The organism is Algoriphagus aurantiacus (genome assembly GCF_035156405.1).
GTDB lineage: Bacteria > Bacteroidota > Bacteroidia > Cytophagales > Cyclobacteriaceae > Algoriphagus > Algoriphagus aurantiacus.
The window spans coordinates 1-115,343 of the sequence record NZ_JAXRUT010000004.1; the positions used below are offsets into that span (position 1 = coordinate 1).

Annotated in this window: 93 protein-coding genes and 1 pseudogene; 43 read left to right on the plus strand and 51 right to left on the minus strand. The window is 40.8% G+C overall.

What is annotated here, in order from left to right:
* Nucleotides 1–128: 128 nt before the first annotated feature.
* Nucleotides 129–513, plus strand: a pseudogene (locus SYJ56_RS25905) (cryptochrome/photolyase family protein); the annotation flags it as partial.
* Nucleotides 514–562: 49 nt separating this feature from the next.
* Here the strand turns inward: SYJ56_RS25905 and SYJ56_RS05210 are convergent.
* The 10 genes from SYJ56_RS05210 to SYJ56_RS05250 all read right to left on the minus strand — a co-directional run bounded on the left by SYJ56_RS05210 (nt 563) and on the right by SYJ56_RS05250 (nt 13,304).
* The gene (locus SYJ56_RS05210) at nt 563–1,585 is read right to left on the minus strand and encodes a LacI family DNA-binding transcriptional regulator (RefSeq protein ID WP_323832580.1); all 1,023 of its coding nucleotides are present in this window, start codon (nt 1,583–1,585) and stop codon (nt 563–565) included.
* A 179-nt stretch (nt 1,586–1,764) separates the two neighbouring features.
* The gene (gene kduI, locus SYJ56_RS05215; RefSeq protein ID WP_323832581.1) at nt 1,765–2,610 is read right to left on the minus strand and encodes a 5-dehydro-4-deoxy-D-glucuronate isomerase; all 846 of its coding nucleotides are present in this window, start codon (nt 2,608–2,610) and stop codon (nt 1,765–1,767) included.
* A gap of 50 nt (nt 2,611–2,660) precedes the next feature.
* Entirely contained in the window at nt 2,661–3,824 is a 1,164-nt protein-coding gene (locus SYJ56_RS05220; protein ID WP_323832582.1) for a DUF4861 family protein, read from the minus strand.
* A 39-nt stretch (nt 3,825–3,863) separates the two neighbouring features.
* On the minus strand, nt 3,864–5,036 hold the full coding sequence (locus tag SYJ56_RS05225; RefSeq protein ID WP_323832583.1) for a glycoside hydrolase family 88 protein: 1,173 nt from the start codon (nt 5,034–5,036) through the stop codon (nt 3,864–3,866).
* Between the two features lie 68 nt (nt 5,037–5,104).
* Nucleotides 5,105–6,607 carry a RagB/SusD family nutrient uptake outer membrane protein gene (locus SYJ56_RS05230; protein ID WP_323832584.1) on the minus strand — a complete coding sequence of 501 codons (1,503 nt, stop codon included), beginning with the start codon at nt 6,605–6,607 and terminating at the stop codon, nt 5,105–5,107.
* Nucleotides 6,608–6,626: 19 nt separating this feature from the next.
* Nucleotides 6,627–9,674 carry a SusC/RagA family TonB-linked outer membrane protein gene (locus SYJ56_RS05235; RefSeq protein WP_323832585.1) on the minus strand — a complete coding sequence of 1,016 codons (3,048 nt, stop codon included), beginning with the start codon at nt 9,672–9,674 and terminating at the stop codon, nt 6,627–6,629.
* Nucleotides 9,675–9,929: 255 nt separating this feature from the next.
* Nucleotides 9,930–10,274 carry a DUF2306 domain-containing protein gene (locus tag SYJ56_RS25910; RefSeq protein WP_416377784.1) on the minus strand — a complete coding sequence of 115 codons (345 nt, stop codon included), beginning with the start codon at nt 10,272–10,274 and terminating at the stop codon, nt 9,930–9,932.
* A gap of 36 nt (nt 10,275–10,310) precedes the next feature.
* The gene (locus SYJ56_RS05240) at nt 10,311–11,237 is read right to left on the minus strand and encodes a mechanosensitive ion channel family protein (RefSeq protein WP_323832586.1); all 927 of its coding nucleotides are present in this window, start codon (nt 11,235–11,237) and stop codon (nt 10,311–10,313) included.
* Between the two features lie 407 nt (nt 11,238–11,644).
* Nucleotides 11,645–12,109, minus strand: coding sequence for a hypothetical protein (locus SYJ56_RS05245; RefSeq protein ID WP_323832587.1), 465 nt, complete (start codon nt 12,107–12,109; stop codon nt 11,645–11,647).
* An 85-nt stretch (nt 12,110–12,194) separates the two neighbouring features.
* On the minus strand, nt 12,195–13,304 hold the full coding sequence (locus SYJ56_RS05250; RefSeq protein ID WP_323832588.1) for a TolB family protein: 1,110 nt from the start codon (nt 13,302–13,304) through the stop codon (nt 12,195–12,197).
* Nucleotides 13,305–13,377: 73 nt separating this feature from the next.
* On the opposite strand from SYJ56_RS05250, the gene SYJ56_RS05255 reads away from it, so the two are divergent.
* Complete coding sequence (locus tag SYJ56_RS05255) at nt 13,378–14,622, plus strand: M20/M25/M40 family metallo-hydrolase (RefSeq protein WP_323832589.1); 1,245 nt, start codon at nt 13,378–13,380, stop codon at nt 14,620–14,622.
* A 276-nt stretch (nt 14,623–14,898) separates the two neighbouring features.
* On the opposite strand, the gene SYJ56_RS05260 is transcribed toward SYJ56_RS05255, so the two are convergent.
* Nucleotides 14,899–15,930, minus strand: a complete 1,032-nt coding sequence (locus SYJ56_RS05260; protein WP_323832590.1) for a glycoside hydrolase family 43 protein — start codon at nt 15,928–15,930, stop codon at nt 14,899–14,901.
* A gap of 167 nt (nt 15,931–16,097) precedes the next feature.
* On the opposite strand from SYJ56_RS05260, the gene SYJ56_RS05265 reads away from it, so the two are divergent.
* From SYJ56_RS05265 to SYJ56_RS05290, 6 genes are all read left to right on the plus strand, one after another.
* Nucleotides 16,098–17,210, plus strand: coding sequence for a Fic family protein (locus tag SYJ56_RS05265; protein ID WP_323832591.1), 1,113 nt, complete (start codon nt 16,098–16,100; stop codon nt 17,208–17,210).
* 340 nt (nt 17,211–17,550) lie between these two features.
* Nucleotides 17,551–20,925: an isoleucine--tRNA ligase gene (gene ileS, locus SYJ56_RS05270; RefSeq protein ID WP_323832855.1), complete on the plus strand. Its 3,375-nt coding sequence runs from the start codon at nt 17,551–17,553 to the stop codon at nt 20,923–20,925.
* Nucleotides 20,926–20,941: 16 nt separating this feature from the next.
* The gene (locus tag SYJ56_RS05275; protein WP_323832592.1) at nt 20,942–21,574 is read left to right on the plus strand and encodes a lipoprotein signal peptidase; all 633 of its coding nucleotides are present in this window, start codon (nt 20,942–20,944) and stop codon (nt 21,572–21,574) included.
* Nucleotides 21,575–21,791: 217 nt separating this feature from the next.
* Nucleotides 21,792–24,731 (plus strand): DEAD/DEAH box helicase, encoded by a 2,940-nt coding sequence (locus SYJ56_RS05280; RefSeq protein WP_323832593.1) that lies wholly within the window; start codon nt 21,792–21,794, stop codon nt 24,729–24,731.
* A 180-nt stretch (nt 24,732–24,911) separates the two neighbouring features.
* A complete protein-coding gene (locus SYJ56_RS05285) occupies nt 24,912–26,258 on the plus strand; it encodes a PhoH family protein (protein ID WP_323832594.1) in 1,347 nt (448 codons plus the stop codon).
* 305 nt (nt 26,259–26,563) lie between these two features.
* Nucleotides 26,564–26,785: a hypothetical protein gene (locus SYJ56_RS05290; protein WP_323832595.1), complete on the plus strand. Its 222-nt coding sequence runs from the start codon at nt 26,564–26,566 to the stop codon at nt 26,783–26,785.
* Between the two features lie 94 nt (nt 26,786–26,879).
* Here SYJ56_RS05290 and SYJ56_RS05295 read toward each other — a convergent pair whose 3' ends face one another.
* The 6 genes from SYJ56_RS05295 to SYJ56_RS05320 all read right to left on the minus strand — a co-directional run bounded on the left by SYJ56_RS05295 (nt 26,880) and on the right by SYJ56_RS05320 (nt 34,326).
* Complete coding sequence (locus SYJ56_RS05295) at nt 26,880–27,635, minus strand: LytR/AlgR family response regulator transcription factor (protein ID WP_323832596.1); 756 nt, start codon at nt 27,633–27,635, stop codon at nt 26,880–26,882.
* 123 nt (nt 27,636–27,758) lie between these two features.
* Nucleotides 27,759–28,493: a LytR/AlgR family response regulator transcription factor gene (locus SYJ56_RS05300; RefSeq protein WP_323832597.1), complete on the minus strand. Its 735-nt coding sequence runs from the start codon at nt 28,491–28,493 to the stop codon at nt 27,759–27,761.
* Between the two features lie 14 nt (nt 28,494–28,507).
* Nucleotides 28,508–29,560, minus strand: a complete 1,053-nt coding sequence (locus SYJ56_RS05305) for a sensor histidine kinase (protein ID WP_323832598.1) — start codon at nt 29,558–29,560, stop codon at nt 28,508–28,510.
* An 80-nt stretch (nt 29,561–29,640) separates the two neighbouring features.
* Nucleotides 29,641–32,472, minus strand: a complete 2,832-nt coding sequence (uvrA, locus tag SYJ56_RS05310) for an excinuclease ABC subunit UvrA (protein WP_323832599.1) — start codon at nt 32,470–32,472, stop codon at nt 29,641–29,643.
* Between the two features lie 138 nt (nt 32,473–32,610).
* The gene (locus tag SYJ56_RS05315) at nt 32,611–33,549 is read right to left on the minus strand and encodes a lytic transglycosylase domain-containing protein (protein WP_323832600.1); all 939 of its coding nucleotides are present in this window, start codon (nt 33,547–33,549) and stop codon (nt 32,611–32,613) included.
* A gap of 54 nt (nt 33,550–33,603) precedes the next feature.
* Entirely contained in the window at nt 33,604–34,326 is a 723-nt protein-coding gene (locus SYJ56_RS05320) for an LOG family protein (protein ID WP_323832601.1), read from the minus strand.
* 170 nt (nt 34,327–34,496) lie between these two features.
* Here SYJ56_RS05320 and SYJ56_RS05325 point away from each other — a divergent pair, with 170 nt between their 5' ends.
* From SYJ56_RS05325 to SYJ56_RS05340, 4 genes are all read left to right on the plus strand, one after another.
* Nucleotides 34,497–35,096 carry a YkgJ family cysteine cluster protein gene (locus tag SYJ56_RS05325; RefSeq protein WP_323832602.1) on the plus strand — a complete coding sequence of 200 codons (600 nt, stop codon included), beginning with the start codon at nt 34,497–34,499 and terminating at the stop codon, nt 35,094–35,096.
* 73 nt (nt 35,097–35,169) lie between these two features.
* Entirely contained in the window at nt 35,170–35,535 is a 366-nt protein-coding gene (locus tag SYJ56_RS05330; RefSeq protein ID WP_323832603.1) for a phage holin family protein, read from the plus strand.
* The gene (locus SYJ56_RS05335; RefSeq protein ID WP_323832604.1) at nt 35,528–35,905 is read left to right on the plus strand and encodes a hypothetical protein; all 378 of its coding nucleotides are present in this window, start codon (nt 35,528–35,530) and stop codon (nt 35,903–35,905) included. Before SYJ56_RS05330 ends, SYJ56_RS05335 begins: the two co-directional genes overlap by 8 nt.
* Nucleotides 35,883–36,656 (plus strand): phosphoglycerol geranylgeranyltransferase, encoded by a 774-nt coding sequence (locus SYJ56_RS05340; RefSeq protein WP_323832605.1) that lies wholly within the window; start codon nt 35,883–35,885, stop codon nt 36,654–36,656. Before SYJ56_RS05335 ends, SYJ56_RS05340 begins: the two co-directional genes overlap by 23 nt.
* Here SYJ56_RS05340 and SYJ56_RS05345 read toward each other — a convergent pair.
* The 6 genes from SYJ56_RS05345 to panC form a co-directional block, all read right to left on the minus strand.
* Nucleotides 36,642–37,568: a helix-turn-helix domain-containing protein gene (locus SYJ56_RS05345; protein WP_323832606.1), complete on the minus strand. Its 927-nt coding sequence runs from the start codon at nt 37,566–37,568 to the stop codon at nt 36,642–36,644. The genes SYJ56_RS05340 and SYJ56_RS05345 overlap by 15 nt on opposite strands.
* A gap of 139 nt (nt 37,569–37,707) precedes the next feature.
* On the minus strand, nt 37,708–38,847 hold the full coding sequence (locus SYJ56_RS05350; RefSeq protein WP_323832607.1) for an acyl-CoA dehydrogenase: 1,140 nt from the start codon (nt 38,845–38,847) through the stop codon (nt 37,708–37,710).
* A 97-nt stretch (nt 38,848–38,944) separates the two neighbouring features.
* Complete coding sequence (locus SYJ56_RS05355) at nt 38,945–39,634, minus strand: zinc metallopeptidase (RefSeq protein WP_323832608.1); 690 nt, start codon at nt 39,632–39,634, stop codon at nt 38,945–38,947.
* 31 nt (nt 39,635–39,665) lie between these two features.
* Nucleotides 39,666–40,670: a lysylphosphatidylglycerol synthase transmembrane domain-containing protein gene (locus SYJ56_RS05360; RefSeq protein ID WP_323832609.1), complete on the minus strand. Its 1,005-nt coding sequence runs from the start codon at nt 40,668–40,670 to the stop codon at nt 39,666–39,668.
* Nucleotides 40,670–41,017 carry an aspartate 1-decarboxylase gene (gene panD / locus SYJ56_RS05365; protein WP_323832610.1) on the minus strand — a complete coding sequence of 116 codons (348 nt, stop codon included), beginning with the start codon at nt 41,015–41,017 and terminating at the stop codon, nt 40,670–40,672. The genes SYJ56_RS05360 and panD overlap by 1 nt, the downstream gene beginning before the upstream one ends.
* A 21-nt stretch (nt 41,018–41,038) precedes the next feature.
* Nucleotides 41,039–41,887: a pantoate--beta-alanine ligase gene (gene panC, locus SYJ56_RS05370; RefSeq protein ID WP_323832611.1), complete on the minus strand. Its 849-nt coding sequence runs from the start codon at nt 41,885–41,887 to the stop codon at nt 41,039–41,041.
* Nucleotides 41,888–42,016: 129 nt separating this feature from the next.
* Here panC and SYJ56_RS05375 point away from each other — a divergent pair, with 129 nt between their 5' ends.
* The 3 genes from SYJ56_RS05375 (at nt 42,017) to glmS (ending at nt 46,141) form a co-directional block, all read left to right on the plus strand.
* Nucleotides 42,017–42,835, plus strand: a complete 819-nt coding sequence (locus SYJ56_RS05375) for a glycogen/starch synthase (protein ID WP_146914643.1) — start codon at nt 42,017–42,019, stop codon at nt 42,833–42,835.
* Nucleotides 42,756–44,177 (plus strand): DUF4270 family protein, encoded by a 1,422-nt coding sequence (locus SYJ56_RS05380; protein ID WP_323832612.1) that lies wholly within the window; start codon nt 42,756–42,758, stop codon nt 44,175–44,177. Before SYJ56_RS05375 ends, SYJ56_RS05380 begins: the two co-directional genes overlap by 80 nt.
* 122 nt (nt 44,178–44,299) lie before the next feature.
* A complete protein-coding gene (gene glmS, locus SYJ56_RS05385; protein WP_323832613.1) occupies nt 44,300–46,141 on the plus strand; it encodes a glutamine--fructose-6-phosphate transaminase (isomerizing) in 1,842 nt (613 codons plus the stop codon).
* Between the two features lie 34 nt (nt 46,142–46,175).
* Here glmS and SYJ56_RS05390 read toward each other — a convergent pair whose 3' ends face one another.
* Entirely contained in the window at nt 46,176–46,400 is a 225-nt protein-coding gene (locus SYJ56_RS05390; RefSeq protein WP_323832614.1) for a Kazal-type serine protease inhibitor family protein, read from the minus strand.
* A gap of 114 nt (nt 46,401–46,514) precedes the next feature.
* Here SYJ56_RS05390 and prfA point away from each other — a divergent pair, with 114 nt between their 5' ends.
* Nucleotides 46,515–47,594: a peptide chain release factor 1 gene (gene prfA / locus SYJ56_RS05395; RefSeq protein WP_323832615.1), complete on the plus strand. Its 1,080-nt coding sequence runs from the start codon at nt 46,515–46,517 to the stop codon at nt 47,592–47,594.
* Between the two features lie 84 nt (nt 47,595–47,678).
* Nucleotides 47,679–48,203 carry a GNAT family N-acetyltransferase gene (locus tag SYJ56_RS05400; RefSeq protein ID WP_323832616.1) on the plus strand — a complete coding sequence of 175 codons (525 nt, stop codon included), beginning with the start codon at nt 47,679–47,681 and terminating at the stop codon, nt 48,201–48,203.
* Nucleotides 48,204–48,351: 148 nt separating this feature from the next.
* Here the strand turns inward: SYJ56_RS05400 and SYJ56_RS05405 are convergent, their stop codons facing one another.
* From SYJ56_RS05405 to SYJ56_RS05430, 6 genes are all read right to left on the minus strand, one after another.
* Nucleotides 48,352–48,516 carry a hypothetical protein gene (locus SYJ56_RS05405; RefSeq protein ID WP_323832617.1) on the minus strand — a complete coding sequence of 55 codons (165 nt, stop codon included), beginning with the start codon at nt 48,514–48,516 and terminating at the stop codon, nt 48,352–48,354.
* Nucleotides 48,517–48,689: 173 nt separating this feature from the next.
* Entirely contained in the window at nt 48,690–49,466 is a 777-nt protein-coding gene (locus tag SYJ56_RS05410) for a galactosyltransferase-related protein (RefSeq protein ID WP_323832618.1), read from the minus strand.
* A gap of 4 nt (nt 49,467–49,470) precedes the next feature.
* Nucleotides 49,471–50,565, minus strand: a complete 1,095-nt coding sequence (locus tag SYJ56_RS05415) for a lanthionine synthetase LanC family protein (RefSeq protein WP_323832619.1) — start codon at nt 50,563–50,565, stop codon at nt 49,471–49,473.
* Between the two features lie 174 nt (nt 50,566–50,739).
* Nucleotides 50,740–52,044, minus strand: a complete 1,305-nt coding sequence (locus tag SYJ56_RS05420) for an HlyD family secretion protein (RefSeq protein WP_323832620.1) — start codon at nt 52,042–52,044, stop codon at nt 50,740–50,742.
* A 2-nt stretch (nt 52,045–52,046) separates the two neighbouring features.
* Nucleotides 52,047–54,248: a peptidase domain-containing ABC transporter gene (locus SYJ56_RS05425; RefSeq protein ID WP_323832621.1), complete on the minus strand. Its 2,202-nt coding sequence runs from the start codon at nt 54,246–54,248 to the stop codon at nt 52,047–52,049.
* Between the two features lie 1,373 nt (nt 54,249–55,621).
* Entirely contained in the window at nt 55,622–57,184 is a 1,563-nt protein-coding gene (locus tag SYJ56_RS05430) for a cysteine peptidase family C39 domain-containing protein (protein ID WP_323832622.1), read from the minus strand.
* 137 nt (nt 57,185–57,321) lie between these two features.
* Here SYJ56_RS05430 and SYJ56_RS05435 point away from each other — a divergent pair, with 137 nt between their 5' ends.
* The gene (locus tag SYJ56_RS05435; protein WP_323832623.1) at nt 57,322–57,555 is read left to right on the plus strand and encodes a helix-turn-helix domain-containing protein; all 234 of its coding nucleotides are present in this window, start codon (nt 57,322–57,324) and stop codon (nt 57,553–57,555) included.
* A gap of 732 nt (nt 57,556–58,287) precedes the next feature.
* Here SYJ56_RS05435 and SYJ56_RS05440 read toward each other — a convergent pair.
* The gene (locus SYJ56_RS05440) at nt 58,288–61,098 is read right to left on the minus strand and encodes a YCF48-related protein (RefSeq protein WP_323832624.1); all 2,811 of its coding nucleotides are present in this window, start codon (nt 61,096–61,098) and stop codon (nt 58,288–58,290) included.
* A 333-nt stretch (nt 61,099–61,431) separates the two neighbouring features.
* On the opposite strand from SYJ56_RS05440, the gene SYJ56_RS05445 reads away from it, so the two are divergent.
* The 9 genes from SYJ56_RS05445 to SYJ56_RS05485 all read left to right on the plus strand — a co-directional run bounded on the left by SYJ56_RS05445 (nt 61,432) and on the right by SYJ56_RS05485 (nt 76,182).
* Complete coding sequence (locus tag SYJ56_RS05445) at nt 61,432–62,085, plus strand: Tll0287-like domain-containing protein (RefSeq protein WP_323832625.1); 654 nt, start codon at nt 61,432–61,434, stop codon at nt 62,083–62,085.
* Between the two features lie 246 nt (nt 62,086–62,331).
* A complete protein-coding gene (locus tag SYJ56_RS05450) occupies nt 62,332–65,535 on the plus strand; it encodes a SusC/RagA family TonB-linked outer membrane protein (protein ID WP_323832626.1) in 3,204 nt (1,067 codons plus the stop codon).
* A gap of 12 nt (nt 65,536–65,547) precedes the next feature.
* The gene (locus tag SYJ56_RS05455; protein ID WP_323832627.1) at nt 65,548–67,416 is read left to right on the plus strand and encodes a RagB/SusD family nutrient uptake outer membrane protein; all 1,869 of its coding nucleotides are present in this window, start codon (nt 65,548–65,550) and stop codon (nt 67,414–67,416) included.
* Between the two features lie 63 nt (nt 67,417–67,479).
* On the plus strand, nt 67,480–70,830 hold the full coding sequence (locus tag SYJ56_RS05460; protein ID WP_323832628.1) for a VCBS repeat-containing protein: 3,351 nt from the start codon (nt 67,480–67,482) through the stop codon (nt 70,828–70,830).
* 200 nt (nt 70,831–71,030) lie between these two features.
* Nucleotides 71,031–72,020 (plus strand): formylglycine-generating enzyme family protein, encoded by a 990-nt coding sequence (locus tag SYJ56_RS05465; RefSeq protein WP_416377785.1) that lies wholly within the window; start codon nt 71,031–71,033, stop codon nt 72,018–72,020.
* A 17-nt stretch (nt 72,021–72,037) separates the two neighbouring features.
* Nucleotides 72,038–73,348: a Gfo/Idh/MocA family protein gene (locus SYJ56_RS05470; RefSeq protein WP_323832629.1), complete on the plus strand. Its 1,311-nt coding sequence runs from the start codon at nt 72,038–72,040 to the stop codon at nt 73,346–73,348.
* 2 nt (nt 73,349–73,350) lie between these two features.
* Entirely contained in the window at nt 73,351–74,262 is a 912-nt protein-coding gene (locus SYJ56_RS05475; RefSeq protein ID WP_323832630.1) for a hydroxypyruvate isomerase family protein, read from the plus strand.
* Nucleotides 74,263–74,274: 12 nt separating this feature from the next.
* Nucleotides 74,275–75,309, plus strand: coding sequence for a WD40/YVTN/BNR-like repeat-containing protein (locus SYJ56_RS05480; protein WP_323832631.1), 1,035 nt, complete (start codon nt 74,275–74,277; stop codon nt 75,307–75,309).
* Between the two features lie 138 nt (nt 75,310–75,447).
* Nucleotides 75,448–76,182: a 1-(5-phosphoribosyl)-5-[(5-phosphoribosylamino)methylideneamino]imidazole-4-carboxamide isomerase gene (locus SYJ56_RS05485; protein ID WP_323832632.1), complete on the plus strand. Its 735-nt coding sequence runs from the start codon at nt 75,448–75,450 to the stop codon at nt 76,180–76,182.
* Here SYJ56_RS05485 and SYJ56_RS05490 read toward each other — a convergent pair whose 3' ends face one another.
* The gene (locus tag SYJ56_RS05490; protein WP_323832633.1) at nt 76,183–76,449 is read right to left on the minus strand and encodes a hypothetical protein; all 267 of its coding nucleotides are present in this window, start codon (nt 76,447–76,449) and stop codon (nt 76,183–76,185) included.
* A gap of 149 nt (nt 76,450–76,598) precedes the next feature.
* Between SYJ56_RS05490 and SYJ56_RS05495 the strand changes: the two genes are divergently transcribed.
* Nucleotides 76,599–76,937 carry a tRNA-binding protein gene (locus SYJ56_RS05495; RefSeq protein ID WP_323832634.1) on the plus strand — a complete coding sequence of 113 codons (339 nt, stop codon included), beginning with the start codon at nt 76,599–76,601 and terminating at the stop codon, nt 76,935–76,937.
* A gap of 266 nt (nt 76,938–77,203) precedes the next feature.
* On the opposite strand, the gene SYJ56_RS05500 is transcribed toward SYJ56_RS05495, so the two are convergent.
* From SYJ56_RS05500 to SYJ56_RS05525, 6 genes are all read right to left on the minus strand, one after another.
* A complete protein-coding gene (locus SYJ56_RS05500; RefSeq protein WP_323832635.1) occupies nt 77,204–78,028 on the minus strand; it encodes an NAD(P)-binding domain-containing protein in 825 nt (274 codons plus the stop codon).
* A 44-nt stretch (nt 78,029–78,072) separates the two neighbouring features.
* Entirely contained in the window at nt 78,073–78,699 is a 627-nt protein-coding gene (locus SYJ56_RS05505) for a sterol desaturase family protein (RefSeq protein WP_323832636.1), read from the minus strand.
* 117 nt (nt 78,700–78,816) lie between these two features.
* Nucleotides 78,817–79,953: an N-acetyl-alpha-D-glucosaminyl L-malate synthase BshA gene (bshA, locus tag SYJ56_RS05510; protein WP_323832637.1), complete on the minus strand. Its 1,137-nt coding sequence runs from the start codon at nt 79,951–79,953 to the stop codon at nt 78,817–78,819.
* A 298-nt stretch (nt 79,954–80,251) separates the two neighbouring features.
* Nucleotides 80,252–81,970, minus strand: a complete 1,719-nt coding sequence (locus tag SYJ56_RS05515; protein WP_323832638.1) for a GMC family oxidoreductase — start codon at nt 81,968–81,970, stop codon at nt 80,252–80,254.
* The gene (locus SYJ56_RS05520; RefSeq protein WP_323832639.1) at nt 81,963–82,535 is read right to left on the minus strand and encodes a gluconate 2-dehydrogenase subunit 3 family protein; all 573 of its coding nucleotides are present in this window, start codon (nt 82,533–82,535) and stop codon (nt 81,963–81,965) included. The genes SYJ56_RS05515 and SYJ56_RS05520 overlap by 8 nt, the downstream gene beginning before the upstream one ends.
* 116 nt (nt 82,536–82,651) lie before the next feature.
* Nucleotides 82,652–84,700: an alpha-L-fucosidase gene (locus SYJ56_RS05525; protein WP_323832640.1), complete on the minus strand. Its 2,049-nt coding sequence runs from the start codon at nt 84,698–84,700 to the stop codon at nt 82,652–82,654.
* Between the two features lie 132 nt (nt 84,701–84,832).
* Between SYJ56_RS05525 and SYJ56_RS05530 the strand changes: the two genes are divergently transcribed.
* Complete coding sequence (locus SYJ56_RS05530) at nt 84,833–87,073, plus strand: TonB-dependent receptor family protein (RefSeq protein WP_323832641.1); 2,241 nt, start codon at nt 84,833–84,835, stop codon at nt 87,071–87,073.
* A 116-nt stretch (nt 87,074–87,189) separates the two neighbouring features.
* Here the strand turns inward: SYJ56_RS05530 and SYJ56_RS05535 are convergent, their stop codons facing one another.
* The gene (locus SYJ56_RS05535) at nt 87,190–89,097 is read right to left on the minus strand and encodes an ABC-F family ATP-binding cassette domain-containing protein (RefSeq protein ID WP_323832642.1); all 1,908 of its coding nucleotides are present in this window, start codon (nt 89,095–89,097) and stop codon (nt 87,190–87,192) included.
* A gap of 76 nt (nt 89,098–89,173) precedes the next feature.
* Nucleotides 89,174–90,208 (minus strand): Fic family protein, encoded by a 1,035-nt coding sequence (locus SYJ56_RS05540; RefSeq protein ID WP_323832643.1) that lies wholly within the window; start codon nt 90,206–90,208, stop codon nt 89,174–89,176.
* A gap of 230 nt (nt 90,209–90,438) precedes the next feature.
* On the opposite strand from SYJ56_RS05540, the gene rlmN reads away from it, so the two are divergent.
* Nucleotides 90,439–91,506, plus strand: a complete 1,068-nt coding sequence (gene rlmN / locus SYJ56_RS05545) for a dual-specificity RNA methyltransferase RlmN (RefSeq protein WP_323832644.1) — start codon at nt 90,439–90,441, stop codon at nt 91,504–91,506.
* A gap of 59 nt (nt 91,507–91,565) precedes the next feature.
* A complete protein-coding gene (locus tag SYJ56_RS05550; RefSeq protein WP_323832645.1) occupies nt 91,566–92,042 on the plus strand; it encodes a hypothetical protein in 477 nt (158 codons plus the stop codon).
* A gap of 113 nt (nt 92,043–92,155) precedes the next feature.
* Here the strand turns inward: SYJ56_RS05550 and SYJ56_RS05555 are convergent, their stop codons facing one another.
* Genes SYJ56_RS05555 through SYJ56_RS05570 form a run of 4 tightly spaced genes read right to left on the minus strand, consistent with a single transcriptional unit; the run spans nt 92,156 to nt 96,146 of the window.
* Nucleotides 92,156–93,094: a rhomboid family intramembrane serine protease gene (locus tag SYJ56_RS05555; RefSeq protein ID WP_323832646.1), complete on the minus strand. Its 939-nt coding sequence runs from the start codon at nt 93,092–93,094 to the stop codon at nt 92,156–92,158.
* Nucleotides 93,095–93,096: 2 nt separating this feature from the next.
* Nucleotides 93,097–93,888, minus strand: coding sequence for a rhomboid family intramembrane serine protease (locus SYJ56_RS05560; RefSeq protein WP_323832647.1), 792 nt, complete (start codon nt 93,886–93,888; stop codon nt 93,097–93,099).
* A 1-nt stretch (nt 93,889) separates the two neighbouring features.
* Nucleotides 93,890–95,740: a DNA mismatch repair endonuclease MutL gene (mutL, locus tag SYJ56_RS05565; RefSeq protein WP_323832648.1), complete on the minus strand. Its 1,851-nt coding sequence runs from the start codon at nt 95,738–95,740 to the stop codon at nt 93,890–93,892.
* Nucleotides 95,733–96,146 (minus strand): hypothetical protein, encoded by a 414-nt coding sequence (locus SYJ56_RS05570; RefSeq protein WP_323832649.1) that lies wholly within the window; start codon nt 96,144–96,146, stop codon nt 95,733–95,735. The genes mutL and SYJ56_RS05570 overlap by 8 nt, the downstream gene beginning before the upstream one ends.
* Before the next feature lie 385 nt (nt 96,147–96,531).
* Here SYJ56_RS05570 and SYJ56_RS05575 point away from each other — a divergent pair, with 385 nt between their 5' ends.
* Complete coding sequence (locus SYJ56_RS05575; protein WP_323832650.1) at nt 96,532–99,492, plus strand: glycoside hydrolase family 3 N-terminal domain-containing protein; 2,961 nt, start codon at nt 96,532–96,534, stop codon at nt 99,490–99,492.
* A gap of 5 nt (nt 99,493–99,497) precedes the next feature.
* Here SYJ56_RS05575 and SYJ56_RS05580 read toward each other — a convergent pair whose 3' ends face one another.
* Entirely contained in the window at nt 99,498–100,448 is a 951-nt protein-coding gene (locus SYJ56_RS05580; protein WP_323832651.1) for a pyridoxal-phosphate dependent enzyme, read from the minus strand.
* 68 nt (nt 100,449–100,516) lie between these two features.
* Here SYJ56_RS05580 and SYJ56_RS05585 point away from each other — a divergent pair, with 68 nt between their 5' ends.
* Nucleotides 100,517–101,188 carry a peptidoglycan DD-metalloendopeptidase family protein gene (locus tag SYJ56_RS05585; RefSeq protein ID WP_323832652.1) on the plus strand — a complete coding sequence of 224 codons (672 nt, stop codon included), beginning with the start codon at nt 100,517–100,519 and terminating at the stop codon, nt 101,186–101,188.
* Here SYJ56_RS05585 and SYJ56_RS05590 read toward each other — a convergent pair.
* Entirely contained in the window at nt 101,182–101,952 is a 771-nt protein-coding gene (locus SYJ56_RS05590; protein ID WP_323832653.1) for a type III pantothenate kinase, read from the minus strand. The two genes, SYJ56_RS05585 and SYJ56_RS05590, sit on opposite strands and share 7 nt — an antisense overlap.
* Nucleotides 101,953–102,014: 62 nt before the next feature.
* Here SYJ56_RS05590 and SYJ56_RS05595 point away from each other — a divergent pair, with 62 nt between their 5' ends.
* The 3 genes from SYJ56_RS05595 (at nt 102,015) to SYJ56_RS05605 (ending at nt 103,508) form a co-directional block, all read left to right on the plus strand.
* The gene (locus SYJ56_RS05595) at nt 102,015–102,491 is read left to right on the plus strand and encodes a GNAT family N-acetyltransferase (RefSeq protein WP_323832654.1); all 477 of its coding nucleotides are present in this window, start codon (nt 102,015–102,017) and stop codon (nt 102,489–102,491) included.
* Between the two features lie 87 nt (nt 102,492–102,578).
* Nucleotides 102,579–103,046, plus strand: coding sequence for an antitoxin Xre/MbcA/ParS toxin-binding domain-containing protein (locus tag SYJ56_RS05600; RefSeq protein WP_323832655.1), 468 nt, complete (start codon nt 102,579–102,581; stop codon nt 103,044–103,046).
* 3 nt (nt 103,047–103,049) lie between these two features.
* Nucleotides 103,050–103,508 carry an RES family NAD+ phosphorylase gene (locus SYJ56_RS05605; protein ID WP_323832656.1) on the plus strand — a complete coding sequence of 153 codons (459 nt, stop codon included), beginning with the start codon at nt 103,050–103,052 and terminating at the stop codon, nt 103,506–103,508.
* Nucleotides 103,509–103,599: 91 nt separating this feature from the next.
* Here the strand turns inward: SYJ56_RS05605 and guaB are convergent, their stop codons facing one another.
* Entirely contained in the window at nt 103,600–105,078 is a 1,479-nt protein-coding gene (gene guaB, locus SYJ56_RS05610) for an IMP dehydrogenase (RefSeq protein WP_323832657.1), read from the minus strand.
* A gap of 359 nt (nt 105,079–105,437) precedes the next feature.
* Nucleotides 105,438–106,625, minus strand: coding sequence for an RsmB/NOP family class I SAM-dependent RNA methyltransferase (locus SYJ56_RS05615; RefSeq protein WP_323832658.1), 1,188 nt, complete (start codon nt 106,623–106,625; stop codon nt 105,438–105,440).
* A gap of 163 nt (nt 106,626–106,788) precedes the next feature.
* On the opposite strand from SYJ56_RS05615, the gene prmC reads away from it, so the two are divergent.
* From prmC to SYJ56_RS05630, 3 genes are read left to right on the plus strand one after another with little or no spacing between them, the layout of a single operon-like run.
* Nucleotides 106,789–107,622 carry a peptide chain release factor N(5)-glutamine methyltransferase gene (gene prmC / locus SYJ56_RS05620; protein WP_323832659.1) on the plus strand — a complete coding sequence of 278 codons (834 nt, stop codon included), beginning with the start codon at nt 106,789–106,791 and terminating at the stop codon, nt 107,620–107,622.
* Nucleotides 107,623–107,663: 41 nt separating this feature from the next.
* Entirely contained in the window at nt 107,664–107,948 is a 285-nt protein-coding gene (locus SYJ56_RS05625) for a hypothetical protein (protein WP_323832660.1), read from the plus strand.
* The gene (locus SYJ56_RS05630; protein ID WP_323832661.1) at nt 107,945–108,331 is read left to right on the plus strand and encodes a magnesium citrate secondary transporter; all 387 of its coding nucleotides are present in this window, start codon (nt 107,945–107,947) and stop codon (nt 108,329–108,331) included. The genes SYJ56_RS05625 and SYJ56_RS05630 overlap by 4 nt, the downstream gene beginning before the upstream one ends.
* On the opposite strand, the gene SYJ56_RS05635 is transcribed toward SYJ56_RS05630, so the two are convergent.
* Together SYJ56_RS05635 and SYJ56_RS05640 are read right to left on the minus strand one after the other, a co-directional pair.
* Nucleotides 108,285–108,899, minus strand: a complete 615-nt coding sequence (locus SYJ56_RS05635; protein WP_323832662.1) for a thiamine pyrophosphokinase — start codon at nt 108,897–108,899, stop codon at nt 108,285–108,287. The genes SYJ56_RS05630 and SYJ56_RS05635 overlap by 47 nt on opposite strands.
* Complete coding sequence (locus tag SYJ56_RS05640; protein ID WP_323832663.1) at nt 108,899–109,888, minus strand: dipeptidase; 990 nt, start codon at nt 109,886–109,888, stop codon at nt 108,899–108,901. The genes SYJ56_RS05635 and SYJ56_RS05640 overlap by 1 nt, the downstream gene beginning before the upstream one ends.
* Before the next feature lie 118 nt (nt 109,889–110,006).
* Here SYJ56_RS05640 and SYJ56_RS05645 point away from each other — a divergent pair, with 118 nt between their 5' ends.
* The 3 genes from SYJ56_RS05645 to SYJ56_RS05655 all read left to right on the plus strand — a co-directional run bounded on the left by SYJ56_RS05645 (nt 110,007) and on the right by SYJ56_RS05655 (nt 113,254).
* Nucleotides 110,007–110,519 (plus strand): 3-hydroxyanthranilate 3,4-dioxygenase, encoded by a 513-nt coding sequence (locus tag SYJ56_RS05645; protein WP_323832664.1) that lies wholly within the window; start codon nt 110,007–110,009, stop codon nt 110,517–110,519.
* A gap of 79 nt (nt 110,520–110,598) precedes the next feature.
* Nucleotides 110,599–111,876, plus strand: coding sequence for a kynureninase (gene kynU, locus SYJ56_RS05650; protein WP_323832665.1), 1,278 nt, complete (start codon nt 110,599–110,601; stop codon nt 111,874–111,876).
* 25 nt (nt 111,877–111,901) lie between these two features.
* Nucleotides 111,902–113,254, plus strand: a complete 1,353-nt coding sequence (locus SYJ56_RS05655; RefSeq protein WP_323832666.1) for an FAD-dependent oxidoreductase — start codon at nt 111,902–111,904, stop codon at nt 113,252–113,254.
* A 187-nt stretch (nt 113,255–113,441) separates the two neighbouring features.
* On the opposite strand, the gene pheS is transcribed toward SYJ56_RS05655, so the two are convergent.
* The gene (gene pheS / locus SYJ56_RS05660; protein ID WP_323832667.1) at nt 113,442–114,470 is read right to left on the minus strand and encodes a phenylalanine--tRNA ligase subunit alpha; all 1,029 of its coding nucleotides are present in this window, start codon (nt 114,468–114,470) and stop codon (nt 113,442–113,444) included.
* A gap of 207 nt (nt 114,471–114,677) precedes the next feature.
* On the opposite strand from pheS, the gene SYJ56_RS05665 reads away from it, so the two are divergent.
* Nucleotides 114,678–115,244 (plus strand): fasciclin domain-containing protein, encoded by a 567-nt coding sequence (locus SYJ56_RS05665; RefSeq protein WP_323832668.1) that lies wholly within the window; start codon nt 114,678–114,680, stop codon nt 115,242–115,244.
* Nucleotides 115,245–115,343 lie beyond the last annotated feature (99 nt).

Consider the following 115,343-nt stretch of genomic DNA (forward strand, 5'->3'; position numbering starts at 1 on the left):
AATTTTATTGTTAGATAGAACCATGTGATCCGCTTGTATATGTTTGAATTTCAGATACTTAAATATACTCAAGTGTACTGGTTCTATCTATATTCACATCCCAATAATTCTGCACTTTATTAATCGAACTCAGGTTAATAGGTAATTTTGCTTTGCTTGCAGGGATACATCCTGATGAGGTGGATCAATGGTATTTGGGTACATCGATGCAATCGAGTGGGTAGAAATCACCAACACACGCGGAATGAGTCAGTTTGCAGATGGTGGGATCGTGGGTACAAAACCTTACGTCTCATCTGCGAATTACCTATTGCAGCCATTGTGCATATAATCATTCCAAAAAACAGGAGAAGGCACTTGCCCCTTCAATAGTCTTTATTGGCATTTTTTATGACAGAAATAGGGATAAATTAGAGAATAATCCTGAGAATTGGAATGGCCTACCGCACCTTGGATAAGTTGAAAAATAAGGCAGAATTGCTTGAACAAGCGGAGAGTTATTTGACGGATTGAGTATTTGAATTGGCTTATCTAAGCTAAAAAGAGGGCAAAAGTAACGTCCCTATTTTTTGCGGAGTGATGATTCACGTATGATCAGTTCTGGGTTGATTACAATCTTCTGAGGATAGAAAGGCACTTTTTTGTCCGTGATTTCTTTCAAAAATATCTCTGCTGCTATATTACCCATACGCTTACTGTGCTGCTCTACTGTAGAAAGTGTAGGGCCAGTAAATGCCATATAAACCTCATTACTGAAAGCGACGATTGCCACATCTTCCGGCACGCGCAGACCGCTCTCCTTTAAGACTTGCATAGCACCAATAGCTCCTAAGGCGCTGGAAGAAAAGACAGCATCTGGTTTTTCTCCTGTGGTAAGCAGCTCTTTCATGCATCTTATACCATCTTCGAGTTGCAGGTTGGAATGTTTGACTAGCTTTTCATCGTATTCAATCCCTGCGACTCTCAAGGATTCTCGGTAGCCACGGAGTCGATCATTATAAATACTGATACTTTGCACACTTGTGAAGTGAGCAATCCGCTTACAACCCTGTTTGATAAGGTGTTCTGTGGCCATAGAAGCCCCTAAAAAGTCATCAATTACTACCTGACTAACTCCTAGGTCATTTATAGATCGATCAAAAAGTATAAGCGGGATATTGTTCGCAATTATCTTTTTAAAATGATCGAAATTAGTGCATTCTTTTGCATGAGAAGCGATTATTCCATCCACGCCAGCGTTAAGGAGAGCTTGTACTTTGTTGACTTCATTTTCATGACTATCATGTGTTTGACAAATCATGACATTGTAGCCAGCAGTGTTGGCAATTTCCTCAATACCGTAAACCACCGATGAAAAGAAGCTTCTATCAGCAGTAGGTACTATTATTCCAATGATATTGCTCTTTCCGCTTCTCAAAGCAGCGGCGATATTATTAGGCTGGTAATTTAGTTTTATTACTGCTTTTTGAACTGCTTTCTTAGTTGCTTTGCTAATCTTAGGGTGATCATTAAGAGCTCGAGAAACAGTAGAGCCCGTAATGTTAAGATATTCAGCGATATCGTGAATGGTAGTTTTCTTTTTCATGGATGCAGAATATAGCACTCATTTGGTTGACGGATGAAAAATACTTCCATCTCTCTTATTTATTGACTGTTTATGAAATTAATTCCAATTATTTCTTCAATAAAATATCAATAAAAAGCTACTATTTGACACTGGGTTCCATATAAATTACCTTTTGTCCATGAGAGTTCTATAAGCATTCATCGCATTTCAGTGACCTTCACCGTATCCATATCACCATAATCAAGATTTTCTCCCGCCATACCCCAGATAAAGGTGTAATTACTCGTTCCAGCTCCGCTGTGGATAGACCATGGCGGAGATAAAACTGCCTGATGATTTTTCATCCAGATGTGTCTAGTTTGTTGTGGTTCTCCTATGAAGTGGCAAACCATCTGATCTTCTGGAAGGTCAAAGTAAAGATATGCTTCCATTCGGCGATCGTGTGTATGTGCAGGTAGTGTATTCCAAACGCTACCTTCTTTCAGCTCTGTAAGACCCATTTGGAGCTGACATGTCTTTACAACGCTATTCACGATTAACTTCCGTATTTTACGATGATTAGATGTGGCAAGCCCGCCAATGACTACTTTTTCCGCTTCCTCCTCACTGATTTTCTTTGATGGGTAACTAGTATGAGCGGGTGCAGAATTAAAATAGAATATTGGCTGATTAGTTGTGTTGCCAGATTTAAAAGTGATCGACTTTGTTCCTTTTCCCAGATAAAGTGCTTCCTTATTTTCTAATGTATAGACTACTCCATCGGCTATAATCTCACCTGTTGTGCCTATGTTTATAATACCTAATTCTCTACGTTCCAGGAAGTATTCAGATTTTAGGGGATCGATAGTTTCTAGTGTCAAGTCTTTGCTGATGGGTAAAATACCTCCCACAATCACACGGTCATAGTGTGTGTAATTCATGTTGATTTGGTCTTCAATAAATAAATTTTCCATCAAAAAAGACTCTCGTAATTCATCCGTATCCATCTGTTTAAATTCACGTGGACTGATGGCATGTTGTATCGTGTAAGATTGATTTTTCATAAAATAGGGTAAATTGATTTTTGTCCACCTAGGCGGAAATAGAGTGTTAACTAATTAAATGTTATAACAAGGGGTGTTTCAAGTTTTTTGGAAAAGTCGTTGAGATACCTATTCCAGTCAGTAGCTGAAGAGAACTCTCCTGCTTTTTCCCAACCAAAGTCAGCATAATAACTGATTTTTTCAGTTGGTCTCAGGACCAAATAAATATGACTTTGATCCTTGGCTTTTTTTCTGATCTCAAGGTGCTGAATGATATCTTTTGGATTTGCTATGATTCCTGTTCCGAGTTTTGCATCGTCTATAGTTTCCCAGTAGCTAATCCATCCAGCTTTGTGGTCAGAATTTACTTCGCCTGAGCCATCATGTAATGTTATTCCTGTAGTTAGATTTGGGATTGAGTTGTCACTTTTCAGGTATTCTTCCATATGATAAATCTGTGATCCCACATCAATAGAAATTCTTTTGGTTTCTATAATTGTTGCGTTTCCTGCTTTCCAAGGTGCATAGGTCAGCTCAAAAACACTCCTGAGAGGACCGTTGGCGATTATTTTATATTCGGTAAAATTCTTGGAAACATAAAGTGAATCATTTATCCAGATACCGGCTCCACCGATTCCGCGACTGTTGCCGACATGATATGGATCATAGCCTTCGCCATTGTCTGTATGATAGCTGCCTCCATCGACATATTTTTGATACCATTTGTCTATTATAGGGTAGTTGACGCGCTTTAGCCAAGCATCGATTCCGCTAGTCAAGGTGCCGCCGGACTGATTCTCATCCACTAGTCGTTGTGCTTCAGGACCGTATGTTCTGAAGGCCACTTTGTCATTTTCCCAAGCAATATCATCAATACGCTCAGGGACAAATCTGACAAAGCTTTTAATGTCTGTATGGATAGCTTTATCTTCCTTGACATTGAGGAATATCTTATACATTTTCTTTTTATGCTTTTTTACATCAGCTAAGAAAAGTAGCTCCTCAAAGTAGCCATCCTGATCTAAATCAATCCACTGAGTTTGCACTGTTTGGCTTGATTTTGACTCTTTTAGTTGGAGATTCGAAGTATCGAATTTTTCACCCAGCATTTTTTCCAAATCAGCCATCGAAATGCTCATTACTTCTTTTCTCGGTATATCAAGTTTATTATCCACCGTGAAAGTCGTATCGGGTTGAATTAGCTGGAAGGCCAATAAGATGACGTGAATTATCATAGTTGATGTTTGTAGAAAACCATAATGGACAGATAGGTTTTACAGGTTAGGGGTAAGCATTTTGTACCGTAACAATGCTTCCAAGTAGTAGTAATCAGCGTAATTGATAGGAGTGTCGATTTCCGAACCATTCGGTTTGTGTCCGGTGCTATGCATCAAGATAAAACCTTGATTGGTGCCAGGCTTGGCTAGATAGACAGGACTACTGAGGCTAGTAAGCATTTTTTCGGCTGCATCAAAATAGACAGAACCATCCTTTGAATACCTGCTGAGCTCTAATAAGCCTGATGCGGCAATTGCTGCTGCAGATGCATCGCGAGATTCATTCGGAATATTTGGAGCATTGAAATCCCAATATGGTATCATGTCTTCCGGTAGATTGGGATGATTGAGATAGAAGTCAGCGATTTTTTCCGCTTGTTCAAGATATTTTTTGTCCCCTGTCTCCCTATAGACCATGGTGAAACCGTACAAACCCCAGGCCTGACCTCTAGCCCAAGCAGAATCATCAGAGAACCCCTGATGTGTTTTTTTAGCTTTCACATTACCTGTGATCGTATCATAATCTACTACATGGTAACTACTGAAATCTGGGCGGTAATGATTTTTCAAAGATGTGTCCGCATGCTTTACTGCAATGTCATAGAAGGTAGAATCCCCACTATATTTGGTCGCCCAGAATAACATCTCAAGATTCATCATATTATCTATAATCACCGGATATTCCCACGGAGCAAAATCCCATGAGCGAATACTTCCAATTTTTGGGTCAAACCTCTTAATTAATGTCTGAGCTCCTTGAAGCAGTATTTGGGCATATTTTGGATTTTCTGTCAGTTTTAATCCATTGCCAAATGAGCAATAAAGCACAAATCCAAGATCATGTGTGTGCGTATTAAACTTGACACTTTCGAGGCCGGCATTCCGGGCTGCTGCTGTATCTGCCCATTTTTGATCGTTGGTATAATCGTACATGTGCCACATGCTTCCTGGATAAAATCCACTAGTCCAGTCTCTGGATGGTACAGCATTCAAGCTGCCATCAGGTTTGACTGATCGTGGATAAGTTGATTTATCAGTATGATTCTTTAGGCTATAATTAAGTTGAGACTCGGCATTTTTCATGCTTTTGGAAACGCTAAGGTCAACAGTGGATTTACAGCTGCTGGCCAAAAGGCATACAGCTAAACAAAGAAATAGTAGTTTTTTCATTGATTAATGATTTGTTGAAAATAGGATCGACGAATGCTTATCGCCGATCCATTTTAACAGAATAAGAATTAGTATCCAGGATTGTTGGGGGCCAAATTTGGATTTATTCTCAGTTCAGAATCTGGTAGTGGCATCAGGTAGTCGCGAGAAGGATCAAAATTCTCATGCGGTTCCAGACTATTTGGTCCCGTGAACACTTCTGTTCCCATATCTCTACGTTTGATATCATACCATCTTTTCCATTCGAAGGCCAATTCTAATCTCCTGTCCTCCAATACCAGATCGATAAAATCAGACTTGTTCATATCTCCTGTGACATCTTTTGGGAAATCCGCCTGTGTTCCTGCCCAGTTTCTTGCACGAGCCCGAACTTGATTTAAGTAACCTTTGGCTTCATCTGTGGAGCCATTGATTTCTCCCAAAGCCTCAGCAGCGATCAAAAGAACTTCAGCATATCTGAAATCGGAGATATTATGATCAGAGTAGCGGCCAATTGCATTACCATTCCCAAAGTCGCGCGCCCATTTTCCAATATGTGGTCTCTGTGTAGAGAAATCATTATATGGATGAGCTACTCCATCTACTACTAATGTATCGATGAAACTTACTTTCTTTCTATAATCTCTGGCATCCCAGTCATCATATACATTCATATTAGGGACAGATACTCCATACCCTCCTGTTAGATTTAGAACCAAAATCATCGGCACTAAAGAGTCATCATTATTTCCACCGACATTTTGCTGGCCAAGGAAGTCAAAGGCAAAAATGGTTTCTTTCAATGAATTGGCGATAGAGCCTTTGAAATTATCTTCAAAGTCAGCTTCCAGTTCATAGCCAAACAAATCTTTATTATCAATCACAAATTTTGCTTCATTGTAGGCGTCCTGAAATTCACCCAAAGTCAGATGCACTGAAGCTAAGTATGAAGCTGCTGTGCCAGCAGTAGGACGTGTTCGGATATTATTCTTATGTGTATTTGGGAGCCATTGTTTGGCAAATTCAAGGTCAGCTTTGATTCCGGCATAGATCTCTGCCGTTGAAGTTTTGGAAACTGTCTTTAGGCTAGAAGGGTCAGTGACAGCGAAATTGATGTATGGTAAATCACCAAAAACCCGTACTAAATGGTAGTAGGAGAACGCTCGGATAAATTTGGCCTCTGCGATCAATGGGTTAATCTCAGCTTCCGAAAGCCCAAGACTCATTCCGCCAGCCTCTGCAGAATTGGCTGCATTGATTGCTTGAAACCATTGAGGCCAGAATCTTCTTACCATTCCATTATTAGAGTCCATGTTGAAATCATTAACCTGGATTCGTTCTGCTGAAGTGGCACGATTGCCAATGTCAACCATGTCACCACGGAATTGCAGAGCACAGATAAACTGTCTTCCAAAAAGATTCTCGGAAGCTATTACACCATAGGCTCCAAGAACGGCTGTTTCTACATCTTTTGGGGTTTTGAAGAAGGTCTCCGGTGCAAACACACCGATAGGCTTTTCATTCAAATCTGCACAGGCTGAAATCGATAGCATCAACCAAACAGCTAAAATTATATTTTTTGTCGTTTTCATGATTTTGATGTTAGGATGATTAAAAGCTAATATTAAGACCTACAGTATATGATTTTGCATTTGGATAACTGGCGTAATCCAAACCTAAGTTCCTGTTGGAATTTGTGCTTCCAGATGAGCTATAATTCACCTCCGGGTCAAATCCTTTGTATTTAGTAAAAGTCAGAAGGTTCTGAGCACTTACATAAAGTTTGACTCTTGACACCGATAGTTTCTCTGAAACTGTAGCAGGTAAAGTATAGCCAAGTGAGACGTTTTTCAATCGTGCATAACTTCCATCATAGATCCAGCGAGTTGATACACGCTGAGAGCGACTTAGTGTACGCTTAGGGACATCTGTATCTGTGTTAGTCGGAGTCCATCTGTCCAGTGCTCTAGTGGTTGAGTTATTGGATCCAGCCAATGTCTCTATCTCCAGAAGTGTATAACTCAGAATTTTATTTCCTTGTGATCCTTGGAAGAAAATGTTTAAATCAAATCCTTTGAAACTGAAGTCATTGTTCAGTCCCCAAATAAATTTTGCTTGTCCATTTCCGATAACCGTTCTATCGTCTGAATTAAGTGTGCCATCAGGATTGCCGGTAAGCTGTCCATTCGCATCTTTTTCTCCGTTAATATCTCTGAATTTTTCGCCTCCGGCTACTTGTTCAAATCCACCTCCTGGAAGAAAATCGTCACCTTCTTGGTAGACACCATCATAGATCCATCCATAAAAGCTGCCCACAGGGTCCCCTACACGTAGAATTTGAGTTTGTCCCAAGCCTATCAGATGTCCGGGTCCTGAGCCATATAAAATGTCGTTTCCATCAGGAAGTTCAAGCACCTTATTCCTGTTGAAAGAAATATTGAATCCTGTATTCCATTGGAAGGCTCCGGTGGTGTTTACTGTGTTTAAAGCTAATTCAAACCCTTTATTTTCTACCTTTCCCAAATTCTGCAATTGGCTGGAATAGCCAGAATAAGAGGGAAGTGGAACAGAGAAAAGCAAATCAGAAGTGATGCTTTTGTAATAATCTGCAGTAATGTTCAGTCTGTTTTCAAAGAATGAGATATCAGCTCCCAAGTCAAACTGTTGAGTAGTTTCCCAAGTCAGATCATCATTTGCTACCGTAGTTGGTCTAACTGCGTTGACAGGGACACCATCGATAATAGTATATGAGGTAGAGAATCTGGCAAGGGTCTGATATGGAGAAATCGCCTGATTTCCAGTCAAACCATAACTAGCTCTCCATTTGAAATCAGAAATAAAATTCACGTTTTGCATGAATCCTTCGTCTTTCATGTTCCAGGCAAATGCTCCAGAGGGGAAGAATGCCCACTTGTTATTCTTACTGAAGTTGGAAGAGCCATCATATCTAGCATTGAATGTCAGCAAATATTTACTGTTGTAGGAGTAATTAATTCGTCCAAATACTGATGCGATCTGGGTTTCTGAAAAGCCAGAACTAGGAATCTTTGGAATGGCTCCACCTCCAAGGTTCCAAAATGAAACTGAGTTGGTGATGAAAGACTGGGATCCTGCAGACCAACTATTGTTTGTAGATTTTTGGATTGAATATCCTGCCAAAGCTGTCAGCGTATTTTTTGGGTTGATTTCCCAATTATATGTCAGGTAGTTTTCATTGATAATATTGGTGTTTTTACCTGAGCTGATAGAAGCATCACCGTTTACATTTCGTCCTGCATAAAGTGTGGTCGGTATGAAAACGCCAGTTCTGTAATTATCAGTCTTTAATCCAAGCGTGGTCTTAAAAGTCAGTGCTTTGGTGATGTCGAAGTTGATGAATAGATTAGTCTGCAATAGATCTGCAAGTGTTTCTTCTTCTCTTTGAGTTGCTACTGCATATGGATTATCAATTGGATCTCCAATCACAGAAAGAGTGAAACTTCCGTCTTCATTTCTGACAGGAAGGTCAGGCATGAATCTTAGGGAGGAGCCAACTACCCCGGCGCCACCTGCACCACCAGACCCTTCTTGTGTCACCACTCCGTTTCTTCCGGTTCGCCTTGCAAGAAGATTTAATCCGACAGTAATTTTATCAGAAGCATTGAAATTCAAATTACTTGTAATCGCATATCTATTGAAGTCTGAGTTTATAATCACTCCTTCTTGATCGAAAAAAGATCCTGATACATAGTAATTTACTTTGTCAGACCCTCCTGAGACCGAAAGTTGATAATTTTGAATACCGCCTGTTCTAAAGATTTGATCTTGCCAATCTGTTTCGGCCCCATTATCAACATAGTTTGGAATCACTTCTTGGGTATAGTCTAGAAATTGATCCGCATTCAGCAAGTCTAGTCTATTGATTTCGGTCTGAGAGGAATAGGAACTGTTAAAGTCAACCCTGGCTTTGCCGGCTTTACCTTTTTTGGTAGTTACCATAATTACGCCATTGGCTCCTCTTGACCCATATATTGCAGTGGCAGAAGCATCTTTCAGTACTTCGATAGATTGAATATCTTCTGGAGGAGGTATAGTACCGCCAATAAATCCATCGACTACATAAAGAGGATCGCTGCTCGCATTAATTGAATTGCCGCCACGGATTCGGACTTTCAAAGCTCCTCCGGGATCTCCATTGTTTGCTTGAACGCTAACACCTGCTGCACGGCCCTGAAGCGCTTGAGTAGCATTTGCTACTGGAAATGCAGTAAGTTCTTCAGCCTTCACCGAGGATACTGATCCTGTTAAGTCGCTCTTTTTAGTTGTCCCATAGCCTACTACTAGGATTTCATCTAATTGGGAGATGTCAGTTTCAAGGATGACATCATGAGTTGAAATTCCATTTACAGGAATCTCTTTGGTGACCAATCCTATAAATGAAAATACAAGCGTAGCATCACTAGCTGCGGAAATTGAATAACGACCATCTATATCAGTGGTCGTACCTGTGGTTGTTCCTTTGATGACAATTGAGACGCCAGGCATAGTTTCGCCAGTGTCTGAAGTTACAGTTCCTGCCACCATTGATATTTGTGCGCTTGCAAGGAAAGGTAAGCACACCATCAAAAAGGTCATCAATACGGAGTGTTTGATCCGTTTTCGAGTAAGAAATTTTACCATGTTGATTAAATTTTGGGTTATGAGTAATTAAATAATAATGCAATCGATTGCATTATACGAGAATAATTTAGGATTTCAAAAATCAAAGTAAAAAATGTATTAAATATTGTAAATGAACAATATATGGTATTTTAGTAAAGGAGAGAAGTAGTAATTGATCGCTGGAAAAGAACAAAAATTTTAAAAATGAACAATCGATTGTTCCAATTTTTATTTCATTACGACTCAATTAATATTGACCTATTTGATTGCTAGTTAAAAAAATAAGCTGTGCAAATAACTTCCTGGCATAAGCGTAAATCCTCCTGACAAGATGATCGCTCCTACATAAAGTAAAATCATTTTGCGTTGATGACTTTTGATTTCCCTTTTTTTGATGGGTAATAATGCAGTCGGTGCAGTCCAGAATACTAGGATGCAAAAAAGATGGATATAGCCGAAATGATTGAAAAGGAGAGATCCCACCTGAGCTCGGATAAACAGTGCGATAATGGCTGTAATCATCATCATACTCATGTACACTATACCAAGCTTTCTATGTGCCACTCGACCTTTTCGAGCAAAAAGTAAATGAGCACCTAAAAAATATCCAAGGAACAACAGTTGCCAAATGGCTATACATCAAAGGTTCGTAATTCACACTTTGTTGACCTCTTTTTGGGACATCTCAACTCTTGTTTTTGGAAGGCTTTCCGGATAATTCTTCTGGATAAATTCAATCATTTTTTCCCGGACATATACTCTCAAATCCCAAGCTGTAGGGGAGTTTTTTGCGCTTACCAAAATCCGGATTTCAACTGTAAATTCTTTAGCATTTGACACCTGTAGTACTTTTGCTTTTTTATCCCAAAGAGGAGTAGTTTCCAGGATACGATCCAGTTCCTTTCGAAGCTCGTCAAAAGGAATGGTATAATCCGTATAAAGGAAAACAGAGCCAAGTAAGTCGGCTGAGGTTCGGGTCCAGTTTTGAAAGGGTGTTTCTAGAAAATAGGTGGTCGGTAGTACCAGCCTTCTGAGATCCCAGATTCTTACTACAATATAATTCAGGTTTATTTCTTCTATCCACCCCCATTCTCCCTCCACGACGACAGCATCTTCGAGGCGAAAGGGTTGAGTAACTGCGATTTGAATACCTGCGATCAAAGTCCCGATAGCTTTCTGGGCAGAAAAACCAATGATAATCCCCGCAACGCCAGCAGAAGCAAAGAAGCCAACCCCAACTTTCCTTACAGATTCAAATGAAAGCAGAATCAGTCCAATTCCTAAAAGTATGATGATGAAGTTGGCAACTTTTACAAGTATATTTATTTGGGTTAAGACTTTTCGTGCCTTCAGATTATCATCTTGAGAGATATCATATTGCCTGATAAAGAGTTTTTTTAAAATCTGCATAAAAACCAACAGACACCAAGTAAAACCGCAAATAATCAGCACAGTATTAATATGGGGAAGGTATGACCATAATCCTTCCCAATCTTTGGATACGCTACCAAAGTAAATCTTAGAAAAACCTAGCGCGAGAGTGACTAATAGAGGAATTACCAGCCTAGTATAATATTTCATCTGTTTACAATTTGATTTTAAGGGCCATTACCTGTCCGAAAATCGGGATGGAATCTCGCAAGGTATATAATCATTCCACTGTGTGTCGTTCTTCGACATGCTCGATTTCATGTGTTTATAATTGATCTTTAGTGGCCACATGGAATCTCGCAGGATTACTAATTATCCCTCTGTGTGACACTTGCGTCATGCTCGATTTCATATGCTCAATTTAAAAAGGGTTTGAGGAACTTGTGAAAAAGGTAATTCTGGGCGAGTTGAGCTTAGAAATTAGGGAATTGATACGAGAAAGGCAAAAGAGTGAATGCTTGTTTCATCTGTTTATTTTTTGTTTTTAAAGGGTCAGATGGAATCTCGCAAGGTAAGCTATCATCCCTCTGTGTGACGTTCTTCGTCATGCTCGATTTCTAGTCACAGGGAATTGGAGTTAAAGTCATGTGGTGACTATAGTCCAGCGAATCAATGTTGACCTGCACTGGAATTCCATCCACAGAATTCATTTCACCAAAGCCTTCTATCCATCCTTCTTCGGTCTTTTGAAACACTACTTGACGCTTTGAAGAGTCTCCTTCAGACATAAACGTGTATTCCGCAATTATCATGTCGTCTCTGATTTCACCATTGATAGTACCGCTGTTTTTATCTTTTTCAAAAATCGCATAATCAAGCGTTCCTGTCACTTTAGTTCCAGCTGTAAGAGTCATTAATTGTACTGTGTCTTTTTCGCCAAAGTATTGAAAGCATTCTGTATTGATTTCTTCTAGATGTTCAGCGTCGGGGGAAAATGCTGCATCAATTGGGGAATCTTCCTTAGGCCCCTTACAAGATACTAGTAATAGTCCCGCAAGAAAAAGTGCATATAATGGTTTCATAGCTGTTTTTCAGTTAGTTAGCCTAAATTTAAAACAAAAAGACCGCCAAGTGTGACGGTCTTTCCATTTCTTGCCAGATTCCAGTTCAATCTCCAATCCACTCGGCTACAAAAAGATTGGTATCTCTAGTCCCTCCATTATTTCTATTTGAGGAAAAAACCAAGTATTTGCCATCGTTTGAGAATACTGGAAATGCATCGAAAGTACCATCATGCGTGATACGAGTTAAATCAGTCCCATCTAGATTGATCATGAAAAGGTTGAATGGATAGCCTCTTTCCGTTTGATGATTTGAAGCGAAAATGATCTTTTCTCCAGAGGGATGGAAGAAAGGAGCCCAGTTTGCTTTGCCTAAGTCAGTTATTTTCTTTGCATCAGTTCCATCTGCATTTGCCACGAATAGTTCCATAGAGGTAGGCATGACCAACCCTTCAGCAAGCAAGTCTTTGTACTCCTTTACATCTTCATCAGAAGTTGGTCGGGAAGCTCTCCAGATGATTTTGCTGCCGTCTGGTGAGAAAAATGCGCCTCCGTCATATCCCAAGTCTGAAGTGATTTGCTTCACATCTGTTCCATCAATATTCATGGTATAAAGCTCCAGATCACCTGATCTTATAGAAGTGAAAACGATTTTATCTCCTTTTGGAGAAACAGTAGCTTCTGCGTCGTATCCAGGTTCATTGGTTAGCTGAGACAGAATGTTTCCATCCATATTGGCTGTGAAAATATCAAAGGAATCATAGATAGGCCACACGTATTTGCCATCAGTTCTGCGCTCTGGTACTGGCGGGCAATTTTCCGCATCAAGATGAGTTGAGGCATAGACTATACTTTTATTGTCTGGAAGAAAATAGGAACATGTCGTCCTTCCCAAGCCTGTGCTTAACCGCGTAGGTTGATTTTTATGTAAATCGTCTGTATTCCAATTAGTATAAAAAACCTGATCACATTCCACTCCCCAGTCGCTGTAGTCTGATTGAAATACAAGCTTTGAATCATCAAATGACCAATAGGCTTCGGCATTATTTCCACCGAAAGTCAATTGCTTGATGTTTTTTAAGTACTTCATTTCTTCTGGAGTCAGCAGCAAAGAGTCAGATGCTGATTGAACTTCCGTCTTTATTTCTGTTTGAACCGTCGGTTTTGGGCTACAGGAAAAAGATAGTAGCAGTAAGGCAATAAAGAGTTGTCTCATTTTTGGAATTGAAATTTAAGAATTGCTGCGCAAAGTTACCATTTATTATCTTTGCCTAACTAAGACATTTATCATGGAAAATCTTTCAAAATACTCGATTCTAGCCATTGTAGTGACATTGTTTATTTGGAGTTGCAATTCCGCACCTTCGGATGAAAGCCTAAAAGCAGGATTGAAAGATGACGTTAATTACTTAGCCGCGGATGATCTTAGAGGACGTGCAATCGGAACAGCCGGTGAGCAAAAAGCTGCAGAATATCTAGCCGAAGAATTCAAAGAAATCGGACTGGAGCCAAAAGGAACCGAAGTGTACTTCCAGCCTTTCACTGTTTCAAAACCAACGAATCCGCATGAGGAAGCTGTAATTGGAACAGATGGAGACGGTGTCACTGGTAGAAATGTCATTGGCTATATTGATAACAAATCTGAAAATACCATCGTGATCGGAGCACACTTTGATCACTTGGGAATGGGTGGCAGCGGCTCATTGCATCGTGGAGATTCGGCGATTCATAATGGTGCGGATGATAATGCAAGTGGCACAGCGGCTTTGGTAGCTTTAGCCAGAATTCTAAAGCATGAGCAGCATAGCAGTAACTTCCTTTTTATAGCTTTCTCGGGTGAAGAAAATGGTCTTTGGGGCTCAAATTATTTCGTAAAGAATCCTACCACCGAGCTTTCCAAAGTGAATTACATGATCAACATGGATATGGTTGGTCGAATGAATGCGGAAAAGACACTGGCTATTAATGGAGTAGGAACTAGCCCAAGTTTTGTTGCTGCATTGGAGTTGGCAAATGCAGACAGCCTGAAAATCGTCACTTCAGAATCCGGTGTCGGACCTTCGGATCACACCTCTTTTTACCTGCAGGACTTGCCCGTTCTTCATTTTTTCACAGGACAGCATGAGGATTATCACAAGCCTTCCGATGACTCAGAATTGATTAATTATGATGGGCTATTGCTTGTAGTGAAATACATCGATCGCTTAGTTGACCAGTTGGAGACTGAACCAAAACTTGCTTTCACTAAGACAAAAGACAGTAGTGGAGATTCGCCCAGATTCACAGTTTCCTTGGGCGTAGTGCCGGATTATCTTTATGATGGCAAAGGCATGCGGATAGACGGGGTATCCGAGGACAAGCCAGCTCAAGCGGCGGGTTTGATGAAAGGTGACGTAGTTATCCAAATGGGTGATTCGACAATTGTGGATATGATGAGCTACATGCGTGCGTTAAGTGCTTTTCAAAAGGGTGATGAAACCATGGTTGCTTATGAGAGAAGTGGTGAGAAGAAAGAAGTTAAGGTTGTTTTCTAGAAGCTAGATGCAAGAGTTAAGTATCAAGATAACGTAAAACAAAACCCCGGAATCGAATGTGTTCCGGGGTTTTGTTGTGGTTTATATCACGAAAGTAAAATATGGTGTTTCTTATTTATGTATATCCGCTTTTCTGCCAGTAAAACAATAAAATCATCATAGGATTCGGAAAACACTAGCGTCAAGGCCACATCGGTCACCCGTCTTCGGTCTTCCGTCCAGTAAAGCAAAGAGAATATGGTTACTGGCATCATTGCGGATAATCACATTCTTATTTTACTTTATCGGATTGGCTTTCACTCCCTCGAAAGTCATTTTGATCGGTTTGATTGTGCCATCTTCATTGAATTCTATCACATCAATGGCTGTCACGCGGTGATCACGGCCTTCATTAGGAATAGGACGACGATGATAAACCATGTACCATTCATCAGAACCTGGTTTTTGAATCACAGAATTGTGACCCGCACCTGTAGCGATAGTAGTGTCCGATTCCAAGATGGTATCGATACGCTCCCATGGCCCAGTGATTTGATCTGCCATGGCATAAGCAACTTTATAGCTGTCATTTGTCCAGCCACCTTCAGACCACATGAAGTAATATTTGCCGTTTCGGATAAATACAAAAGGTCCTTCTACATAGCCCTCTGGCGTGATTTCATGAAAAAGTTCTCCATCTTTCCAAGGTTCAAATCCTGTGAAATCTGCATTTAGTTTACCGATGTTGCAATGACTCCAGCCCCCATACAGCATATAATATGTATCGTCAGTATCCTTAAATACAAATTGATCTATCGGCTGCGCATCGTTATGAAACTCAGATAGCAAGGGCTTTCCAATGTGGTCTTTGAATGGGCCACCGGGCGAATCGGCTACAGCTACTCCCAATCCTCCAAAATGATTGATGTCATTATTTGGATCCCATCCGTCACGGCTTGGGCGTTGGATGTCGTTTGCAGAAAAGAATAAGTAATATTTTCCATCTTTCTCGATTGCTGCCGGAGCCCACATCGCTTGTCTGGCCCACTTGATAGTTGCTGTGTCGAGGATATTGGCATGCTTCTCCCAAGTCACAAGATCTTTGGATGAAAAAGCATCGAAATGCAACTGATCTGTATATCCTGCCGAAAAAGTCGGATATACCCAGTACTCATCTCCAAAAACAACTCCCTCAGGATCGGCATACCAGCCTTCGAAGATGGGGTTTCCGGAAAGTCTCAGAGGTTCTTCTACGTTGGTTTCTTTTGGAGAGGAGCAGGCAAAAGTAAAACCCACTGCCATTGTGTATAGAGAAATTCTTGAGTTCATGTAAATAGTTTGAATGTTATCTAAAATTACAAATGAGGAGCGAGAGGTGAATGTCCTTGACGTAAAAATGCTCTTTTTTGAATGTTTTTTAGCTATGAGCCGATTAGTCTCATTATTCGGCTCATATACCACTGTTTTTTGAGCCGAATAAGTCGTATATTCGGCTCATGAGTTACAATTGGGAACAGTCGGATTGGCCAAAGTTAACCTACCAAGAAGGTAAGTCAGGGAAACTACTGCCTGATTTTCTTATGAAATCTGGGCAATTATCTGGCGTACTTACCGGTTTGTCCGAAGGAAATCAGACTGAATTGCTTTTGGAAATGATGGTAGTGGAAGCAATTAAAACCTCGGAAATTGAAGGTGAATTTCTCAGTCGACCGGATGTAATGTCTTCTATCAAGAAGAATCTAGGCATTCATGAGGATCAGCCTTTGCTTGTCAAAGATCAGCGTGCCAAAGGAATAGCTAAGCTGATGATCAACGTACGGTCCGAATTTGCCCAAGACTTGACAGAAGAGGTGCTTTTCGAATGGCATCAGCTACTGATGGAAGGCAATCGCTACGTTAGTGCAGGGAGATGGCGTGCAGATACTGCTCCTATGCAAGTGGTCTCGGGTTCGATAGGGAAAGAAACTATTCATTTTGAAGCACCGCCTTCTACGGAGGTTCCTGCAGAAATGGCTTCTTTTATTTCTTGGTTCAACAAGACTGCTCCCGGCAATTCTGAGGCGATAAATAATCCACTGATTCGGTCTGCGATCACGCATTTATATTTTGAGTCAATTCACCCTTTCGAAGATGGCAATGGTCGGATAGGCCGCGCATTGGCAGAAAAGGCGTTGCATCAAGGCTTGGGGCATGCAACTTTGATCAGTCTTTCCGGCACGATTGAAGCAAAGAAAAATGAGTATTACGATGCCCTTAAGAACGGACAAAGCTCTAATGAAATCAGCGACTGGCTGGATTACTTTGCTGAAACAGTCTATCATGCACAGCTAAGTGCGGAGCAATTGATCAACTTCACGCTCCAAAAAGTCAAATTCTTTGATCGCTTTGCAAATGTGCTCAATGAGCGTCAGACAAAAGCCATCAACCGAATGCTTGCCGAGGGACCAGCTGGCTTTGAAGGTGGAATGACTGCCAAAAAATACATCGCGATCACGAAAGCTTCCAAAGCCACAGCAACCCGTGATTTACAGGGTTTGACTGAATTGGGAGTCTTTTTGCCCCAGGGTGGAGGTAGAAGTGTGAGCTATGAGTTGGTGATTAGTATCTAGTAGCAAGACATAAGTATCAAGATCTATGAGTCAAGAGGCAAGAACCAAGATTTGAAAATGAGTGATGAAGGAAAGTTGTTCATTGGATATTATTTACTGGCCGAGTCAGCTTTCCTTCCATTTTTTCCGATTCATCCTCCCACAAAGGGGGAATTCTCCTATCTTTGTGCCTGCTTTTGAGGAGGATGTTTCCTTGATTGCGTGAGGGATAGTAGCGGCATCCACGCACCCCGATAATTATCGGGGGACGGGATACAGCGGATAGCCCGGCCCTGGCTTTTTCAGACGGGGACACGCCCAAAAATTAATTATCACCTACTTGCCCTTAAGAAAGGATACAGTGAAGACATATCAGGAATTTAAACAAGTGGATTATCCCGAAATCGGGGAATCTGTATTGAAGTACTGGAAAGAAAACCAGATTTTCGAGCAATCAGTAGTCAACCGTAACGGTGCTGAGACATTTACATTTTTTGAAGGCCCGCCTTCGGCAAATGGTACCCCTGGCATTCACCATGTGATGGCACGTACGCTGAAAGATATTTTCTGTCGATACAAAACGCTTCAGGGTTTTCAGGTGAAGCGAAAAGGCGGTTGGGATACCCACGGATTGCCTGTGGAGTTGCAGGTCGAGAAAGAATTGGGCATCACCAAAGAAGATATCGGTAAGAAAATCTCTGTAGAGGAATACAATAAAAAGTGCCGTGAGACGGTCATGCGATTCAAAAATGAATGGGATGCACTGACTGAAAAAATTGGGTACTGGGTGGATTTGGATGATCCATACATCACTTTTGAGCCGAAATATATCGAGTCGCTATGGAGCTTGCTGAAGAGGCTTTACGAGAAAGACCTACTTTACAAAGGCTACACGATTCAGCCTTATTCACCTGCGGCCGGTACGGGTTTGAGTTCGCATGAGCTCAATCAGCCTGGAACTTACAGGGACGTAAAGGACACTTCCATCACCGCACAGTTTAAGCTGAAAGGTGAGGAGAATACTTACATCCTTGCTTGGACGACAACGCCTTGGACTTTGCCTGCCAACTCGGCTTTGGCAATCGGCGAGAACTTGGATTATGTGAAAGTGAAGACTTTCAATCCATATACTTACGATGCCTGCACAGTGATTTTGGCGAAAGCAAGAATGAATGCTTACCTCAATCCGAAAGCTGATGAACTCAAGTTGGAAGATTATAAAGGCGGGGATAAGTTGATTCCTTTCGAGGTAATCGGAGAGTTTAAAGGCAAAGATATGCTGGGTTGGGAATATGAGCAGTTATTCCCAATAGCTGGCTTGGCGCTTCCGCATCCTGCTTTTACGGTAGTTTCAGGAGACTATGTCACCACGGAGGATGGTACAGGTATCGTGCATCTTGCCAAAGCTTTCGGTGCGGATGACTTTAGAACATTGGCACAAAATAATGTGCCGGGCGTCTTCGTAAAAGATGAGCAGGGCAAGGATATTCCTATTGTTGATAAGCAGGGGAAATTTATCACGATGGTGGGTGAATTCTTAGTAGAAAAAGTAGCAGAACATGGAATAACCGCACATAAAGTATATGGTGTAGATGACTTCTATGTGAAAAATTATACCGAGGATGACGAGAACGCAGCGGACTTCAAAAACACCGATGTGATCATTTCCATCATCCTGAAAAATGAAAACAAGGCCTTCAAGGTTGAAAAATACGAACACACTTATCCGCATTGCTGGAGAACGGACAAGCCGGTGCTTTACTATCCTATGGACAGCTGGTTTATCAAAACGACAGCTTACAAAGACCGCTTGGTAGAGCTGAACAAAACCATCAACTGGAAACCTGAAGCGACAGGCACGGGCCGTTTTGGCAACTGGCTGGAAAATCTGGTGGATTGGAACCTAAGCCGCTCACGATTCTGGGGAACGCCACTTCCTATCTGGAGAACTGAAGATGGTAAGGAGGAGCGCTGTATTGGATCTATCGCTGAACTTGAAAAAGCGATTGAAGAATCCATTGCCAAAGGATTTATGCAAAAATCTCCTTATGAGGGCAAGGAAATAGATCTTCATCGTCCTTATGTAGATGATGTGATTTTGGTTTCTGCCAAAGGAGAGAAAATGTTCCGCGAACCGGATCTGATCGATGTATGGTTTGATTCAGGAGCTATGCCTTATGCACAGTGGCATTATCCTTTTGAGAATGAAGACATTTTCAAAGCCAATTATCCGGCAGATTACATCGCAGAAGGTGTGGATCAGACTCGTGGTTGGTTCTTTACACTTCATGCTATCGCAGTGATGCTTTTTGATAGCGTAGCTTTCAAAAACGTGATTGCAAATGGATTGGTGCTGGACAAGAATGGGAATAAAATGTCCAAGCGATTGGGCAATGCTGTGGATCCTTTCAAAACGCTGAAGGAATACGGTCCGGATGCAGTTCGCTGGTATATGCTGAGCAATGCCAATCCTTGGGATAACTTGAAATTCAATCTGGACGGAGTGACTGAAGTGCAGCGTCGCTTCTTTGGCACTCTTCAGAATACCTATAATTTCTTTGCTCTTTATGCGAATCTGGACGCTTTTGTCTATGACAAAGCCAAAGCGGTCCCAGTGGGAGAAAAAGCTGAATTGGATCAGTGGATCGTTTCCAAACTGCAGTCTCTGATTGCTGAGGTAGAGGAAGCCATGGATAATTATGATGCAACCAAAGCTACCCGTGCGATCATGAGTTTCACAGTAGATCAACTTTCCAACTGGTACGTTAGACTGGCTAGAAAAAGGTTCTGGAGGGGTGAAATGAATGCTGACAAGCAAGCGGCTTACGAAACACTGTATGAATCCTTGCTTACACTCACGCAGCTAATGTCTTCTTTTGCACCATTCTATTCTGACTGGTTGTATCAGAATCTGACTGAATCAGGATCCGATTCCAAAGTATCTGTGCATCTCACGGATTGGGTAGCTGCGGATTCTGCTTTGATCAATAGAGATCTAGAAGAAAGCATGGAATTGGCACAGACTATCTCTTCTCTAGTTCACTCGTTGAGAAAGAAGGAAAAGATGAAAGTACGTCAGCCGTTGCAGAGAATCTTGATTCCAATCCTGAAAGAGAAGACCAAATCTCAGGTTCTGCATTTGGAAGATTTGATCAAATCAGAAGTGAATATCAAAGACATTGAGTTCATAGACGACGCTTCGGGTATTTTGGTGAAGAATGTGAAGCCAAATCTTCCTGTGCTTGGCAAGAAGCTTGGTCCGAAAATGAGATTAGTAGTCGCTTCCATCAATTCATGGGGGCAGGCCGAGATTGCTGAAATTGAAAGAGAAGGTAAAATCTCAGTTGATCTTGACGGGGAAAACCTTGAATTGCTTCTAGAAGAAGTATTGATCACCTCTCAGGATATTCCTGGCTGGTCAGTAGCTTCCGATCAAGGTGTAACTGTGGCTCTGGATGTTACACTTTCGGATGAATTGTTGCAGGAAGGGATTGCAAGAGATTTGGTAAACCGTATCCAGAATTTGCGTAAGGATATGGGGCTGGAAGTGCAGGATAAGATCAACATCAAGATCGCCGACAATAATGAGTTGGTGAAAAATGCGATTGAGTCTTTTGGGGAATATATCCAAACGGAAGTGCAAGCGTTAAAACTAGAGCTTTCCGCTCAATTAAATGGGGCAACTGTTCTTGATATGGATGATTTTGAACTAGCTGTTTTGGTAGTAAAAGCCTAACAGTAAAACGTATACAATGAATAAATACCTAAAATACTTTGGCATCGCACTATTGGTGATCATTATTGATCAAGCGGTAAAAATGCTAGTTCACTTCGAGATGGATTTTGGCTCACCGGGTCAGATTCCTGTTTTCGGAGATTGGTTCAAACTACATTACACGACCAATCCAGGAATGGCATTTGGTATGGAGTTGGGATCTGATTATGGTAAGTTGCTTCTTACGTCGTTTCGTTTGGTGGCTATGGTAGGGATTGGATATTATCTATTTCACATCATAGAGAAACAACAGCCCAAATTATATATATTATGTATTGCTATGATCTTGGGCGGTGCAATAGGTAATTTAGTTGATTCTGTCTTTTATGGAGTTTGGCTAAATAACGCTCCATATAATGCTACCACTCCTTGGTTTCATGGTCAGGTAGTAGATATGTTCTACTTCGATATCTGGGAAGGATATTTGCCAGAATGGCTTCCTGTATGGGGAGGAAGTTATACTGCATTATGGCCAATTTTCAATGTGGCAGATGCCGCTATATTTGTTGGTGTAGCTATGATTCTAGTGTTTCAAGGAAGGTTTTTCCCTGAGAAAGTAGAAAAGCTAAAACATTCAAAAGATGTGGAAGTAGATCAGATTTCTGAATAACATTTCTCGCTTATTATACTAAAAGTCTTTAGAGTCAGAATCCTTGATTCTAAAGACTTTTATGTTTTATGGGAGATAATTGGTTCAAACCATAAATTTGAGTTGTATTTTTTGTAATTTTCCACTTGCTTTTCCCTTTTTTGGGATATCTAACCCCGACTTACCTTCCTTTTGCTTAATCTCAAATTCGTGGAAGTTCTGTCATTCCGATAATTATATGATAGTTGATTCTGATAAACCTTTTCAGATAGTTTATTCAATATACAGCCATGAGTTCCTTGGGCTCCTTATTGAATCTTTTGTAGTACAGATAGATCCTCAAGGAAGACTTTCTTTGGCTTATCAAAATATAAGTTCTGCCAATGCCAGCGAATTTGATTCTGGATTGAATAAGGCAGATTATGATTTGATAAAAATCATGGATTCGATGAATCCTGAAGTGGTAGTGAAGCCTTTTATTAAACGTGGCAATATTCGCCCCAAGCAATATCTGGCTAAGATTTTTGACCCAAAAACTGAAGACAAAAAGACACAGGATGCTATTGAGGAAGTGATCGAGAAGAAGCGTTCGAAAATAATGCCTTTGCTCATAGGCAAGAGACTTTTTGAAATGGGTAGTGATGGAAATCCCGTTTGGAGAGAGATAGTTGTGAACGCCGAGCGTGCTAGTGTACTATTTCATTTCCACAAAAACGAAGAAAACACACATTATTGGCCTACAATCAAATTCAAAGGAGAGAAACTTGACTGGCAATACAAAAATGGCTACTTCATAAGTAATGATCCTGGCTGGTTGGTAGTACAAGGTCAGCTTTTTCACTTTGAGAAAGGAATTGATGGGAGGAAACTCAAGGCTTTTTTGAACAAGAAATTTATTGTTATCGACAAGCGAATTGAGCCAAGTTATTACCGCGGCTTTATGGCTAATTTGATTTCGCAATTTGACGTAGAGTCAGTTGGTTTTGATATAAATATAGAGCGCGGTACACCAGAGGTTTTTATTAACATCAGTGATTTGCCTGGAGGCTCGGGGAAGAATCTTTTTGGTGAAGATGGAGAGAAGTTGGAGGAAGATAAAATCGTTTTTGAGCTTCGGTTCAAATATGGAAGCATTGATTTTCCTGTTCAGACACCAAGTTCTGAAAAACATGGAGCTTCTGTGAGACTGGAAGAAGGAGACGATAGTTACACATTCTATAAGACGATTCGCAGCACCCAAAAAGAGAAAGCATATCTGAAATTACTTCGAGATAAAGGACTTGAATTCAAAATAGGTAAAGATTCCTTGCCGAAGACTGAAGCCTTTGAGTGGATTGGAGAAAATGAGGATTTTCTGGATATTGAGAAAATAAAAATTGTTCAAAAACCGAATGCCAAAGGCAAGGTTTATAACATTGGTAAGGCACAGATTTCCATAGAAGTCAATGAAAATATTGATTGGTTTGATGTCAAAGCACTGATCAAATTTGGGATTTATCTGGTACCATTTGCGAAGCTGAGAAAGCTTTTGCTCCAAGGTAAAACAGAGTTTGAATTGCCAAATGGTGAGATTGCTGTGATTCCATCTTCATGGTTTGTGAATTACTCTGAGCTTTTCAACTTCATGGAAGACCGTGGAGATGAAAACTCAATGGTTTTGCGCAAGCATCATTTGGCTCTGGCCAGAGAGATGGAGATCGGCAATCTTGTCCAAGTTACTTTGAGTAGGAAGCTGGAAAGACTTAGAGATTTTGAATCTATTGAAGAATATACATTGCCAAGTGGTTTTGAGGGAACATTGCGCCCTTACCAGCATGCTGGTTATAATTGGCTTAGATTCCTCAATGAGTTTAAATTCGGTGGTTGCTTAGCAGATGATATGGGTTTGGGTAAAACTGTCCAAACACTCGCTTTGCTAGCACATGAAATGGAGGATAATCCAGGATTAACTTCACTCTTGGTGATGCCTACTTCTCTGATTTATAACTGGGAGCTTGAAGCAAAAAAGTTTACTCCAGAATTGAAAATCCTCGTTTATTCAGGTACTCAGCGTATCAAAGATCCGTGGAGATTTGGAGATTATGACTTGGTGCTGACATCTTATGGGATTACCAGATTGGATATAGAAGTGCTTAAAGGCTTCTATTTCAATTATATTATTTTGGATGAATCACAAGCCATCAAAAACCCCGGAAGTAATATTGCGGCAGCTGTAAATCAACTCAAGAGTAAGCAAAAATTGATTCTGACTGGTACCCCTGTGGAAAACAGTACGATGGATCTTTGGTCTCAAATGAATTTCATTAACCCAGGATTACTTGGCAATCAGAATTCGTTTAAGAAGCAGTTTTTGTTGCCTATTGAAAAGCAAGGGGATATGGAAAAATCCGCCAAGCTTCATGCGATGATCAAGCCATTTATCCTGAGAAGACTGAAATCACAAGTAGCGACAGACCTGCCAGAAAAAATCACAAACGTGAAGTACTCTGATATGACAGCTGCTCAAGAGGAGGTTTACGAGGAGGTGAAAAGCTATTATAGAGAAAAAATTATTTCTGATATACAAAGCACAGGTAGGAACAATCAGCAATTCACATTACTACGTGGACTTACCCAGCTTCGTCAAATTGCCAATCACCCAAAATTAGTCAGAGATGACTACGAAGGAGAATCAGGTAAGCTAGAAGATGTGACATACATGCTTCAGTCTACGATATCGGAAGGACATAAAGTGCTTGTTTTCAGTCAATTTGTAAGGCATCTCGGAATCGTGAAAGAATATCTCGAGAAAGAGGGAATTTCATATGCTTACCTCGATGGTACTACTAAAGACCGCCAGGCTCAGGTAGAGAAATTCCAGGAAAATGAAGATATCAAGGTGTTCTTGATTTCCCTGAAAGCAGGTGGCGTAGGTCTAAATCTGACCAAAGCAGAATATGTCTTCTTACTTGATCCATGGTGGAATCCAGCTGTGGAGGCTCAGGCCATTGATAGAGCGCATAGAATCGGACAAGAAAATAAGGTCATCATCTATAAATTCATCACTCGTGGAACTGTGGAGGAAAAAATCATGGCACTTCAGGATCGTAAGCTAGCACTTGCGGGCGAGCTGATTAATACGGAAGAGAGCTTTATGAAGAGTCTCGGTCAAGATGATATTGCCGCATTGTTGGATTAAAAAACTTCGATTTATTGAAAAAGGGCAGAACCATAAATTCTGCCCTTTTTTTATTGAATTGATAGTCAAAGGTATAGAGAATTGTCACATTTAATTAACCATAAATTCTTATTGAAACTTTGTCAATAGCCCAAATATTTTTCTAAATTAAATCATATAGTACCACTACAATACCTGCGCATGCCTAGAGCCAAGTCCGATAAAGATCGGAAAATCTTTGTGCTGGATACCTCCGTGATCCTTTACGCACACAACTCCATAATGAACTTTGCCGAGCACGATGTGGTCATCCCGATCACGGTGCTGGAGGAACTTGATCAATTCAAGAAAGGCAATGATACCAAGAATTTTGAAGCCCGTGAATTCATCCGATTGCTGGATAAACTGTCACAGGATCATATGATTCACAATTGGACTCCGTTGAACGGGAAGACCAAGGGGAATTTTAGGGTGCTGATGAATCCAGAAAATCAGATCAATGCCAATGAAATTTTTGGCGAGGAGAAAAACGATCACAAGATTCTAAACTGTGCTTTGCACCTCAAGCAGCACGAAAAAGGCAGAAAGGTTATCTTGGTCAGTAAGGATATTAACCTCCGCTTAAAGGCCAAATCCATTGATTTGCTGGCAGAAGATTATGAAACTGGTAAAATCAAGAATATTGTTGAGCTCGAAAATACGGGGAAATATATTCTTGATAATATAGATCCAGAGCATATCAACAAACTTTATGATCAAGGATATATAGAAGCAAAAACTGTCCTAGGAACGCGAAAGAGGAAGTCCAATGCTTATTATATTTTAAAAAGTGATAAAAATTCTGTTTTAGCTTATTACAATTCTGAGGAAAGCATACTCGAGCGAGTTGATAAAAAACTTGCCTATAATATTAAACCAAAGAATGCTGAGCAAACTTTTGCACTCCACGCGATCACAAATCCAAATATCCGCTTAGTTTCTATCCAAGGAGTAGCTGGTACAGGTAAGACCTTGCTGGCTTTGGCGGGAGCTTTGGAGCAAAGAAGAGAGTATAAGCAGATTTTCTTGGCTAGACCGATTGTTCCATTGAGTAATAAGGACATCGGCTATTTGCCAGGAGACATTAAGTCAAAGTTGAATCCGTATATGGAACCACTTTGGGACAATTTGAAATTCATCCAAAATCAATATAAGGAAACGGATAAGGAGTTTCAGAAGATCACAGAGTTGGTGAATCAGGAGAAACTCGTTATTCAGCCATTGGCTTATATACGTGGTCGCTCTCTGTCTAATATCTTCTTTATCGTAGATGAAGCACAGAACCTAACTCCTCACGAGATCAAGACGATTATCTCAAGAGCGGGAGAAAATACCAAAATCATCTTCACTGGTGATGTCTTCCAGATCGATACACCTTACTTGGACTCCCAGTCGAATGGCTTATCCTATTTGATTGATCGGGTAAAAGATCACCCGCTTTATGCGCATATTAAACTGGAAAAAGGGGAACGCTCGGAGCTGGCTAATCTTGCAAACGAGCTTTTATAAGCCTTTATTTATTTGTTAAAAAAGCTCCATTTGGAGCTTTTTTACTTTAACCGCTAGCTGCAATAATGTGTAGATGATATTTTTTTGAACTAAAGAGCTACGCTTTTGGGATAAGTGTGAAAATTTAATCATTTCTGTAACCTACCCGTCATGAAATAAATGTTCATCTCTGGGTTACTGGTGTTCGTTATCGTACATGGAATTAAACAATTTTTAATTTAAAATATTGATTATTAAGTACTTGTGATTTTGGGTCACTTTTTGGCATATAGAGAATATAGAAATTAAACCAACTTATTACTGCCATGATAACTTCACTATTTTCCCAGAAAAACATTTGTGCTGCATTGGGCTTCGTAATGGCGATTACCATAGTTTGGAAAGCTAAAGTAGAGACAAATCTTACACAGCATGCTGCCCTTATTGAATATACTGAACCAACTAACAATTTTGGCACATCATCTAATTCAGACGCTGGACAAGCCTATGAATTAAAAAAAATAAAGACCGAGCATTCGGTCCTTTGATAATCTAATTGGGTGAAAATCCCATAACGAATGCTCGTAAGGGTAGATTTGGTTGATTGGTTAATCAAAGAGGCGGGTAATAACCCGCCTTTTTTTAGCTTTCTGTGATGGTACTTAATTTCGCGAGGAAACTATTATAGTATTGTCGGCCTACCTGCACAATTACTCCCGAGTGAAGTGTGATTTCTTTAGTATTAAAACTTTCTATTTGTCCTAGATGTACAATAAAAGATTTTTGTACTCTAAGGAAAAACTGAGAAGGAAGGATTTCTTCGATTTCCTTCATTGATTTTCGGATATGGTAATCCCTATTTTTAGTGAAAATAGTCACCATATTCCCATTAGCTTCTATATAATAAATATTATCATAAGAAACTCGCTCAAAAGCGTTGTCAGCTTTAATGAATACAGCATCAGTCACTAGATAAGGACTGTCATTTGATGTATTAACAGCAGCTACTTCACTTACTGGCTTTGTTCTCTTATTATAGAGAACAATCTCTACGATAGCATGAATATCATTTGTATTGAATGGCTTAACAATAAATCCAGCTGGATTTATTCGCTTTGCTCTTTCAATAATGGTAGGATCTGAATAAGAAGTCACATACACCAGTGGTGCATCCACCATTTGTTTTACGATTTCTCCAAGCTCTATTCCATCTTTATCTCCTTTGAGTTTGATATCCATAAATATCAAATCAGGACGATATTTCTTGATGATTTTAATACACTGATTTGCAGAATTAGCGATGTCCGTGTTGACATATCCCAGGAGTTCTAATATTTCCTGAATATTTTCTGCGATGCTGACATCGTCTTCGACGATTAAAATCCGCTCTTCTTTCATAAGATTGTGGCAGACGTTGCGTTTTGTGGTGAAAAGTAATTTTTCATGCTATAAAAGCAATTACTTTCTATTTACACAAATTATCATTGATAATCAAATGCTTTTTATTGGATATGAAATTTTTTAGAGGCTCATCATTTCTTTGAATCGTGCAGCCTGTCTTCTACTGACCTCAATTCTGTCACCTCCTCTAAGCGTGACTACAAGTCCACCATTAAACCAAGGCTCTATCCCCTCTACCCAGCCTAGGTTGATGATATGTTTTCGACTTGCACGAAAGAATGATTTTTCGTCCAGACGCTCGTCCAGTGCATTTAGAGATTTGTGTATCATTGGCTTAAAGTTGTCAAAATACACTTTAATATAATTACCATCAGACTCAAACAAACGAACGTTGGAAAGCCTTACAAACCAGCATCTATCTCCGTCTTTGACGAAAACTTGGTCGTCTAGCGTAAGCTTCTTTTGGCTATTAGAGGTTGATGTTTCTTCACTTTTGGAATAACCATCTACTTTCCCTTGAAGCTTGGTGATTGCCTCCTCAAGACGCTTTGGCTCAATTGGTTTCAGTAGATAATCCAGCGCATTAACTTGAAATGCTTTCAAAGCATATTCATCATAAGCGGTAGTAAATATCACATGAGGGACATTATCCAATTCTTCTAATAGCTCAAATCCGGTTTTTTCAGGCATTTGGATATCTAGAAAAATGACATCAGGGTTTAATTGATCAATTTTTTCTTTGGCATCATCTACGTTTACCGCTTCGCCTACTACTTCTACACTTTCTAGTTGATTTAAAAGAGTGATCAGCTCTTTACGTGCTAATCTTTCATCATCAATTACAATGGCTCGCATTTTTGTTGAGTTTGTTATTTGAATGTAACTTTTTGTTTCGGAATTTTTATTTCAGTAATAACGAATTGTATTCCTGAGTTGAAGATACGGAAGCTTGCTTTATCCCCATATATTAACTTAAGTCTTTGTACAGTATTACTTAGCCCGTGACCTTGCTCATCATCAAAGTTCAATGAAGGCTGATGTGTGAGTTGACCACTATTTTTGACTTGAATATATAAATCATCGTGCAAACCTTCCCTACACTTGATTTCAATCTCTCCGCCTTTCACCAGATTTGAGATGCCGTGCTTAATGCCATTTTCCACAATGGTTTGCAGCATCATGGGAGGAATTTTATAACTATACGATTCATCCTCAATATGATATACTACCTTCAGCCTTTCCTCAAAACGAATAGATTCAAGTTCTAAATAGTCCTTTACGGTATTAAGTTCCTCGCCAAATTCAATGGTTTGTTTTTTGTCCATCATCAGGGAAAAGCGTAGCATATTCGAGATTCTGGTGATGGCAGTTTTTGCTTTGATAGGATCTTCATCAACCAAGGCTCTCACGCTATTGAGCGCATTGAAAATAAAATGCGGATTAAGTTGGCTTTTGAGGTGGTTGAGCCTTATTTCGTTGATTTTAGCCTCGTATTTCAACGTAGTATTGTAATTATCTAAAAAGTGTACTAAGAAATACATTACAAACCATAATGCAAACAATAGACTTGCCTGAAATATATTGGCCAGTATCACTAATATTTTGAAATCTTCTGCAGGATTAAGTGTTCCAAAGGCAATATTGATTAATATCTGCGCTACTATATTAACAAAAGATAGTGCGATGATTGCCAGAAAAGATTGGAATAAAAGCTGAGGAATGCTAAGCTTAAACCAGTTGTAGGTTTTTATTATATAACGTAGAAAATGAGTAGAAATAAGGTTAGTTGCTGCGAAGACTATAAATGCCCAAATTTGAACGGAGGTAACACCTTGGGAAAGATCTGCCAAAAAGATACTCAATAAGGCAAACCCTCCCCATCCAAGTATCTGTAAAAACCAATAGAGCCTTATTCTGTTCATAATCGCCCAAAGATAAATAACGCAGTTGTCCCCTCTTTTTTAATTTGATAAAAGGAGGATACCCTTGATTATTCCCCTTGTTAGCTATTTAATTCCATTTTAAGAAATTTACCTGTGTAGCTTTTAGCGTTGGCAGCTACTTTTTCAGGAGTTCCCTGAACCACGATTGTTCCACCCTTGTTTCCTCCTTCAGGCCCCAAATCCACAATGTAATCTGCCATTTTGATCACATCCATATTGTGTTCGATGATCAAGACGGTGTTGCCTTTTGCTACTAACCCATTTACCACAAGCATCAATAATTCAATGTCTTGAAAATGGAGCCCTGTAGTTGGCTCATCAAGTATATAGAACGTCTTTCCCGTATCTTTTTTGGAGAGCTCTGTTGCTAATTTGACCCGCTGAGCTTCTCCTCCAGAAAGTGTGGTGGCATGCTGCCCGAGGGTAATATAACCCAAACCCACGTCATTTAGCGTCTTTATTTTTCTGAGGATTTTTGGCAGTTTATCGAAGAATTCTACCGCTTGTTCCACAGTCATATCGAGTACATCAGAAATTGATTTTCCTTTGTACCGGATCTCCAGCGTTTCCCGATTATAACGTTTTCCTTTGCAGGTTTCACATGGCACATGTACGTCTGGGAGAAAATCCATTTCAATCAGCTTCATTCCCGCACCTTCACAATCCTCGCATCTTCCTCCCTTTACATTGAAAGAAAATCGTCCAGGTTTGTAGCCTCTTATTTTGGCTTCCGGAAGTTCAGTAAAAAGTGTCCGGATATCAGAAAACACGCCTGTGTAAGTGGCGGGATTAGAGCGAGGGGTTCTGCCTATAGGAGATTGATCCACTTCGATTACCTTATCCAAATGCTCCAGCCCACTTACACTTTTGTGAGGCATTGGATTTTTCTTAGAATGGTAAATGTACTGATTTAGGATAGGATAAAGAGTCTCATGAATCAAGGTACTTTTTCCACTTCCTGAAACTCCCGTGATACAAATCAATGTGCCCAAAGGAAGATTGAGATCGATATTCTTGAGATTGTTACCAGTTGCTCCTTTAATGAATAGTGCTTTTTCTGTCCCCTCTCGTCGTTCTTTTGGGATTGGTAATCCAATCTTTCCTGCAAGGTATTTTGCGGTAAGCCCTTTTGTTTGTAAGATTTCGGCCGGGGTTCCATCTGAAACAATATGCCCTCCATGCCGTCCAGCACCTGGCCCCATATCTAGTATATAATCTGAAGCCAGCATCATGTCTTTATCATGCTCCACTACCAAGACTGAGTTACCCAGATCTCTTAAGCTTTGAAGAGCTTGAATCAACTTTTCATTGTCACGTTGATGTAGTCCAATACTTGGTTCATCCAGAATATAGAGCACGCCGACTAACTGTGTGCCTATTTGCGTAGCTAGTCTAATTCGCTGTGCTTCACCACCCGAAAGTGTCCGAAGGGGTCTATTGAGCGATAGATAATCTAACCCTATATCGAGAAGAAAACCGATTCTTTTCCGAATCTCTTTTAAGACTTCCGCTGCAATTACATTTTGTTTTTCCGAAAGTCTTGTTTCTAAACCTTCAAACCATTCCCCCAATGAACGAATGTCCATCATGGCTAATTGGCCAATGTGAGTTTGGTCTATTTTAATGTGTAAGGCCTCTTGCTTAAGTCTATAGCCATGACAATCTGGACAGGTCTGCGTAATAGTGAATTCACTTACCCAATCCTGGATTTTGTCTGAACTGCCCTCCTGATACTTTTTCAAAAAGTTAATAATGCCTTCGAAAGTAGTATGCCATTTGGTTCCTGGGTGTTTAACAGAATCGACAGCTACTTCTATTTTGTCTCCGCTAAGTAAGATTTCAACCACCTTTTCTGGCAGATCCTTAATTGGTGTACTCATACTGCACTTGTAGTGCTTTAGAATAGCTTCTATTTTCTTAAAAATCCAAATATCCCGGTATTCACCAAGAGGTGCTATTCCTCCTCTGGTAATACTAAGTTTTGGATCTGGAATAATGCTCTCGCGAGTGATTTCTTCGGTAATCCCAAGCCCATTACAAGTAGGACATGCTCCGTATGGACTATTGAAAGAAAATGTATTTGGCGCAGGTTCTTCGTAAGAAAGCCCTGTCTCAGGATCCATCAGGTATTTCGAGAAGTGATGAATCTCCCCCTCTTCATCGCGAATCATAATGACTCCTTTACCATGCTGTAGCGCAGATTTCAGCGATTGAGTGATGCGAAAACGGTCAGATTCTTCAGCTACGATTCGGTCAATTACTATCTCAATATCATGGATCTTGTATCGATCCACTTGCATTTTGGGCGCCATTTCCATCACCACTCCATCTACGCGCACTTTAGAGAATCCCATTTTACGGATTTGCTCAAAAAGCTCTCGGTAATGTCCCTTTCTTCCTTTTACTACTGGGGCAAGAATGTAAAGTTTTTTGTTTAAAAAGTTAGTAAACAGCAAATCAATGATCTGATCTTCTGTTTGGCGGACCATTTTTGTACCTGTCAAATAGGAATACGCTTCGCCAGCTCTTGCATAAAGCAATCGCATGAAATCGTAAATCTCTGTGACTGTGCCTACAGTAGAGCGAGGATTTTTGGAAGTGGTTTTCTGTTCGATGGCTATCACGGGAGATAACCCGTTGATTTTGTCCACGTCAGGACGCTCCATACCCCCTAGAAATGATCTTGCGTAAGCAGAGAACGATTCCATGTAGCGGCGTTGGCCTTCGGCATAGATGGTATCAAAAGCCAATGAGCTCTTGCCGCTACCGCTTAGGCCTGTAATTACCACAAGCTTATTCCGGGGAATCTTTAGGTCTAGGTTTTTAAGATTATGCTCTCGGGCTCCAAAAATCTCTATGTATTCTTCCTGAGCAGAAGTGGCTTTACTCATAAATCGGCGGGCAATTTTGAAACGGCAAAGGTACGAATTTTCAGCTGGACAAGGCAGCAAAATCCAAAGAGTATAACCAGAGAAAATAGGATTGGTTCAATAAGTATCTTGGTACACGTTAGAGTATTTCTTCTATTATTATTCAGGTAGAAGTATTTCATAACTTTTACCTCGTTTAATGTTCAAATCTTCATCTCGAAGCCAAGGATTATAAAGTTTCAGATCCTTATATGTACTCCCATGTTGCTTAACCCAATTTGCGAGATTTTTAATGTCTGAATCAACTTGAATCGCCCTGAGACTAGGGTTTTTATAAAAATCTGACTCTCTCAGATGAAACCCAAACTTGCCCGGATTTTCGAAAATCACTTTGAAAGCTAATATTCTGAACAAATACCTACTTGTCTCATCATTTAGGTACAAATCGTAATAGTTCTTGGTCAATTGATCTTCTTGTCTTCTCGAAAATCCTGATTGCCCCATATTATAGCTGGCAGCTACAGCTGTCCAATCTCTAAATCTAGCATGTGCTTTATTAAAGTATTTAGAGGCAGCGAATGTGGCCTTTTCGAGATGGTATCTTTCGTCTACATCATTTGTGATTTCTAATCCATATTCCTTGCCTGTCGATTCCAATATCTGCCAAAAACCCTTTGCACCAGCTGAGGAGGTCACATTCATTAAGGCAGATTCTGCCATCGCGAGGTATTTGAAATCATCTGGAATGCCGTTTTCTTCCAGCATTTTCTCTATTTCGGGAAGGAATTTGCTTGAGCGCTTCATCAGCAAAATCATGTTGGATTGCCAATAGGCGTTCACATAGATTTCTCTCTCTAATCGTTCTTTAACATCTTCTATCTCCAATGGAACCATTTCCCCTGCAAATGTCAATTCTTTTGGAAGGTCAAAAAGGCGAACAGAGTCTCTAGATGCTAGTGGCATAGATTGTAGCATTTGAACATTTGCTACGCTAGGTTCTGTAGTTAGCTCTTTGGGAGTTTTCCAAATCGCATATCCCGACATTGCCAGGCAGAGAACTACTAAGATGTACAGGGCAATTAGGTGAAATCTATTCATTTACTAAAGATACGTTTCTAAACAGCAACCGGTCGGTTTGGCTAGTGAAGGAGATTAGAAATTTGGGCTGAGCAAATATTTATTGTAGAATTCATCTATCACTTTCACAGCCTCAGTTGCATCTTCTACAACGGAGAAAAGCTCTAGATCCGCTTCATTGATGTAGTGGTGAGTCAGCAATGTTTTTTTGATCCAATCTACCAATCCTTCCCAGTAAGATTTACCTACGAGTACTATAGGGAATCTTCCGATTTTATTGGTCTGAATTAATGTCAAGGCTTCAAAAAATTCATCCATCGTTCCGAAGCCCCCTGGAAGCACTACAAATCCTTGGGAATATTTGATAAACATTACTTTGCGAACGAAAAAGTAATCAAAGGTCATCAGTTTATCACGATCAATGTAAATGTTATCAAACTGCTCAAAAGGCAATACGATATTCAAACCAACTGACTTTCCTCCTTCGGAATGTGCTCCTTTATTACCTGCTTCCATGATTCCGGGACCACCGCCTGTAATGACTCCATAACCATGGCGAACAAGTTTGGCGGCAATATCCTCGGCCATTTTATAGTGATGGTGATCTCTAGGTGTTCGAGCAGAGCCAAAAATTGAAACGCAAGGACCGATTTTAGCCAGCTTTTCAAATCCCTCTACAAACTCAGACATGACCTTAAAAATCACCCAGGAATCTGCACTTTTTATTTCACTCCAATCCCGCTCCTTGAATGCGAGGCGGATTTTATCTTCTTCATTTTGATTATCTAGATTACTCATATCCTTCTTTTTATTAAAGAAAACGATCTCTTTGCTGAAATGGACGCTGTATTCCCTACTATTCAGTTGATAGAATGTTAAATGGCTGACTCTCAATATAAAAAAATAGTGACTTATTGGAATCAATCAACTGAGTCTGGTGTATTTTTGCAGCCTATTTGAAAAAAGAGATGAATCTCGCTGAAAAATCTCAAGCTACGCTGAACGTGTTTGGTGAGCTAGAGTCAGAAACAAAACAATTTGTATCTGAGAGTGGATTAAGCTGTGTGTCTGGATGTGGCTTTTGCTGCGCAAATCCAAAAGTCCCTGCTTCCCCGCTGGAATTCCTTCCATTGGCCTTTGACCTTTACTACAAAGGCATTGCCGAATCAACATTGACTTTGCTTGAAGGTAAAGATGAGGGTGCTAGCTGTGTCATGTATAGATCACAGTCAGCTGATGGAACCAAAGGATTTTGTGGTAACCATAGTAACAGAGGCATGATCTGCAGGTTGTTTGCCGCATCTGCGCGTAGAACCAAATATGGCAAAAAAGACCTCATTATCTGCAAAGTATTGAAGGAAGAGAAAGCCGAAGACTACCTAAGAACAAGCGAAAGAATAAATACAGACATGGATATTCCGCTGGCAACTGCCTTTTATTCCCGTCTGGAAGAGATTGACCAGTCCCTCTGCCAACAGTTCACTATAAATGAAGCTATTGCATTTGCATTGGAATTAGTTTTGAGATATAAATTCTATCAGGAGCAGGAAGTTGATGTGATTGCATAATTTTTTTGCTCCTGCCAATTGGAGTATATTGTACCATATTATTACAAGGGTAACGTTTCACAAATTTTTAATTATGCTAAAAATCGGAGAAATAATACAGACTGTCAGAGGGATAGTAGAGACCAAGGTAGATATGGTCAAACTGGAAATACAGGATCAGGTAGCTGGTATATTAACCAGGATGATATTTCTGATTTTGATGGGAGGAAGTCTCCTCTTGGTTTTATTGTTTTTGAGCCTGTCTTTGGCTTTTTTCCTGAGCCAATATTTTGAATCTCCTCACATGGGCTTCCTGTTAGTAGGGTTACTTTATCTGGCTATATTATTGATTTTATATCTGTTGAGAGATCATGATCCTACAGAGGAAAAAATGCAGAAAGGTTTGAAAGGGTTTATTTTCAGAGTTAGAATTTTTAAAAAACGTCGAGAAAATGAATAAGGACTTGGTGAAAAAAGAAGAGGAATTAGAGCAGACGCTCGCTAGACAGGTAGAACTTTTTAAAGCTGAATCCGGAGATTGGCTAAAAATTGGTGGTGTTGTTTTAGTAGGTGGATTGATCACTTTATTCATCATCAAATCCCGCAATAAGCGCAAAGACAAGAAAACGGAGGAGGCTATGGCAGTTCTCGCGAGAGAAGGTTTGCTTACCAGGGAAATTGAGAAAAAGCTCACTGAGGGTTCCCGATCTGGGTTTTGGCCAAGTATGGGTCAAAGACTCTTGATTTTGGGACTTGCTTTTGCCAAGGAGAAATTTCTTCCTAACCTATTTGATACTCAGCCGGACGATGCCAAGGAACAGAGTCAGTAAGATTTTAAAAGAGCTTCATACTTCTGGAAGAAAAGGATTGGCTTGGCTGGTTGACCCGGACAAGTTTAATAACCCGGACCTTTTTGAGACAGAATATAATTGGGTTAAGGATTCCTGTTTAGATTTAATTTTTGTGGGTGGAAGCCAACTTAGCCGTGATAATTTCCGGGAAGTAGTAATTGCAGTCAAGAAAATTGCTGGAGAAATTCCAGTAGTAATTTTTCCAGGTTCTCAGATGCAGCTAGCCGAAGAGGCAGATGCTATTTTATTCCTTTCATTGATATCAGGAAGAAACCCAGAATACCTCATAGGCCATCAAGTGTTAGCAGCACCCATAGTGAAGAAAATGAAATTGGAGGCCCTTCCAACAGCTTATATGCTAGTAAATGAGGGCGAAATCACCAGCGTGCAATATGTCAGTCAAACACTTCCATTACCAAATTCCAAACCTAACTTAGCTAAAGCTACAGCTCTTGCAGGGCTCTATTTGGGGATGAAATATTTTTATTTGGATGCAGGAAGCGGAGCTAAATCTCCAGTGTCTGGAGAAGTGATAAAATCCGTAAAGTCGGTGACCAATAATCCAATTATAGTGGGAGGTGGACTAGATTCGTTGGATAAAGTAAAAACTGCCTATAAAAGTGGTGCTGATCTACTAGTGGTTGGTAACGCTATAGAAAAAGACCCCAGTTTTTTGGCTGAGGTCTTAGATTATAAAGTGCTTTTGAATTTGTCTTTAAACGTTAATTAAAGACTCTCTTCTTCTCATTTTACCAGCAGGAACTCCGTACATCATCTTAAATCTACGGCAGAAATAAGCGGTGTCTTTGTAGCCTACTTCCTTTCCAATATCTCGAATTGATTTTTTCGTAGTTCTTAAAAGCTCTACAGCGGCTTCCATTCGTTGGTATTCTATGTAATCTTGGGGATTGATACCCGTCAGCATTTTGAAATACTGTCCCACATAATCTTCAGATACATTAGCCACCTTAGCAAGAATCTTATTCGACAAATCCCCACCCAAGTTGGTCTTGATGAAATTGAACAAATCAATCAGGCGAGGGTCTTTGAAATAAGTAGCATTTGTGGAAAGCTCTTCTAAAAACAATCTGTTTTTTAGAATATGACGAAGAAGTTCGATTACGAGTAGTTCTGTAAGAGATTTTAATGCTCTTTCTTTTCCCACATTACTCACTTCTACTTCCTTCATTAGATCCTCAACTATAGTAGCCAACCGATCATTAAAACGGATAATAAATGGAGGAATATCTAGCGAATTAAAAAAATTAACAACATCAAAGACTTTTGACTCAAATCCAAGAATGGAAATACAGTCATCTTCTGTGCTCTTTATATCTCTGAAGCTTATATTCTGCAGATACTTTTTCTTATTCTCCTGAAATTGATCTTTAGTTATTTCTCCTTTTTTTGAACCACTGCTCAATGTAAGCTTGGTCTTTTGTTCAGCAGGGAGGAAAAGCACCTCTCCTTCATTAAGTAGCTCTTGATCTTCACCAAACTTGAGCGTACCATGGTGAAGTAAAATCAGTGTATTATCCGATTCAGAATAATCATTCACTGAAATAGGTTTTTCTATTCGGAAATTATTTCCTCTAATAAACCTAACATTGACTGATTCGATTACCTTGTTGTAATATTCCATGAATAAGTATTAAAAAAACAGAATAACAAAAATATAATTTTTCTAACGAATATTCACGGATTTTTTCTACATGATGTTAAAAAAATAAAAAAAGGCATAGTTTTATTTCACTATACCCCTTTTTTGAGCAAAATAATTACTACCTGAGGATGCCTCTAGATATGACTATTTTTTGAATCTCTGAAGTCCCTTCATAAATCTGTGTGATCTTCGCATCTCTCATCAGGCGTTCTACATGATATTCTCGTACATATCCGTAGCCTCCGTGTATTTGAACGGCTTCAATACTTACATCCATTGCAACTTGTGAAGCGTATAGTTTTGCCATAGCAGATGCATGAGAGTAATCCTGTCCCTGGTCTTTCACCCATGCCGCTTTATACACCAAAAGTCTCGCAGCTTCTATAGTGGTTGCCATATCTGCAAGTTTGAACTGAATAGCTTGATGTTGACTAATCGGCTTGCCAAAAGTCTTGCGTTCTGTAGAATAAGCCAGGGCAAACTCATACGCTCCTGCTGCTATACCGAGGGCTTGTGCTGCTATGCCTATTCTTCCGCCATTCAACGTTTCCATGGCATATTTGAATCCAAAGCCCTCATCTCCAATTCTATTCTCCACTGGCACTTTCACATCTGTAAACATGAGCGAAGTAGTATCAGATGCTCTGATGCCCAGCTTATCTTCTTTGTGACCTGGCGTAAAGCCATCCCAACCTTTTTCTACGATAAAAACAGAGATGCCCTTATGTCCTTTACTTTGATCTGTTTGGGCAAAAACCAAGTACGTATCAGCTTTAGAGCCATTTGTAATCCAGTTTTTGGTGCCATTCAAGACATAATGATCGCCGTCAAAATAGGCTTCGGTTTTTTGCGAAGTGGCATCAGAACCTGCTTCTGGTTCGGATAACGCAAAAGCGCCAAGCTTTTGACCAGACGCCAGTGGCTTAAGATATTTCTCCTTTTGAGCTTCAGAGGCATATTTTTCCAATCCCCAGCAAACCAATGAATTATTTACAGACATTACTACGGATGCTGAAGCATCTATCTTAGATAATTCCTCCATTGCAATGACGTATGAAACAGTATCCATCCCGCCTCCACTGTACTTGGGATCGACCATCATTCCCATGAAGCCAAGTTCACCCATTTTTCTGATTTCCTCTGCAGGAAATCTACACTCAATATCCCGTTGGATCACACCTGGAAGTAGCTCATTTTTTGCAAAATCTCTCGCAGCTTCTTGTACGGCGAGTTGCTCTTCTGTTAATTCAAATTGCATAATATTCTATTTGGGTTTAGCTATCGGATAGGAATATATGGCAAAAAAAGAAGAGGGACAACGCTTGCCCCTCTTCCAGAATTTTATTTGATCTGTATCAATCCCGATTTCCAAAGAAGATGAAAATGTAATAGGCCAATGTCGCCATAGAAGCTAAAGCAGCCACCACATAAGTCATTGCAGCCCACTTCAAAGAATCTTTGGACATGGCATACTCATCAGGTGTCACGATATTTCTGGTCTTCACCCAAGCAAGTGCCCGATTACTGGCGTCAAACTCTACAGGCAATGTAACTATGGTAAAGAGAGTCATTATACTATAGGCACCTACCACTATAAAGCCGACCCATTCGTAAGGAAGCCCTAAGGCAAACCCGCCAAAAAGAGAAGCAATTAAAACTATATTCAGGATTTTTCCAGCGCTGTTTTGAAGTGGAACCAATGTGGATCTTAAATTCAACCAGGCATAGGAAGTAGCATGCTGTACAGCGTGGCCGCATTCGTGAGATGCTACTGCTGCTGCGGCAGCATTTCTTCCATAATACACATCCGGGCTTAGATTGACTGTTCTATTTTGAGGATTATAGTGATCTGACAGTTGTCCTTCCACAGAAAGAACTTGTACGTCAGAAATGTTATTGTCAGCAAGCATTAGCTTGGCTATTTCCGCTCCTGACAGGTTGGCTTTTAGAGCCACCTGAGAGTATTGCTTGAATTTGCTCTTGAGCTTTCTGCTCACCACAAATCCGGCAATTGCGAATACGACAACGATTAGAATAAGTATCATATGTTATTTTGTTTGCAGGGTTGAATACGTTTTAATTTTGCTCAGGTTTTATCCATGAGGGCAATTTCATCATTATTAACCAACTTACAAGACCAGCCCCTAATACAAGGATTACCTGAGTCCCGTGGATTATTGCAGCGAATATTTTCCCATCAATTTCCGAGATACCCAATTGTATCAAAATGAAGGCCACCAAAGCATGAAAGGTTCCAATACCGCCCTGAACTGGTGCTATCATGCCAATGCTGCCCATTACCATGACTAAAAGGATTTCTCCAGAAGACAAATTGGCAGTTGTTGGGATTCCAAGAGAGATAGTGTACATAGTCAAAAAATAAATTACCCAAAGTAAAACTGAGCTAATCCAAAAACCAGTTGGGTTTGATAATTTGCCAATGCGCTTTAGTCCCGACAGGATCTCTCTGAAGAAATGTTGAAGTTTATTGATTAATCCATGGTCACGGAACCGCTTTAAGATATAAAGTACCAAGAGCACAAGAATAGCCAACCCCCCTACTACAATCGGGAGATTTGATAGTATACTTTGTCCTAAAGATTCTATATCTACTAATTGGATGGCGAGATCTAAGAACAGGTCTTTTTCTACTAAAAATGCTAAAACAATGACCGAGACAAGACAAAGTAAATCTACGCTCCGTTCTACTATTACAGTACCGAACAAATAACCAACGGAGATTCCATTAGTCCGGGTGAGTACCCCGCATCGGGCTACTTCACCGGCCCGAGGTATGAGCATATTGACTAGGTAGCCTATCATAACTGCGTGATAGGCACGACTTAGCGTGACATTCTTCCCTTCTTCCGCATCAATTAACAATGTCCAGCGCCAGCTTCTCACGAAATACCCAAGTATTGAGACTAAGAGCGATACTAAAATCCAAGCCCAGTTGCTTGATTTTATTTGGTCAATCAATGATTCAAAAGCGATGTCCTTATATAAAAACCAAAAAATCCAGACTGCAATTCCTAAAGAAATTACAATCTGGATAAATTGCTTAAAGTATTTGTTCCTCATCAAATGAGTTTATTTTGCTCGTCCGGGAAGATCAAAACAGGTTTGAATTTTTTTGCTTCTTCTAGTTCCATTCCTGCGTAGGAAATGATGATGATGATGTCACCTACCTGCACTTTTCTTGCGGCTGGACCATTAAGACAAACTTGTCCTGAGCCTCTTTCGCCTGTGATCACGTAAGTTTCCAGTCGTTCACCGTTATTTACATTGACGATTTGGACTTTCTCGTTTTCGATAAGATTTGCGGCATCCATCAGATCCTCATCAATGGTGATTGAGCCTACATAGTGCAGTTCCGCCTGGGTAATCTTGACCCTGTGAATCTTGGATTTCAGTACCTGAATTTGCATTGGTTTAATTTTGCGGCAAAATTAAGGAATTATTGACAGGTTGTCGATTAATCTGATTTTTCCTATGTAAGCGGCTACACAAATTGACGATTTCTGACTTGGGTCAAAATCGGTATAACTCGCAAAGCTCTCAGGATGAATCAGTTCGAAGTACTCTAAACTAGCCATTGGCATTTCCTCAAAATCGCTCATGATTTGATTCTGCACTTCAAACCATGACCTATTGGACAAAAGTTCCTGCTTCGCCTTTTGCAAACTGTTAATTAAAATCAAAGCTTGATGCCTTTCTTCTGAGGAGAGACGTAAATTTCTAGAGGACATTGCCAGCCCATCGCTTTCTCGTCGAGTAGGTACGATTACCAGCCCAATGTCCATCGAAAGGCCTTTGATAAGTCTTCTAATAATTCCTGTTTGTTGGAGATCTTTCTGCCCAAAGAAAGCTTGCTGGGGCCTAATTATATTAAACAGTTTGGAAACGACTATCCCTACTCCATTGAAGTGGCCTGGGCGAAAGACTCCTTCCAAAACATTCTCAAGATCCCCAAAATTGATACTCAAAACTGGACTTTCTGGATATATAGTATCTATAGTAGGAATGAAAACAAAGTCTACATTTTCATTTTTAAGTTTATCTAAATCCTTTTCTAATGAATTCGGATAATTTTCAAAATCTTCCTGATTATTGAATTGTGTAGGGTTTACAAAAATAGAAACGACAACAATATCAGATTCTATTTTGGCTTTTCTCACGAGATCGAGGTGACCTTCGTGTAATGCTCCCATGGTGGGGACTAAACCTATGGATTTATCGTTTTTAATGGAATTAAGCCAGTATTTGTGCCAATCGGCTCCAGCATAGACTACTTGCACTGGTAGAGGGTTTAGTATGGGTAAATAGGGGCAAATGTATATTATTATTCAACAAAACAAGGCTATTAAGGCTTTTTTTATTATCTTTGCGCAGTTGTTTTTTCACCTTCAACTTAAAATCCAATAAGCATGTCCAAATTACGTATTCTCTACGTTGCCAGTGAAATCAACCCTTTTCTCCAAACATCAGAAGTCGCCAATTTCTTAAGATCCCTTCCTCAAGCTATGCAAGAGCGTGGAATGGAGATAAGAATCTTGGTGCCAAGATTTGGCCTGATCAACGAGCGAAAGAATAGACTTCACGAGGTAGTGAGATTGTCAGGAATTAATATCGCGGTAGGAGAAGAGGAGAAACCTTTGGTAATTAAAGTAGCATCCATCCCCAATGCCAAACTTCAGGTATACTTCATAGACAATGAAGATTACTTCCAGCGTAAGCATGTATTCCACGATAAGCAGCAGAAATTCTATGAAGACAATGACGAGCGTGCGATTTTCTTCTGTAAAGGAGTTATCGAAACTGTGAAAAAATTGGGTTGGGCTCCAGACATCGTGCATTGCAACGACTGGATGACTAGCTTAATCCCGATGTATTTGAAGACTACTTACAAAAGCGAGCCTTTATTTAAAGACACGAAGTCTGTATTTGCGATCTACAACAACGGATTTTCTCATACCTTTGGCGATGATTTGTTAAACAAGGTTAAGATGGTGGATATAGATGACGCTATTTTAGCACCTTTGAAAAGCAAAGACTTTACAGGATTTATCAAGATAGGCATGGAGTACGCTGACTTGGTAGTCAAAGGCGGTGTAGTTTCCGCAGAATTAAACCAACTAATCGAGGATTTCTCAAAAGACAAGAAGTTTGACATCAGCATTGAAGCAGAATCAGAAGCACAAGCTCACGAAGAGCTATTCGATATTTACACGAATCTCGCCGGTTAATCTGGCCTTTGGGACCATCATATCCCTATTACTTATCAGTTCTTGTAGTGACCCTGCCACAGTTGGTATTGAGCTTGCTCCCGGAAACAACCAAATCGGTGTAGTTTTCGAGGAGTTTGATCTACCTGCTGAGGTAGTGTTACTAGACTCTTTTTATACCACCAACCAGTCAATTCTTGTAGTGGGAGAAGAGGAAGATGATTTCTTTGGAAAGACATCGGCTACTGGATATTCCAGGTTGTCCATAGGCTCAGGCGCTGATAGGCCAGACCAGGATGCTCTTTTGGACTCAGTTGTTTTCAGTCTTAACATTCAGGATATAAGTGGGACAGCGTTGGACAAACCTAAATACTATTCTATTCATAAGTTGACCGAACCATTATTGGATACGCTGTATTACAATTTTGATGCGCTGTCTTATGAATCAAATCCATTTTCCTCTGGGGAAATAGTATTTGGTGAAGCAACTGACTCTCTTGCATCTTTCCAGGTAGAAGAGGAGTTTGCTGAGGAACTTTTCAGTAAGATGCAATTAGGGGTTGAGTTTAACGATCTATTTACCTTTAGAGATTATTTCCCAGGAATTGCAGTAAAAGCAAGAGTGGGAGACAATTCTACTATTGGGGTAGGGATAGGAGGTTCTACAGGATTGAAAGTATATTACCATAGCGAGGGAGATACTGCTTCTACGGTATACAATATCTCTACCGCCTCCTCCAGAAGCTTTAATGGTATAAAAAGCGATAGAAGCGGAACCCCAACTGAAGTGGTCACTGAAACACAAAAAGCGTACGACGTAGGTTCAAAAGTAGGGATGAAGTCCATGCTCGGCATGGTGATCAAATTGGACACTAGCCCTTTTGATGCTTTTTTGGATACACTTTCTGGAATTACATTCAACCAAGTGGTATTAGAACTTGGGGAAATAGATAATCAGCCTGACACTCAAATACCTCCAAACGCAATTATTATGCATTTTACAGATGCATCAAATAAAATTCTAGAAACCTCCACAGGCATACCTTATTCAGTACAAGCTGATGGCCAAGTTCAGGTTTATACTGATGAAAATGGGGTTTTAGTCCCAAATACTAGCTCTCCAACTGCATTGTTCTATAATTCTGAAGATAAGGTTTATAGCCAGTATATTACTTCACATGTAAATGCATTGTTTAGAGGAAAGCTTACGAGAAAAGACTGGTTGCTTTATGCAGATATCCCCTCATCAAGTACTACCAATTTTCCAAATTCAGGTGGAGATGATTTTAAACGTTCCCTACGTCAATTTGTAGTAAATAAAAACAAGGTAAAAGTAAAAGTGATTTATTCCAAAACTAGGTAGTACAATCGATTTCGATAAAGTTCTTGCAATCCACTTTCATTAAAAAAGAAAGTGGATTGTTTTTTTTGGCATGAAAGCTGTTTCTTTGCAGAAGTTCAAATCAACAGTGAGAATTTTTAATTATGTGTGGAATTGTAGCATATGTGGGACAGCAAGAAGCTTTACCTATAATTATCAAAGGACTTAGAAGATTAGAATACCGAGGCTACGATAGCGCAGGTGTAGCATTGTTGGATAACAATGGTCTAAGTATCTACAAAAAGAAGGGGAAAGTATCCGAATTAGAAAAGCATCTTCAGAACTCTTCTGATTTAGGATCAAAAATTGGAATTGGTCACACTCGCTGGGCTACCCATGGTGAGCCAAATGACGCCAATGCACACCCACATTATTCTTCCTCGGAAAAAATAGCAATGATTCACAATGGAATCATTGAAAACTATGAGGTCCTTAAGAAGGATTTGTTGCAGAAGGGCTACACGTTTCAATCCGATACTGATACGGAGGTTTTCATCAAATTCATAGAAGACATACAACTAAATAATCATTGCAGCCTTGAGGAAGCGCTTAGACTTGCGCTTCATAAAGTGGTAGGTGCTTATGCGATAGTATTAATCAATAAGGAGGAGCCGGATACACTAATTGCTGCCAGAAAAGGTTCTCCATTGGTGATTGGAGTAGGAGAAGATGAATATTTCCTAGCTTCTGACGCTACTCCTATTATTGAATACACCAACAAGGTGATTTATTTGGATGATTTTGAAATAGCAGTAATCCGAAATAATCGTCTTCAAATAAAAACAATTGAGAACGTAGAAACCAATCCCTACATCAATCAACTGGAAATGGAACTGGAAGCCATCGAGAAAGGTGGATATGAGCATTTCATGTTGAAGGAGATTTATGAGCAGCCCAAGTCAATTGCAGATTGTCTGAGAGGTCGCTTAGATGCAAAATCAGGTCGTTTGGTTCTCGGCGGTTTGCGAGATTACATGAATAAATTTCAAAATGCTGAACGAATTATTATCACTGCTTGTGGTACATCGTGGCATGCGGGGCTAGTAGCAGAATATTTATTCGAGGAATTTGCCCGTGTTCCTGTGGAAGTGGAATATGCATCTGAATTCAGGTATAGAAATCCTGTAATAGGTGAAAAAGATTTTGTAATCGCTATTTCACAATCAGGCGAGACCGCAGATACGCTAGCTGCTATTGAGCTTGCTAAATCAAAAGGCGCCACGATTTTTGGTGTGTGTAACGTAGTAGGATCATCCATTCCAAGAGCTACTCATGCAGGTTCTTATACCCATGCTGGCCCAGAGATCGGAGTTGCTTCTACCAAAGCGTTTACTGCCCAGATTTCAGTACTTGCTATGATGGCACTTAAACTGGGCTACCAAAGAGGCACTTTGCCTGAAAGTAAATACATCCAGCTTTTACATGAACTAGAGGCAATCCCAGGAAAAGTAGAGCAAGCATTGAAATCAAATGATGCTATTAAGTATATCGCTGAAGAGTACAAGGATGTTAGAAATGCACTCTACCTAGGGAGAGGGTACAATTTCCCAGTCGCTCTAGAAGGAGCCTTGAAGCTTAAAGAAATATCTTACATTCATGCAGAGGGATATCCAGCTGCAGAAATGAAGCATGGTCCGATCGCTTTGATAGATGAAGAAATGCCAGTTTTCTTTATTGCCACTAAGGACAGTTCTTATGAAAAAGTGGTAAGTAACATCCAGGAAGTGAAGGCTAGAAAAGGGAAAGTGATTGCAGTAGTCACAGAAGGAGATACTCAGGTGAAGGCAATTGCAGATCATGTGATCGAAATCCCGGAGACTCATGAAGCATTTGCTCCACTAGTTGCTGTGGTGCCGCTTCAATTGCTCTCTTACCATATAGCTGTGATGCGAGGATGTAACGTAGATCAGCCGAGGAATTTGGCGAAATCGGTAACCGTAGAATAACTTGAATAGGCTGTCCAAAATGGGCAGCCTTTTTTTAATTGCATTTTCCTTCCACCCAGGATTTGACACCTGCACTCTCGGCTGAGCAGGAATTCCCATATGTCAAACCATTGCAGCCACAAACAGGCAAGTGTATAGTGGTACATGTTATATCTATGATTTTACTCTCGTCGATGCAGGCAGTAGTGGGTTTTTCCTCCTCGCATCCAAGGATACAGAGAATACCAATTCCAAGAAATAGAACTTTAGTGTGCTTCATGTCTCTAAAACGTATTTACTGATCAGGACGCTACTTTCAATTCAGTTTTATAGTTAAAGTAGATATTCAGCCTCCGGATTAATTTACCTACTTTTGCGCAGCGATAAAAAAACTATGCTGGACAAATTACAATCAATCAAAGAACGTTTCGAAGAAGTAGGTCAATTGATCAATATGCCTGAGTCTATGGCCGATATGAGCAAATATGCCAAGCTAAACAAAGAATACAAAGACTTAGAGAAAATAGTAAATGTCTATAATGAGTACAGTTTAGTCCTACAAAATATAGCCAGTTCCAAAGAGCTTCTGGATAAGGAAAAAGATCCAGATTTCAGAGAAATGGCAAAAGCTGAATTGGATGAGCTTAGACCTAGGAAAGAGGAGCTTGAAAATGAACTAAAGCTACTGCTAATTCCCAAGGATCCAAATGATGCCAAAGATTGTATTCTTGAAATCAGAGGTGGTGCCGGTGGTGACGAAGCGTCTATTTTCGCCGGTGACTTATTTCGCATGTACGAACGATTCTGCGAAATGCAGAACTTAAAGTTAACTGTATTGGATTTGACCTTCGGCTCAGCTGGAGGATACAAAGAGATCATTGCCACTATTTCGGGAGGAGATGATGTATATGGCAGGATGAAATACGAGTCCGGTGTACATCGCGTACAGCGAGTACCTGCTACGGAATCTCAAGGGAGAGTTCATACCTCAGCAGCATCTGTGGCTGTATTGCCGGAAATGGATGAGGTAGAAGTAAACATCGATATGAATGATGTCCGAAAAGACACGTACTGTTCTTCTGGTCCTGGTGGGCAATCTGTAAACACGACTTATTCCGCTGTAAGATTGACTCATGAACCTTCTGGGTTAATTGTGACCTGTCAGGATGAAAAGTCGCAGATCAAGAACTTTGAGAAAGCACTGAAAGTATTGAGATCTAGACTTTACGAAATCGAGCTGGCAAAGCATAATGACGCCGTAGGGGCGCAACGTAGATCTATGGTGGGATCTGGGGATAGATCGGACAAGATCCGAACGTATAACTACCCACAATCAAGAGTAACAGATCATAGGATCAACAAAACTGTGTATAATCTCCCCGAGGTAATGGATGGGCATATTGAGGATTTTATATCCGCACTGAGATTTGCAGAAAATCTTGACAGAATGAATACCAGTGGATTAGAGGATTAGGCTTGAGAATTGTATAAATTACTCTTGAATTTTATTGATTTTGCGATTAGGCTATTAACTTGAAGAATTAACCAGCAGACTTTTATGATTATTACCGGAGAAAGAGAAATTAGACTAGTGACTTGGAATGAGGGTCATTTTCATCAACTCTATCCTTTGGCCAATAATCCCAAGATTGCAATGAATTTAAAGGACAGTTATCCTCAACCTTATACAATTCATGATGCGCGCCACTGGATTGAGCATAATCAGAAATTTAATCCTCCCCAAAACTTTGCAGTAGAGTTTGAAGGAAGATTGGCTGGATCTGTAGGTTCAGAAAGAGGAAAGGATGAGCTCCGCACTAATATGGAGTTGGGTTTCTGGATTGGTGAGCCTTTTTGGGGAAAGGGAATCGCCACTGAAGCAGTAAAACTATACACCAAGTATATTTTTGAGAAATTTGATATTGAGCGCATCTTTGCCCAAGTCTATGATTTCAACGGACAATCCATGAATGTCCTTGAGAAAGCAGGCTATTTTCCAGAGGCTATTTTGAAAAAAGCTTTTATAAAAAACACTACAGTTGGCGACATATTCCAATATGTAAATATTCGCGGAGAGCAGTAATATCCATAATTCTGAACTTCCCAATTTGAATTGGAGCCCTAAAACCCCTTAGTCAGGGATGGAGGATATAGATTGCAGAGCGTCAAATTCGGTTTCAAAAAAACCGGAGAGAATATCCCCCCGGCTTTAACTTATTAATCTGTTTCTCTTAATTCATCAACACTTTCTCAAAGGCTCCGTCATCGACGGTCAATTGGGAAATTGTCACCAAGACAGTTCCTGCTGTCACGGCATAGCCTGCATAGGCTAGCAGTATGGCTGGTACCGTCCCAGGTGCAGTCAGCACAGCGGTGCCAATAGCTGCGATGATCAATCCTGCCTTCTTCAGCTTTTGGAAGAAAGGCGGTGTGGGCGCGAGGGCCCGGTCTTTTACTGATATACTTTTCGCCGTTTAAGCAAGGCATTATAATGGAGATTTGAGACTAAGTATATGTTAGGGATTTTCATTAGATACTTTCCAAATGTTTACAATTTTTTCCTTCTATATTAACTCCACCTCTTAATTTCTTCCTGTAGCTCTTCCTTTGACATAGCAATGGTCCTGTGAATTTCAGTCATCTTTCTATTGTCTTGATTGGGACTATGAAAAGTACTGTTTACTCCGCGCTCATGGGTCAGATGATAAAGAATTCCCGCAATATGTTCATGTTTATAATTCAAAATATTCCAACGGTTAAGCCGATCCCCGTCTTCCCTTCCCCAACCGTAAAATTTCTCGTTTTCCATTCCGGCATCTATATAAGTTTGCCGGTGGGCTAAGAAAGCACCTCCCACAGGATTGGGAGTATACAAAGACTTCATCTTACCCTGATGCATTCCGAGAACTCCAAGGTCTCTTGTCAGGATATAAAGCTCTCGCAATATTTCAGAAGTATCCAAAAATTTATCCTTATACGGAGTAACATAATCAGCTTTCTTTTTCCTTAACAAATCAACTGATTCTATGATCTGTTCAACTGGAATAATAATATCCGTATCCCAAACAACAATGTACTCTGTGCCAACAGATTTGACCAATTCGTTTATATATCTAGTTCTGTGAAAGATAGTATCCATATCTTCTACAAATACATAGTTTACCTCCTCAGGCAATAATCTACTTAGTATACCAGTATTTCTTCCCGAAGCTTCCAACACATTTACCTGCGTATCAAAATTTGCCATTATATACTCAATGGTCACCAGAGTATTCTCCAAGCGATTGACCGTATCAATCCGCAAGGGAATCAAAAATGCAAAATCCTTTAAATTTATCTTTTCCATGGTATCACAGGGTTACGCTATCAGATTTTTTCTCTACTACCAAATGGCCAACATTAGAGAGACTCTCCAATAAAGCCCAAGCAACTCCTGACAGACCGGAAGCCAAGCCAATACTTTTTTTGAAAGGGACATAAAAATCATTCTCGCCCCAACTTGCTGCTTTATTGATCTTAGCGAGAACCTGCTCATCTGACGTAAAAAACGATACATCCCCGGAAATCCTTCCCAGTTTGTTTCCTACTAGCCGTAAACCACTAGCACCATCCATAACCGAGATATTGAGATTTTTACACTCGGAGTTGAAGATGGTCTCTATATCGATGGATTTCTTCAAAAACACCCCATGCGTCTTTAAAGCAGCATTATTAATTTCACCCAAAACAGATTCGATTCCCAGCAACAGATATAATCTATTGCTGTGGAGACTAGGAAAAAGAGAAAGTAAGTTTGGAAGCAGGTAATCCAAGATACGATCCACTTTATACACATTCACCTTTAAATTTTTTGCCTTTGCCAATACCATCAGTGCAAGAGGTAGGTCCCAAAAGATGTTGAACAATTGTGGCTCCCTGTCTTGAAGTTTTTCTTCCTCAATTAATTGACCCAGTTCATTTAGTAGTCCGGATGTGAGTTTATGAAAAATATAGGTATTTGACTGATGCCCAGATTTCAAAGAAGTCTCCAGTCGGTTAAGACTATAAATCAAGTATCCGATGAGCCCATTCCTTAAATTTGACGAGAGCTTTCCTTTTTGATCTTCCAAAAACATAAAAATTCTGTCATCCAGATCTCCTAAGGTATCGTCAAGATCCGCTTCCACAAAATCCGAATTGACTAAATAACTAATACCAAATGCAATGCCAGCCAACCCATTTTCGAAATCAGCGGGAAGTTTTGCTTCACTTAGCTTGTCGAAAATCTCTACTACCAGATTATCCGCGGCTTCCATATATTCCTGGGTTCCTGTCTTCTTTGCCAAGTGATAGAAGTAGATACTCAAACCCAGCTTTCCATTTAACAAACCCAACCCATTTTCATCTTTGGAATTTTCCAATAGAAGTTCGTTGATTTTATGAAGTTTTTCCAGTGCTTGTTTCATATTACTCATATTTTTTTTAGGGTATCTGCATGAATGTATGTAACAGAATTTATAACGTGTATATCTAGTGAAAATCCCCCTAGCCCCCTTTGAAAAAGGGGAGTTGCCAAATTGGAACTTCTATAGTTTCTGCAAAACCCCTACTTGCAGTTACACGAATACACATATAATTTATTAATATTCAGTCACGGATTTTAGTTTAAAAAATAACCTTTCAGCCACACTTAGGTCCTCTGTTATGATCTCAGCCGTACCCAGCATTTCTTGCTTAAGCTTAATCTCCTTTCCATAGGAGGTTTTGGTTCCCTTAGGAAGGGAGCAATACACCAGATAATTTCCTTCCTCATCAGGAGATGCCGAAATGCTCCCTACTTCACCTTTAAGGATTCCGAATTGTTGAAAAGGAAAATTGTCAAGCTTGATCAATACACGCTGACCGATTGAGATTTTGCCCATATTTTGTGAAGGGACAATCATTTTGCCCAGAAGTTCTGAACCATGAGTAGGTATTATGGTAAAGATGTGCTGGCCTGCTTGGACAAATTGATGCTCTCCCCAGTCGTCCTGGAAGCTGACTTCTCCATCGGTGGAAGAGAACAGCACATAATTAATTTCCCATTCGCTAACAGCTCGTTTCAAGCCGTGATAGGACTGGAAGAGATTAATTAGTGCTCTGGACTCATCCTGTTCTTTGGACATTTGAGTGTTTTTCAACGTTTGACCCACCTTTACCAAAGCTTCTTGAAGTTGGGAAATCATAATCGTAATTCGATTGACCTGTTCCTGCACTTGAAAATATCCCATTTCCCGGCTCTCAAAGTCTTTGGCTGAAATTACACCACCTTCATAGAGAATCTGATTCCGTTTGAAATCCGTCTCTACAAGACTAAACTTTTTCTCCAAAATCTCCTTTTGGGCCAATTGGCTGGTAAGTAGTTCATGGATTTCCTGAATGGACTGTTGGTTACCTTCCAACTGAACTTGGGGTAGCTGAAGCCTTTCTAGAAGTCTGAATTCTATATATCTTCGCTCAAACTCCACAAATGCAAGTTCAATCTCACCCAAGGCTACATCAGAAAGAGAGTCCAGCGGAAAGAAAAACCCATTGTTTTCCCCAAAAGGAGTCGCATCCAGCAGTTTTTTGAGGAATAATACACTGCTAACATCAGCGGTACATTTAAAACTGGCCATTAACTGACCAGCATGTACTTTTTCGCCATTACTCACCCATATCTTGTCGATCTGCCCTGAGGTCTTTGATATGGTCTTTTCGGTAGGTTCAACAGTGGTTACCACCACACGGGACATAATAAAGTCCGGATATTTGATAAAAAATGACAAACAAATCAATCCACAGGTTACTAAAAATACAAGTGTGATCCCCCAACGGATTAGCCAGACAGGAGGGGTGGAAATAATCTCCTGTACCTCTTCGGATCTGAGCTGTAGATTATCAATGTTTTGGGGATTTTCAGACATAGCTAGTTCTCTCTGATTTTTTCCAGTTCCAATTGATTTTTTACCAGATTGTAATACGCTCCTGCGTGTAAAACCAATTCTTCATGGGTTCCTGTCTCCCTAATTTCTCCCTCATCCATGACTATGATTTGATCCGCATTTCTTACCGTACTAAGTCGATGGGCAATGATAAAAACCGTCTTTCCTTTCATAAAACGGTTCAAGTTTTCCATTACAACCCGTTCATTTTTAGCATCCAAGGCAGAGGTTGCTTCATCAAAAAACAGGATCTCCGGATTTTTATATACTGCACGGGCAATAAACAGACGTTGTTTTTGCCCTGTACTGATCCCTATACCCTCATTTCCGATTTTAGTATTAAATCTTAGAGGAAGAGACTGTATAAAGTCATAGATGTTAGCAGTCTTTGAAGCCATGACTAGTCGATCAAGATCAATCACTTCCTCGCCAACTGCAATGTTTGCGGCAATGGTATCATTGAACACATAGCCTTCCTGCATAACAACCCCGCAATGGTCTCTCCAACTCCTAGGCGAGATGGAATCAAAAGCATGTCGGCCATAGTGGATTTCACCTTTGGACGGCTCATAAAATTTAAGAAGGAGTTTCATCAGAGTGGTTTTCCCGCATCCGCTTACCCCCACCACCGCTGTAATTTTCTGTCTAGGCACCGTCAGACTGAGTTCTTTGAGGACATTTTCCTCTGCCCCTACATACCTAAAAGTTAGATTTCTAACATTTAAATCCTCTCCGGGTATTATGTTATGAACAAGTTGCCTATTCCCATTTTCCTCAACTTCTTTGTCGTGGATCTCATTTAGCCGCTCCAAACTAATCCTAGCATCCTGGTAGGTGCGGATAAAAGTCACCAGGCCCATTAATGGGCCGTTCAGCTGGCCTATAATATATTGAAGGGAAAGCATCATGCCTAACGTAAGCTGACCCTCAATCACCAAAAGTGCCGAGGCAAAAGTAACCACAATGTTTTTCAGCTCATTGATTACAGAAGATCCTACCCCCTGAATCTGCTCCAAAGCGAGTGTCTTAATGGAAACCTTGAAAAGACTGGCTTGGACAAACTCCCATTTCCAGCGTTTTTGGGTTTCGGCATTGTGCAGCTTGATTTCCTGCATTCCATTGATCAGTTCAATTACCGTACTCTGCTCCTGACTTAGCTGGGCAAAGCGCATGTAATCCAGCTCTTTTCTCCGCTTTAGAAAATAAAGTATCCATAGGATATAGGCTATGCTTCCTCCCATAAATATCAAGAAGATCATGGGACTATAGTATATCAATACCGCACCGAAAACAAAAAGATTGAAAAAGGAAAAGAAGGTACTCAATGCCGTACCAGTAAGTAAGGTTTCTATCCTCTTATGGTCCCCGATCCGCTGCATGATATCACCTGTCATTCGGGTATCAAAAAAGGAAATTGGCAACTTCATCAGCTTGATAAAAAAATCGGAAACCAGGGAAATATTTACCCGGGTGCTGAGGTGTAGCAGGATCCAACTACGAAACACCTCTACACTTGTCCGCCCAAAGAACAACATCACTTGTGCAATCAAGACCAGATATATAAATCCGATATTCTGGTTTTGGATTCCGACATCAACTAAGCTCTGGGTGAGGAAAGGAAAAATCAACTGTAGCAAACTGCCCACCAGTAAACCAATACCAAGCTGGACGATCAGACTTTTATACTTGAAAAGGTACTGGAAGAGAAACCCCAAGGAACGTTTATCCTTGCTTTCCCATTTCATTTTTTTGAATTGGGGGGTCGGTTCAAGTAGCAAGGTAATTCCTTCCTTGCTCTCTTCTGTGGCATTGTTCCCAACCCATCGTGAGACAAACGCTTCTTTTGTCAGTTGAATCAATCCATACGCCGGATCCGAAAGGTAGACCTTTCCTTGTGTGATCCGATAGACTACCACAAAGTGATTCTTGTCCCAATGAACGACCAAAGGTAATTGGGCCTGTTCCAATCTCTTGAAATCTAGCTTAGCCCCTATAGTTTTAAAACCAATTGCTTCCGCCGCATCGCTCAATTTCAGTAGATTACTTCCAGACCGGGTAGTTTCAGACAACTTACGGATATCCTCAAGGGATATCCGCTTGCCATAATATTTTGCAATAATTCTAAGGCAGGTCGGTCCACAATCCTTAGAGTCGGGTTGTTTGTAGAAGGGGAAGACAGTTTTCAAAAAAATTAGATTTATTAGGTTGATAAAATACGTATAAAAAATGCCTAAATTAACCATAGGCTTAGGTTAAATTTAATGCCACCTTAAGTAATCTATATTAATTTAAGTATAATTTTTTTCCATCATCCGTAATTCCATATTTCTAACTTTTAATTCATATTCCATAAATTCCAAACATCTATCTAAGCAGGTAGAATACCAATTGAGTCCAAAACCCAATTACAATATTTTTCATTCATTCTTGTATTAAAAACCCTTCTCTCATTAGCGGATAATTCAGAACTGAAAACTTCCTAATCATAGGCAAAATATCCTAGAAAAACTTCGTCCACTTTTTTCATTATTTGGCCGTAAAAAGATTTAAATCATTTGATTTCAAATCCTGCAATATAACCATTACCAACTTTGTAATATTGATAATCAGGTATTTCAATCGAAATGGTGGATAACAATGAATCAGGAGTTGGCTTTTGATAGGTATAAATAACCTGTTCAATTCCAAAAACCACATGAATCATATCATCTGATACAAAGCCCAAGAAACCCTAGCAAGCAGTTACCAACTAACTGGGTTCAGGAAAATTAATCAAAGGCAACTCTATGACTGTGCGCTTTTCATTCTGAATTATTTAGGGTAATAGTCGCAGTTTGCGATGATATAGCGGAAAACCTTTCACATAGTCCTCTACTTCAAGTGTTAATTTCCTAATTATATAATTCTAAGATAAGCATCTAAATAATCATTTTCCATACCCAAATTTCACTAAAATATATTCTAGGTTCTCAACTTTATACTGCATTGAAAATTCATAAACTTTATTATACAATATTAGTGAATGCATAAAATCTTCGTTTTTCGGCTTCTCTAAATATCACTCATTATCTAATTTTAATGATCTACCTCTCTAATCGCCGGAAACTTTACCGAAAAAATCCTGTAAGCTATTTAATTTTCATTCAGTGGATTTTAATGAGGGCAACACAGCCTTTTTTTCTAGGCTGTGTTGGATTAGTTGAATTAGTAGCAGGGTGTAGCTGTACAACCAGCTACCCCACCGTAATCGTCACATAAATGGGAGCCGAAACCCATGCAACATCCGTAATTTGGGCCAATTTCTTTACCATTAAGATTACAATATATGATATAATGGCACGGCGGTGGAGTAGTTGATCCCCCATAAATAGTAGACATTTGACTTCTATCTAGCTTTTCAGTTGGAGCCAGCTTCAATTTTCCTAAACTTAATTTTTGCATAACAGTTTTTGTTTAAATATTTAATGTTCCTCTGGACAGATAAGGACACCCAGAGTTTATGCCCATTCATTGCTATTTAATATCATTCAGGAACCCTTCTGAGATAAAGGAAAGTTAGTTAATTAAGTAAATACCTCAAATCCTCTATTCTGTAGTCATCGGGGAGCTTATATCCATCAATAAACAGAGTTGGTGTATACGAAATGGCTTCCTCTTTGCACCAGTGTTCCATGGCATCGATTTTTTCCTTCTGTTGGCTAATTTCCCCATTCATCGGATATTTGATAGCAAATCTGTCATAATCCTTTTTCTCCGCCCCGTACCAGTCATCTAAAGCCTGCCGAGTATAATCTGGCTTTCCGGTTGCGGCAATAGCCATCAAATGCTTAACAGTTTTTTCTTTTCCCTCATCTCCCTCAACTCCTGTAAAAATGATCTGAAGATCAATATTCCCTTTTTCAAAGAGACTTTCTAATTCCGGATGTATTCCAGAGCAAGGTCCACAATAGGGATTGCAGACTTTTATTATTTGATATTTAGGATTTTCTCCTTTTATCAGTATTCCAATACCCTGAGGCTTATTCTTTATTTTTTTAGATCGGGAAAGAGACAATTCAAACAAATCCTTTTTGCTTTTTAACTGTGCCAGTTGTCTTTTGGATTTATAGATTTCATCTTGGAGTCCGAGTAATGGCGTTATCAAAATACCACTTAACACCAAACCTGTGAAAAGGAAAAGAAATAAAATGACTACAATAGCATCAAGCCCACCAAGCCACAATGACCCTCCTAAAACAGTTAAAACCTCAAATAACAAAACACCCTGGATCATCAAACAGAACCTACACCACTTTTTAATAGTTTTGGCCTGATAATAGAAGGAGTATACCACTATTGGAATGGTTGCTAGACTCAGCCAGGCTAGGAATGTAATAGCTGAGAAAACCAGAATTGATAATAAACCAATTCCTGCAAAGAAATAGGCAAATGCCAACAAACTAAGGTTGATCCGTCCGTCCAACAGTTCAAAGGTCTTAGAATCCAAAACAGAATTACAATCTGCATTTTCCCCACCTGAGCAGAAGCTCTGAAGGGTAGTATTTTCTTTATCATGATAATACCAAAGAAGGATACCCGAGATGGCCAACCCCAGCAACTTTATCAAAAAATAGAATAGGTGAAATCCCAAAATCTCACTTTCAATTATTCTAAGTCCAAGCCAAAACAGAAGGCTTACTCCAAAAACTATCGCTGCACCTTGAATGATACTCTGATCTCTTACCCTTTGATTGATTCCAGGTTCTTCCGCATCCTCTTTAGCTTCTACCAATAAACTCACTCCTGTCCATCTTTTCAGAAAGTCCACACGTGAAAAGTCCTTTAGGTTTCCTTTTTCATCAAATATGGACACTGTATTATGAGAAACAGCCGTGATCACAGTAAAGTACTCACCATTTGCCTGTGAAACCTGAACGATTCCCGGTAGAGGAATGTCATTCAAACGATCCGGTGAAAGCTTAGCAGCTATCGATGCTACGCCATACTCCTCCAGAGTATCCGATATGGAAAGTAAGCTGGGATATTGGGGATGAGTGAGGACTTTCTCCTTAAGGAACTTATGAGTAAATGGTACCTTAAGCGACTCCAATAATCTCTTGCAAATGATCAAACAGTTATCCATTCACTCGTATATAAAAATTCAACTAAAATTTTGTAGTTTAAATTGATTGAATAAATTTGACCATTAAGTTTTTAAAAGGCAATACCGTATTTACTAACTTTAAGTAACTTTTTACTAACCCAAAATACTTTTAACCCATGAAAATAGGCCATCAATTGAAAAAAGCCAGAGAATCTAAAAGACTAAGCCAACATGAAGTTTCTGATCTATTAGGCATTTCCCAAAAGACACTTTCCAATATCGAAAGTGGTAAAACACAACCTTCGGTAATCCATTTGGCCAAAATGGGAGATATTTATGAGATGGATATACTGAAATTGTTATCTGATAACGGAATCCATTTGTCGCCCCAAAAATCTCTCTTTAGCTGAAGAAGAATTACAAAATCTGAAGGATACTTTGGAGAGAATCTTTAGGAAATAAATCTTACCCTTCCGAGAAGCTGTTTTAGCTTCAGTATAAATGCACGTGCCTTAATTATATCTGGTTTTAATCAGGAAAACTCCCCCTTACTCCGTGGCGGAGGGAGTTGCCAAATATGAACTTTTAGTATTGATTCCAAGTATGTACGTGCACTTTCACAGAACGCTATATTTTGGAATGTCAAAGTAATCTGGTGACTTTCTACAGGTGGAACTATTGAATAAATGTACGGTATCAAAAAACTTGTCCAGATTTCTATATCCTGTATTAAGCTACATAGTGCTATAAGGATCGAAACGCCCTTATGAAGAGATTGCTTCATTTCTACCAATGGCCTCATTGAATACCGAATGCACAGCAACGAGGATTGAAATATGTTCCGGTGAGTGAAGACACTCACCGGGGCGGAAGGTTTGAAAACTGAATCCCTAAAAACTAGGATTGAAACGTACTGAGATTGCTTCGTGCCTCGCAATGACGGGACTCAATGCCTCGAATACAGAATGCACAGAAACTGGGATTGGAATATGTTCCGTTGAGTGAAGACACTCACCGGGGCGGAAGCTTCGAATACTGAATCCCCAAAAACTAGGATTGAACCAGATTGCTTCGTGCCTACCGATGATGTGACTCAATGCCGAGGCTTTTTAGAGCCGTCGTTCTACTGTTGCAGTTTATTTTTAATTCACAATCACTTTTCTTACTACCACACTTGATTCAGTAAAAAGCTGGATCAAATTCAATCCTTTTGGTAAGTGCTCTAAGGTAACTTCCTTAGCTTCATTGCTCAGATCTACTGAGTGAATAACTTGTCCAAAAGCATTAATGACTTGGAGGCTAGTATAATTGCCGGCTCCTAATTGGAGCTTAACAGTTCCAGAGGATGGATTTGGAAATACACGAACATTTAAATCCTCTTTTTCTGGTAAGCTGGTGATCACATTGATGTTTACATTCAGAACTCTGGCCTCACCCTCATTACATTCATTTTCAGGAGTAACGGTAAGTTGAAAATCACCTTCTTTTTCCCAAAGTACGGTTATCTTTTCAGAGCCCTGACCTTGCAGTATTGTACCACCTTCATTTGAGATACTCCATTTGAAATTCACGCCTTCCTGTGCGGGAACCTCATATTCTGTTTCCCAAAGCCCTGTTTGGATTTCGCCTACTATTTCTCCAGGTTGATCCGGAGGCATATTAACTACTATTGGCTTAAGTACAGTAGCGGCTTTTCCACACGGGTTTTCTTGAACTACACGGAGCTCTTGATTGCCTGAAGTATTCCATTTTACCTGGATTTGTGAAGTGCCTTGACCTTCAATCACTTCTCCACCGCTTGTCTCCCAAGTGTAGGTTACTCCCTCATGATTTGGTATCGAGTAAATACCAGTTTGTTCCAAACAAACTGAGCCATTTCCTTCAATTTGCACGTTAGCAGCCGGAATAGCTGATACGATTACTTCTAGGGAGGAGGTTTTACCGTTGCCGCAGAAATTCTCCATGCTTACAAATACACCGTTTCTTCCAGGCGTATTCCATAGTACCTCTATCTCACTGGTGCCTTGGCCTGAAATAATTTCTCCACCATCCGCTCGCCAAATCAGTTGAGCACCTGGAGTTCCTGAATCAGTTATAGTATAGTGGCCTACAGTAAGACAGCTCTGATTCTCTCCAATAATCTCACTCAGGTCGGTTGGCGGGATGCATTCATACTTCAAAATTGTACCGTCTTCCCCTACGGCAAAAGCCACAGTGGGAGTTCCTACACTTATGCCGGTAAGATTTCGACTAGTACCACTTGGATTCTGTACCCAGGATTCACCTCCATCTTTCGTCTGAAGCACCAGTCCATTTTCTCCAGAGATGAATCCCAGGTCTTTATTCCAAAAGTCCACTGAAGTTAAGTTTTCTGTAAAAGGAACATCAATCCTTCGCCAAGTCTTTGCCATGTCCACTGATTTGAGAATGACTCCAGCATCACCAACTATTACCGCACTAGAAGAGTCCAGCTTCGAGAGCGCATTTAAATCTTCTGAAGTCAACTTTGGTAGGTTTTCCCAAACACTCCCGCCATTTGTCCAGCTGATCTGGCCGTTGTCCCCCATGGCAAACCCTACCTGAAAGTCAAAGTATGTGATGTCTCTGAGATTTTCAGCAGTGTTTGTTTGAATTCCGGCAGCATCCCAAGTTCCTCCAGAATCGAAAGACCTGGCGATGAAGCCATTCGTGCCTGTAACATAGAGAACAGATGGAGCAAAAAGGTAGAATCCGCTAATAGTTTCTGGAGTTGGGGCAGGTACAGGAACCCAGGTAGAACCGCCGTTTGATGTTCTATACATTTTTCCTGCATAAGACCCCACATAGCCAAAAGCTGTATTCCAATAATCTAACCCTATCAAATCAACCCCTTCCGGAACCGGTCTGGAGACAAGGGATGAAGCTCCATTGGATGTTATATATACGGCTCCCTGATGACCGACAATGTGACCAACCCGATCCGATTTGAAATCAGTGCCTGTGAAATCATTGCGGATACCTGCCAGTCGCTGGCTATAGCTGCTTCCGGCATTGGTGGAAGAAATACCATAGCCATCCTGTCCCACTGCAAACACAAGGTTACTTGCAGGCTTGAATCCCAAACCCTTGAGATTTCGGGTGTTTGTAGCACCTAGATTTGCTTTACCAAAAGTTGCTCCGGAATTAGTAGATCGAAGAGCAGTGGCCATATCACCTACTATTGTGACTATACGAATGTCCAGTGGACTGATGGCGACTTTCATTAAGTCAGTAGTCGCCGGAGAAGTCTGAGGTAACCAAGTATCACCACCATCTAGGGTTTTCAGGATAATACCACCTTCTCCTATCGTGTAGCCTATAAGCGGGGTAGAAAAAGCAATTCCATATAGATTTGACGATTGTCCTGAATTCAATGCGATCCATTGATTTCCTCCATCGTAGGTTCTCAAAATCACCCCTTGATGCCCTGCAATGTAGGCTGTATCGGAATTGATAAAGCTTAGGTCGTTTAAACTTTGATTTGATCCGGAAGAGAGTTGCGACCAAGTATCACCTTGATTGATAGAAAGCAGTATTTCCCCGCCAGCTGACGTTGCCAGTATGCGGTTTTCAGAAGAAATTTCCAGGCTTTTCAAGGATTGTGTACTACCTGAAGGCATTTGAGTCCAGGTAGCCCCTGAATCTTGAGTTTTAAGAATTAGCCCATTCTCTCCCACAGCCACTCCTGTATTTTGATCCCAAAAGGCTACATCCAATAATTTCCCTTCAAAACTTGCACTAAGCTCTTCCCAGGAGCTTCCTCCATCGGATGTTCGGATAATAAGATTTTCACCTACACTGAAACCCACACTATCATCCACCCAAGTGATGGATTCAAGATCTAGACCCCAGCTCTGCATTCTAGCCCAGGTTTGGGAAAAAAGCTGGGTGCTAAGCATCATCCCGATTAAAAACAGACCGAAGGTTTTTTGCATGTACATAGTTGAATTAAACAAAAATAGGATTATCCGCATGAATACACGTATTAGAAATTATGATGGTCTAGCCTGAAAAAATCCCTCCACGACATACGTCGGGACAGGCTCTTGCCCTCCGCCGCGGCGGAGGGAATGGCCAAATTTGAACTTCTAGCTTTGATCCTAAATCCATACGTGCAGTTTCGCGGATACATAAACAAAAATAAGTTAATTAAAGTCTTCTCAAAGGGATAGGTCATACTTAGACACGTTACATGGATTGGATTAGGAGAGTTTAGGTTAATCTGAGTAATGATGAGTATTTTTATCTATTCCAAAACACCTAATCTTATGAAGCACTTCATCTATTTTCTAATCCCTGCTTTTTTATTTGTGGCATGTGGTCCTCAAGAGCGTATTTCTAAGAATGTATTTGACGAAGTGAATAATGCTATGGAGGCTAAGAAACTTTCTGAAGCTCAAATCACCCAAGAAGCTATGATCTGGGGGGATTCAATTAGTACCAAAGCCCAGCAAGAACTTATGGCAAGTCTACATAAGGCGGTGGAAGAAAAAGGATTTGACGGGGCTTTAGATTTTTGTAATGTAAATGCGGCTCCGATTGTAAAGAAGCTAAGTGACAATTACGGGGTAACAATTAGACGAACTTCTTACCGTGCCAGAAATCAAAACAATTTGCCTACAGAGGATGAATCGCCTATCCTAGACGCTTATCAATATAATGTAGAAAACGGGATAGAAAGTGAGCCTAATATTCAGAAAATAGAAGGTGGAGAGGTTTTGCTCTATACCAAGGCAATTGTCATTTCTTCAGAATTTTGTTTGGCCTGTCATGGTGATCCGGGAAATGATATAGATAAGGGCATTTTATATAAGATAGATTCTCTTTATCCGAATGATTCGGCAAGAGATTTTGAAGTTGGAAATTTAAGAGGAATGTGGTCTTTGAAAATTCCTAAAAAAGCAGTGGTGAATCGCTTATAGCAATCGATTGAAATGCGATTTTGGGGGCATTTTCCAGGTTTTTATTGGGCAAAAGATTATTTCGTTATTCTTATAATTATCCTATTTTTATCTAAATAATTATACTTTTTAAGTTTAATGGCTTAGTTATAGCTCATTTCCGTCAAAATTCAGTCAATTTTTGGTAAAAAACAGTTTGGTTTTACAGAAGCATAAGGGGACATTAGAATGTTAAATTTTATTAATTAATAGTAAACCCCTATGCCAATGAGAAACTTTACTCATTTCAAGCTATTCAGTATGACAATTATTTTTTGTCTAGGGCTGCTTAGCACTGCATTCGCACAGACCCGGGAGGTGTCTGGTGTGCTTATTTCAGGAGAGGATAATTTACCTCTGCCTGGTGCCTCTATTCTAGTGAAAGGCACAACAAATGGTACCGTCACAGACATCGACGGTAAATTTACAATTACTGTTTCCGGTCCATCAGATGTGCTGGTATTGTCTTTTATAGGTTTCACTCCTATGGAGGTACCTGTTGGGTCTCAGAGCACCTTTAATCTCACTTTATTACCTGATACCAAATCTTTGGAAGAAGTAATCGTAGTAGGTTATGGTGAGCAGAAGAAAGAAACAATCACAGGTTCAGTAGCTACGGTGAAAGGCAAGGAGCTGACCAAGTCTCCTGCAATGAACCTTTCTAACTCTATTGCCGGCCGTATGGCTGGTGTGGTAGCTGTAAACAGAAGCGGCGAGCCAGGTTATGACGGCTCAGGGATCAGAATACGAGGTTCCAATACACTGGGTAACAATGATGCCCTGATTGTAATTGATGGTATTCCGGCAAGAGCAGGTGGCCTGGAAAGACTTAATCCAAACGACATCGAAAGTATCTCGGTATTGAAGGATGCATCTGCAGCGATCTATGGATCAAGAGCTGCAAATGGGGTAATTCTAGTGACAACCAAAAGAGGTATTTCCGGTGCACCGGAGCTTACCTTTCAGGTAAATCAAGGTTGGGCTCAACCTACAGTGGTGCCAGACTTGGCAAATGCGTCACAGTATGCAAGTATGTTGAATGATCTGGATGTTTATGCACTGCCTACAGATGAATGGGCTGCTGCACATCAGGCTTATCAGCAAAATGGAGAATACACGAGACCAAATGGTCAAGTAAGAAGTGCCCCTTACACCCCTGAAGAGATCGAGTTGTATAGAAATGGTTCTGATCCTTGGAACTATCCAAATACAGATTGGTATGGAGAAACATTGAAGACATGGTCTCCCCAAAGCAGATACAATCTACAACTGGTAGGTGGTAGCGAGAATGTGAAATACTTAACTTCTTTAGGATACCAAAACCAGGATGCCTATTACAAGAATGCTGCTACAGGCTATAAGCAGTATGACTTCCGTATCAATTTGGATGCGAATGTAAACAAGTATGTGAAAGTAGGCTTGGGTATTCTAGCAAGAGAGGAATATAGATTTTTCCCTACCCGTGGTGCTGGAGCAATCTTCCGTATGCAGATGCGAGGGAAGCCAAATCAACCGGCCTTCTGGCCAAATGGTAAGCCGGGCCCAGATATTGAAAATGGGGAAAATCCGGTGGTCATTACTACGAACCTAACTGGATACGACCGTGATAAAAGAGATTATATCCAGACCACAGGTACTTTGGAAATCAAAATACCTGGAGTAGAAGGATTAAAGTTCACAGGTACCGCTGCCATTGACAAAACGATGCGATTCATGAAAAGGTGGGAAACGCCTTGGACATTATATGAGATGGGAACGGGGTTTGAAGAAGATGGCGTCACTCCGGTATTGGTACCAAGCAAGAGAGGTCCTGCCGAGCCAAGATTACGGGAGGAGAATATTAACCAATTGAATGTGCTTTTAGGGGGTGTATTTAATTACGACAGAACCTTTAAAGATGTCCATACACTGAATGTCGTAGCCGGTGTAAACCGGGAGACAATAGAAAGTAATAATTTCAATGCGTTTAGAAGATACTTTATTTCTACTTCGATTGACCAAATGTTTGCCGGTGGTGATTTGGAAAAAAATAATGGCGGCGGAGCTTTTGAAAGAGCCCGTTTGAATTATTTCGGAAGAGTGGCCTATAATTACAGCGAAAAGTATCTAGCTGAATTTCTATGGAGATATGATGGATCGTATATTTTTCCTGAAAATACCCGGTATGGTTTCTTCCCAGGTGTTATGCTTGGTTGGGTTGTATCTGAAGAAGGCTTCTGGAAAAACTCAGTAGGAAAGACGTTCGACTTCTTTAAGATCAGAGGGTCTTGGGGTCAGTTGGGTAATGATCAGATCTATTTTGATGATCAACTTCAAGAATACCAGTTCCTGTCAACATACGGCTTTAGTTCCTATATCATAAATGGAGTCGAAACCAAAACACTGTTTGAAACTAGAGTCCCAAATACTTCGATCACCTGGGAAGTTGCCAATAACTCAAACTTAGGCTTCGAGGGACAGTTCCTTCAGGGGAAAATGTTCTTCGAGTTTGATATGTTCTACAATAAGCGTACAAATATTCTTTGGAGAAAAAATGCTTCCGTACCTCAGTCTACCGGTCTTTCGCTTCCTGCTGAAAACATCGGAGAGGTGGAAAATAAAGGATTTGACTTGAATCTAGGTATTCGTGGCGGTAAAGGAGAGTTCCAGTACTCTGCCAGTGTAAATGGTGGGTATGCCAAAAATGAAATCGTCTTCTGGGACGAATCACCGGGAGCGCCACACTGGCAGATGTCAACTGGTAGACCGATGAATACAAGTTTGAACTATCAGTACGATGGTGTATTCCCTGATCAGCAATCAATCGATGCAGAAACTATTGATTATACAGCTATCACAAATAACCTACGTCCTGGAGATATGAAGTACAAAGATATTGGAGGTCGGGATGAGGATGGCAATCTGGTGATGGTTCCAGACGGCAAGATCACTCCAGATGACAGAGTCCGTATGGATCAAAACAATATTCCTACATTCCAAGGTGGTTTGAACATCAATGCAAACTGGAAAGGCTTTGACTTGACTATTCTATTCCAGGGTGCTGCTGGTGCTCGACAGAATATTAGTTTGAATGAATCCGGAAATATTGGTAATTACTTTTCAGACATCTATGAAAACAGATGGACAATAGATAATCCTAGCAGTACAGATCCAAGAATTGCCAATAGAAATGACCAGTATTACTCTTCAGGTAATACCTATTGGTTCAGAAACACTAATTATATCAGATTGAAAAACCTGGAAATCGGATATAACCTTCCAGTACAGATCACTGAGAAAGTGGGTATTAAAAATGCGCGCTTGTATGTGAATGGATTGAATTTGATTACTTGGGATAAGTTGAAAATCCTTGATCCGGAATCAAGCAGTTCAAATGGACAGTATTACCCACAAGCAAGGGTAATCAACACTGGTCTTTCTGTTTCATTTTAAAAACCCGAACTAATGAAAAGAAATATAAAACACTTAGTACTAATGCTTACCACTTGCTTTACGCTTGCAAGTTGTAATGACGAATTCTTAAATACGGATCCTTTGGGGGAAGTGTCTGAATCAGCAGTTTGGGCAGATCCTGCATTAGCTGAGGCTTTTGTGACAGGTATCTATCAGGGATTTGGTAATGGAGGATTTAATGAAGAAATGCTGGCTTCTTTGACAGATGAAGCAATCTTTACACATCCGGGGCGAGGGCTTAATACCGTCACAGAGGCAAGGATAAATTCTGCCGATATAGGATGGAATAATGCTAATAATAGAACCTATAACTGGCAAAGGCTGTATAGTTATATCCGTAGAACAAACATTGCGATTGAGAAGCTTTCTGATCCTCAGTTTGCCAATGATGGTGGAATAGTAGATAGATTGTTGGGTGAAGCTAAGTTTATGAGAGCCTATTATTACCATGATCTTGCCCGATATTTTGGTGGAGTCCCTTTGATAGACCGTGCATATGGTCTAGGAGAAGAAACTTACGAAGAGCCTAGGGCTACGTGGGAGGAAACTATCAATTTTATTATTGCCGATTTGGATGATGCCGCAATGTTGCTAGAAGGCAAAGGTATGGCTGAGGGTCGCACCAGTGAATTGGCAGCCTTAGCATTAAAGTCTAGAGTTCTTCTATATGCTGCAAGTGACCTTCATGATGGACCTACCGCACAGAGTAATGCAACTACCCTAGCCGGTTTTAGTGATATCAACTTATTGGCCTATCCCTCAGGTAATAGAGCCGAAAGATGGCAAAAAGCACAAGCTGCTGCTATGGAAGCTATCCAGAAAGGTTCCGGTAATCTATTCGGACTATCTTCCCCTGTTTCTCATGAAGAAGGTATCCAAAACTATATCAATAACTCTATGGCTAGAAATGGCGGTGAGAATGAGATCATTTTGGGTAGATACTTTATTAATGCAAAGCAGGAGGGCGGTGGACGTCAGGGATTATTCAATGGTCCTAACGGATACAACAACTGGGCTGGTAATAGTCCTGTACAGTTGCTGGTGGATGATTACGAGATGATGGATGGTACTGAGTTTGACTGGTCAAATTCAGAACATGCTTCTGCCCCTTATGAAAACAGAGATGCCCGCTTCTATGCATCTATTCTTTATGATGGAGCACAATGGAAACCAAGATCCACTGCAAATCAGCCAAAAGATCCTTTGGGACAAATCCAAACAGGTACTTATGAAGTAACAGATGCCTCTGGTGCTAAAGTGACTCACTTCGGATTAGATACCAGAAATAGTTCTATTGAGGATTGGAATGGTAGCTATACTGGATATTATACCAGAAAATTCATTGATGCAGACCCTGCAATTGTAGATCAGAATACCTGGCAAGAAGTGCCATGGCCTACTATCAGATACACAGAGGTGGTTTTGAATTATGTAGAAGCATCTTTAGAGCTAGGTCAGGAAGACGAGGCGCGAAATTGGCTGAATCAAATCAGATATAGAGTAGGTCAGCCTGCTATCACGGATTCAGGTGATGCATTGGTGGAGCGCTATAGAAATGAGAGACGTATTGAGATGGCCTATGAGGAGCAAAGATTCCATGATGTTCGTCGCTGGATGATTGCTGAAGAAACGTTAGGCCGTCAGGCAAATATTATCAACATCACGGGTACTCTTAAACCGGGACAAACGCTTTCTACTTATCGATATGATCCTGATATCTATAATTATGTCTACAAAGTTCAGCCTATTGATCCTGGAAAGGAAAACAGAGTTTGGCAGGATAAAATGTATTTCATTCCTATCCACAGAGATGAAATTAACAGAAACGCAAACCTGGTTCAGAATCCAGGATTCGAATAATCAGACTTATTACTAATTTTATAGCTAAGCCACTCCATTTGGAGTGGCTTAGCTTATTTTATTATGACCAAAAGAAATCTCATAGCAGTATTGGGACTCAATGTTTTGATGATGTCTTGCTCAGAATCAGACAAGTCGAGTCAAGCTGAAAATCCGGCTACATCTACCTCACCTCCTCTCTTTACTCTTTTGACTCCTGAACAATCGGGCATCACTTTTTCAAATAGAATAGAAGAGACGCTTAACCTCAATGTGCTTATGTACGAATACCTCTATAATGGCGGAGGCGTGGCAGTTGGGGATCTAAATGGCGATGGGTTAGACGATATTTATTTTTCTGCCAATGTAAGTGGCAATCAGCTTTACCTAAATCAGGGTGAGCTCAAATTCAAAGAAACTGCTCAAGCTTCCGGAGCTACTGGAAGGTCTGGTCCTTGGAAGACCGGAGTTGTTTTCGTCGATATCAACGGCGACAATAAATTAGACATTTATCTGTGTTACTCAGGCAATTTACCAACTGAGAAACGAACCAATCAACTTTTTGTCAATCAAGGAAATGATGAAAATGGCGTTCCGCTTTTCAAGGAAATGGCTGAGGAATACGGAATAGCTTCGAATGCCCCCAGTACATCAGCAAGCTTTTTTGATTACGATCTAGACGGAGACCTGGATCTTTTTCTCCTGAATCACAATACCCAATCCATCCAAAATCAGGATGTGAATTTGACTAAAGTATTGCTTAAAGAAAAGCATGAGGCAGGCTCTCAGCTTTTTGAAAACAGAAATGGAAAGTTTGTAGAAGTTACACAGCAAGCAGGTATCTCAAGCTCCAGTCTATCCTATGGTCTAGGTGTTGCTGTCGCTGATATTAATCAAGACGGCTGGCCGGACATTTACATCGGTAATGATTATTCTATGCCGGATTACCTATATATCAATCAGAAAGACGGCACGTTCAAAGATGAAATCCTAGAGCGCTTGGGGCATACGTCTCATTTCTCTATGGGAAATGATATTGCCGATTTCAACAATGATGGCTTTCCGGATATTTTCACGTTGGACATGCTTCCCGAAGGAAATGAAAGACAAAAGTTACTTCTTGCCCCTGATAATTTTGAGCTTTTTGAACTGAATGTGAGCAAAGGCTTCCATCACCAATACATGAGAAATATGCTACATGTGAATTCTGGTGACGGTACTTTTCAAGAAATCGGACAGTTGGCGGGCTTGTCAAACACCGATTGGAGCTGGGCTTCTCTTTTTGCTGATTTTGATAATGACGGCTGGAAAGATCTATTCGTCACCAACGGATATCTAAGAGATTACAACAATCAAGACTTTTTGAAATACATGGACAATTATGTTCGTACTTCCGGCGGAAAGCTTAAGCGTGAGGACTTACTGAATATGGTTAAGAACATGCCCTCTTCGAATTTGACCAATTATATTTTTCGAAACAACGGAGACCTAACTTTTCAAAACCAAACCAAGGAATGGGGGATCAACCATGTATTAAATAGCAGTGGTGCAGCATACAGTGATCTCGACAATGACGGGGATCTTGATCTCATTGTAAATAATATCAATTCTCCTGCTTCTATCTATGAGAATAAAATGGCCCAACTTGATGGCGGGAATTACTTGAAAGTGAAGCTTTCCGGATCAGAAACCAATTCTTCTGCTCTTGGAGCTAAGGTAGAAGTATATGCTGGAGAGACCATTCAGGTCTTGGAGCAGAATCCGTATCGTGGTTATCAGTCGTCAGTGTCAACTACTCTACATTTTGGACTTGGGGATTTCTCTGAAATAGATTCACTTATAGTCATCTGGCCAGGAGGTAACACCATTAGGGAATATACTATTGCCGCAAATCAGACCTTGGAACTTAGCGAAAGTAACGGAATAAAAATACCTGCTGCACAACCAAAGAATTCTGACGCATTCCTAAGTAAAAAAGTAGAATTAAGAACAGAGCAAGGCAGAGAATTCAATGATTACAAAAGACAGCCTTTGCTGATCAACCCTGTTTCTGGAAGCGGTAAGGCGATGGTTTTCGCTGATTTTACAGGCGATGGTCGTGAAGATTTATTTGTTGGTGCCGGGTCTAATGCGAGCGCTTTATTTTATACTCAAAGTTCTAATGGATCATTTGTTAAGCAGAATGCTAGTGTTTTCGCATCGGCTGCTAAATCCGAGGATTCTGATGCCATAGCCTTCGATGCAAACGGGGATGGGTTTTTGGATCTCTATGTAGCAAGTGGTGGCGTTTATGATTTCAATCTAGGAGATGAGGCATTACGGGATCGGCTGTATGTGAACGATGGAAAAGGCAATTTCACGCTAGCTTCAGACGCTCTTCCCAGTGAAGCATTTCCAACAGGAACTGTACAGGTAGCTGATCTTAATTTTGATGGTACTCCGGACTTATTTATAGGTGCCAGAATTAATCCTGGCCAATTCCCAACTTCCCTAGGAGGTAGAATCTGGATAAATGATGGCAAAGGGAATTTCAGTGATCAGACTAAGCAACTTGCTCCGACATTTGTCAACTTGGGTATGTTGACAGACTCTGGATTGGCAGATTTGGATGAGGATGGAAAGCCTGAACTCATCGTATTAGGGGAAGCTATGCCCATCCAAATTTTCTCTTTCCTTGATAATCAGTGGAAAGAAACGACCTTGGATTTCTTCGAGAAGCATGAATTTGGCTTTTGGAATAACTTGACACTTGCTGATTGGGATGGTGATGGAAAGGTGGAGATTTTGGCTGGTAATCTTGGTACCAATTCTCAAATCAAAGCTAGTAGCACTGAGCCTGCTGAGATTTTATACAAGGATTTTGATGGCAATGGTTCTGTTGATGCCTTTTTGGCATATTACATACAAGGTGAAAAATACCCTGCGTCCAGTAGAGATGAAATCTTGGGTCAAGTGCTGTTCCTTAAGAAGAGATATCTTGACTTTAAGTCTTTTGCCACCGTGAAGATGGATGAGCTATTTACAGCACAGGAGAGAGAGGGTACTGGCACAATTTACGTTAACCGTCTTGAGACGACTTATTTTGGAAGGAATTCTTCAGGGAAATTTGAGGCAATCGCACTTCCTGTACAAGCTCAGTTTTCTCCTGTATTTGCTTCAGAAGCCGTGGATGTGAATGGAGATGGGAACCTGGATATGGTACTTGGAGGAAATATTGGCTATGGTAAATTGTACTTCGGAAAATATGATGCAAGCCAAGGAGTTGTCTTACTTGGGGATGGCAAAGGGCAATTTACAAATGCTGCCAAGGTCGAAAGTGGATTGAACCTCAGTGGGAATGTCCGAAGAATTATAACTGGCAAAGACATGTTACTCATATATTTGGATGGATCTACGGTGAACATTTATTCTTTCCTTCCATCAAAAACGGACTAAATTACAAACCCTATACTACTATATTTGGTTCTACCATGAATTTAATGGGGATCTGACAGGATTGTGGTACCTACCCTTTAATTGAATTACCTAAAGTACTGATTTCCAGACCAAAATAGGCTAATGAATGTTAATTGATTTGTATTTTAGAATCCCAGAAAGATATATTCCACTAATTTAAGGGTAGAACCCTATATTTAATGCTAAAGATTTTTTCTTTGAACATGTTTAAGACGAACACCCAATACCTAGTGATTGGCGCCATGATGCTGATGAGTTTTGATGTCAATCAAACCAACTTTGAATCTTATACTCAGAAGATTCCGGGGACTGATGTGACTTTCCAAATGACTCCAATTCCTGAAGGAACGTTCATGATGGGTTCTGAAAGTTCCGCCGCGGCAGATGAAAAGCCAGTGCATGAAGTGAAAATCGCTCCTTTCTGGATGGGAACCCATGAAGTGACATGGGATGCCTTTGAGCTTTTCTTAGATAAAAATTACGAACTAGCAATTTCTGAAGGACCAATTGGCGAAGTGGTAGATGGATTGACCAGACCGAGTATGCCATATTTGGATATGACTTTTGGGATGGGCAAAGAAGGTAGGCCAGCCATTGGTATGACTCAATATGGAGCTATCCAGTTTTGCCACTGGCTTTATCTGAAAACCGGTATTTTCTACAGACTTCCTACAGAGGCAGAATGGGAGTATGCAGCTAAAGCTGGGTCAAAATCAAGATTCTTCTATGGAGATGATCCTTCCAAGCTTGGAGAATATGCCTGGACGAGAGAGAATTCCGATGAGACAACTCATCCAATTGGAGAAAAAAAACCAAACCCTTGGGGTCTTTATGATATTTATGGCAATGTGTTAGAGTGGACTTCAGATCAATATGACCCTGAATTCTACGCTTCATCACCATCTGCCAACCCTATAAATCCATCGACTGAGCTTTATCCAAGAGTAGTGCGTGGTGGAAGTTACGATACAGAAGCTTCTGAATTAAGTGCTACCAAGCGCTTTGTAAGTTCTGCAGATTGGAAGCGGATCGATCCGCAGATTCCTAAAAGCCAATGGTGGTTTCCGGAAGCACCATTCTTAGGACTTAGACTTGTGAGACCTCAAATCCCTCCGAGCCCAGAAGAAATTGTGGCTTATTACCAAGCCGCACCAATTACCGATTACTAACCCATAATACCTATACTATGAAATTAGAAAACTCCCGTAGGGATTTCATCAAAACATCCGCTCTGGTTACTGGTGGATTGATGACCTCACCTTTTGTACTGCCGGGCGCTTATGCTGCTCCTGTGAATGAATTGAAACTTGCATTAATCGGCTGTGGAGGCCGGGGTACCGGTGCTGCTTTCCAAGCCTTAGCCACAGGTCATAATATCAAAATAGTCGCTATGGCGGATGCGTTTAGAGACCGGTTGGATAATGCATATAAGGCATTAAGTGAGAAATATGGAGACAAACTTGCTGTTTCTGAGGATATGAAATTTGTAGGATTTGATGGCTATAAGCAAGCTATAGCTGAAGCAGATGTAGTAATTCTTGCGACACCTCCAGGTTTCCGTCCTATGCATTTTGAGGAAGCTGTAAAGCAAGGCAAGCAAGTTTTCATGGAGAAGCCGGTAGCTGTAGATGCTGCAGGTATCAGAAAAGTCTTGAAAGCGGCTGAAGAAGCCAAAGCCAAAAAACTAAATGTAGTAGTAGGTCTTCAAAGACATTACCAAGCTAACTATATCGAGACTATTAAACGTATTCACAATGGAGACATCGGAGATATCATCAACGGTCAAGTCTATTGGAATGACGGTGGAGTATGGGTAAGAGAGCGTCAGCCTGGCCAAACAGAGATGGAATATCAAATGAGAAACTGGTATTACTTCAACTGGCTATGTGGAGACCACATCAACGAGCAACACGTTCACAATATTGATATTGCCAACTGGGTGAAACAAGGCACTCCAGTGAAAGCAGAAGGAACAGGTGGACGTCTTGTCCGAACAGGAAAAGAACACGGGGAGATTTATGATCACCATGTACTAACCTATACCTATGCTGATGGTTCAGTAATTCATAGCGAATGCCGACATTTCCCTGGTGCTCAAAACCGCGTGGATGAAAGCTTCCAAGGAACAAAAGGAACAGCCTTTCTAAGTGCAGGAAATCATGGGGTATTGAAAGATTGGAAGGGTAATATGCTGTACGAGCATGACCGCAAAGACCAGCCAAATCCTTATCAGGTAGAACATGATCTGCTTTGGGAAGCCCTGTTCAACGGTGATTATAAATTTGCTGATGCTGAAAATGCTGCCAATAGTACGATGACAGCAATCATGGGTAGATATGCTACTTATTCAGGCAAGCCTTTGACTTGGGAAGAAGCGCTGAATGGACAAGTTGACTTAATGCCAGAGACCTTGGCTTGGGATGCTATGCCTAAGGTTTTACCTGGTGATGATGGGTATTATCCTCATGCAGTTCCTGGTAAAACCAAAGTAGTTTAATCATGGAAAGAAGAGGATTTATTAAGAAAGTAGGATTAGGCAGCACCTTTTTGGGTGTCTCTGGAGCGATGAGTATGCCTTCATTTGCTGCGGGAAAAGCTGAGCCCACCTTCAATATGGATTTTGCTCCACATTTCGGAATGTTCAGAAATTCCGCTCCGGGAGGTATCGTCGATGAGCTGAAGTTTATGGCTGATCAGGGATTTAGATCTTTGGAAGACAACGGAATGCTGGGACGGTCTGAGGAGGATCAAGCACTTATAGGCAAGACATTGGAATCCCTAGGCATGCGAATGGGGGTATTTGTAATAGATGGTGGAGAGAATTGGAAAACCTCCCTAACCACGGGAAAGAAAGAGCATGAAGATCTATTTGTAGAAACTTGTAAGAAATCTGTGGAAGTTGCAAAGCGTGTCGGTGCCAAGTGGATGACCGTAGTTCCGGGATATTTCGAGCGTAATCTTCCCATGGGTGTACAGACTGGGAATGTCATTGAAGCCTACAAGCGTGGAGCAGAGGTTTTAGAAAAAGAAGGCTTAGTGATGGTCATGGAGCCATTGAGTGATAATCCAGACCTTTTCCTTCGTCATGCAGATCAGTCGTATATGATTTGCAAAGCCGTGGACAGCCCAGCTTGTAAAATCCTTTATGATGTCTACCATATGCAGCGTAATGAGGGCAACCTGATCGCTACTATGGAAAAGACCTGGGATGAGATAGCTTACATACAAATTGGAGATAATCCAGGCAGAAAGGAACCAGGAACAGGAGAAATCAATTATAGCAATGTATTCAAATACATCCACGAAAAAGGATTCAAGGGTGTAATGGGTATGGAGCATGGAAATGCATCTCCAGGAGTAGAAGGGGAAAAAGCATTAATCCAAGCCTATAGAAAAGTTGATATAGTCTGATTTTAGAATAACATGATTAAAAGAAAGTTACTAGCGCTATCATTATTGGTAGCGCTTTTTTCCTGCAAAAAATCTGAGGAAGACTTAGCCGATAAGCCAAGTGGATGGGATATAGTTGAAACTCCAGTAGAATCATCTCTAAGAGGTCTTTCCCCTCTCACGAGTGAAATAGCTTGGGCAAGTGGGAGCAACGGTACTTGGCTGAGAACTATAGACGGAGGGAAAACTTGGGATCATGGTGTGATAGCAGGGCTAGATACGGTGGATTTCAGATCCATACATGCCTTTGATGCCATGACAGCCATAGCTGTTTCAGCAGGGCAGCCAGCGGTTATTTATAAGACACTTGACGGAGGAATAACCTGGGAGCTCATGCATCAAGAGAATGATTTTGCTTTTTTGGATGGAATTAGTTTTTCTACAGCTAACCATGGTTTTGTAATCGGCGATCCTATTGATGGCAAATGGACCATACTCCAAACGGCGAATCAAGGAGACACTTGGTACCCTGTAGATTCACTGCCAAGTGCAACGGAGGGAGAAGCTGCCTTCGCTGCCAGTGCAACCTCCCTTTTGGCTGAAGGAAATCAACTTTGGCTAGGCACAGGTGGGACGGAGTCAAATCTCCATTATTCCAAGGACCTGGGGGCTAGTTGGGAAAAGTTTAAAGCACCTTTTATCCAAGGAGAATCATCACAGGGTATTTTTTCTCTAACAAGTATGGGTGGTGGAGAAATCGTCGGAGTAGGTGGAGATTATTTGAATGAAAATATGCGAGAAGGTATTGCTGGGATATTTGTTTCTAGCAAAAAAGAGTGGATAGAGCCTCAGCAAGGGCCAGGTGGATATCGATCCGGAGTGGTGTATTTTCCAAGACAAAAATGGCTGATTGCTGTTGGACCAATTGGTTCTGATTTTTCGAAGGATGCAGGCCTCACTTGGCAGCCGATTTCGGAAGAAGGCTTTCATGCTGTAAAAAGGGGACATGCCGATGGCTCAGTATGGGCATCTGGAGCTAAAGGAAAAATAGCTAAATTGAAGTATTGAATCAGCAGATTGGATTCCTCATTGATTCTTGTAACTAGTCATTGTATCAAAAGATTTGCATCTTGGCTAAGATTTATAGAGCCAAGGTGTAGTATCTTTAGGCTGAATCTCTCAAAACAATAAACCTATATTATAAAAATGTTTGAAATTGTTCCTTCTATATGGCTAATCAAAGGGAAATGTGTCCGACTTAAAAGAGGCGATTTTTCCACTGAGGAAGTGATTTCCAATAATCCATTAGAGATTGCTCAGGCTTTTGAATCTATAGGGATTAAAAGACTCCACCTTGTGGATTTAGACGGGGCACGTAGAGGAGAACCTAAAAATTACCATATCTTGGAAGCTATTGCAGGATATACAGATTTAAAGGTTGATTTTACTGGAGGAATCTCTACAGATGGAGATGTGATCAAATGTTTTGAATTTGGCGCCAGTACAATCACAGTCAGTTCAGTTGCTGCGAATTATCCAGAGCGATTTGCGCAATTCATTCTATCTTATGGTAGGGAAAAAATCAATATGGCAGCTGATATCAATCCTGCCGACAATAAAATAAAAATCAGAGGTTGGCTGAAAAAAACAGAGATTGACCTTTTTGATCATATTAACTTTTTCTATGAAAGAGGGTTGAAATATCTGAAATGCTCAGATGTCTCAAGAGATGGGGTAATGGAAGGGCCTAACTTTGCTCTTTTCCAGAATATCAGGGATAAATTTCCTGATATTAGTCTAGCCGCTAGTGGTGGGGTAAGAGGAGTCGATGATTTTAAGCGACTAAGAGACATGGGCGTGTCTGCAACTGTTTTTGGAAGAGCTTACTATGAGGGGATGATAAGTCTTCAGGACTTGGAGAAATTCCTGGCTGAGGGTTAATTAATCTGCTTTGAACTTATCTACAATGTAGAGAAAAATATTAAATGACAAAGTAGAAGGTGTAGATTCAACTTTTTTACCTTCTCCGCTTAATTGAGTTTCCTTTTTTTGTAGAGTACTCTTGTTATTTGTTACAGTTCCACCTACAGCAGGAGTTGGACTATCGCTTGTTTGGATATCAATTTGATCAGATTGATTTTCTACTAAGGGCTTATCAATGGGCTTTTCCCGCTCCATTTCTGACTTATCGCGTTCACTTTGAGCCATCGAATTCCCCGCGAAAAAGCATAAACCCAATAGAGCAATGCTGAAAATGGTTAATTTTCTAAAGGGAAAAGCGGTTTGTAACATCATATTAGATTAATGTAACCTTTTTATTTTACATAAGGTTTTTAAAATTAGGAAAAAAATCCACCATGCAAACGATTGACTACAAAGATTTCGACAAAATAGAATTGCGTGTTGGGACAATTCTGAGAGCTGAACCATTTGAGAAGGCCCGTAAGCCTGCCTATAAAATTTGGGTTGACTTGGGCAATGAGCTTGGTGTGAAAAAATCATCTGCCCAAATTACTGCACATTATACACCCGAAGATTTAATTGGACTGCAAGTCGTTTGTGTGTGCAATTTTGCTCCTAGGCAGATAGCAGATTTTATGTCTGAGATCTTGATTACAGGCTTCAGCGATGAAGTAGGGAATGTAATACTCACCTCCGTGGAAAGGCTAGTTCCCAATGGAGCTCGATTACATTAGGGCATGCTGAAAAACGCCAGTAATAGATCAAAAGCTATCATTTTGAATGATTAACCCATTTTTTATGCGAACTGTTTTTCAGCAATCGCAAGTTTATTGATGACAATAGGTCGTTATCCATGCATCAGAAAATCTCAAAATCGAGATTTTCAAGCTAGTCTCAGCCATACCATCTTCTACGTTGGCCTCATTCGAGGTATAAGCATACATCTTCACTCGGCCGCCTTGAATCTGGCATACCTGAGACTTTTTCAACAAGTCCTACATTAAATTTCCTTCGAATAAGGAAAGTCTACAGGATCAGGAAAATCAAATTCAAAACCTGTACTGAGAATTTTAGAACCAGACACCAAGCGATCATCACTTTCTGAAGTATTTTGATAGCTTTTAGGCGGCTCAAACCCTAAGTCAAATACATTTCTCTCATAGATGTCTTTTCGCAAGGAATGAATAGGCGCTACACCGTTATAGGTTTCGCCCCAAAGTTCTTTTTCTATAATCCAAGCAAGCATCCTTGCAGCATCATTTCTATAGATGAAGTTCACACGAGTATGACCAGCCACATTAGCTCTGCCTGCTGCATATTTCCCCGGGATTCTATCATCTCCCATTAAGCCACCAAACCTTACAATAGTTAGCTCCTTCCAATTCTTAAATGCTGCCTCCCCTTTCAGCAAAGTAATATTCCCAGTAGTTTTAGGAGTAATCTCCTCATCTTCTTTATAAGCTTCTCTCCGAGCTAGATCGGGATAGACACCTGTACTTGATACGAAGATGATTTTTTGAATACTAGATTGATCTACCATACTTCGTAGAAATTTCAATTGCTCCAAATAAACCTTGCCGTCAGTTGAGCGGGATTTAGGAGGAATATTGATTACCAAAACTTCACTTGTAAATAACTTCTGAAAGCCTTTCCCCTGGGGGAAAGGAACAAGTGCAAATTGAATAGCCTCCACACCGAGACCTATAATTTTAGCCTGATTTTCAGCCGAAGTTGTACTTCCAACTACCGTGTGTCCCTTTTTTTGAAGAAGTTGGGCTAAGGGCAAACCAATCCAGCCCAGGCCGATTATCGAAATTTTATTCATTGATCTTAAAGAAAAAACCTCTCAAATATGAGAGGTTTGTATTTTCATTCCTTCTTTGGAATTGTACCTAGTATATAATCCCACAATGGAGTACTTACACCAAATGCTACATCGGGATCTTTGTAATGGTGAATAGCATGGTGTATCCAAAGCACTTTAAAAAAATTCTTTGGCGGCTGTACAGCATGCACCAAATAGTGAATTCCCAAATAAAGTGCATATCCTAGCAAAAATCCAGGCAAGAAATAGTAAGCTAAATCTCCCATGGTCAATTTAAATATTAGGTAAAGAATAGCAGCATAAGCAGCACTCACAAATGGAGGCATTGCCAGTCTATCTTTATCTTTAGGATAATCATGGTGAATTCCATGCACCGTATACTGCAGTTTGTCCTTTATGGGAGTATTTGGCTCCATGTGGAAAAAATGCTTGTGCATCATATATTCTACTAAAGTGAAGCCAATATACCCTACAACAAATAAAAGTATAGCTGTCCCGATACCCACAGAAGTTTTCTGTATTCCGAAATAAATAGAAACGACTCCCAAAATGATAAACATAGTGATGGGCACTAATATATTGGTTCTCGAAATCCTCTCCAGAATCGGATTAGAGAAAATTTGGGCGGTTCCAAAATTATCCGGCTTATCCAATCTTCCTATCTTTTTCATACGTAACTGATTCTAATTTTACAAAACTTTCTGAGACTCAATAAAAAAGCCAAATACAAAGATAATCCAAAACGACATTTTGTCGCTTAGAAATTTATGACAATAATCATTTATTAATCAAATCTGTGCCATAGTTGATTCAATGGTCTTTTGATAATACGATACATAGTGCGGTAGAATATTGGAAATATCAAACTCTTTCGCTCTTTCAAGTGCATTCTTCTTGAAAGTCGGAAGGTTTGCTTCGTCCAATATATATAGGGCTTTTTCCTTCATATACTGAATGTCTCCAATTTTTGAGACAAAGCCAGTGACTCCATCTATGTTAAGCTCTGGGATACCTCCTGCATTGGAAGTGAGAATAGGTACCTCACAAGCCATAGCTTCCAGCGCTGCCAGTCCGAAACTTTCCTTCTCAGATGGCATCAAAAATAGATCTGCAACAGAGAGAACTTCTTCGACCGCGTCAAGTTTACCTAAAAAACGGACATCATCACAAGTCCCTAATTCTCTGCATAGTCGCTCCATCTTATCACGTTCCGGGCCATCACCTACTAATAGTAATTTTGCAGGGATTTCTTTTCGGACTTCATAAAATACCCGAATTACATCCTCCACACGTTTTACTTTTCGAAAGTTGGAAGTGTGCACTAGGAGCTTTTCACCATTCGGGCAAATCGCCATTTTGAAATGCTCCTTCTTCTGGCGTTTAAATCTTTCCAAGTCAATAAAGTTTGGGATCACCTCTATTTCCCGCTGGATATCAAAGAATGCATAGGTCTCCTTTCTTAGATCTTCCGATACTGCAGTGACTCCATCAGACTGATTAATGCTAAATGTAACTACTGGCTCATAACTCGGGTCTTTTCCTACCAAAGTAATATCTGTACCATGAAGCGTAGTCACCACAGGAATTTGGATTCCTTGTGTTTTTAAGATCTGTTTTGCCATATATGCAGCAGATGCATGCGGAATGGCGTAATGAACGTGAAGCAGATCAAGTTTTTCATATTTCACGACACTCACCATTTTGCTGGCTAATGCAAGTTCATAGGGAGCATGTTCGAAGAGAGGATAGCTCTTAATATCTACCTCGTGATAGTATAGATTCTCGCTAAAAAAGTCCAATCGGCTAGGTTGCTTATACGTGATGAAGTGAACTTCATGACCAATTTTAGCAAGCCCTTTACCTAATTCTGTCGCTACTACACCACTACCTCCGAAGGTAGGGTAGCAAACAATGCCTATTTTCATGTGTTTATATTTTTCTTTAAAAGGCCTCATGGAATCTCGCATAATTGATAATCATCCCTCTGTGTGTCGCCGACGTCATGCTCGATTTCATAATGTTCTGGGCTGGTTTATTAACCTGATTTTTAACACGCATTAACTCCAAATTTGTTCATTTTGGAGATTAAATATCCAATTATTACAGATTTTAAAACTGAAACTACTGGAAATCAACAACATTAGGCCACGCAGCTAAGCAAAAATGAAAAACCCTCGAGAAATTATGGTTCTCAAGGGTTTTACTATTCAGATCACTAATCAATTATCCTTTCTTGCTCTCATTTACAGCATGATGTGCTGCTCTGGCTGCAAATGCCATATAAGTCAGTGTAGGATTCTGAGTAGAAGTAGAAGTCATTGAAGCACCGTCGGTCACGTAAACATTAGGTACAGCATGAAGCTGATGGTTTCCGTTGAGCATGGAAGTTTTTGGGTCCTTACCCATTCTCACTCCCCCCATTTCGTGAATATCCAAGCCTGGAACTCTGTGATCATCACGAACAGAGATGTCTGTGAAACCCGACTTTTCAAACATTTCTGAAATTTGCTCCTGATAATCAATTATCATTTTCTCATCATTATCATCGTAATCCACATTGAATTTCAAAGTAGGAAGACCATATGGATCAAGAATTTCTGTATCCAATGCTATAAAATTGGATTCTTTGGGAATGGTCTCTCCCATCATATGTGAACCTACTCTCCAAGGGCCATCAGGTGGAGTTGGGTTCAGCATATTATTTTTCAGCTCCATTCCTACTCTTGCATCAGCCACATAGCCTCCACCCCGATATGCACTAAACCCACCAGCATATCCACGAAGGAAGTCAGTTTCCTGCTTTTTCACATTTCTGAACCTTGGGATATAGCCGCTGGTAGGACGACCACCACTAGTAGTATATTCCATGAATCCATCATAGGATGCACTCACCCCAGCTCTATAATTATGGAAGGCAAAAAACTTACCCAAAACTCCACTGTCATTTCCTAGTCCATTAGGAAATCTAGTGGAAGTGGAATTCATCAAAATAGCATTGGAATTGATCGCAGCAGCGTTAATGAAGATCACATCAGCATAAAATTCTTCCACTTCTTTGGTGTGTGCATCTATTACTCTTACGCCAGTTGCTTTGCCTTTTTCATCATCATAGATTACTGAGTGAACTACCGAGTCCGGTCTTAGCGTCACGTTTCCGCTTTTCAAAGCCCACGGAATGGTGGATGAATTACTACTGAAATATCCTCCAAAAGGACATCCGCGCTGACAAAGGTTTCTGTTTTGGCAAGATGCACGGCCTTGTGCAGAAAATTCTGGTCTTGGCTCATGAATGTGCGCACAGCGGGAAGAAATCATATGTCGATCACCACCGTAAGTTTCTTTAAGCTTTTGGGCAAAATGCTTCTCCACGATATTCAGATCATACGCTGGCAAGAACTCACCGTCTGGAAGTACATCCAAGCCATCAAGATTGCCAGAAACACCTGCAAATTTCTCTACATGACTGTACCAAGGAGCTATGTCTTTATAGCGAATCGGCCAGTCAACAGCAAATCCATCTCTAGCCGGCCCTTCGAAATCATAGTCTGACCAGCGCTGAACCTGTCTTGCCCAAAGCAAAGATTTGCCGCCTACCTGATAGCCTCTGATCCAGTCAAATGGTTTTTCTTGAATATAAGGTTGTTCAGCATCTTTGGCGAAAAAATGCTCAGAATCCTCTCCAAATGCATAGCACTTGGCAACAATAGGATTTTCGTCGAGAACTTTCTGCGGGAGTTTACCTCTATGTTTGAATTCATATGGGAGCATATTGGTGGTAGGATAATCCTTGATATGCTCCACGTTTCTTCCTCTTTCCAGTAAAAGTGTTTTCACTCCTAAGTCACCAAATTCCTTGGCTGCCCATCCACCACTGGCTCCAGACCCTACGATAATGGCTTGATATGTTCGTTCTTGTTTGTTTCTGATATTCAGATTAGCCATTGATTCTAGGTTTTTGGGATTCTGAGATTAAGGCTGAGCCATTGTATGGGCTAGGAATGAGTGAGTAAGGAATAATTTCTGTCTGAATGTACTCTGAGGCCATATAGCCTTGCATGGTAAGTCGCTTAGTTGTATTCAAGAAATAGGAGACTGCTTTATCATTTTCCCCTTCAGGATTTTCTTCAGGCTTAAGGTCTATACCTGCTTGGATCAAGTCCTCTTTTTCTCTAGTACTGAGCTGGTCAAACTTTTTCCCTACTGTGTTTTTGGCAAAATCTGGGAAAGCCGCGAGGCCAGTGCTGAAAAGGGCCTGATTTTCTGTATTCATGCAATCATTTACCATCACGAGGATGAAGTCAGGAACCTCCAATTCTAACGCTCCTTTGAGTTCGCCAGCTGGAATAATGGTATCGGATATTTCTCCTAAAAGGTGCTTTTGCGAAGCACTAACCTTGAGATTTTTATATGCGGCCAGGATATCGTCGGAACTGAAATCACATGAAGGAATTAGGGCAAGTCCTCCAGATATCAGCGCGAGATGCCTAAGAGCGATTCGTCTGTTCATAAGATTTAAGAGTATTGGGTTGTATGGATCAAGTGCTTAATGTAGCCAAATTGAAATGTATTCGCCATCTAATTAATGTTACTGGTATGTGATCTTTTTCTATGACCACTCTTTTCCTACTTCGTTATAACCCCGATCTCCGCAATTGTGGCGGGGTTGTCATCAGCAGTTTTTACTGCTTTCAAGCGAATAAACTTTGCCTGTACTTCATTAAAGCGGATAGTTTGCTCAATTGGACTATTGACTATATTCGAGAATTCTCCAGAGGAAACTTTCGTCCAGGATTTTCCATCAGGACTGACTTCAAATTCATAATTGGTAATAAACCCACTTGGATAGCGTGCCTGCATCGGTAAATAGGTAAAACCTTTGAGCGATACTGTCTCTCCCAAATCAACGATAAGGTTATTATCCTCACTGGCAAAATAGGATCCGGCATTTTCGTCAATTGCCTTGATGGACTGGTCAATACTTCCAGCCCATTTCGCTTTGGATAGATCAACGTCAGTTCTGAGAGCCTCACTTTTCTCTCCTGACATAGGATCTATAGAAATAGCCAGCAAGGTACTCGCTTCACCAACTTGGAAAGGTTCTTCATATTTTTCGCTTTCGTCTGTTGGCTCTGACCCGTCTAATGAATAATAAACTTCCAATCCTTCATCTGGAGAGCTCAATGTCACTTCTCCCGTCCTAGCTCTAGAATAACTTGGAGGTAGCAAAAGCTTCGGGGCATTGTAAATTCCCAATGTGGAAATGATTGGAATATCCTTTCCATCTGTGAATTGAACACGGATAGTACTCGCTGTCACCTCCGGAAATCGAAGAACCCTTTTATATCCCACAGTCGTTCCTTCAGCTATTTTCTCCCAATTTCCGTCTACTTCCTTTTCCAAAACAAAGGACTTTACGCGCTGTCCAAGTGGGGTGTATTCTTGAAGCATTAGCCGATTGAAGGTGACATCTTTGCCAAACCTTATTGTGATTTGTGCTTGTTTTACGCCATCTGAAGTGGTCCAATATGTTTCATAATCTTCATCCAGCACGTTTTTTACTTCATAGCCTTTCCCACGTTCTTCATTCGCGCTTGCTTCTGCCTGAGAAGCCAAGTTTACCGCAAAATCTTCTTTCACTTTGGCGGCAAGCTTCATGATAGCATCCACATCATTTTCATGGATCAGACCTCTAGTGTCCACTGGAAAATTGATCAGCAAAGAGGTATTTCTGCCTATACTATTGTAATAAATATCTACCAAATCGGGAAGGCTTCTGACTTTGTGATCTTCATAGGTATGGTAATACCACCCCGGACGTATAGAAACATTCGTTTCGGCCGGCACCCAGTGCGTACCGGATTCTTGTCCGGAAGCGTATTTTTCAGGATAATCAGGCATTCCTGCATAGACGGAATCACGCATCAAATTGGCCCAGTTTGTTTCAAAAGCCTCACCTCCTTCATTCCCAACCCATCTTATATCTGGGCCACCATCACTGAACATGACAGCGTTTGGCTGCAATTCACGCACAAGTTTGTAGGTATTCGGCCAGTCATAATAAGTTAATTTATCTACTTTTCGAACTTCATTGGCACCGCCATAATAGCCATCTCCGCCATTGGCACCATCAAACCAGACTTCGAAAATATCCCCATAATTGGAAAGCAATTCCGTCAGCTGATTCCTCATATAAGTGATGTATTCTGGCTTACCATAGTCTGGATGATTTCTATCCCAGGGCGAATAATATATCCCGAATTTCAACCCGTATTCCTTGCATGCTTCAGCCAATTCTTTGATTAGATCGCCTTTTCCATCCTTCCAAGGGCTGTTTTTGATAGAATGCTCTGTGTAAGCCGAAGGCCAAAGGACAAAGCCGTCATGATGCTTAGCGGTGATGATCAATCCTTTCATACCAGCTTCAGCAGCTACTTGTGCCCATTGTCTGGGTTGAAGGTCAGTCGGGTTGAACATTTCGGGTTTCTCATCTCCAAAACCCCACTCTCTATCAGAGAATGTATTCATATTGAAATGTATAAATCCGTAATATTCCAATTCTTGCCATGCGATCTGCTTTGCGTCTGGAATTGGAAGTACGGGACTCGGTGGGACCACTTTTTCTTGACAGAAAGTAAGTATCAATAAAAGGGCTGGCCAAAGTATTTTTTTCATAATGGAGGTTTAAGCCCGAATACTACCAATTTTGGATGGAATTCAAAAATAGAAAGTGATTTGACAAACTTAAGGTTAACCTTTGGTGTATTCATTTTACCAAATCTACCCGGAAGCCATTAACTTGCCATTATGAACAGAATTTTTACATTGATATTTCTACTGATTTCCTGCTTGTGCCAGGCTCAGATCCAGATCAAAGTAGTAGATGCTAAAACACAAAATCCCTTGGAGAATGTGCGAATTCGACCCGGAACTGGCAAATCCCAAATCACTAATACATCAGGAATTCTAGCATTTTCAGGTACGGAAAATCAGAATTTTACATTTTTCAAATCGGGGTATGAAGCTTTCTCTGGAACATTCGGAGAAGGGGAGCACATAGTACAATTAATCGAAAAACCACTTATTCTATCCGAAGTCACTGTTACAGCATTCGAATCAGAGCGATCACTTCTGGAGCAATCTGCTGCTATAGCGGTGGTGTCAGAACAAGACTTCAATCGGTTCAATGAAACTTCCATTGTCAACTCATTCAATACTAAGCCAGGGATTCGTATTGAAGAACGTGCTCCAGCTAGCTACAGAATTTCCATTCGAGGCAGTTCCCTCCGAGCTCCATTTGGTGTTCGAAATGTGAAGGTCTATTGGAATGAAGTTCCTTTCACTTCACCTGATGGCACGACTGCGCTAAACCTCCTAGATCTCTCTAATATCCGAAATGCCGAAGTAATTAAAGGACCTTCGGGAAGTATCTATGGAGCAGGTAATGGTGGCGTAGTGAATCTCTATAGTCCAGCAAATCCAATGGGAGGAAGAGTATCAGCTGATTTTATGGTGGGGGATTATGGCTTGTCACGTTATAGATTGGGGATTTCTCAGCAAGTGGGAAATGGCGGATTTGAGGCTTCTTATGTAAGTCAAAAAGCAGATGGGTATAGGGAGCATTCAGCAATGGATAGACAGGTTTTTCAATTGGGAGGATTTTTCTCTGTTTCAGAAAAGCAGGAAATCCGAACCCAACTATTGATCTCTGATCTGGATTACCAGATTCCTGGAGCACTCAATCCTGATCAATTGGCGGAAGATCCTACTCAAGCCAGACCTGGATCAGTAAACCAAAACAGTTCTATATCCCAACAATCTGTCTTCGCTTCTATTGGGCATTTGTATAGCTTCTCATCGAAGCTCAAGAATTCCACAACCCTATACCTGAATACCAATGATTTTGAAAATCCATTTATTTTGGATTACAAAAAGGAATTGGGCTTTGGATTTGGAGGAAGGACAAAATTCACTTTTGATGGGAAATTGGCAGGAAAAGACCTAAGAATAATTGCCGGAGGAGAATACCAGACCAGCTTTACGGATGCACAGAACTTTGGAAATGTCAATGGCGTAGCTGATACGGTACGATTTGCTGATAAATTGCGAGCCAGCCAAGGATTTTTGTTTCAGCAAGCAGAATGGAATTTGACAGAGAACTTTCTCGTGACTTTCGCACTCAGTGAGAATTTCAGCAGCTTGGAAATAGACAGACAAATTGATGCTTCGGGAGGATCAACTGGACTTCAGGAAAGAAAATTCGATCCAATAGTAGTTCCGCGTTTTGCGCTGAATTATCAGTTCAGCGATTATTCTGGTGTTTATGGGAGTATCAGCAGTGGATTTTCTCCTCCGACCATCGATGAAGTACGTACGAATGAGGGGAGCCTGAACCTTGACTTGGAAGCTGAAAAGGGAGTAAATTATGAAGTGGGTTATAGATTGGGGAAAAATAAACTGAATCTGGATTTGACTGCATTTTATTTCAAACTGGATCAAACGATAACAACGTATACCAATTCTCAAGGAGTAGTATTATTCAGAAACGCTGGATCTACAGATCAAAAAGGAATTGAGGCAGCGATTGATTATGCGTTGATCCGAAATGAAATCGGCTTTGTAAATGATTTAAAAATCGGAACGGCATTCACTGGGCACTATTTTAAATTCAAAGATTACCAGAGAGCCGATAATGATTATTCGGGAAATGACCTGACAGGCGTTTCTCCAAACACGCTAGTTACCCGTGTTGACCTTCGGACTTCACCAGGATTCTATATGAATTTCACCCACCAATACGTGGATGAAATCCCACTCAATGACGCGAATACTGTTTATCAAGATGCTTATAATCTCGTAAATATGAGATTTGGATGGGCGAGAAGCTTCGCAGGGAAGTGGGAATTAGAAGCCTTTGCTGGCGCTGACAATTTACTCAATGAAAGCTACTCACTTGGCAACGACCTCAATCCATTTGGCGGAAGATATTATCAACCTGCACCGACAAGGAATTGGTACGGAGGAGTGAAAGTGGCGCTTTTGTATTAGAAGTAAGTATCAAGTATCAAGACATTAGATTATAGACGCAAGAGCCGAGAATCAAGATTGGCGCTGCTCATAGAATAAATTTGGCGCAAGTCTGAAGACTTTGAACAGCTCTCTTCCTACTCTATCCCGTCCAGCTCACTTAATTCTAGCCAAGTCATTTCCAATTCTTCCAACTCCGCATCGATTTCTCCCATACGGTTGGATTGCTTGATCAATTCCTCATGATCATCTGTTCCCGCTGATATTTTTTCTGTAATGGCTGATTTTTCCATTTCCAGTTTAGCTATAGCAGCATTCACTTCCTTGAATTCGTTCTTTTGCTTAAAACTGGCTTTTACCTTTGCAGGAGCCGAAACTTTCGCTTCAGCTTCTTTATTCTTGCTACTTGCTACTTGTGTCTTTTCTTCTTGGCTCTTGGCTCTAGATTCTTGGCTCTTTTCTGTCTCACGAAACTCAGAATAATTCCCAGGGAAATCACTGATTTCGCCTTCTCCCTCGAAGACAAACAAGTGCTCCACCAATCGATCCATAAAATACCTATCGTGGGAAACGATGATCAAACAACCAGGGAAAGTGTCCAAAAAATCCTCCAGCGTGTTCAGCGTCATCAAATCCAAATCATTGGTAGGCTCATCGAGAATCAGGAAGTTTGGATTCTTGATCAAAACCATCAATAGCTGAAGTCTTCTTCGCTCTCCACCACTGAGTTTGGCGATTGGCGTATGTTGTTGTTTAGGAGGAAAGCCAAATTGTGTCAAAAACTGAGAAACAGTGATGGTAGCACCTCCGGCGATAGTCACCACTTCGGCCACTTCCTTTACAATATCCAACAGCCGTTTTTCCTCATCAAAACTTCCTTCTTCCTGCTTGTAATAGCCAAAAGCGGTAGTCTGCCCGATGGCAACCTTTCCAGAATCAGGTGCCATCTGTCCAGTGATCATATTCAGGAAAGTAGTCTTTCCGGCACCATTTGGCCCAATTATTCCTATTCTATCTTTCTTCTTGAACGTATAGGAGAAATCATTTATAATGGTTTTGTCGCCAAAAGCCTTATTAATTTTTTCTATTTCAATGATTTTATTTCCAAGCCGCTGAGTAGTTACAGTCAATTGAATATCACGCTCTTCACGCTTCTGAGAGGCTTTTTCTTTGGTGTCTTCGAAAGCATCCACACGGTATTTTGCCTTGGTGCTTCTTGCTTTAGGCTGACGTCGGATCCAGTCCAGTTCCTTTTTGTAGAGGCTTTTGGCTTTTTCGAGTTCTATATCCTCGATTTCCATGCGCTCTTCTTTTTTATCCAGGAAGTAGCCATAGTTTCCTAAGTAGCGATGTACTTTTCCCTGATCGAGTTCAAGGATTTCATTGGTAACTTTTTCTAAGAAGTACCTATCGTGAGTCACCATGAAAAGTGCAAGATTGGCTTTTGCCAAATAGTCTTCCAGCCATTCGATGGTTTCTAAGTCCAAGTGGTTAGTAGGTTCATCAAGTAGTAACAAGTCAGGTTTTTCCAAGATGGCTTTCGCCAAAGCTACTCGCTTACGCTGCCCTCCAGAAAGTGTTCCAACAGGAAGATCGGTATCATGAAGGCCTAGTTTTCCCAATACTTCCTTCACCTGATATTCAAAATCCCAAGCTTGAAATGCATCCATTTTCTCAAACAGCACCGACATTTTATCAGAATTATCAATGCCGCGCTCTGCTTCCAGCATGGCTTTATGATAATCTTCAATCACGTTGAGCACTTCAGAATTACTTTGGTCGAAGATGGTCTGGTAAATACTCATTGTACCTTCAAAAACCGGGTTTTGATGCACATAAGCTACTTTTATCTGCTGGTTCGTCCCCACTTGACCTGTGTCAGGAATCTCCAAGCCCATGATGATTTTCATCAACGTGGACTTACCTGCTCCATTGATGCCTACGAGGGCGATTTTCTGACCTTGGGAAATGCCAAAAGATATATTGGAAAAAAGCTTGCGCTCACCGAACGCTTTACTGAGATTTTCGACCGAAAGGTAATTCATGCCGCAAAAGTAAGGAAAAGGAAGGCAAGAATTGTTTAATCTCTTGCAAGTTAATCGGGGGCTTTACTCTATTAGATTAAAAATAAGTGTTTACTGCGAACTCAGCTTGTTCAATAAATAGACTTTTCATTGCTGTAATATTGGTTTGCTCATAGAAAACCAGCATTGCCTTTTTATAGTCTAGTGGATCTACAGTCCGAAAAGAAAGGGGGCAATAATTTTCTCCAATCAAAATCCCGTTGGATAGGATTCGAGAAGTTCTCTTATTTCCGTCAGCAAAAGGCTGAATGTAGGAGATTAGAATTAAGCATAAAAACGCCTTTTCATAAATTGAGGTCTTGGTGTTTACAAGATTACAAGTCTTTTCCAATGCTTCTCTTATCTCAAATTCATTGTCAAGAGGATTATAATTAGTACCCGTGATCCCCACTCTCCTTCTTCGGATGTTCCTATTGATCCCCAATTCCTTTACTAATAGGCTATGCAATTCTTCAATAAGTTTTAATGATAAAGTTGCTCCATATTCAGGCTGTTCCACGAGAAAATCAATTGCTTCTTTATGATTAAGTAGCATGACCGCTTCATCTTTGGTTTTTCCTTCAGCAGTCTTTTTTTCTTTCAGCAGCTGTTCCGTTTCTAAAAGGGAGTACGTATTCCCTTCTATTTGGGAGGATTTCCAGCTTAGATCTATGGCTAGTCTTTCCATCTCTTTTTGAATTTCTAATGAAGTCAATTCCAGTGTCTTATTTTTGAATTTCGAGTGAAGATTAGAAAGGCGGTTTTGCTCTTCATCTGTGAAAAGTGCTGTTCGGCTTAAGTTGTCAAAAACCTCAAAGTCAAATCTTCCTTTTATCCTTCTTTCATCCTGTTCTTTTAAGAAATATAAATCCAACTTCAATGGAAATAGGATTTCCAACTTTGGAGAGGGAGAATAAGTAGTAGCTTTTCCTTTTCCAATTGGTATAATCCAATCTTCTTTGACCAAATCAGCAACAAGCCGTTTGAACGTGGATTCACTTACCTTTATTCCAGAATTGTTCACGATTTGAGCCCGTGAAACCTGTTTACTTTCTTGGATAAAATCCAATACGAGTTGATGATTCTTTTTCATTAATTATAGATTCGGCTCAAAATATACAAAAATACGGCTCAAATACTAGTGTTATTGAGCCGTATTTACTAGAAATTTGAACATTTTTGAGCCGAATCACTCTACAGTAACTGAATGAATTACAGACCCTCAATTACCACTTCTATGTTCCTGATTCTAAAATCTTGGTTCTCTTGTTTTGATACTTTTCTCTAGCTACTTGCTACTCTGAAAAGTCTTACCTTTGTGCTATGGAAGCAATTCAGAAAAAAGACATCCGTAAGCTATCTCTGGAGCAGTTAGAAGAATTCTTTTTGGCTCATGGGGAAAAGAAATTCCGCGCCAAACAGGTGTATGAATGGCTGTGGAATAAGTCTCTGAAAAACTTTGATGATATGAGCAACATCTCGCTGAGTACGCGGGAAATGCTCAAAACGCATTTTGAAATCAATCATATTCTGGTGGATCTCATGCAGCATTCTACAGATGGGACGATCAAGAATGCGGTGAAACTTTTTGATAACAAGATTGTAGAATCAGTCCTGATACCCACGACTAAGCGGATTACAGCCTGTGTTTCTTCACAGGTTGGTTGCAGCCTGGATTGTAATTTCTGCGCCACGGCACGGCTGAAGCGCATGCGAAACCTGAACCCAGACGAAATTTACGATCAGGTGGTGGCGATCAAAGATGAAGCGGAAACGTACTTCCAGCGTCCATTGACCAATATTGTGTTTATGGGAATGGGCGAACCTTTGCTGAACTATGCCAATGTGCTGGAAGCGATTGATAAAATCACATCGCCCGAAGGACTGGGAATGGCACCGCGAAGGATCACTGTGTCTACCGTTGGAGTGACAAAAATGATCCGCAAACTAGCCGATGATGAAGTTCGATTCAATTTGGCCGTATCGCTTCACTCTGCGATCAACGAAACCCGCTCACGGTTGATGCCTATCAACGACAGCAATCCAGTGGAGGAATTAGGAGAGTCCTTGAAGTATTGGTACGAAAAGACCAAGCGCAAAGTCACCTACGAATATGTGATCTGGGATGGGATCAATGACGACGAAAGACATGCTCGGGCTTTGGCAAAATTCTGTAAAATCATCCCGTCCAAAGTAAATCTGATCCAATACAATCCAATCGACGAGGGAGAATTCCGTCAGGCAAAGCAGGAAGCAGTGGACATGTATGTTCGGATATTGGAGTCACAGGGAATCATCGCCAAAGTAAGAAAATCCCGTGGGCAGGATATCGATGCTGCCTGTGGACAGTTGGCTAATAAAAATGAAGTGGCTGAGTTGAACACCGTGTAGAATTTGCTTTCTTCACTAAAGCCAACTAATTTCTTGTCGAATATTAACCATCTCAGTTTATGAATAAGGCTTTACTTATTTTTTGTGCAGTTTTCATGATCTCATTTGCCTCATTTGCGCAGTCACAAGAGCAAGGGAATGTGCGGCTCCATGGTTATGGGACTTATGGGTTACGTTACCAAAACCTTGGAACAGGAGCAGGAATCGAATATTTCTTTGCAGACAAATTCGCCCTTATGCCGAGTTTCACTTTTGTTTTTCCCCAAGTAGGAAATGAGAGTAATTTCAGTGCAGACCTTCGGTATTATGTATCTGAAGGGCCATCGCAGTTATATTTTATGGGAGGATATAGCCAGACTTGGCAGGATACCCAGCCCGATGGGGCTGGTATTAAATGGAATCAGAAAGGGGCTAATATAGGAGTTGGAGCGTATATAGGGCTAACAGAATTTATAGGGTTGAGTACAGAATTCCGCTTTCAAAGCCCCCATCCTAGAGAAGTTGGGTTTAGGGTAGGATTAGCGATTCCATTGTAGAAAAAAGTAATAAGTATCAGGTAGCAAGTATCAAGACATTAGAGTCAAGATCCTAGACAAAAAGAGAAGTTGCCGCAGTCTTAAGTCTTGTGTCTAACTACCTGATACTTTTATTACTTTTTCGAAAACTCAAACAACTTCCGCTTCTCTTCCTTATTTAGCGCTTCGTAGCCCCGGTCAGCTATTTTATCCAGTATCTTGTCGATTTCCTCTTGGGTAGCCTCAGTGGAATTAGCAGTAGTAGGAGTTGATTTAGAGGATTTATTGAAAGAAGAGAATCCGCCTCCGCTAGTGGTTTTTGCTTTACGGTAAGAGACTTTTACATTACTTTTTCTTCCGGAGAAAAGATCCTCAAAGAAGATTCCGACTTTCTGTACAGGTAGCCCCCAATCGTTTCCTTTGCGAAGCTGAATGATGTAAAGATAGCCTAGCAATGCTCCACCAAGGTGCGCAAGTTCTCCACCTGCATTTGCTCCTGCCGAATTGGCAAAGGAAAGGATCACATAGAAAATCGCTATGTATTTGATCTTCACAGGTCCGAGTAAAATCAGGAAAAAAGTAGTGTTTGGGCTCAGCGTAGCTGCACCGACTACAATCGCAAAGACTCCCGCGCTCGCTCCCAGCATCAGAGAACTATCAACAGACTGGCTGAAATAAGGAGCCAAATTATATATCAATACATAAAAAAGTGCTCCCGCCAATCCACCAAGAATATAGAGGTTGGCAAGTTTTCGGCTTCCGAGAAACTGATGAATCAGCTGCCCAAACCAGAAAAGGAAAAGCATATTGAAAAGAATGTGAAAGATTCCCTCATGCAAAAACATGTAGGTGAAGATACTCCATGGCTGGACAGCTAGCTTAGGAAGAGACGCTGGCATCATTAGATAGGACAGAGCTGTGGAATACAAGTCTCCCAACCCTCCGATGGTCATAAATACCCGAAAAATAAGCACTACGAAAAACACCAAAATATTAATGGCAATCAGCTTGTAAAGGCTGTTGTCGCTATGTTTAAAAGCGTTCCGAAGATTGTCCCAAAAGTTACCGTGCATAATTAATAAAAGCTGTTTCTGTCTTTTTTCCAGAAGTAAACCAAAACACCGCCAATCACCAATCCGCTGAGGTGGGCAAAGTGTGCTACGTTATCCAGCGGGTTATTCACAAATACGTTATATATCGTGTAAAGGCTGTAGAAAAGCACCATATATTTTGCCTTGATAGGCATCGGCGGAAAGAGTAAAAATAATTGTGTGTTGGGGAAAAGCATCGCAAATGCGATCAAAACCCCAAAAAGAGCTCCTGAGGCACCGACCATGGGAATATTTGCTTGTGCCTCCAGAATGGCGTTCAAGGTTTGGGAAGCTTGGCTGATTTTATTAGGGTCATCAGGATTGCGACTATAATCGTCAACAAAATCGAATACTGTCCGCTTGAAAAATCCACGATTTTCCAAAACTAACTTATTAAATGAATCTGGATCAGGATTGTTTTGAAACATAGCCACTTTTTCCTCCAGATTGTTCATTCGGTATGCAGAATATCCAGAATAAAGAACTCCCGATCCTATACCACACACCATCCAAAGGATCAGTAATTTTTTTGGTCCCAAAAACTGCTCTAGCAAAGGGCCGAAAATCAGCAATCCGAACATGTTGCCGAACAAATGCCAGAAATCCGCATGCATAAACATGTAGGTCAGAAACTGGAAAGGCTTAAAATAAGGACTATGGATGTAGTAAAGTGCAAACCACTGATTCAGTTGGGGAAAGATAAACTGAGATACGATAAGTAGCCCGATGTTGATAATAAGTAGATTTTGAACTACCGGTGTAATATTTCTAAACATGCTATTTGCCGAAGAAAGAATGAATACTGCTTAAATCTAATTTCACGAATGTTTTGTTCCCTCCCAATCCATAATTTGGATTTTGACAGGCAAAGAGCTGCCCGACCAGAGTTTCCATTTCTTGTGAATTCAGTTTTTGTCCTTTTTTCAAAGACGATTTTCGCGCCAAAGATCGCGCTAAATTTTCTCTGGTATCGAGCGAAAGCTCACTTTTGAAATGCTTGTATTGTTCGAGAAGCCCTTCGAAGAGCTCCTTTTCATTTTTAACGGGGATATCTGCTGGGACTCCTTGAATGAGCACCGTATCTTTACCAAACTCTGAAACCATAAATCCTAAACTGTGTAGCTCAGGCATAATATCCATCACCAATGCATAATCAGATGGACCGAGATTGATGGTGGGTGGAAACAGACATTGCTGTGACGTGCCTTGAGCAAGTTTCAGCTGGCGCAAATAGCGTTCGTATAGAACCCGCTCATGCGCAGTCTGCTGATCGATGATGAGAAATCCTGTAGACATCTGAGCTACCACATAGCTAAGCTCCACCTGAAAAGTAGTTCCAGTTGATTCTGTTTCACTTGGTTTGGGAATGAATTCGGTAGTATCATCCGGCTTTGCCCTACTTTCAAATGTTAAAACTTCTGTTTCTTTTTCGGATTGGGGAGATCGATCGATGTCTCTAGTTGGTTGTTGTGTCCCTTCAAATAGTTTTTCCCAGCCAGAAGTGCTGGCTTGTTTGAATTCTGGGGTATTGAATGATTTGTAGCTATATTCTCGATCCACCTGTGCTTTTTTCTCTGGATCCTTATCCCACTTTTCATTGAAATTCACATCGAGGCTAAAATCAAGAGAAGGAACTACATGATGCGCTCCCAAAGCCTGCTTTACAGCTGACCGAATCACCGCATAGATCGTGCGTTCATCGTCAAACTTGATCTCAGTTTTGGTTGGATGGACATTGATATCGATATGGGATGGATCTATTTCTAGGAAAAGCACATAAAATGGATGCTGATCAGGTTGCAATAATCCCTCGAAAGCTGAGCTTACTGCGTGATTCAGGTAGCTGCTTTTGATGTAACGATTGTTGACAAAGAAGAACTGCTCCCCTCGGGTTTTCTTAGCATTTTCAGGTTTCCCTATGTAGCCCTTCACATTCACATGCGGCGTCAGTTCCTCACAAGGCACGAGTTGACCTTGGTAGTTTTTCCCAAAAATTCCTACAATTCTTTGGCTGAGTTTGCCAGGAGAAAGGCTGTAAACTTCCAGATCTTGCTGAAATAAAGAAAACCCAATTTCAGAATACGAAAGTGCTACCCGCTGAAATTCATCCACAATGTGGCGCATTTCTACAGGATTTGATTTCAGGAAATTTCTTCGGGCAGGGACATTGTAAAAGAGGTTTTTCATGGAAACAGATGTTCCTACATTCCCTGCGAAAGGTTCTTGTTTTTTCACTTCGGAGCCTTCGATTTGTATCAGAGTTCCGAGTTCAGCTTCGGCTTGCCGGGTTTTCAGTTCTACCTGAGCCACCGCAGCTATGGATGCCAGAGCTTCCCCGCGAAATCCGAACGTTCTGATGGAAAAAAGATCTGCTGAACTTCTGATTTTGGATGTGGCATGTCGCTCAAAACTCATACGAGCATCAGTAGCAGACATACCTTTTCCATTGTCTATTACTTGTATAAGGTGTTTTCCGGATTCTTTTACCACCACTTGTACTTGGGTAGCGCCAGCGTCCACCGCATTTTCAAGTAGTTCCTTGAGTGCGGATGCTGGTCTTTGAACTACTTCTCCTGCTGCGATTTGATTAGCTATCGCATCGGGAAGGAGTTGGATGACATCACTCATATTTTTTCTTGGGTTTTAACCTGAAGAAAAAATAGATCGAAGCTCCAAGTGCAATCACATATGCCATGTATTCAAATATCACTGGACCTAAATAGACATAGCCGAAAATAGACCCAAGGAGTAATAGAAAAATGAAGGTTCGGATCATGGCTGTGGAGGCAAACATGTTAACCCCACCTCGATCTTTTATCCCCTTATGCTGCGCAAAAGAACCACGGATACCAGCGCCGTAAGAACCAAAGTCACGTGCAGTCCCATCACTTTTGTCCAAAAGTCCCTGAGCTTCCAATTCCTTTTTGATTTGGGAGGTTCTTTGTTCGATCTCCTCCTTTACAGGATCATAATATCTAGGCTTGATATCAAATCTCATTGGGGCGGCTGTACGAAAGACGGATGGGAATTTCATGTGTTTATAATTTTATTTTTAATGGGCACCCCGATAAGTCGGGGCAGGCTATGGAATCTCGCATGGGGAATAATCATCTCTCTGTGTGTCGCTTTAGACATGCTCGATTTCATGACGTTGTAATTTAAAATATAACTTTCACGTTAAGTAAAAGCATACTGGGAGAATAAGTTCCGGCATATTGACCTGATATCAAATTTATGACCTTTTTAACCTGATTTAGGGCAATATGTTACCTTATCTTTGAGTAACTTCAATTTATAAGTTCCAAATTCCGTACTTAGGAGTATCCCCGGAACTTGGTAGGTTTGCAAAAGCTAAAGAGAATCGAATCGGTCGGATACAAATTTATTTAGAAAGTTAAGGATTAAAAATTTACTCACATATGAGCAGTAAGCTTTGGAGAGTTTTCGCAGTTGGTATTATAGCGCTTACTTTTTCCTCCGGGAAACTTGATGAATCATTAATGGTAGCGGATCCTCTGTCTACCGCTGACCCGATGGTGCAGATCAACTGGGTGGATTCAGTCTTTAACAGTATGACTTTTGATGAGCGTTTGGGGCAGCTTTTTATGGTGGCCGCTTACTCGAATAAAAATCAATCTCATGTAGATGAAATCAGCAATCTTATAAAAACAGAGAATCTTGGAGGTCTGATTTTTTTTCAGGGAGGACCTGATCGACAGGCTCGCTTGACGAATTACTACCAAGCTCAATCCAAAACGCCACTTTTTATCGCCATGGATGCTGAATGGGGCATAAGTATGCGCTTAGATTCTGTTCCGGATTTTCCTAAGGCAATGACTTTGGGAGCGGTACAAAACCCAGATTTGGTGTATGCTATGGGGAAAGAAATTGCGCGACAGTTTAAGGAGCTAGGCATGCATATCAATTTCGCACCTGTGGTAGATGTGAATTCCAATCCTGAAAACCCGGTGATTGGCTATAGAGCCTTTGGGGGAGATAGAGATGTGGTGACCAGGCGTGCTGTTTCGTATATGAAAGGACTTCAGGAGAATGGAGTGATCGCTAACGCCAAGCATTTTCCTGGTCATGGCGACACTGAGGCAGATAGCCACTATTCTTTGCCAGTCATCAAGAATCCTGAGCAGCGGATTTGGGACGTGGATTTATATCCTTATCAGGAGCTTTTCAAGGAAAACTTAATGTCTGTGATGGTAGCGCATTTAAATGTGCCCAGTCTAGACGATGCTGGAAATATGGCTACCAGCCTTTCCAAAAAAGTCGTAACGGATTTGCTGCAAAACCGGATGAATTTTCAGGGGTTGATCTTTACGGACGCGCTTAATATGAAAGGTGTTGCCATAGCAAATGCACCGGGAGAAGTGGATTTGAAAGCCTTATTGGCAGGGAATGATGTGTTACTTTATTCTCAAGATGTATCAAAAGCCAAAATGCTAATCAAAGCAGCAGTGGCAGATGAGAGAATCTCGGAGGATGAGATTGATCGAAGAGTTAAAAAAATCCTAAAGGCGAAGTACTGGGCTGGATTGAATCATTATAAGCCTATCAACACATTCGGATTGGTAGAACGATTAGCTACACCGGAGACAGATGCAATCATCGAGAGCCTTTATGCAGATGCATTTACGGTAGCAACTAATAAGGACGATTTACTTCCTTTCAAACACTTAGATTTGAATTCATTCGCCAGCTTAAGTATTGGTGATGACGGGAAGGAATTTCAAAAGTATCTGGGCAAATACACTAAGTTTGATCATTTCAGTATTGAAAAGGCTACAAATGAAACTACCCATAACAATACACTGAAAAAGCTGGAAGACTACGATGTGGTAGTAGTGGGTTTGATGGGAGTGACCAATAGCCCAAAACGCAAGTTTGGTATGGCTCCGGGAGATGTGAAATTAATCAAAGACTTGGCAAAACGTCAGAAAGTTGTGACGGTCCTTTTCGGTAATGCCTATGCTTCCGAGCAACTACAAGGTCTAGGAAATGTCGTTTTTGCCTACGAAAATAATGAAGTCACTCAGGAGCTAGCACCACAGATTTTATTTGGGGCAAGAGCCGCAAAAGGCATCCTACCAGTGACTGTTAATGGGCAATTTTCTCATGGAGTAGGTGGATATCTTGCTCCTAGTGATCGACTTTCATATGGTACACCGGAGAGTGTTGGCCTGGACGGAAAAATATTGGATAAAATCGATGCTGTAGCCGAAAAAGCGATTAGGATGCAGGCTACGCCAGGTGCTAATGTGCTGGTAGTGAAAGATGGAAAAGTGGTTTTTGAAAGGTCTTATGGTAAATTGGAATACAAGTCCAGTCCTGCGGTAAATTCCGAAACAGTTTATGATTTAGCCTCAATTACAAAGGTTTTGGCAACTACCCAGGCAGTGATGTTTTTAGAAAGCCGGGGCGAGTTGGACATGAAAAATTCCCTGCAAGATTATTTACCGGAACTCAAAGGGACAAATAAAGGAAGGATGGTACTTAGTGATGTGATGGCGCATGAAGCAGGGCTGGTTGCATTTATTCCATACTATGCTAGGACAGTAGAAGCTGGTCAATGGCGAGGGGATTTTTACAAGCCTGTTTCTTCACTTGGTTTTACCAGACCGGTTTCCAACGATATGTATGGAATGGATGCACTTCGAGATAGTATTTGGAATTGGACAGTAGAATCGAAAGTCACCCCTATTCCAAGAGGAGCTAGTAAGCATAAATATGTATACTCAGATCTTACCATGTATTTGATGCAGGCAGTGGTGGAGCGAATAGTGAATCAGCCGATGGAAAATTTTCTGGATCAGAACTTCTATGCTCCATTGGGGCTAAGTACAATGACGTTCAATCCAGCTTTTAAAATGCCACTTGACAACATAGCTCCAACTGAAAATGACATAACATTCCGAAAAAGATTGGTTCAGGGATATGTTCATGATCCGGGAGCTGCCATGTTTGGTGGAGTGGCTGGTCATGCCGGTCTGTTTGGCAAAGCAAATGATCTCGCTGTGATGATGCAAATGATGCTGAACGAAGGTAGTTATGGTGGAATAAACCTGATTGACCCCGAGACGGTGAAGAAATTCACCAAAAACCAATCCCGTCAAAGCCGCCGTGGCTGGGGCTGGGATAAACCAAATACCGAAGTTGGAAGTGGGGGATCTGCAGGAGATTTGGCTCCTAAATCTACTTTTGGACACACTGGATTCACGGGCACATGTGTATGGGCTGACCCGGATAATAATCTGATTTATGTGTTCCTTTCCAATCGTGTTTATCCAGATGCTACGAATACCAAATTGTTAAAAGAAGGTATACGAACAGAAATCCATGATATTATTTATGAGGCTATGGGCAAGAAATAGGCTTGTTAGAAAGGTAATTTACCCAAATCTACATTACCTCCTGAGAGAATAATCCCGACTTTCTTGCCTCTGAATCTATCTTGATTTGCCAGTAAAGCTGCCAACGGAACAGCGCAAGAAGGTTCTATAACTATTTTCATACGCTCATAAATCAAGCGCATAGCTTCTATTATTTGAGGATCAGTAGCTAGAAGAATATCAGAAACATATTCTTTAATTAACTCGAAGTTCAAAACTCCCAAGGAAGTTAGTAAGCCGTCTGCAATGGTGTTTGGGCCTGGTTGTGGAATGATTTTTCCTGCATGAAAGGACTGGAATGCGTCATCAGCACCTTGTGGTTCTGTACCGATGACCACAATACTGGGGTTTAAGTAATGTGCCGCTAAAGAAGTCCCGCCAAGTAAACCGCCTCCACCCACAGGAGCCAGAATGACATCCAAATCTTCTTGATCCTCGATCAGCTCCAATGCACAAGTAGCTTGTCCCTCTATTACATCCATATTGTCGTAAGGAGGGATAAACGTAGCACCCGTTTTTTTTACGGTTTCTTCCAGGGCAGTTTCTCTGGCTTTTAGGGTTGGTTCACATTCTATGATAATTCCGCCATAACCCTTCACGGCTTTCTTTTTGATTTCAGGAGCATTGGAGGGCATGACGATGTAGGAAGGGATTCCTGCCAGAGTAGCCGCTCTAGCCAATGCTGCTGCATGATTTCCGCTACTGTGCGTTGCTACTCCTTTCGCTTTTTGAGTATCGCTAAGTTTCATTACAGCATTTGCCGCTCCCCGTGCTTTAAATGCTCCCACTTTTTGGAAGTTCTCGCACTTAAAAAATATTTCACACCCTGCATTTTCATTAATTGCTGATGAAGTCATAATAGGAGTTCGGTGAATAAACGGCTGAATACGTTCGTGTGCAGCTTGGATGTCAGCTAGGGCAGGGAAGTCAATTTTCATGGGCTGAAATTAGCTAAATTTGGGTTTGGGAGCTTAAGAATAATAGATGATATTTCTATCTTCCCCGCATGAATTGGAATGAAATTGATTTTTTCCCAGTCATGGGCGAGAACCTGAATTTTGAAAATACGGTCAAGCTGGATTTCAGCGCGGAGAATTCAGACCTGGATGCCTTGGATTTGGGGAATACTGCTTCATTTGATGCATATGTGACTCAGCAAATACGAAACTCAGGAAGTAAATATGGCATCGGTGGTTATTTGGAACACAGGGCAATTTACCGTAGAAGTGCTGTATTTGCGACCGCAGAGGCCGATTTCCGGAATATTCATCTAGGAATAGATATCTGGACGGGGGCAGGGGTGCAAGTATATTCCCCTTTCCTCGGGCGAATTCATAGCTTTCAGGACAATGCAGGATTTGGGAATTATGGTGCGACTATTATTTTGGAACATGAACTCTTTGGAACCAAACTCTATTCGCTCTACGGTCATCTTTTTCTATCCGACCTCGAAAATCTGGAAGTGGGTCAAGAAGTAAGCGCCGGCGATTTACTTGCTCATATAGGGCCATTTCCTGAAAATGGTGATTGGCCACCACACTTACATTTTCAGTTGATGTGGGATTTAATGGGGAATGTAGGTGACTTTCCGGGCGTCTGTTCTAAGCGGGAAGTTGGTGGATATGAGGCTAACTGTCCAGATCCAAACTTAATTTTGCGTAGCGAGGTGATTTATTGATTGGCTAGTGTAATTAATCTCAATCCTTCAAGTGTCAGATTCCTATCGATTTCATCGAAGATTTTTTCAAGAGGTGTCAAAATTTCTGCTAAACCACCTGTCGCAATCACTGTAAATTCCATTGTTATTTCCTGCGAGATAATCTCTATCATGCCCTTGACCAAACTCGTGTATCCATAAAGTACTCCAGCTTGAATCGCATGAATAGTATCTTTTCCAATAGCAGATTTGGGAAGTTTAAGTTCTACATCTGGGAGTTTGGACGTGGTGGTAAATAGCGATTTGATGGCTGTTTTTAATCCGGGAACAATATTCACTCCTATAATCTCGCCGGAAGCATCTACCACAGTAAATGTAAGTGCGGTACCAAAATCAACTACGATCAAGGCTTTGCCATACTTCACATAGCTGGCCATCACATTACACATCAGATCAGTACCGATCTCGTTTGGTTGGAGGCTTTTTATTGGAAGTTTTTGAAAACTAGCCGGGGAAATAAGATAAGGCTCTGTCCCCATATAATTTTCGCAAAATTGGAGAATCTGATCATTTACCTCAGGAACTACAGAGCTGAAACCTATTTGCTTAATATCTCTGGGGCTGATACCATGCTCCAAAAAATACATGGGGACTTTTTTGTGAAGTTGACCGGCGAATTTGGAAGACTGTGTTTCAATCCGAAAGTGATTCTTCCATCTTTCGCTCACTTCGTCGTACAGCGCAAAAACTACATTTGAATTTCCTGCATCTATTGCTAAAAACATTGTTTCTTGGATTTGATTAAATTAGCATTTCCCAAAATTAAACGGTTTTATAAACTTTGAACATGTACACGCTAAGAGAAGGAAAAATCGAGGATCTTCCTCGGGTATTGGAATTGATAAATGAGTTGGCTATCTATGAGAAGGCACCAGAGCAAGTAACGAATACACTTGAGATGATGGAGAAAGACGGATTTGGTGAAAATCCTGTTTTCGGAACATTTCTTTGCGTAAAAGAGGAGACATCCGAAATTGTCGGCCTCGCTATTTATTATTACCGCTACAGTACATGGAAGGGTAGGAGAATTTACTTGGAAGATCTGGTGGTCACCCAATCCGAACGCGGCAATGGTGCAGGAAAGCTGCTTTTTGACCGCATCATGGAGAAATGCCTAGAGGAAAATTGCACTGGAATGATGTGGCAGGTTCTCGATTGGAATGAGGCAGCGATCAATTTTTATAGAAAATATGGAGCAACACTAGAAGCAGGCTGGCTAAACGCGCACTTACAAGATTATGAAATAAAACAGCTGCTTGATTAAGCATAAATGAAATTATTGCAAATGCAATATGAAAAATTTGTATTTGCAATAATTTTGTATAAATTAGTGAGCGTTAAATAAATAGCTATGACACACACTTGGAAAATATCATTTGGTGAGGCGGGAGTTGAGTCCATTCACACAGGCAGTGATTCGTATTATTTTTTTCAAGAGGCTATTTCAATGGTTAGCGAGCCGATGGAGAGTTATGAGGTGGCTGTGTCGTTTCATGATACAGGTGAGCTTTTTGATTTTTTAGATTTTACCCAGCAAGATGTTTCAGAGATGCTCGAGGTGGACCCTAGCACATTATCCCGTTGGCGCAAAGAAGACAGAAAGCTTACAAAGATGCTTACCAAGAGTATTTTGGAAATAGATCAGGTTATTGCCAAAGGTATTCGGATTTTCGGTACAGAAGAATTGCTTTCACAATGGCTTCATACTCAGAATACATCCTTAGGCGATCAAAAGCCGGCAGCTCTATTAAAGAATCCCTATGGAATAGATCGAGTAGATGAGGCGATGGAGGCTATGTCATGGGGATCTATTCTGTAGAGGGTGAGGTACTTTCGACTAATAGAAAATCTTGCGGGTAGAAGTTCTCTTGGATATGGGCTCGGAGCCGGAAGGTGGAATCAACATGGTACACCAATAATCTATGGATGCAGTGTTTCTTCACTTAATTTTCTAGAGCTTCTGAGTATTAAAGGAAGTGTAGTAACACAAAGCAAGTGGAAGCTAGTTGCTCTAGAAATTAATGTGCAAATCCCAGAACTGGATGCTACGCTTTTGCCATCTGATTGGAAAAATAGACCTCATCCCAAATCAACTAAGGAGTTTGGAACAGCTTGGGCAAAGGGCATGATTTCTCCAGTTTTAAAAATTCCCTCCTGCCGAATTCCTCTTAGTAGCTATCCAAGCGAGCACAATTTGCTGATCAATCCGCTCCACCCTGATTTTCAGACTTCAGTAAAACTAGTGGAGGAATGGGATGTGAGCTTTGAGGTGAATTCATAGAATTTAAATTGGGAGATTACAAAATTTGAAAATTCATGTAAAGCAAAAAGACCGGCATTTGCCGGTCTCAAGATATTTCATTTCGTAAATTTTATTCTTTTAAGCTATAGTTAGGGGCTTCCCGTGTCACGCTTACATCATGTGGATGTGATTCTTTCACCCCGGCAGCGGTGATTTTTACGAATTTCCCATTGTTTTGAAGATCTTCAATTGTCTGCGTACCACAGTAACCCATACCAGCTCTAAGCCCACCTACCAATTGGTAAAGAACCTCAGAAACCAAGCCTTTGAAAGGAACCCGACCTACGATTCCTTCAGGAACCAACTTTTTGATATTGTCTTCAGCGTCCTGGAAGTACCGGTCTTTGGAACCGGATTCCATCGCTTCCAGAGAACCCATGCCTCTGTAGGATTTGAATTTTCTTCCTTGAAAAATAATCATTTCACCTGGTGCCTCTTCAGTTCCAGCAAGTAATGATCCGATCATAATAGAACTTCCGCCAGCAGCTATTGCTTTGACCAAATCACCAGAATAACGGATACCACCATCAGCGATGACAGGAACTCCACGACCTTTCAATGCCTCTGAGCATTCGAATACGGCAGATAATTGAGGAACACCTACACCTGCAATGATTCTAGTAGTACAAATGGATCCTGGACCTACTCCTACTTTTACCGCATCAGCACCTGCATCTGCTAGAGCAATTGCTGCTTCCGGTGTAGCAATATTTCCTACGATCACTTCCAGATCAGGGAAAGCAACTTTGATTTTTCTACAAGTTTCGATAACGCCTATGTGATGGCCATGAGCTGTATCTATAGAGACTACATCCACACCTGCATTTTTTAATGCTTCTACTCGCTCCACGATATCGGCAGTCACGCCAACTGCTGCGCCAACTCGAAGTCTTCCAAACTCATCTTTACAAGCATTAGGCTTGTCTTTCCTTTTGAGAATATCCTTATACGTGATCAGACCACTTAGTTTGTACTCATCATCTACAATTGGTAGCTTCTCGATTTTATATTCCTGAAGAATTTCTTCTGCCTGCTCCAAAGAAATACCGGATTTTGCGGTGATCAGGTTATCAATCGTCATAATCTCACGGATAGGACGATTTTGATCTTTAATAAAGCGTAGATCACGGTTTGTAATAATTCCTTTCAACACCTTGTTTTCATCAACTACAGGAATTCCACCAATATGAAATTCGCGCATGATCTGTTCTGCATCACGCACTTTGGCATCTATATGAAGCGTGATTGGATCTAAGATCATACCTGCCTGAGATCGCTTAACTTTCCGGACCTGAGCCGCCTGCTGCTCAATCGACATGTTTTTGTGAACAAATCCAAGACCGCCTTCAAGGGCAATAGCAATAGCCAATTCAGCCTCAGTGACCGTGTCCATGGCAGCGGAAACCAAAGGAATGTTTAGTCTGATTTTTTTGGTGAGTTGGGTGGAGGTATTCGTGTCGCGTGGAAGGACTTCTGAATAACCTGGGACTAGAAGCACATCATCGTAGGTGAGTGCTTCGTAGAGGAACTTATCGGAATTTCTATTCATGGCAAATATTGGTGTGAGGTAACCCTATTTGCCCGTCAAAGTTACACACAAAATTCAATGCCAAACTAATCCCCTCCAAAATAAATTTGGAATAGTACTGTGTTTCCTTCTAAAACCAAATTTGTGATTTGATGAAATCGAGCCTGCCTGTGGCCAAACAGGCATGACTCAAAGTCACACACTGGAATGATTACTAGCTATGCGAGATTCTCCGAATCAATCCCGATAACTATCGGGAAGGGACAAGCTATAAGTCCATTGAAAGTCAATTATAAAACATATGAAATAGCAAAGGAAATCTTGTAATTGAATTTTGTGCTTAATTAATTTGGAACTACCATGCCTGTCAAAGGCAAAATCTACTTCTTCTGTAGTCTGGCAATATAGAACCCATCAAAGCCACTTTCCTGTGCCAGAACTTTCTGATCCTCGATTAATTCAAAATCTTTTCCCGCTTCACTTGCCAAGAACTTAGCTATTTGATCCTGATTTTCAGACGGTAAAATACTACAAGTAGCATAAACCATTTGTCCACCTGGTTTCAACATGGATGGGTAGCTTTGAAGGATTTCCTGCTGTGTTTGACGTACTTTAGCGATGGATTCCTCACTGAGTTTCCACTTAGTATCAGGATTTCTGCGAAGAACTCCCAAGCCGGAACAAGGAACATCTAAAAGCAACCTGTCGGCAGTTTCTTTTATTCGTTTGATTGTCTTGGAACCTTCGATCACTTTGCGTTCAATAATAGAAACGCCATCGCGACGTGCTCTAAGCTTGGTTTGCTGAAGTTTCCATTCTTCCACATCCAAGGAAAGGACCTTGCCTTTGTTTTGCATCAAAGCTGCGATGTGAAGTGACTTACCTCCAGCACCAGCACACGCATCAATCACTCGCATTCCCGGCTCTACGGCGAGGGCTGCAGCGACTAATTGCGAGGAAGCATCTTGCACTTCAAACATGCCTTCTTTGAAAGCCGGATTACGGAATACATTTGTGCGTTCATCCAAGATCAGCGCATCAGGATAGCCTTTTATGATATGTGTGTGAATATTATCTTCAGCCAATCTATTCTTCAGCTGCTCACGGGTGATTTTGAGTGTATTGACACGTAAGACTACTTGTGCTTCCTGATTCAAACTGTGTATCTCTGCTTCCCACTTATCTCCCAGTTCTTTTTTACCAAGGTCAAAAAGCCAATCCGGTACAGACTCCAATTTGGCGGGGTCATCCAGCTTCTCATACTTTTCTTGGATTTTATCTGGATTGATTTTTGCGAATTCTTCCCATGGGGGAAGCGTATTGCCCTGCATCAGCCAATAGGTACCAAAAAGATCATAGGGCTCCTTGCTTGGGCTCAAATAATTGATCAATCGCCACCAGCGAACCATTTCATAAGTAGTTTCCGCTATAAATGAACGATCACGTGCACCCCATTTTGGGTTGGATTTCAAAGTGCGCTCGATTACTTTATCAGCGTATTGACCTTCTTCAAAAATTGCTGCAAGTGCGGTATGAACCCCGCGGATGGTATTGTTGTGTAGCTTCATGGGAAATAAATTCTCCGCAAAGGTAGTTTTTCTTTCTGAGTCTGTCAGAATGAGATTTTAAAAGGGCTGAAAAACTGCCCTTTGAGAATCCCCCTCAGGTATCAAAATACAAATTTTGGTTTTGATACCTTTACCTTTTAAACCTTCCAAATTCCATCGAACAATGTCAACCTTTCAAAAGCTTATGTCTTCGTGGGCTACAAAACTTACCGATTACGATAGGCAAGAATCTGAATCTTTGGTTAGCTGGCTTTTTGAGCACCATCTGGGATGGAGAAGAAGTGATCTGTTAAATGAAGTTGACGAAGCCTCTTTTCCACCAAAAATCTTCGAAGACCTTGAGCGATTAATGACAGGAGAGCCTATTCAGTATATTATCGGGAAAGGGCCATTTTATGGAAGAGAGTTTTTTGTCAGCCCAGCCACGTTGATTCCCAGAAATGAAACCGAGGAATTGGTTCACCTGATCATCAAAGAAAATCTAAAAGCCGGGTTGAGGATATTAGACATCGGAACAGGAACAGGGTGTATTCCAATTTCCTTGGTTTTGGAAATGGACAACCCTGAAGTGTACGCTGTGGATATTTCGGAGGAAGCACTAGTGATCGCCCGAAAAAATGCTGGGGAATTGGGAGCTAAGGTAACTTTCTCTAAATGTGATATATTAATTCAAACTCCTGAAGCAGAAAAATTGGATATTTTGGTAAGCAATCCACCTTACATTCCTGAGCAGGAAAAATTCAAGATGCATAAAAATGTACTGGATTATGAACCTGAACTAGCCTTGTTTGTGAGTGATATTGATCCTTTTATTTTTTATAGAATCATAGCTGAGAAAGGAAAACAACTGCTAAGCCCAGAAGGGAAGCTTTATTTTGAAATCAATGAGATATATGGAAACGAAATTGCTGTTCTGTTACAGAAGCTGGGTTATTCGGAAGTGAGAATACTGAAGGATTTGAATGAAAAGGATAGGATTGCAGTAGCTAAGCGCTAGATTTAATTATCCTGAAATATTGAGAAGAAAATGCAACTTATATGAGTCAGAAAAAATGCCCAAACTGTGGACAATGGTCAAATTGGACTAACAATTATAGCGATCGTTGTGAGTACTGCGGAGAAATATTGTCTCCTGTGGAACTGGATCGACAGGATAAACTGGAGCAGCAAAAGGAGAAAAACGAAAAGGACTGGATGTTCTATATAAATCCGGATGACAGCTCAATAGTAAAGTTTTTTAAAAAGTCCGGTAATCTGTTCTACACTGTATTCATGGCAATCATGACTTTTATCATGTGGTTGATAGCTGCTTTGCCAGGATGATAAGTTTATTCAAAAATCCAATTTTTATTTTCGCTTCCGTGGCTTTTTGGGTCAATCAATATCTCGAAAAATCACTTGGGGTATTTGTGCCTATTTATCATTCCTATGGAGATGATTTGATGGCTATGCCAGTCGTGTTTGGGATCTGCCTGCAAGTGATGAGATGGTGGCATCCCGCGGGCGAAGAGCTCATCTTCACCAGAAATCAGGTGCTGATCGGGTTAGTCTATTTATCTGTCACCTTTGAGGGAGTCTTGCCACTAATCTCAGAAAACTATACCGCCGATTTCTTGGATATACTATGCTATACGCTTGGCACGGTTGTATTTTATAGATTCATGAATAAACCTGCTCCCCAATCCAAAAAGTCCCAGGCACTTTAATTGAAGTAATGCCCTCAGGCACTTCCAGCATCGTAGCATAGGCAATAGGTAAGATTAACTCCCCATTTTCATTTTGGATTTGTACGGGCATCCCCTCCTTACCATGGATATGTATAGTGCTTTCAGCAAACCACTTTTTGAATTCCCCTGATTTTACTGGATAGTACTTCCAGTCACCATCCAAGATGGTAAGATTTATCAGGTCAAGTTTGTCCTCAATCTCCAGTGCTTTCAGATGTGAAATACCTATCAGATGTACCGCTGTGTAGTCAGTGGATAAAAGATATTCAAGTCCAGTTTGCAAATAAGTTTCTTGGAAAACCGTAACGAATTTTACAGGATATTGCTCTTCCAGTACTTGTTGATTTTCTGCCTGAAAAGCCTCTGAAGCTAAAATCACATCAATTTTTATTCCCCAACTCAATACTTGATCCAGTGCTCTTTCACTGACAAGTACTGAAGGAACCCATTCTAGGAGTGGAGAAATTTGATCAAAACGAATCTGATCTGCATCTAAAAGAAGGACAGCAGGCTCTTGTTGTTCTTTGACAAAATGATGCGATGACATCAACCCTGTAGTTTGCGGTAAAATTCAAGTGAATTTCTATAGGCTAAGCCCTCCAGTTCATCTGCACCTAACTTGTCTTCCAGGCTTTCAATCAATGAAGGATATTTTTCGGCGTTCTCTACCAGTGGAAAATAAAATGGGTGACGGGATGAATCATCGAAGTCCTTGGTGTAAAAATAATCTGCACCGAAGCAGATGGACTTTTCTCCACCAATTTGAAAACCATGGAAAATATGATCAAATAAACGCTCAGGTACTTTTGGATCCAAGAAAGCTCTGAGGAAATTTACACCAATTAGCCCCCCTCGGTGTATGATTTCTTTGGCAAACTCATCGGTAAGATTCCTAGGGTGATTCCATATTGCTCGGAAGTTGGAATGACTCGCTAGCACGGCTATATCCAGTTTATTGCTATCAATATGGTTTAGGATCCCTTCTGCAAGCAAATCTGAAGTATGTGATAAATCCACTGGAATACTTTTACCTGACATATAATCCAACAATTTTTTCCCGTCTTCCTTTAGTCCGATTCCCTTGGTATAATTTCCTCCACCAAAACGATTCTCGGTATGATGGGTGAGGCTGATGTAAGCGAGTGATTTCACCTTTTCCAAAATAAAATCAAACTGGCGGTAGATCTCCTCCCAACTTGCAGACTCATTCCCAAAACCAGCCGCATTTTCTACTGAAGCTTTTATCCCTATGCAATTTTGCTTTTCCCAGTTTTGTAAAAAATCTGAATCAATTAATGCCAAGTCATTCCTGTGTTTTTGATGTAGCTCCTCAAAAATCACTGCTTGCCTAGCTGCCAGATCCATGCTTTCTGACTTTACATCTGTGTAAATAGCTAAAATTTGCATACGCACCCCCCCAGCTATCATCCATGGAATAGCACAGGCAATGTCATCTTTTGAATAGGGATCCGCACTGGGGATCCTAGCAAGATAGGACAACAAATCACAGTGCAAGTCAGAAATAGGGAATGCCATCGTTTTAGGGGTTAGGACAAAGTAAACCAAAAAAGCGTACGTTTTTTAATACTTTTGAGCAGGATTACGGTTAAGTAATACTAAAATAGATTTTCAATTTCACTGGATAAATAAAGATATGGCCTTAGCACAACCTTTCAACTTCAAAAAATGGATAGACGAAAATAGACATCTGCTCAAGCCACCAATTGGGAACCAGCAGGTTTATAAGGGGAATGATGACTTCATTGTGATGGTGGTGGGCGGTCCTAATTCCCGAAAAGATTATCACTCCAATGAAGGAGAAGAGTTTTTCTATCAATTGGAAGGTGATATCATCCTAAAGGTGATAGAAGACGGCAAGCCAAAGGATATTCCTATCAGAGAAGGAGAGATATTCCTTCTTCCATCAAAAGTTCCTCATTCTCCACGTCGCCCTGCCAATACGATTGGGCTGGTGATCGAGCGCTATAGAAGAGCAGGTGAGGTGGATGGGTTTATTTGGCATTGTGAAAATTGCGGAGAAAAACTTTATGAGGAATATTTCGAGGTTACAGACATTGTCAAGCAATTGCCGCCAGTTCAGGAGAGATTTTGGAGTAATCCTGAGCATACTACTTGTAGCAATTGCGGAACAGTGATGGGAAAATAGAGTTGTAAGAAGATGAAGCATTACACTCCCTCCTTTTAAGGAGCTGATCAACAATGATTAATTCAATTATTCTAAAAGAATGGACTACCAATATTCAGCCCAATTCGCACGGGAGATGGATGAAAATGATCCTCTTTCCAGCTTTCGGGATCGCTTTCTTTTCCCAAAAGTTAATGGGGAAGACGCAATTTATCTGTGTGGAAATTCTCTGGGATTACAGCCTAAATCCGCAAAAGATTACATAGCGAAAGAATTGTCGAATTGGGCTGAAATGGGAGTAGATGGACATTTTCATGGCGAAGATGCCTGGTTTTTTGCGAAGCAAAAATCGAAGTCGGCTTTAGCGGAGATTGTAGGAGCTCACGAACACGAAGTAGTTGCGATGAATAATTTATCGGTTAACCTTCATCTGCTGATGGTTTCATTTTATAGGCCCACCAAAGACAGGTATAAGATAATCGTGGAGGCAGGAGCATTTCCGTCAGATCAATACATGTTGGAAACTCAGGTGAGGTTTCATGGATTAGACCCAGAAAATGCCATCGTAGAACTTAAGCCGAGAAAAGGTGAGTACACACTTCGTACGGAGGATATTTTGGCAGAAATAAGAAAGCAGGGAAATTCACTGGCCATGGTGAATATGGCTGGTTTGCAATATTATACTGGCCAGGTTTTCGATATGAAAGCCATTACGGCTGCAGCCCATGAAGTAGGTGCATATGCCGGGTTTGATCTAGCGCATGCTGCGGGCAATGCTCCTCTGAATTTGCATGATTGGGATGTGGATTTTGCGACTTGGTGCAGCTATAAATACATGAATTCAGGCCCTGGAAATGTATCTGGAGTATTTGTTCACGAGCGATTTGCTGAGCGTCCGGACATGCACCGTTTTGCAGGCTGGTGGGGTCATGATCAGGAGCAGCGCTTCAAAATGGAAAAGGGATTTGTGCCTATGCACGGTGCGGATGGTTGGCAGCTTTCTAATTCTGATATTATAGGTCTGGCAGTTCATCAGGCTTCTTTGGATATTTTTCAGGAAGCAGGAATGGCAAATCTGAGAAAGAAGTCAGAGCAGCTGACAGCCTATTTAGCCTATTTAATCTCAGAAATCAGCGGAAAATCGGGGGTTTTAGAAATTATTACTCCTAATAATCCTGCGGAAAGGGGTTGTCAGTTATCTTTGCACATTCATCGAGGTGGCAAGGCAGTCTTTGATGAATGGTATGAACAAGGAGTCGTAGGCGACTGGCGCAATCCAAATGTGATCCGTCTGGCACCTACACCGCTCTATAACAGCTTCCTAGACGTGTTCCGTTTTGCAAAGATTTTGGAACAATCTCTGAAGAAATTCGCTTAAAGGAAGCGTGAATAAAACAATCCAAATGGAAAAAAATCAAGTTACCGTATTAGGAGCCGGATTGATCGGTTCTTTGATGTCTATATATCTGAAGCGTCAGGGTTTGGAGGTAGAAGTGTATGACAAGAGACCCGACAAGCGCACATCCATTTTTGATGAAGGAAAAAGATCCATCAATATGGCACTTAGTCATCGCGGATGGAAAAGTCTGGAAGAGGTAGGACTAAAGGAAAAAGTAATGCCACTGGCCATTCCGATGTATGGCCGCAAGGTTCATGATGAACATGGCGGTACTACTTTTATTTCCTATGGAAAAGAAAACCAGGCAATATATTCTCTTTCAAGAGGAAAATTTAATCAACTGCTTGTAGAAGAAGGAGAGCGATTGGGGGTTCATTTCAACTTTGAACACAAATGCACTGATGTTAATTTTCGCAATCAAGAAATAGATTTCAAGACACCTCAGGGAGAAAAGAAAATTTTAGCACCCATATTATTTGGTGCTGACGGAGCTTATTCATCGCTTAGACTTGCGATGCAAAAGCAAATCCGATTCAATTACAAGCAGGAATACATCACGCACGAATACAAAGAATTGACGATTCCGGCAACTGCAACCGGGGATTTTGCTATGGATCCTAATGCATTGCATATTTGGCCTAGAGGTAAGTTTATGTTGATTGCACTTCCAAATCCTGATAAAACTTTCACCTGCACCTTGTTTTTGCCTCACAGCGGTTCTAAAATATGCTTTGACAAAATCAATGACGAAAATGATTTGGAGATCTTATTCTCTAATTATTTTGATGATGCGTATCAATTAATGCCAGATCTCAAGACTGAGTATTTTGCCAACCCAACTTCCGCTCTGATTAATGTGGAATGTTTTCCATGGGTACAAGGCACGAGTCTGCTTATGGGAGATGCTAGCCATGCGATGGTTCCCTTCTATGGTCAGGGGATGAATTGTGGTTTTGAAGATTGCTCTATTTTGAATGGTCTCATCGATAAGTTCGGGACCAACTCTTGGGATTTGGTTTTTGAGAAATTCCAGAAAAAGCGTAAAGTAGACACCGATGCCATCTGTCAATTGGCGATGGAGAATTTTGAAGAAATGAAAGATTCTGTGGCAGATCCTAAGTTCGTACTTCGCAAGAAAATCGAAGCAAAGCTCTACGAATTGTACCCAAATGATTGGATTCCATTGTACTCCATGGTGACTTTTACGGATATGAGGTATTCGGAAGCCTATGCACAGGGAAAATTGCAGGAAGCAATAATGGATCGTGTGATGGCAGATCCGCTAATCACCGAAAATTGGAATAAGCTCGACTATGAGGATATCATCTATAAAATGGAAACAGCAAAAGCGGTCTAAAACTATTTTTAACCGCGAAGGGCACGAAGGTCTGAACCTTTGAGAGCATGGATTGGATGAGGATATCCAGCTTCTGTAGAAGCAGAATAAAACTAATTAGTGACCTCAGAGCAACCCTCCGCGTTTCCCGTGGTTAAAAAAGAATTTATAAAAACCAAAGGAGTTGAGAAATCATCACCTTTGGTTTTTATAAAAGTGGCCTAAACTGCCTCAGGAATCTCACATCATTCTCGGTAAATAACCGAAGATCTTTGATCTGGTATTTCAGCATGGCTATTCTCTCTATTCCCATTCCGAAGGCAAACCCGGTATATTTTTTAGAATCAATCCCACAGTTTTCCAACACATTTGGATCCACCATTCCTGACCCACCTATCTCTACCCAACCGCTGCCTTTGCAGACATTACAGCCTTTGCCGCCACAGATCAGACAAGTGATATCAATCTCTGCGCTTGGCTCGGTAAATGGAAAATAAGATGGTCTAAACCGGACTTTTGTTTCCTTGCCAAACATCTCTTTGGCAAAGTGATAAAGTGTGTTTTTCAAATCAGCAAAGCCTACATTTTCGTCCACATAAAGTCCTTCCACTTGGTGGAAAATACAATGCGCCCGGGCTGAGATCGCTTCATTCCTATAAACTCTCCCCGGCGATAGTGTACGAATAGGAGGTTTCTGGTTTTCCATCACACGTACCTGTACAGAAGAAGTATGCGTTCTCAGAGCGATATCAGGATTCTTCTCAATAAAAAACGTATCCTGCATCTCACGGGCAGGGTGGTTTTCAGGGAAATTCAGCGCGGTGAAGTTATGCCAATCGTCCTCTATCTCGGGACCTTCAGAAAGGTTGAATCCAATGCGCTCAAAAATCTCAATAATCCGCTGTCGGGTAGCAGTCAAGGGGTGAATTCCACCTAAGCTTTGATTGGAGGGGGGAAGCGTCAGATCGATATCGGCCGATTTTGACTTCTTATTCGCTTGATTTACTTTATCGATCAGCTCTTGGAATTTTGTCTCTGCAAGTTGCTTTACAGCATTTACCAACTGTCCATAGGATTTTTTCTCCTCATTGGGGATTTTCCCCATTCCTGCAAAGAGCTCTCCCACCACACTTTTTTTGGAGATATACTCCATTCTGTAGTTTTCCAGCTCTTCTGGATTAGTGGCATCTGCGACTGTAATAGCGGCTTTAATAGCTTCGATTTTCTCCTGGTACATTACTTACTGGTTAATCAAGCCACAAAGCTAATGCTTTTGAGATTTTTTGGGTAGAAAAGGCTGGGTGAATACGGTAATCAATCTTCAGAAAGCTAATGAAACGAAAAGACTGCAGATTTATTTTGGTGGGAGTCAATCCACCTAGCTAAAGCCAATCGTATCTCACTCCAAATAAGAAACCAAAAAAATCATCAAACTAACAAGATCATGAAAACTCAAAATTTCTTCAAAGTGGCTTTTGCAGCCTTTCTTTTTCTTTCTGCAAATCAAGCCTTTGCCCAAATGGGAAAAACAAGAATGGTAGGTGGAGCTGAGATGTACCCTTCTAAAAACATTGTGGAAAATGCTGTGAATTCTAAAGACCACACGACACTAGTTGCTGCGGTAAAGGCAGCGGGCCTTGTAGAGATACTTCAGGGAGCTGGTCCATTTACAGTATTTGCACCAGATAACATGGCATTTGAAAAACTCCCTGACGGAACAGTGGAGACTCTATTAAAGCCAGAAAACAAATCTCAACTTCAATCAGTTCTTACTTATCACGTACTAGCGGGCAAAATGGGCTCAAAGGACATCGCTGCTGCGATAAAGAAAGGAGACGGTAAGGCTGTCCTTACTACAGTGCAGGGTGGAAAGTTGACCGCTTGGATGAAAGGTAAAGACCTTTATATCACCGACGAAAATGGAGGAGAATCCAAAGTAACCATTGCGGACGTATGGCAATCAAATGGTGTGATTCACTCTGTAGATGCGGTGGTGCTTCCCAAAATGTAATAGTTGCCTGTAACCCAATTGCTAAGCCGATTCCAGATGGGGTCGGCTTTTTTATATTCGTCATCAGAGCTTTTTTGTTTTGTAAACATCAGGCTGGAA

What these genes read in the sequence shown, in the direction of transcription:
- SYJ56_RS05210 (WP_323832580.1), bottom strand. Translation starts at nt 1,585, where the DNA reads ATGAAAAAGAAAACTACCATTCACGATATCGCTGAATATCTTAACATT.
- kduI (WP_323832581.1), bottom strand. Translation starts at nt 2,610, where the DNA reads ATGAAAAATCAATCTTACACGATACAACATGCCATCAGTCCACGTGAA.
- SYJ56_RS05220 (WP_323832582.1), bottom strand. Translation starts at nt 3,824, where the DNA reads ATGATAATTCACGTCATCTTATTGGCCTTCCAGCTAATTCAACCCGAT.
- SYJ56_RS05225 (WP_323832583.1), bottom strand. Translation starts at nt 5,036, where the DNA reads ATGAAAAAACTACTATTTCTTTGTTTAGCTGTATGCCTTTTGGCCAGC.
- SYJ56_RS05230 (WP_323832584.1), bottom strand. Translation starts at nt 6,607, where the DNA reads ATGAAAACGACAAAAAATATAATTTTAGCTGTTTGGTTGATGCTATCG.
- SYJ56_RS05235 (WP_323832585.1), bottom strand. Translation starts at nt 9,674, where the DNA reads ATGGTAAAATTTCTTACTCGAAAACGGATCAAACACTCCGTATTGATG.
- SYJ56_RS05240 (WP_323832586.1), bottom strand. Translation starts at nt 11,237, where the DNA reads ATGAAATATTATACTAGGCTGGTAATTCCTCTATTAGTCACTCTCGCG.
- SYJ56_RS05245 (WP_323832587.1), bottom strand. Translation starts at nt 12,109, where the DNA reads ATGAAACCATTATATGCACTTTTTCTTGCGGGACTATTACTAGTATCT.
- SYJ56_RS05250 (WP_323832588.1), bottom strand. Translation starts at nt 13,304, where the DNA reads ATGAGACAACTCTTTATTGCCTTACTGCTACTATCTTTTTCCTGTAGC.
- SYJ56_RS05255 (WP_323832589.1), top strand. Translation starts at nt 13,378, where the DNA reads ATGGAAAATCTTTCAAAATACTCGATTCTAGCCATTGTAGTGACATTG.
- SYJ56_RS05260 (WP_323832590.1), bottom strand. Translation starts at nt 15,930, where the DNA reads ATGAACTCAAGAATTTCTCTATACACAATGGCAGTGGGTTTTACTTTT.
- SYJ56_RS05265 (WP_323832591.1), top strand. Translation starts at nt 16,098, where the DNA reads ATGAGTTACAATTGGGAACAGTCGGATTGGCCAAAGTTAACCTACCAA.
- SYJ56_RS05275 (WP_323832592.1), top strand. Translation starts at nt 20,942, where the DNA reads ATGAATAAATACCTAAAATACTTTGGCATCGCACTATTGGTGATCATT.
- SYJ56_RS05280 (WP_323832593.1), top strand. Translation starts at nt 21,792, where the DNA reads ATGATAGTTGATTCTGATAAACCTTTTCAGATAGTTTATTCAATATAC.
- SYJ56_RS05285 (WP_323832594.1), top strand. Translation starts at nt 24,912, where the DNA reads ATGCCTAGAGCCAAGTCCGATAAAGATCGGAAAATCTTTGTGCTGGAT.
- SYJ56_RS05290 (WP_323832595.1), top strand. Translation starts at nt 26,564, where the DNA reads ATGATAACTTCACTATTTTCCCAGAAAAACATTTGTGCTGCATTGGGC.
- SYJ56_RS05295 (WP_323832596.1), bottom strand. Translation starts at nt 27,635, where the DNA reads ATGAAAGAAGAGCGGATTTTAATCGTCGAAGACGATGTCAGCATCGCA.
- SYJ56_RS05300 (WP_323832597.1), bottom strand. Translation starts at nt 28,493, where the DNA reads ATGCGAGCCATTGTAATTGATGATGAAAGATTAGCACGTAAAGAGCTG.
- SYJ56_RS05305 (WP_323832598.1), bottom strand. Translation starts at nt 29,560, where the DNA reads ATGAACAGAATAAGGCTCTATTGGTTTTTACAGATACTTGGATGGGGA.
- uvrA (WP_323832599.1), bottom strand. Translation starts at nt 32,472, where the DNA reads ATGAGTAAAGCCACTTCTGCTCAGGAAGAATACATAGAGATTTTTGGA.
- SYJ56_RS05315 (WP_323832600.1), bottom strand. Translation starts at nt 33,549, where the DNA reads ATGAATAGATTTCACCTAATTGCCCTGTACATCTTAGTAGTTCTCTGC.
- SYJ56_RS05320 (WP_323832601.1), bottom strand. Translation starts at nt 34,326, where the DNA reads ATGAGTAATCTAGATAATCAAAATGAAGAAGATAAAATCCGCCTCGCA.
- SYJ56_RS05325 (WP_323832602.1), top strand. Translation starts at nt 34,497, where the DNA reads ATGAATCTCGCTGAAAAATCTCAAGCTACGCTGAACGTGTTTGGTGAG.
- SYJ56_RS05330 (WP_323832603.1), top strand. Translation starts at nt 35,170, where the DNA reads ATGCTAAAAATCGGAGAAATAATACAGACTGTCAGAGGGATAGTAGAG.
- SYJ56_RS05335 (WP_323832604.1), top strand. Translation starts at nt 35,528, where the DNA reads ATGAATAAGGACTTGGTGAAAAAAGAAGAGGAATTAGAGCAGACGCTC.
- SYJ56_RS05340 (WP_323832605.1), top strand. Translation starts at nt 35,883, where the DNA reads ATGCCAAGGAACAGAGTCAGTAAGATTTTAAAAGAGCTTCATACTTCT.
- SYJ56_RS05345 (WP_323832606.1), bottom strand. Translation starts at nt 37,568, where the DNA reads ATGGAATATTACAACAAGGTAATCGAATCAGTCAATGTTAGGTTTATT.
- SYJ56_RS05350 (WP_323832607.1), bottom strand. Translation starts at nt 38,847, where the DNA reads ATGCAATTTGAATTAACAGAAGAGCAACTCGCCGTACAAGAAGCTGCG.
- SYJ56_RS05355 (WP_323832608.1), bottom strand. Translation starts at nt 39,634, where the DNA reads ATGATACTTATTCTAATCGTTGTCGTATTCGCAATTGCCGGATTTGTG.
- SYJ56_RS05360 (WP_323832609.1), bottom strand. Translation starts at nt 40,670, where the DNA reads ATGAGGAACAAATACTTTAAGCAATTTATCCAGATTGTAATTTCTTTA.
- panD (WP_323832610.1), bottom strand. Translation starts at nt 41,017, where the DNA reads ATGCAAATTCAGGTACTGAAATCCAAGATTCACAGGGTCAAGATTACC.
- SYJ56_RS05375 (WP_146914643.1), top strand. Translation starts at nt 42,017, where the DNA reads ATGTCCAAATTACGTATTCTCTACGTTGCCAGTGAAATCAACCCTTTT.
- glmS (WP_323832613.1), top strand. Translation starts at nt 44,300, where the DNA reads ATGTGTGGAATTGTAGCATATGTGGGACAGCAAGAAGCTTTACCTATA.
- SYJ56_RS05390 (WP_323832614.1), bottom strand. Translation starts at nt 46,400, where the DNA reads ATGAAGCACACTAAAGTTCTATTTCTTGGAATTGGTATTCTCTGTATC.
- prfA (WP_323832615.1), top strand. Translation starts at nt 46,515, where the DNA reads ATGCTGGACAAATTACAATCAATCAAAGAACGTTTCGAAGAAGTAGGT.
- SYJ56_RS05400 (WP_323832616.1), top strand. Translation starts at nt 47,679, where the DNA reads ATGATTATTACCGGAGAAAGAGAAATTAGACTAGTGACTTGGAATGAG.
- SYJ56_RS05410 (WP_323832618.1), bottom strand. Translation starts at nt 49,466, where the DNA reads ATGGAAAAGATAAATTTAAAGGATTTTGCATTTTTGATTCCCTTGCGG.
- SYJ56_RS05415 (WP_323832619.1), bottom strand. Translation starts at nt 50,565, where the DNA reads ATGAAACAAGCACTGGAAAAACTTCATAAAATCAACGAACTTCTATTG.
- SYJ56_RS05420 (WP_323832620.1), bottom strand. Translation starts at nt 52,044, where the DNA reads ATGTCTGAAAATCCCCAAAACATTGATAATCTACAGCTCAGATCCGAA.
- SYJ56_RS05430 (WP_323832622.1), bottom strand. Translation starts at nt 57,184, where the DNA reads ATGGATAACTGTTTGATCATTTGCAAGAGATTATTGGAGTCGCTTAAG.
- SYJ56_RS05435 (WP_323832623.1), top strand. Translation starts at nt 57,322, where the DNA reads ATGAAAATAGGCCATCAATTGAAAAAAGCCAGAGAATCTAAAAGACTA.
- SYJ56_RS05440 (WP_323832624.1), bottom strand. Translation starts at nt 61,098, where the DNA reads ATGCAAAAAACCTTCGGTCTGTTTTTAATCGGGATGATGCTTAGCACC.
- SYJ56_RS05445 (WP_323832625.1), top strand. Translation starts at nt 61,432, where the DNA reads ATGAAGCACTTCATCTATTTTCTAATCCCTGCTTTTTTATTTGTGGCA.
- SYJ56_RS05450 (WP_323832626.1), top strand. Translation starts at nt 62,332, where the DNA reads ATGAGAAACTTTACTCATTTCAAGCTATTCAGTATGACAATTATTTTT.
- SYJ56_RS05455 (WP_323832627.1), top strand. Translation starts at nt 65,548, where the DNA reads ATGAAAAGAAATATAAAACACTTAGTACTAATGCTTACCACTTGCTTT.
- SYJ56_RS05460 (WP_323832628.1), top strand. Translation starts at nt 67,480, where the DNA reads ATGACCAAAAGAAATCTCATAGCAGTATTGGGACTCAATGTTTTGATG.
- SYJ56_RS05465 (WP_416377785.1), top strand. Translation starts at nt 71,031, where the DNA reads ATGCTAAAGATTTTTTCTTTGAACATGTTTAAGACGAACACCCAATAC.
- SYJ56_RS05470 (WP_323832629.1), top strand. Translation starts at nt 72,038, where the DNA reads ATGAAATTAGAAAACTCCCGTAGGGATTTCATCAAAACATCCGCTCTG.
- SYJ56_RS05475 (WP_323832630.1), top strand. Translation starts at nt 73,351, where the DNA reads ATGGAAAGAAGAGGATTTATTAAGAAAGTAGGATTAGGCAGCACCTTT.
- SYJ56_RS05480 (WP_323832631.1), top strand. Translation starts at nt 74,275, where the DNA reads ATGATTAAAAGAAAGTTACTAGCGCTATCATTATTGGTAGCGCTTTTT.
- SYJ56_RS05485 (WP_323832632.1), top strand. Translation starts at nt 75,448, where the DNA reads ATGTTTGAAATTGTTCCTTCTATATGGCTAATCAAAGGGAAATGTGTC.
- SYJ56_RS05490 (WP_323832633.1), bottom strand. Translation starts at nt 76,449, where the DNA reads ATGGCTCAAAGTGAACGCGATAAGTCAGAAATGGAGCGGGAAAAGCCC.
- SYJ56_RS05495 (WP_323832634.1), top strand. Translation starts at nt 76,599, where the DNA reads ATGCAAACGATTGACTACAAAGATTTCGACAAAATAGAATTGCGTGTT.
- SYJ56_RS05500 (WP_323832635.1), bottom strand. Translation starts at nt 78,028, where the DNA reads ATGAATAAAATTTCGATAATCGGCCTGGGCTGGATTGGTTTGCCCTTA.
- SYJ56_RS05505 (WP_323832636.1), bottom strand. Translation starts at nt 78,699, where the DNA reads ATGAAAAAGATAGGAAGATTGGATAAGCCGGATAATTTTGGAACCGCC.
- bshA (WP_323832637.1), bottom strand. Translation starts at nt 79,953, where the DNA reads ATGAAAATAGGCATTGTTTGCTACCCTACCTTCGGAGGTAGTGGTGTA.
- SYJ56_RS05515 (WP_323832638.1), bottom strand. Translation starts at nt 81,970, where the DNA reads ATGGCTAATCTGAATATCAGAAACAAACAAGAACGAACATATCAAGCC.
- SYJ56_RS05520 (WP_323832639.1), bottom strand. Translation starts at nt 82,535, where the DNA reads ATGAACAGACGAATCGCTCTTAGGCATCTCGCGCTGATATCTGGAGGA.
- SYJ56_RS05525 (WP_323832640.1), bottom strand. Translation starts at nt 84,700, where the DNA reads ATGAAAAAAATACTTTGGCCAGCCCTTTTATTGATACTTACTTTCTGT.
- SYJ56_RS05530 (WP_323832641.1), top strand. Translation starts at nt 84,833, where the DNA reads ATGAACAGAATTTTTACATTGATATTTCTACTGATTTCCTGCTTGTGC.
- SYJ56_RS05535 (WP_323832642.1), bottom strand. Translation starts at nt 89,097, where the DNA reads ATGAATTACCTTTCGGTCGAAAATCTCAGTAAAGCGTTCGGTGAGCGC.
- SYJ56_RS05540 (WP_323832643.1), bottom strand. Translation starts at nt 90,208, where the DNA reads ATGAAAAAGAATCATCAACTCGTATTGGATTTTATCCAAGAAAGTAAA.
- rlmN (WP_323832644.1), top strand. Translation starts at nt 90,439, where the DNA reads ATGGAAGCAATTCAGAAAAAAGACATCCGTAAGCTATCTCTGGAGCAG.
- SYJ56_RS05550 (WP_323832645.1), top strand. Translation starts at nt 91,566, where the DNA reads ATGAATAAGGCTTTACTTATTTTTTGTGCAGTTTTCATGATCTCATTT.
- SYJ56_RS05555 (WP_323832646.1), bottom strand. Translation starts at nt 93,094, where the DNA reads ATGCACGGTAACTTTTGGGACAATCTTCGGAACGCTTTTAAACATAGC.
- SYJ56_RS05560 (WP_323832647.1), bottom strand. Translation starts at nt 93,888, where the DNA reads ATGTTTAGAAATATTACACCGGTAGTTCAAAATCTACTTATTATCAAC.
- mutL (WP_323832648.1), bottom strand. Translation starts at nt 95,740, where the DNA reads ATGAGTGATGTCATCCAACTCCTTCCCGATGCGATAGCTAATCAAATC.
- SYJ56_RS05570 (WP_323832649.1), bottom strand. Translation starts at nt 96,146, where the DNA reads ATGAAATTCCCATCCGTCTTTCGTACAGCCGCCCCAATGAGATTTGAT.
- SYJ56_RS05575 (WP_323832650.1), top strand. Translation starts at nt 96,532, where the DNA reads ATGAGCAGTAAGCTTTGGAGAGTTTTCGCAGTTGGTATTATAGCGCTT.
- SYJ56_RS05580 (WP_323832651.1), bottom strand. Translation starts at nt 100,448, where the DNA reads ATGAAAATTGACTTCCCTGCCCTAGCTGACATCCAAGCTGCACACGAA.
- SYJ56_RS05585 (WP_323832652.1), top strand. Translation starts at nt 100,517, where the DNA reads ATGAATTGGAATGAAATTGATTTTTTCCCAGTCATGGGCGAGAACCTG.
- SYJ56_RS05590 (WP_323832653.1), bottom strand. Translation starts at nt 101,952, where the DNA reads ATGTTTTTAGCAATAGATGCAGGAAATTCAAATGTAGTTTTTGCGCTG.
- SYJ56_RS05595 (WP_323832654.1), top strand. Translation starts at nt 102,015, where the DNA reads ATGTACACGCTAAGAGAAGGAAAAATCGAGGATCTTCCTCGGGTATTG.
- SYJ56_RS05600 (WP_323832655.1), top strand. Translation starts at nt 102,579, where the DNA reads ATGACACACACTTGGAAAATATCATTTGGTGAGGCGGGAGTTGAGTCC.
- guaB (WP_323832657.1), bottom strand. Translation starts at nt 105,078, where the DNA reads ATGAATAGAAATTCCGATAAGTTCCTCTACGAAGCACTCACCTACGAT.
- SYJ56_RS05615 (WP_323832658.1), bottom strand. Translation starts at nt 106,625, where the DNA reads ATGAAGCTACACAACAATACCATCCGCGGGGTTCATACCGCACTTGCA.
- prmC (WP_323832659.1), top strand. Translation starts at nt 106,789, where the DNA reads ATGTCAACCTTTCAAAAGCTTATGTCTTCGTGGGCTACAAAACTTACC.
- SYJ56_RS05625 (WP_323832660.1), top strand. Translation starts at nt 107,664, where the DNA reads ATGAGTCAGAAAAAATGCCCAAACTGTGGACAATGGTCAAATTGGACT.
- SYJ56_RS05630 (WP_323832661.1), top strand. Translation starts at nt 107,945, where the DNA reads ATGATAAGTTTATTCAAAAATCCAATTTTTATTTTCGCTTCCGTGGCT.
- SYJ56_RS05635 (WP_323832662.1), bottom strand. Translation starts at nt 108,899, where the DNA reads ATGTCATCGCATCATTTTGTCAAAGAACAACAAGAGCCTGCTGTCCTT.
- SYJ56_RS05640 (WP_323832663.1), bottom strand. Translation starts at nt 109,888, where the DNA reads ATGGCATTCCCTATTTCTGACTTGCACTGTGATTTGTTGTCCTATCTT.
- SYJ56_RS05645 (WP_323832664.1), top strand. Translation starts at nt 110,007, where the DNA reads ATGGCCTTAGCACAACCTTTCAACTTCAAAAAATGGATAGACGAAAAT.
- kynU (WP_323832665.1), top strand. Translation starts at nt 110,599, where the DNA reads ATGGACTACCAATATTCAGCCCAATTCGCACGGGAGATGGATGAAAAT.
- SYJ56_RS05655 (WP_323832666.1), top strand. Translation starts at nt 111,902, where the DNA reads ATGGAAAAAAATCAAGTTACCGTATTAGGAGCCGGATTGATCGGTTCT.
- pheS (WP_323832667.1), bottom strand. Translation starts at nt 114,470, where the DNA reads ATGTACCAGGAGAAAATCGAAGCTATTAAAGCCGCTATTACAGTCGCA.
- SYJ56_RS05665 (WP_323832668.1), top strand. Translation starts at nt 114,678, where the DNA reads ATGAAAACTCAAAATTTCTTCAAAGTGGCTTTTGCAGCCTTTCTTTTT.